97 protein-coding genes, 1 tRNA gene and 1 other RNA gene (2 of these 99 cut by a window edge) are annotated in these 115343 nt (G+C 45.7%); 30 read left to right on the top strand and 69 right to left on the bottom strand.

The window, feature by feature from the left end:
* The 3 genes from tuf to QY318_02795 form a co-directional block, all read right to left on the bottom strand.
* Positions 1-221 carry the 5' portion of an elongation factor Tu gene (tuf, locus tag QY318_02805; protein WKZ30755.1) on the bottom strand. It extends 946 nt beyond the left edge of the window, so only the first 221 of its 1167 coding nucleotides appear in the window; the start codon lies at positions 219-221; the stop codon falls past the left edge of the window.
* A gap of 273 nt (positions 222-494) precedes the next feature.
* Positions 495-2585 (bottom strand): elongation factor G, encoded by a 2091-nt coding sequence (gene fusA / locus QY318_02800; protein WKZ30754.1) that lies wholly within the window; start codon positions 2583-2585, stop codon positions 495-497.
* A 294-nt stretch (positions 2586-2879) separates the two neighbouring features.
* Positions 2880-4310, bottom strand: coding sequence for a tetratricopeptide repeat protein (locus QY318_02795; protein ID WKZ30753.1), 1431 nt, complete (start codon positions 4308-4310; stop codon positions 2880-2882).
* 362 nt (positions 4311-4672) lie between these two features.
* Here QY318_02795 and QY318_02790 point away from each other — a divergent pair, with 362 nt between their 5' ends.
* Positions 4673-5563 carry a G5 domain-containing protein gene (locus tag QY318_02790; protein ID WKZ30752.1) on the top strand — a complete coding sequence of 297 codons (891 nt, stop codon included), beginning with the start codon at positions 4673-4675 and terminating at the stop codon, positions 5561-5563.
* A 58-nt stretch (positions 5564-5621) separates the two neighbouring features.
* Here the strand turns inward: QY318_02790 and QY318_02785 are convergent, their stop codons facing one another.
* The 13 genes from QY318_02785 to QY318_02725 all read right to left on the bottom strand — a co-directional run bounded on the left by QY318_02785 (position 5622) and on the right by QY318_02725 (position 27161).
* Positions 5622-7640 (bottom strand): UvrD-helicase domain-containing protein, encoded by a 2019-nt coding sequence (locus QY318_02785; protein ID WKZ30751.1) that lies wholly within the window; start codon positions 7638-7640, stop codon positions 5622-5624.
* Between the two features lie 83 nt (positions 7641-7723).
* Positions 7724-8920, bottom strand: a complete 1197-nt coding sequence (locus tag QY318_02780; GenBank protein WKZ30750.1) for an SH3 domain-containing protein — start codon at positions 8918-8920, stop codon at positions 7724-7726.
* 120 nt (positions 8921-9040) lie between these two features.
* Positions 9041-10132 carry a hypothetical protein gene (locus tag QY318_02775; protein WKZ30749.1) on the bottom strand — a complete coding sequence of 364 codons (1092 nt, stop codon included), beginning with the start codon at positions 10130-10132 and terminating at the stop codon, positions 9041-9043.
* Between the two features lie 13 nt (positions 10133-10145).
* Positions 10146-13262, bottom strand: coding sequence for a hypothetical protein (locus QY318_02770; GenBank protein ID WKZ30748.1), 3117 nt, complete (start codon positions 13260-13262; stop codon positions 10146-10148).
* Positions 13263-13338: 76 nt separating this feature from the next.
* Entirely contained in the window at positions 13339-14817 is a 1479-nt protein-coding gene (locus QY318_02765) for a hypothetical protein (protein ID WKZ30747.1), read from the bottom strand.
* A gap of 18 nt (positions 14818-14835) precedes the next feature.
* On the bottom strand, positions 14836-16362 hold the full coding sequence (locus tag QY318_02760; GenBank protein ID WKZ30746.1) for a hypothetical protein: 1527 nt from the start codon (positions 16360-16362) through the stop codon (positions 14836-14838).
* Between the two features lie 123 nt (positions 16363-16485).
* Positions 16486-18396 carry a fibronectin type III domain-containing protein gene (locus tag QY318_02755; protein ID WKZ30745.1) on the bottom strand — a complete coding sequence of 637 codons (1911 nt, stop codon included), beginning with the start codon at positions 18394-18396 and terminating at the stop codon, positions 16486-16488.
* 71 nt (positions 18397-18467) lie between these two features.
* The gene (locus QY318_02750; protein ID WKZ30744.1) at positions 18468-18803 is read right to left on the bottom strand and encodes a DUF948 domain-containing protein; all 336 of its coding nucleotides are present in this window, start codon (positions 18801-18803) and stop codon (positions 18468-18470) included.
* Between the two features lie 43 nt (positions 18804-18846).
* Positions 18847-21918 carry a fibronectin type III domain-containing protein gene (locus tag QY318_02745; GenBank protein ID WKZ30743.1) on the bottom strand — a complete coding sequence of 1024 codons (3072 nt, stop codon included), beginning with the start codon at positions 21916-21918 and terminating at the stop codon, positions 18847-18849.
* Entirely contained in the window at positions 21890-22138 is a 249-nt protein-coding gene (locus QY318_02740) for a hypothetical protein (protein WKZ30742.1), read from the bottom strand. Before QY318_02740 ends, QY318_02745 begins: the two co-directional genes overlap by 29 nt.
* A 162-nt stretch (positions 22139-22300) precedes the next feature.
* Positions 22301-23476: a hypothetical protein gene (locus tag QY318_02735; protein WKZ30741.1), complete on the bottom strand. Its 1176-nt coding sequence runs from the start codon at positions 23474-23476 to the stop codon at positions 22301-22303.
* A gap of 152 nt (positions 23477-23628) precedes the next feature.
* Positions 23629-24918 (bottom strand): fibronectin type III domain-containing protein, encoded by a 1290-nt coding sequence (locus QY318_02730; protein ID WKZ30740.1) that lies wholly within the window; start codon positions 24916-24918, stop codon positions 23629-23631.
* An 89-nt stretch (positions 24919-25007) separates the two neighbouring features.
* Entirely contained in the window at positions 25008-27161 is a 2154-nt protein-coding gene (locus tag QY318_02725; protein WKZ30739.1) for a DUF4173 domain-containing protein, read from the bottom strand.
* Positions 27162-27343: 182 nt separating this feature from the next.
* On the opposite strand from QY318_02725, the gene QY318_02720 reads away from it, so the two are divergent.
* Both QY318_02720 and QY318_02715 read left to right on the top strand, forming a co-directional pair.
* The gene (locus QY318_02720) at positions 27344-28087 is read left to right on the top strand and encodes an RsmE family RNA methyltransferase (GenBank protein WKZ30738.1); all 744 of its coding nucleotides are present in this window, start codon (positions 27344-27346) and stop codon (positions 28085-28087) included.
* Between the two features lie 53 nt (positions 28088-28140).
* Positions 28141-29157, top strand: a complete 1017-nt coding sequence (locus QY318_02715) for an RsmB/NOP family class I SAM-dependent RNA methyltransferase (protein ID WKZ30737.1) — start codon at positions 28141-28143, stop codon at positions 29155-29157.
* Between the two features lie 275 nt (positions 29158-29432).
* On the opposite strand, the gene QY318_02710 is transcribed toward QY318_02715, so the two are convergent.
* The 15 genes from QY318_02710 to dnaJ all read right to left on the bottom strand — a co-directional run bounded on the left by QY318_02710 (position 29433) and on the right by dnaJ (position 51408).
* Positions 29433-29774, bottom strand: a complete 342-nt coding sequence (locus tag QY318_02710; GenBank protein ID WKZ30736.1) for a hypothetical protein — start codon at positions 29772-29774, stop codon at positions 29433-29435.
* 423 nt (positions 29775-30197) lie between these two features.
* Positions 30198-30572 (bottom strand): hypothetical protein, encoded by a 375-nt coding sequence (locus tag QY318_02705; GenBank protein ID WKZ30735.1) that lies wholly within the window; start codon positions 30570-30572, stop codon positions 30198-30200.
* A 95-nt stretch (positions 30573-30667) separates the two neighbouring features.
* A complete protein-coding gene (locus QY318_02700) occupies positions 30668-32947 on the bottom strand; it encodes a polyribonucleotide nucleotidyltransferase (GenBank protein WKZ30734.1) in 2280 nt (759 codons plus the stop codon).
* Between the two features lie 238 nt (positions 32948-33185).
* Positions 33186-33449 (bottom strand): 30S ribosomal protein S15, encoded by a 264-nt coding sequence (gene rpsO / locus QY318_02695; GenBank protein WKZ30733.1) that lies wholly within the window; start codon positions 33447-33449, stop codon positions 33186-33188.
* A 186-nt stretch (positions 33450-33635) separates the two neighbouring features.
* Complete coding sequence (locus QY318_02690; protein ID WKZ30732.1) at positions 33636-34796, bottom strand: hypothetical protein; 1161 nt, start codon at positions 34794-34796, stop codon at positions 33636-33638.
* Positions 34797-34963: 167 nt separating this feature from the next.
* Entirely contained in the window at positions 34964-38014 is a 3051-nt protein-coding gene (locus QY318_02685; GenBank protein ID WKZ30731.1) for a type I restriction endonuclease subunit R, read from the bottom strand.
* Entirely contained in the window at positions 38007-38624 is a 618-nt protein-coding gene (locus QY318_02680; protein WKZ30730.1) for a GIY-YIG nuclease family protein, read from the bottom strand. The genes QY318_02685 and QY318_02680 overlap by 8 nt, the downstream gene beginning before the upstream one ends.
* A complete protein-coding gene (locus tag QY318_02675; protein ID WKZ30729.1) occupies positions 38617-39840 on the bottom strand; it encodes a restriction endonuclease subunit S in 1224 nt (407 codons plus the stop codon). Before QY318_02675 ends, QY318_02680 begins: the two co-directional genes overlap by 8 nt.
* Positions 39841-39961: 121 nt before the next feature.
* On the bottom strand, positions 39962-41545 hold the full coding sequence (locus tag QY318_02670) for a type I restriction-modification system subunit M (protein WKZ30728.1): 1584 nt from the start codon (positions 41543-41545) through the stop codon (positions 39962-39964).
* A 128-nt stretch (positions 41546-41673) separates the two neighbouring features.
* A complete protein-coding gene (locus tag QY318_02665; GenBank protein ID WKZ30727.1) occupies positions 41674-43296 on the bottom strand; it encodes a GTP-binding protein in 1623 nt (540 codons plus the stop codon).
* Between the two features lie 7 nt (positions 43297-43303).
* Entirely contained in the window at positions 43304-43639 is a 336-nt protein-coding gene (locus tag QY318_02660) for a YlxR family protein (GenBank protein ID WKZ30726.1), read from the bottom strand.
* 30 nt (positions 43640-43669) lie between these two features.
* Positions 43670-44938, bottom strand: a complete 1269-nt coding sequence (gene nusA, locus QY318_02655) for a transcription termination factor NusA (protein ID WKZ30725.1) — start codon at positions 44936-44938, stop codon at positions 43670-43672.
* A gap of 219 nt (positions 44939-45157) precedes the next feature.
* Positions 45158-46189, bottom strand: a complete 1032-nt coding sequence (locus QY318_02650) for a Fic family protein (protein ID WKZ30724.1) — start codon at positions 46187-46189, stop codon at positions 45158-45160.
* Positions 46190-46228: 39 nt separating this feature from the next.
* Positions 46229-50200 (bottom strand): hypothetical protein, encoded by a 3972-nt coding sequence (locus QY318_02645; GenBank protein WKZ30723.1) that lies wholly within the window; start codon positions 50198-50200, stop codon positions 46229-46231.
* A gap of 113 nt (positions 50201-50313) precedes the next feature.
* Positions 50314-51408: a molecular chaperone DnaJ gene (gene dnaJ, locus QY318_02640; protein WKZ30722.1), complete on the bottom strand. Its 1095-nt coding sequence runs from the start codon at positions 51406-51408 to the stop codon at positions 50314-50316.
* 174 nt (positions 51409-51582) lie between these two features.
* Here dnaJ and QY318_02635 point away from each other — a divergent pair, with 174 nt between their 5' ends.
* The 8 genes from QY318_02635 to holA all read left to right on the top strand — a co-directional run bounded on the left by QY318_02635 (position 51583) and on the right by holA (position 63116).
* Positions 51583-52395 (top strand): sortase, encoded by an 813-nt coding sequence (locus tag QY318_02635; protein ID WKZ30721.1) that lies wholly within the window; start codon positions 51583-51585, stop codon positions 52393-52395.
* The gene (locus QY318_02630) at positions 52388-53746 is read left to right on the top strand and encodes a sugar ABC transporter substrate-binding protein (GenBank protein WKZ30720.1); all 1359 of its coding nucleotides are present in this window, start codon (positions 52388-52390) and stop codon (positions 53744-53746) included. Before QY318_02635 ends, QY318_02630 begins: the two co-directional genes overlap by 8 nt.
* 100 nt (positions 53747-53846) lie before the next feature.
* Positions 53847-56852, top strand: coding sequence for an Ig-like domain-containing protein (locus QY318_02625; protein WKZ30719.1), 3006 nt, complete (start codon positions 53847-53849; stop codon positions 56850-56852).
* 418 nt (positions 56853-57270) lie between these two features.
* Complete coding sequence (locus QY318_02620; protein WKZ30718.1) at positions 57271-59076, top strand: alanine--tRNA ligase; 1806 nt, start codon at positions 57271-57273, stop codon at positions 59074-59076.
* Positions 59069-59554 (top strand): Holliday junction resolvase RuvX, encoded by a 486-nt coding sequence (ruvX, locus tag QY318_02615; protein WKZ30717.1) that lies wholly within the window; start codon positions 59069-59071, stop codon positions 59552-59554. Before QY318_02620 ends, ruvX begins: the two co-directional genes overlap by 8 nt.
* Entirely contained in the window at positions 59499-60563 is a 1065-nt protein-coding gene (mltG, locus tag QY318_02610) for an endolytic transglycosylase MltG (protein ID WKZ30716.1), read from the top strand. Before ruvX ends, mltG begins: the two co-directional genes overlap by 56 nt.
* A 13-nt stretch (positions 60564-60576) precedes the next feature.
* On the top strand, positions 60577-62151 hold the full coding sequence (locus tag QY318_02605) for an LCP family protein (GenBank protein WKZ30715.1): 1575 nt from the start codon (positions 60577-60579) through the stop codon (positions 62149-62151).
* Between the two features lie 23 nt (positions 62152-62174).
* Positions 62175-63116: a DNA polymerase III subunit delta gene (holA, locus tag QY318_02600; protein WKZ30714.1), complete on the top strand. Its 942-nt coding sequence runs from the start codon at positions 62175-62177 to the stop codon at positions 63114-63116.
* Between the two features lie 121 nt (positions 63117-63237).
* Here the strand turns inward: holA and QY318_02595 are convergent, their stop codons facing one another.
* From QY318_02595 to QY318_02520, 16 genes are all read right to left on the bottom strand, one after another.
* Positions 63238-65838, bottom strand: coding sequence for a type IV secretion system DNA-binding domain-containing protein (locus QY318_02595; protein WKZ30713.1), 2601 nt, complete (start codon positions 65836-65838; stop codon positions 63238-63240).
* A gap of 111 nt (positions 65839-65949) precedes the next feature.
* Positions 65950-66633 (bottom strand): hypothetical protein, encoded by a 684-nt coding sequence (locus QY318_02590; GenBank protein WKZ30712.1) that lies wholly within the window; start codon positions 66631-66633, stop codon positions 65950-65952.
* A gap of 27 nt (positions 66634-66660) precedes the next feature.
* Positions 66661-67134, bottom strand: a complete 474-nt coding sequence (gene smpB / locus QY318_02585; protein ID WKZ30711.1) for an SsrA-binding protein SmpB — start codon at positions 67132-67134, stop codon at positions 66661-66663.
* On the bottom strand, positions 67116-69773 hold the full coding sequence (locus QY318_02580) for a hypothetical protein (GenBank protein WKZ30710.1): 2658 nt from the start codon (positions 69771-69773) through the stop codon (positions 67116-67118). The genes smpB and QY318_02580 overlap by 19 nt, the downstream gene beginning before the upstream one ends.
* Before the next feature lie 7 nt (positions 69774-69780).
* On the bottom strand, positions 69781-70032 hold the full coding sequence (locus tag QY318_02575; GenBank protein WKZ30709.1) for a hypothetical protein: 252 nt from the start codon (positions 70030-70032) through the stop codon (positions 69781-69783).
* Entirely contained in the window at positions 70032-70655 is a 624-nt protein-coding gene (locus QY318_02570; GenBank protein ID WKZ30708.1) for a hypothetical protein, read from the bottom strand. The genes QY318_02575 and QY318_02570 overlap by 1 nt, the downstream gene beginning before the upstream one ends.
* A 160-nt stretch (positions 70656-70815) precedes the next feature.
* Positions 70816-72696 carry a SpoIID/LytB domain-containing protein gene (locus QY318_02565; GenBank protein ID WKZ30707.1) on the bottom strand — a complete coding sequence of 627 codons (1881 nt, stop codon included), beginning with the start codon at positions 72694-72696 and terminating at the stop codon, positions 70816-70818.
* Positions 72697-72711: 15 nt separating this feature from the next.
* Positions 72712-73365, bottom strand: coding sequence for a hypothetical protein (locus tag QY318_02560; protein ID WKZ30706.1), 654 nt, complete (start codon positions 73363-73365; stop codon positions 72712-72714).
* Between the two features lie 38 nt (positions 73366-73403).
* Positions 73404-74000, bottom strand: a complete 597-nt coding sequence (locus QY318_02555) for a hypothetical protein (protein WKZ30705.1) — start codon at positions 73998-74000, stop codon at positions 73404-73406.
* A gap of 94 nt (positions 74001-74094) precedes the next feature.
* Positions 74095-74415, bottom strand: coding sequence for a hypothetical protein (locus QY318_02550; GenBank protein WKZ30704.1), 321 nt, complete (start codon positions 74413-74415; stop codon positions 74095-74097).
* The gene (locus tag QY318_02545; GenBank protein WKZ30703.1) at positions 74412-74690 is read right to left on the bottom strand and encodes a pilin; all 279 of its coding nucleotides are present in this window, start codon (positions 74688-74690) and stop codon (positions 74412-74414) included. The genes QY318_02550 and QY318_02545 overlap by 4 nt, the downstream gene beginning before the upstream one ends.
* Positions 74691-74826: 136 nt before the next feature.
* Positions 74827-75192: a pilin gene (locus QY318_02540; protein WKZ30702.1), complete on the bottom strand. Its 366-nt coding sequence runs from the start codon at positions 75190-75192 to the stop codon at positions 74827-74829.
* 92 nt (positions 75193-75284) lie between these two features.
* Positions 75285-75620 (bottom strand): hypothetical protein, encoded by a 336-nt coding sequence (locus QY318_02535; protein WKZ30701.1) that lies wholly within the window; start codon positions 75618-75620, stop codon positions 75285-75287.
* Positions 75621-75639: 19 nt separating this feature from the next.
* Positions 75640-76026: a hypothetical protein gene (locus QY318_02530; GenBank protein ID WKZ30700.1), complete on the bottom strand. Its 387-nt coding sequence runs from the start codon at positions 76024-76026 to the stop codon at positions 75640-75642.
* Positions 76027-76142: 116 nt separating this feature from the next.
* Entirely contained in the window at positions 76143-79265 is a 3123-nt protein-coding gene (locus QY318_02525) for a UvrD-helicase domain-containing protein (GenBank protein ID WKZ30699.1), read from the bottom strand.
* 31 nt (positions 79266-79296) lie between these two features.
* On the bottom strand, positions 79297-80160 hold the full coding sequence (locus tag QY318_02520) for a nucleotidyltransferase domain-containing protein (protein WKZ30698.1): 864 nt from the start codon (positions 80158-80160) through the stop codon (positions 79297-79299).
* Positions 80161-80263: 103 nt separating this feature from the next.
* On the opposite strand from QY318_02520, the gene QY318_02515 reads away from it, so the two are divergent.
* From QY318_02515 to QY318_02500, 4 genes are read left to right on the top strand one after another with little or no spacing between them, the layout of a single operon-like run.
* Positions 80264-81271: a PrgI family protein gene (locus QY318_02515; GenBank protein WKZ30697.1), complete on the top strand. Its 1008-nt coding sequence runs from the start codon at positions 80264-80266 to the stop codon at positions 81269-81271.
* Positions 81272-81289: 18 nt separating this feature from the next.
* The gene (locus QY318_02510; protein ID WKZ30696.1) at positions 81290-81916 is read left to right on the top strand and encodes a hypothetical protein; all 627 of its coding nucleotides are present in this window, start codon (positions 81290-81292) and stop codon (positions 81914-81916) included.
* Positions 81913-84402, top strand: a complete 2490-nt coding sequence (locus QY318_02505) for an ATP-binding protein (GenBank protein WKZ30695.1) — start codon at positions 81913-81915, stop codon at positions 84400-84402. Before QY318_02510 ends, QY318_02505 begins: the two co-directional genes overlap by 4 nt.
* 17 nt (positions 84403-84419) lie before the next feature.
* Entirely contained in the window at positions 84420-84710 is a 291-nt protein-coding gene (locus QY318_02500) for a hypothetical protein (GenBank protein ID WKZ30694.1), read from the top strand.
* A gap of 39 nt (positions 84711-84749) precedes the next feature.
* Here the strand turns inward: QY318_02500 and QY318_02495 are convergent, their stop codons facing one another.
* Complete coding sequence (locus QY318_02495) at positions 84750-85412, bottom strand: M23 family metallopeptidase (GenBank protein WKZ30693.1); 663 nt, start codon at positions 85410-85412, stop codon at positions 84750-84752.
* Positions 85413-85458: 46 nt separating this feature from the next.
* Positions 85459-86979, bottom strand: a complete 1521-nt coding sequence (locus QY318_02490) for an AAA family ATPase (protein ID WKZ30692.1) — start codon at positions 86977-86979, stop codon at positions 85459-85461.
* Between the two features lie 165 nt (positions 86980-87144).
* Here QY318_02490 and QY318_02485 point away from each other — a divergent pair, with 165 nt between their 5' ends.
* From QY318_02485 to QY318_02475, 3 genes are all read left to right on the top strand, one after another.
* On the top strand, positions 87145-88431 hold the full coding sequence (locus tag QY318_02485) for a winged helix-turn-helix domain-containing protein (GenBank protein WKZ30691.1): 1287 nt from the start codon (positions 87145-87147) through the stop codon (positions 88429-88431).
* A 147-nt stretch (positions 88432-88578) separates the two neighbouring features.
* A complete protein-coding gene (locus QY318_02480) occupies positions 88579-89037 on the top strand; it encodes a GreA/GreB family elongation factor (GenBank protein WKZ30690.1) in 459 nt (152 codons plus the stop codon).
* Positions 89034-89744, top strand: a complete 711-nt coding sequence (locus QY318_02475; GenBank protein ID WKZ30689.1) for an HD domain-containing protein — start codon at positions 89034-89036, stop codon at positions 89742-89744. The genes QY318_02480 and QY318_02475 overlap by 4 nt, the downstream gene beginning before the upstream one ends.
* On the opposite strand, the gene QY318_02470 is transcribed toward QY318_02475, so the two are convergent.
* The 4 genes from QY318_02470 to QY318_02455 form a co-directional block, all read right to left on the bottom strand.
* Positions 89670-90698, bottom strand: coding sequence for a hypothetical protein (locus tag QY318_02470; GenBank protein ID WKZ30688.1), 1029 nt, complete (start codon positions 90696-90698; stop codon positions 89670-89672). The genes QY318_02475 and QY318_02470 overlap by 75 nt on opposite strands.
* Positions 90658-95160: an alpha-2-macroglobulin family protein gene (locus tag QY318_02465; protein WKZ30687.1), complete on the bottom strand. Its 4503-nt coding sequence runs from the start codon at positions 95158-95160 to the stop codon at positions 90658-90660. Before QY318_02465 ends, QY318_02470 begins: the two co-directional genes overlap by 41 nt.
* Before the next feature lie 44 nt (positions 95161-95204).
* Positions 95205-95834, bottom strand: coding sequence for an RNA polymerase sigma factor (locus tag QY318_02460; GenBank protein WKZ30686.1), 630 nt, complete (start codon positions 95832-95834; stop codon positions 95205-95207).
* Positions 95835-95938: 104 nt separating this feature from the next.
* Positions 95939-96811, bottom strand: coding sequence for a deoxyribonuclease IV (locus QY318_02455; protein ID WKZ30685.1), 873 nt, complete (start codon positions 96809-96811; stop codon positions 95939-95941).
* Positions 96812-97005: 194 nt separating this feature from the next.
* Between QY318_02455 and QY318_02450 the strand changes: the two genes are divergently transcribed.
* From QY318_02450 to QY318_02440, 3 genes are all read left to right on the top strand, one after another.
* On the top strand, positions 97006-97842 hold the full coding sequence (locus tag QY318_02450) for a cohesin domain-containing protein (GenBank protein WKZ30684.1): 837 nt from the start codon (positions 97006-97008) through the stop codon (positions 97840-97842).
* Positions 97843-97917: 75 nt separating this feature from the next.
* Positions 97918-98008: transfer RNA gene (locus QY318_02445), tRNA-Ser, on the top strand.
* Positions 98009-98195: 187 nt separating this feature from the next.
* A complete protein-coding gene (locus QY318_02440) occupies positions 98196-98477 on the top strand; it encodes a DUF2584 family protein (protein ID WKZ30683.1) in 282 nt (93 codons plus the stop codon).
* Here QY318_02440 and QY318_02435 read toward each other — a convergent pair.
* Positions 98474-98905, bottom strand: coding sequence for a hypothetical protein (locus QY318_02435; protein ID WKZ30682.1), 432 nt, complete (start codon positions 98903-98905; stop codon positions 98474-98476). The two genes, QY318_02440 and QY318_02435, sit on opposite strands and share 4 nt — an antisense overlap.
* A gap of 45 nt (positions 98906-98950) precedes the next feature.
* Here QY318_02435 and QY318_02430 point away from each other — a divergent pair, with 45 nt between their 5' ends.
* From QY318_02430 to QY318_02420, 3 genes are all read left to right on the top strand, one after another.
* Positions 98951-99508: a hypothetical protein gene (locus QY318_02430; protein WKZ30681.1), complete on the top strand. Its 558-nt coding sequence runs from the start codon at positions 98951-98953 to the stop codon at positions 99506-99508.
* Between the two features lie 98 nt (positions 99509-99606).
* Complete coding sequence (locus QY318_02425) at positions 99607-100152, top strand: DUF308 domain-containing protein (protein ID WKZ30680.1); 546 nt, start codon at positions 99607-99609, stop codon at positions 100150-100152.
* 70 nt (positions 100153-100222) lie between these two features.
* Positions 100223-100573 carry a VOC family protein gene (locus QY318_02420; GenBank protein WKZ30679.1) on the top strand — a complete coding sequence of 117 codons (351 nt, stop codon included), beginning with the start codon at positions 100223-100225 and terminating at the stop codon, positions 100571-100573.
* Here the strand turns inward: QY318_02420 and QY318_02415 are convergent.
* Positions 100551-101381, bottom strand: coding sequence for a hypothetical protein (locus QY318_02415; GenBank protein ID WKZ30678.1), 831 nt, complete (start codon positions 101379-101381; stop codon positions 100551-100553). The two genes, QY318_02420 and QY318_02415, sit on opposite strands and share 23 nt — an antisense overlap.
* Positions 101382-101415: 34 nt before the next feature.
* Between QY318_02415 and QY318_02410 the strand changes: the two genes are divergently transcribed.
* On the top strand, positions 101416-101940 hold the full coding sequence (locus tag QY318_02410) for a sugar transferase (protein WKZ30677.1): 525 nt from the start codon (positions 101416-101418) through the stop codon (positions 101938-101940).
* A gap of 6 nt (positions 101941-101946) precedes the next feature.
* On the opposite strand, the gene QY318_02405 is transcribed toward QY318_02410, so the two are convergent.
* The 7 genes from QY318_02405 to QY318_02375 all read right to left on the bottom strand — a co-directional run bounded on the left by QY318_02405 (position 101947) and on the right by QY318_02375 (position 107240).
* Positions 101947-102741: an FAD-binding oxidoreductase gene (locus QY318_02405; protein ID WKZ30676.1), complete on the bottom strand. Its 795-nt coding sequence runs from the start codon at positions 102739-102741 to the stop codon at positions 101947-101949.
* Positions 102708-103304 carry a sulfite oxidase-like oxidoreductase gene (locus QY318_02400; protein ID WKZ30675.1) on the bottom strand — a complete coding sequence of 199 codons (597 nt, stop codon included), beginning with the start codon at positions 103302-103304 and terminating at the stop codon, positions 102708-102710. Before QY318_02400 ends, QY318_02405 begins: the two co-directional genes overlap by 34 nt.
* A 36-nt stretch (positions 103305-103340) precedes the next feature.
* A complete protein-coding gene (locus tag QY318_02395; GenBank protein WKZ30674.1) occupies positions 103341-104471 on the bottom strand; it encodes an aminopeptidase in 1131 nt (376 codons plus the stop codon).
* A gap of 81 nt (positions 104472-104552) precedes the next feature.
* On the bottom strand, positions 104553-105122 hold the full coding sequence (locus tag QY318_02390) for a hypothetical protein (GenBank protein WKZ30673.1): 570 nt from the start codon (positions 105120-105122) through the stop codon (positions 104553-104555).
* Between the two features lie 21 nt (positions 105123-105143).
* Positions 105144-106187 (bottom strand): AI-2E family transporter, encoded by a 1044-nt coding sequence (locus QY318_02385; GenBank protein WKZ30672.1) that lies wholly within the window; start codon positions 106185-106187, stop codon positions 105144-105146.
* A gap of 75 nt (positions 106188-106262) precedes the next feature.
* Complete coding sequence (locus QY318_02380) at positions 106263-106748, bottom strand: NUDIX domain-containing protein (GenBank protein ID WKZ30671.1); 486 nt, start codon at positions 106746-106748, stop codon at positions 106263-106265.
* Positions 106749-106772: 24 nt separating this feature from the next.
* The gene (locus tag QY318_02375) at positions 106773-107240 is read right to left on the bottom strand and encodes a hypothetical protein (GenBank protein ID WKZ30670.1); all 468 of its coding nucleotides are present in this window, start codon (positions 107238-107240) and stop codon (positions 106773-106775) included.
* Positions 107241-107292: 52 nt separating this feature from the next.
* Here QY318_02375 and QY318_02370 point away from each other — a divergent pair, with 52 nt between their 5' ends.
* Positions 107293-107847 (top strand): hypothetical protein, encoded by a 555-nt coding sequence (locus QY318_02370; protein ID WKZ30669.1) that lies wholly within the window; start codon positions 107293-107295, stop codon positions 107845-107847.
* Positions 107848-107849: 2 nt separating this feature from the next.
* Positions 107850-108152: a hypothetical protein gene (locus QY318_02365; GenBank protein WKZ30668.1), complete on the top strand. Its 303-nt coding sequence runs from the start codon at positions 107850-107852 to the stop codon at positions 108150-108152.
* A gap of 10 nt (positions 108153-108162) precedes the next feature.
* Here QY318_02365 and QY318_02360 read toward each other — a convergent pair whose 3' ends face one another.
* Together QY318_02360 and QY318_02355 are read right to left on the bottom strand one after the other, a co-directional pair.
* Positions 108163-109077, bottom strand: a complete 915-nt coding sequence (locus QY318_02360) for a hypothetical protein (GenBank protein ID WKZ30667.1) — start codon at positions 109075-109077, stop codon at positions 108163-108165.
* The gene (locus QY318_02355; protein WKZ30666.1) at positions 109077-109787 is read right to left on the bottom strand and encodes an NUDIX hydrolase; all 711 of its coding nucleotides are present in this window, start codon (positions 109785-109787) and stop codon (positions 109077-109079) included. Before QY318_02355 ends, QY318_02360 begins: the two co-directional genes overlap by 1 nt.
* A gap of 703 nt (positions 109788-110490) precedes the next feature.
* On the opposite strand from QY318_02355, the gene QY318_02350 reads away from it, so the two are divergent.
* Positions 110491-110730 carry a hypothetical protein gene (locus QY318_02350; protein WKZ30665.1) on the top strand — a complete coding sequence of 80 codons (240 nt, stop codon included), beginning with the start codon at positions 110491-110493 and terminating at the stop codon, positions 110728-110730.
* A 718-nt stretch (positions 110731-111448) separates the two neighbouring features.
* Here QY318_02350 and QY318_02345 read toward each other — a convergent pair.
* A complete protein-coding gene (locus tag QY318_02345; GenBank protein ID WKZ30664.1) occupies positions 111449-112021 on the bottom strand; it encodes a hypothetical protein in 573 nt (190 codons plus the stop codon).
* 158 nt (positions 112022-112179) lie between these two features.
* Between QY318_02345 and QY318_02340 the strand changes: the two genes are divergently transcribed.
* Positions 112180-112629, top strand: coding sequence for a hypothetical protein (locus QY318_02340; protein ID WKZ30663.1), 450 nt, complete (start codon positions 112180-112182; stop codon positions 112627-112629).
* A gap of 1 nt (position 112630) precedes the next feature.
* Here QY318_02340 and QY318_02335 read toward each other — a convergent pair whose 3' ends face one another.
* From QY318_02335 to ssrA, 4 genes are all read right to left on the bottom strand, one after another.
* The gene (locus QY318_02335) at positions 112631-113068 is read right to left on the bottom strand and encodes an NUDIX domain-containing protein (protein ID WKZ30662.1); all 438 of its coding nucleotides are present in this window, start codon (positions 113066-113068) and stop codon (positions 112631-112633) included.
* Positions 113069-113157: 89 nt separating this feature from the next.
* Entirely contained in the window at positions 113158-114030 is an 873-nt protein-coding gene (locus tag QY318_02330; protein ID WKZ30661.1) for an alpha/beta hydrolase, read from the bottom strand.
* Positions 114031-114049: 19 nt separating this feature from the next.
* A complete protein-coding gene (locus QY318_02325; protein WKZ31575.1) occupies positions 114050-114304 on the bottom strand; it encodes a GIY-YIG nuclease family protein in 255 nt (84 codons plus the stop codon).
* A gap of 152 nt (positions 114305-114456) precedes the next feature.
* Positions 114457-114888, bottom strand: a transfer-messenger RNA (tmRNA) gene (gene ssrA / locus QY318_02320).
* Between the two features lie 84 nt (positions 114889-114972).
* On the opposite strand from ssrA, the gene QY318_02315 reads away from it, so the two are divergent.
* Positions 114973-115343 carry the 5' portion of a hypothetical protein gene (locus tag QY318_02315; GenBank protein ID WKZ30660.1) on the top strand. It continues 220 nt past the right edge of the window, so 371 of the gene's 591 nt are visible here — the first part of the coding sequence; its start codon is at positions 114973-114975; the stop codon falls past the right edge of the window.

The following is a 115343-nucleotide window of genomic DNA, read 5'->3' as shown; positions in this document are numbered from 1 at the left end:
AGTGCGTAGTGTCTGTTAGGTGTAGTTACCTCAACGTGAGCAACAGAGATCGTGATTGCCTTTGCACGGGCAATAGGATCCTTGTCTAGCTTATCAATAAACTTATCGGCTTCCTCTGAGAATGCTCGGAGGATACCTCTAACCAATGTGGTCTTACCGTGGTCAACGTGACCGAGTGTACCAATATTGGCGTGTGGTAGATCTCTTTGATAGTCTGCCATTTACTTAATTATTAAAAAATTAAAAATTTCCCAATTATGTGTTTATACCAGATTTTCTATTGTATAACCACACAATTGCACTACCGCTACGGCTTTGCCTACCGTGGTCGGCGTCGAATGGATCTTATCAAAAAGATCAGAGGTATGCAAGCGTTTTACACAATATTTTTCACTATTTTTCGCGAGCGGTATTAAATGAAACCGCCCCGCTAACTTATAGTGAGAACTTCACTGTAAGTTAGCGGGGCGGCGGCCTTAAACCTTGACCAAACGCTATTTCTTAGCAACTTCCTCGGCAATATGCCTTGGAACCTCTGCATAGTGTGAGAACTCCATGCTCGAGTTACCACGACCACTTGTGATCGATCGCAACTCCGATGTGAATCCGAAAAGCTCTGCAAGAGGCACAAACGCATGCACAATATGCAGGTTGTGTGCTGCCTCAGTCTCGCGGATCTCACCACGCTTGCTGCTGATCGCACCTGTGATATCACCCTGGTACTCATGAGGCACAGTTACTTCCAACTTCATGACTGGCTCAAGAAGAACTGGGTTTGCATTTCTGGCACCTTCGCGCAAGGCCATCGATCCTGCCACTTTGAATGCTGCCTCCGAAGAGTCAACCTCGTGGTATGAGCCATCGTATACTGCGACCTTAACATCAACCATTGGGTATCCTGCAACGACACCTGACTTCATAGCCTCTTCAACGCCCTTCTGAATAGCAGGCACATACTCACGTGGGATCGACCCACCCTTTAGCTCATTCAGGAACTCAAAGCCTTTTCCAACTTCATTTGGCTCAAGCCTCAACCAGCAGTGTCCATATTGACCCTTACCACCTGACTGCTTCACATACTTACCTTCCTGCTCACGTACCGCCTTGATTGTCTCTCGGTATGCAACCTGTGGCTTACCTACATTTACCTCGACGCCGAAGTCTCTCTTCATGATATCTACCTTGATCTCGAGGTGAAGCTCACCCATTCCTGAGATAATCGTCTGGCCTGTCTCATGGTTTGAAGATACTTTAAATGTAGGATCTTCCTTGACCAATCTTGCGAGAGCCATACCCATCTTCTCTTCATCGGCGTTCGACTTCGGCTCGATAGCCTGCGATACAACCGGCTCTGAGAACTGGATCTTTTCAAGCACTATCTGATTACCCTCTTCACAGAGAGTATCACCAGTGTTTGAGTCTTTTAGACCAACTATCGCTCCAATATCTCCAGCACGTAGCTCACTTACCTCTTCTCGATCTTCAGCATGCATCAACACCAATCGACCGATTCTTTCTCGTGCACCCTGTGTTGAGTTGTATACATATGTACCTGCACTTACCTTTCCAGAGTAGATTCTGAAGTAGGATAGGTTTCCAACGTGTGGGTCATTTACAATCTTGAATACCAACGAGGAGAATGGCTCGGTCTCAGCTGGATCACGATGCATCTCTTCACCTGTCTTTGGGTGTGTACCATCTGCACCACCGTCATCAATTGGTGATGGGAGGCATGTCACAACCTTGTCTAACAACCTCTTTACAATAGCTGTTCGTGAGTCTCCACCCATTACTGGGAAGATATTCATGCTCAATGTACCCTTTCTCAATGCTTCAAGCATTTCTTCTTCTTTGATCTCCTCGCCAGCAAAGTATTTCTCCATAAGTGCATTATCCTGCTCAACAAGCTTCTCAATAAGCTCTGCTCTTAATTTTTCGGCCTTATCCTTATACTCAGCAGGGATCTCAACCTCTTTCATATCGAGGTCATCTACTGTCTCGTACTTATATGCTTTCATCTCGATCAGGTCGATAGTTCCATATAGCTGCTGCTCACGTCCCATTGGAAGTGTAATTGCAACTGCATTTGGAGTGAGTCGCTCCTTAATAGAAGCAAGTGACATCTCGAAGTCTCCACCGAGTAGGTTCAACTTGTTTACAAAGCACATGCGAGGAACCTTATACTTGTTTGCCTGCCTCCATACTGTCTCAGACTGTGGCTCAACACCCATCTTACCGTCGAAGATTACAACCGCACCGTCCAATACTCGGAGTGACCTCTCTACCTCTGCAGTGAAGTCTACGTGGCCTGGTGTATCGATGATGTTGATTCGGTAATCCTCTCCCTTATATTTCCAGAAGCATGTTACAGCTGCTGACATAATGGTGATACCACGCTCCTTCTCCTGCTCCATGAAGTCAGTGGTCGCTGCACCTTCATGAACCTCACCGATCTTGTGGATCTGTCCAGTGAAGAATAGCAATCGCTCGGTAGTTGTAGTCTTACCAGCGTCGATGTGTGCGATGATACCAATATTTCGAATCTTTTTAAGATCGAACTTTACGTTATAAGATATGTTCGCCATATTTTTAATACATTAATTAATATATAGTCGCTTCCGACCATCTCGTCAGCTCGCAATAAATCAGGTGGATACTCAAGATATCAGCTGATAGGTTGGCTGCGAACTAACGGGGTGATTGGCTGCTGTGGAGTATATATGCGGCGAGCAACTAATGCAAGTACCGCCTGCCGCCCCGCTAACTTATAGTGCGTCAAGTCTTAATTGCTGCAGCAGTTTCACTTATTTAGAATTCATAAATTGAAAGGAAGGCTATGAATACACTATTGATGCACGTACTATAAGTTAACGGGGCGGCTACTGGATATAGTTGAGTGCCAATTTTGACACCTCACCCTCCAGGTCTTTCTCCACAGCAAGTTTAAAGTACTCATCAGCACCTTTTTCGTCACCCTTTGCATCGACTAGCCTGCCCATTACATAGAAATAGTACGGATCTTGTGCAGTCGCTTCCTCAACTGGTGAGAGCAATCCCTCTGCTTTTGTGAATTGGCCCTCTTCGATATACCAAAGAGCAGCTAACCAGATATACATATAATAGCTATCTGACCCAGGAGCCACGGTCGACTCCATCCTATCAAGTAGCTGGATAACCTCAGAGCTATCCTTCTGAGCGATATAGACCTGCAATTTTAGAAGCTCAAGCTCATCTGTTGATGTCTCTTGCTCAGAAATTACCTCGAGCGCTTTCGAATATCTCTCCGCCTCAATCAAGAGCTCAATATATTCAATGAGTACTGCCTGGTCAGCTCCATCACCTTTTGAATAGGAGATGTACTGATCGTAATGACTGAATGCTAGATCACGATTTCCATCTTGTACGCTGTTACGAGCAGCAAGTAGCTGTAAGGCTGGATCTTCAGGGGCAATCTGTACTGCCTGGTCAAGGTAGTCGGCGGCTCTTTCATACTCACCCAGCTCGTAGTAGGCCCGCCCAACATAGTAGAGCCCATCCCAATAATCTGGCAGATCTTGATCATCCTTTAGCAGATTCACCGCAAAGTAGTAAGCCTTGGCGTTGATGGCCAATTGAGCCAACTTGGCTCGATCATAAAGATCTGTATCACTTTGGGTGCTTATGTCTGAATATTGCTGAAGTACAGTCTGCAATTTCTCATCGCTTACCTGGCTGGTAAGTGATTTCCAATCCTCTTCTTGCGAGTTTACAGAGGCGATAGCAAATCGATCGATTGATTCTCCCTCGAGATTGCCGACCTTTGCATAGTAAGCATATGCTTTGTCCCAAGCCTTAGCATCATAGTAATAGTCAGCCATAAGCAGATATAGCTCGGCCATATCTCCACCACCGATTATCTCTTCGGCACCGGCTACAAATTCTTCGGCATCATCAGCGAGGTTCTTTTCGAGCAATATATTTAATACACCTATATATGCAGAAGGGAATGTGGGATCAAGTGCGAGAGCCTCATTATATGTAGCAAGTGCAAGCGAGTACTCCTGATCGTCGTGCTGCCCGGCAGCCTCAAGCATAAGAGCCTCATACTTATCTTTCGATGAAGATCTTGCGAAAAATCGATAACCGATAAGCCCGACTAGTACGAGAAGCAGTATACCTGTCACAACCATAAGGAGTGTTAGCCACTTTTTGTTCTTAGGCTTACCCGGCATATTCTTACTACCTTTCTTATTTTTCTGTTCTTGGGCAGACACTTCATTATCTTTTAATGAAATCTTTGAGATTTCGCCCTCTTGAAATTTTTCTTCCACGAGAATACTATTTCTTAATTGTGCTACCTACATACTAGTTACTTATGTGACTTCTTGTCAAATATATGTTAGTATGCACCGTTCCATCAAAAACAGCGTACCAACGGGCAAATACGAAGTTTGCCGCATGGTAGCCTCATAAGTTGCACCACTGGTCAGACTGTTATTATTCAGACGGCTAGAGTGAGTAAAAGCAACATGAGTTACTTCTAGTTCTTGAGATTAGATGTAGCGATGGAATTAAGATATTAATTAAAGAAAAAGTGAGTATACCGCTGCACAATCGCAGTTATAGTAGACTCCTGAGAGCCTCAAACAGACGCAGAAGAAGTAAGCGAATCTTTTCCTTTACTGCCTACGTCTTGACCTTTCTCGTGTTATCGTCACTTTTCCACAGCTTTATTTCTACAGGCCGTTCTGTTTCTGCTTATGAGCAGGCAGTACTCGGAGCATCAGAACTCTCAAGCGAACGTTTCTCACACACTTTCTCAAGCAAATTTGAGGATGATGACCGTCTAGTTATCGACGGAGAGAATATTGTAATGGTAAAAGTAGAAAATGTAGATGGTGTAACTACCGAGCTTATATACGGAGCAACTGTCGGAGATGTGGTCAAAACATTAGGGATCAACGTCGATGACTATATTATCACCCCAGATCTTGATACTAAGATCAGCGACAACCTCCTCGTAAAACTGGTTAAAGTTGAGAAAACATTTGAGACAGTTACAGAGATAGTCCCATTCAGGTCTGAGCAGGTAAATGACTCGAGCATGTATGTTGGCACATCACTTGTAACACAAGAAGGGCAGAATGGTGTGAAAGAGATAACAATCTTAAGGACATTCCATGATGGCCAGATGGTTGAAGAGAAAGTCACTGACCAGAAAATGGTCACACCTGTCGTAAACAAGATCACCAAAGTCGGAACTAGAGAAAGAATTGATTTCAGCACAGTCCCAGGGTTGAATAACAGCTGTGTACAGTGGGATAGCTATATTGACCAGATCACTGGCAGCGATGCAGAACGATACTGGCTCAAATCTGTGATGAGGTGTGAGTCTGGCTGCTATGCAGGTGCTAATAATGGAGGGCTCTACAAAGGCTTAATGCAGTTCTCCGAAAGGACTTTCGCTGGATATGGCGGTACCAATATTTGGGATGGTTATCAGCAGCTTAGAATCTCCCTCACAATTTATCGTTCAGGTGGTGCTGCACACCATTGGCCTGCCTGCACACGACTGGTAAACTAGCCCGACCACCCGACCACTTGCCCGACCCACTTGCTTCGCAAGTAGTCGGGTGGTCGGGCTAGATATTCCAGCTGTAATATTCACACAGCTCCTGTGGCACTTCACCCAGGAATCTTGACGGTATCTGATCGCTGTAGCCACCCATCTGCGTCCTCGCTTCTGAGAAGGTCATCCAAAGCCTCTCCTGTGCACGCGTAATCCCTACATAACAGAGTCTACGCTCCTCTTCTAATTCGGTAGGATCGGTAAAAGACCTTGAGTGAGGCATTATTCCTTCTTCCATTCCGATCATAAATACACCTGGGAACTCCAGCCCCTTCGAAGAGTGAAGCGTCATCAATGTAACAGCCCCAGCTGAGCTTTCTTTCTTGCTCTTCTCCTGCTCCTCCTCAATAAGTGCGATATCTTGCAGGAATTTATTTAGCGATTTTGCGCCATACTTTTCGGCATAGCTGGCTGCAAGGTTTCTTAACTCCTGCACGTTTTCTTTGCGCGATTCGGCAAGCTCACTACCGTCGTCAAACGATTCAATATACTTCGACCTATTGAGCAGCTCTGTTAGCAGCTCCATCACATTCATATCTTGCGCAGCTGCGTATAGACCACCGAAGATATCCACAACTTTCTGAAATTTAAGCAGCTCGTCGAGAGACTTATCCACAGCGTCGACCTTGGTCTGGTCGAATTCGTAGTCGCTAATGTTTAAGTCGTTTCGCCCAAGAATATAGGCAATTGCCAACATTTCTGCCGCGGATGTCTTGCATTTACGAGCAGTTTGCACCAGTTTGGCGAGCGAGGTTGGGCCCATCTTGCGGGCGGGCACATTGATAACTCGGTATAGGTTGATGTCGTCTTTCAGGTTATTGGCGACGCGCAGGTAGGAGAGAAGGTCTTTGATCTCTTTGCGATCATAAAATCTGAAGCCCCCAACCAATTTGTAAGGGATGCCCCGCTTGAGCAGCTCTTCCTCGATTACACGCGACTGGTAGTTGGTGCGGTATAGGACGGCAAAATCACCAAGCTTGTAGTAGCGGTTATTCTTGAGCTGAGTAATCTCATCCACAATGAATTGCGCCTCGCCTTTCTCATCTCTAGCCTGGTATACCGTTATTTTGTCACCCTCGCCCTTATCGGTCCAAAGCTCTTTCTCAACACGCTCGTTATTTTGCTGGATAACTGCAACTGCAGCTTTAATTATGTTGTCTGTTGAGCGATAGTTCTGCTCAAGCTTGACGATCTTTACATTATCGAAATCGCGTTCAAAAGATATGATATTGTGGATGTCTGCCCCACGCCATTTATAGATGCTTTGATCATCGTCACCAACCACGCATAGGTTTTTGCTCGCCTCTGAAAGCTTCTTTATTATGGTGTACTGAACCTTATTGGTATCTTGATACTCGTCGACCATGATGTACTTATAAAGATTCTTATACTTCTCGAGGATGTCTGGCTGTTTTGTAAAAAGCTCGGCTACATAGTAGAGCAGATCCGAGAAGTCCATTGCATTCATCTCAAGCAGCTGCTTCTGATATTCAGGGTATATCTGACCTGCAATATCCTCTATAAAACCAGCATAATGAAATGCAAATTGATCAGGACTCACCATATCGTTTTTCGCTGCACCTATCATATGCATTATCACCGCCGGCTTAAACTGCTTCACATCAAGGTTTGCAGCGAGCATCAGCTCCTTGATCAGTCCCTCTGAATCGCTCGTATCATAAATTGAGAAATTGCTATCAAATCCAAGATATTTCCCCTCGCGCCGCAAGATTTGGGCAGATATCGAGTGAAATGTTCCTATGTGTGGTCGCTCAGAGATGTCTGGACTTTTCTCAAGCAAGATATTGTTGATACGCTCAAGCATTTCCTGTGCAGCTTTCTTGGTGAACGTTACAGCGAGGATATTGTGCGGCTTCACATCGTGGTTGATAACTAGGTTCGCGACTCGGTAGGTAAGAACGCGAGTTTTCCCCGACCCTGCACCAGCAAAAATAAGCAACGGGCCATCAACATGCTCTGCAGCCTCTCTCTGAGGCGTGTTTAATTGTTCAAGGAAGGTATTGTCTTTCATCTTTATTGGTAAAACTACCCGACCACTTGGCTAGGTGGCAAAGTGCTGCTCACTATACGATAAACGCCAAGTGGTCGGGTAGTTCAAAGCCGCTTTATATATCTACCGATCACCCAGCCATCTGCGCCAGGCTCATATTCAATCTTATACCAGTTATTTTGCGATTCTTTAACTACAAAGATTGCGCCGGAATCAACCTGTCCAACCACCTGTGCCCCAAGATTTGGGTCTTTGCGGACATTTAGATTACCGGTCTCAGTTTCTGTGATCTCAATCAGTTGGACATCGCCCTGCTCGATTGTGAACTTAACTTCAAACTCACCACCCTGCAGATCTTTACCACCAGTACGGCTAAATTTGAAGCTCTCAGAGTACTCACCAGGCATTGTATTGGCTGCCATCTGGAACTCAATATCTACGCTCTCGCCAGGCAACACAGTCTTGCCCTCAACATGGGTTGGTGTATCGAAGCTATCCCACTCACCATTTACCGCAAATTGACTATCTTCGTTGCTTGATGTGACCACATAGACAAAATCGTTCAGTGTAAACCATGGAGTATCGCCATCATTCTTCAGTTTGAATTTCACAGTTAGCTTCCCGCCGATCGGCACCTTCTCTTCGAAGCTTACCTCGCTGACAGCTGCCTTAAAGCTCAAATTTTCTCTATCGGAATATGTAACCTTTGAAAGGATCTGATCAAGCTCATCTGCAAACATTGAATCAGTACTCTTATACTCGAGCTTGCTCAGCTCACCTTCAGCAGTCTGCTGAGATACTTCAAGGTCAACGGCCTCTACATTTTCACGAGTGATTCCATATTTATATGAGACCTCTTCGACCAGCTCGTTGATTGAATCTGCTGCTGCAGAGGTAACATCGGCACCATTTGATAGATAGCCAATTAGCACAGCACCTTCTGCATCCAGCAGCTCTGGCACAACTCCCTCATAATTCGAGCGGCCTTCGTACACTGTGCCCGACTTATCAACCAGATAGGTGTATGGTAGGTCGCCAAAACCGAGTCTTGTGATGTAGTAGTAGTAGAGCAGATCGATCCATGATTCCGGGTCAGATTCCATCGCGGTATTTGGAGCTTCGACCTGTGTTATTAATATCTTACCTGGAAATGCATATAGTGCAGCGTCTTTGCTTGAGAGACCTTCATCAAAACCAAGATCTTCTCTTTTGACAGCTTGATATCCTGGAACCTGAGGCACAACCACCACAAACGCGGCAACAACAAGCAGAATATTTACAATCTTGGTCAAAATTTTCATACCTATATCTTATCGGGCAAAGATTAAATCCGCAACTACAAAATTAGTCAGTAGCGGCACTATTATATACAGAATCTCCCATTAAGAGTTAATGAATTTCTTACATAACCCATCCGTAAGCTACTCCGTCGTTGCCGGCACATACACAAGCTCCGGATCGATCGCATTGGCAAAAACAAGCGCCTCTGTTCTATAGCTCCTACCTTCTACGACGACATTTCCAGCACACCTGATCTTATACGCTGGGGTAAGCATCTGATATGTACCGCTCATGTAGAGGTACACCAACGATATCTCTTCAGCTGTGCACTCGGTCAATTCTGGGATCTCACCATCAGGCGTTGGAGGAGGATCACCTGCTGATTGTGCAGGTGTGTATGGCTCACCATATAATAAGGTACCATCAAGATCTTGAGGCTCCAATTGATAGAAATCCTTCGGATAATCATCTCGCCCGATCACTGATCCGAGACCAACTGTCGTAATAAGATCAACATTCTGTGCTGTAGAGAGATCGTAATTCATCAGATAGATCTGCCCCTCGAGTATATCTCCATCATCTTCAACAACCAGATAATCCGAATACTCTTCAAAGCCAGAGATGTGCAAAGGATACTTCCCAATCAGCCTGCTCGCCTCAATTCGATAAGTCGATCCATCCCTAGTCACATTGAAATCAGTGTAGCTGTACGACTGATCCCAATACTCATGAACAAAAGCAGTAAAATACTGTTCGAGATCCTCTCTGCTCAGATATCCACCAGCATTCAGGTCTGGATCTACAGCGCTCTCAAATCTAAAGAATACACGGTCGGTCAACGCGTTGTACTCAACCACATAGAAATCATCGCTCGGGTCATCTCTCCAGTAATACACAACATCCTCATACTCCTCGAGCTCCATCGAGCGTTTACCGATGCTACCCAGGAACGATTTCACAAGATCGACTTTATTCTCAAGTGCAAATTCGTAAATTGGCGCAGTCGTATCATCACCTGGGTCGAAATTTGTGTACTCAACTGTTTCCGGTATCTCCAACTGCTTGCCCGTCTCATATGTAAAAGGCTGGTCAACACTCCCTTTCGGGATTTCTGTCTCTTCACCACCAATTAGCTGCATAACAATTAGTGCAATAGCAATTACCAGCAACAGCCCTAGAGCTCCAAGCACCACGACTTTATTCTTTTTTATTATGTTGAGCAGCTTGTCCATATTTGATTCCTAACTAACATCCGCGGATATTACATTTCAACTCGTTATACCAATCTTTAGAGTTAAGCCATCTGGCACTTCGGCTTCGAGCTACACAAGCAGACTGGCTGCCGAAGCAGGTATCGATATGGTAGTGTGCCCCAGTCCAGCACCCGCTTCGTGGCAATCCGTAAGCCATTGTCGCTAACACTGTGCCCTGCTCAACAGGACCAGTGCCTACTGTTGGATTTGCGTGCATCACTTCATAGTAGATATTATCCGACGATCGGAAAACAACAGATCCACCATAATTTGCTCCACGGTTTGGTCCCCATGGGCAAGAGTTTGACGATCTCACACTCACAACTACACCATCGGTTGGCGCTCTGAATGGACCTGCACCTGTGCTCACATCGATTGCATATGTACCCATCCTGGCGTGTGAGTAGGAGCCGCGTGGTCCCTGCGTACAGATTGCACCTGCATTTATTGGACAGATCGCATCTTTGGTTGGGTCAATAACTACTGCATCTGGATCATCCGGGAATTCACCTGGCAATGGCTCGAGCTCGACTCCCTCGACTGGCGGCTGGACTGCATGTGTCTTGAGGCGGTTGGCAAGAGTGAATGGGCTTGAGATTACTGTACAGAGAAGTAGGAAGAAGAGAGCGACCGTTGCCATTAGGGCAAATACGCTCATATCGAGGATTGGTTTGCTTATTTTGACAAGGGCTGAGACAATTACATCCGTGATGACAAATGAGAGTACGGTACCGACTGGGCCGAGAGCCTTAAGTACTGTGCCAAATACAATCTTCACACCAGCCTCGACCAGCTGATAGAGCCCGATCTCACCTGCTCCGAACAGCTTAAGTGCAGCATTCCATTCTTTATTTTTTGACAATGCACCAAAGAATTGTACAACTTTACCTTGAAGTTTAAGTCTTTGCGCTCCGATTACCCCCTTATTTCCGAAAAATCTTTCAGGCATTGCGAATCTATGCGCCCACGCGACAGTAGACTCATATCCTCTAAATACTTTGTCATACTTCCTGTATAGTTCAGCGTAGCCAGAATCTTTTAGCGCTTCCAGAATCCCAAGAAAATCCCCATCCACCTTTTCCCACATAAACCTATGCCCCGTTACATTGCCCGCATCATCCTTCAACGCTTCGAAGTACTTCGCCAGGGAGCCTGTTGGATTCTGGATTTTATCGGGATCGAGCTCAGAAAGCATCTTGGTAATCCCTCGGCGCCTTCGTTGCTCTGCAAGGTAGTAAAGACCCTCACCATTCCACAATGTACTCTTGATCAAACTGCCTGGAGTCAGATAGTAGTAGTTCACTAGCCCTTGATATGCAGTTGGAAGGTGCGAGCGGCCTTGCAGGATAAATCCTTTAGCTTCTCCGACCTGTAACTTCGGGTTACCGTTCTTATCAACCCCCCAACGATCTTTCATCCTATATTTCATAGTGATCCCTCCCCAATCCCCTGGTGACATCACACCATCGGCATAGGAAGCACCAGTAAACAGCCCAGGTACAAAATTTGCCATGCTACCCCTTGAGCGGTACATCATTATCATATTTGCCATACGTGGACGACCACCACCAAACGGGTTGAACCCACTTTTTAACGTCTCCAACGCATAATCGATCTCTTGTACCCGTGGGTCATCCACTGCTAAACCTCGTGATATAAGACTATATCTGCTTGTTTTCAGCTTGGCCTCAAGCAAAAGCTTGGCCTCAGGAGCATTTTCATAGGACATCATCGGATTATTAAGTGGCTTTAGCCACTTAGTTTCAACCTCATTATGCGCACGATGCTTAACATACCGTTTTGCGTACATTGACTCCGCTTTATTTATCTGTCCCAAGAGGCCATCTATATCCGACTGAGATACACCTGGCTGTCCTTTGAGTGATGTAACAGCCTCTCTTGCTTTATCGTAATCAGGCTTTGAATAATCACCCGGCGATTTCGTCCTCTGCAATACATCTACAGCTGCTATTGTTCTCAGATACTTCTCCTTATCAGCTCCAGTCGAAAGCTGTGCCTTCGCCCAATAATTATCCTTCAACATCTCGCGGACACCGAAATTCGTTAAGTTGCCTGTTGCCGTATAATCAACTTTTCCATACCTTGAGGTATACTCTTTCGCAAACTCTTGATAGAATCGCTCACGAGCTGCCGGATCTGGTATGCTCTGACTAACAAGAGCATCTAGCTTTGTCTTCTGCGACGTAATTTTAGGCCATCCTGCTGCAGCGGCAGACTTGAGATCATTCTCAAGCCGATTGGCGTAACTAACTTCCTCCGGTTCCGTAAGTGTACCTGCTCTAAGCTTCAAGACTAAGTCTCGTTCCTTATCTTTAAGACCCTTCTCCAAGAGAAATTTTGAGTACTCATCTTGAGATTTAAACAGTGCACCAGACATTATGTGATCAGAAACATCGGATGCCGCTCCAGTCCATAAACGTGATACAGTCTGCCTACCCTCTTTCTGCTTTGCCACGCTCGCCACAAGTTTGGCGTTTAATTCCTCAGCCTCTTTGATCGACCGGCCTCCACTCTTAAGGAGCGCCGTTTCTGTCATTATTCCAAGACTTTCTTGATCGGTGTAAATACTCTTATCCAGATCCCATACCGAGCTTGCAAGCCGAGCTGCATCACTATTGCTGAGGTTGTTTTTCTTTGCCCACATATAGGTATTTGCTACCTCTGCACCACCACCAAGAAGCGCTACCGTAAGTGCCCACTTCCGTTCAGCACGTGCACCTTGAAGTGCCTTGTCGAGAAATGAGCTTGGAGACTGTATAAACTTGTTAAGGTCAGATCCACGGACCCTAATACGTCCAGCATTCTTATCCAGACCCTGCATCTTTTGCTTCTCGCTTTTATCAATATAAAGCTCTATCAGAGAAGGGTCTCCAAGGGTGGAGTTAAGCGAGTTTATGGCTGATTCACCCAGAAACACACCAGGCGCACCTGCCATGGTTGCAAGCGCGCCTGCGAGACCATCATTATAATCAATCCCATCATACTTAGGCGGCTTGCGTTTTACAGGCTTCTTAGGCTTGTTATTACCCAAAATAAAGCTCGACACCGAGGAGAACGAATTGGAGTATAGGTCTTTTCTTTGCGCCATTAAGTTATGCTCACATAATTATTTCAGAACAGTGGCCTGATTCTCTCAGCTTGGGAATTGGTCGAAAAACAGCTCATTAGCCCATCATGCCACCGACAATTGGAAGCTTGCCAAATGCACCCTTAGCAGCTGACTGCAGTGCCCCTGCAACACTCTTCCCACCAGTCTGCGGCAAGAACTCTTCAAGGAATTTAGGTGCCTCAGCCGCTACATATACTAGATAGATCGAGACTGCACCTTTCAGCAGCCACGCAAGCAAAACGGGGCCAGAGCCAACTGGAGCTGTCTGACCTTCTGCCAGAGAGGTAGGAAATCCAAGATTAATGTTTGCATTAAATACAAAAGCCGCAAGATTAAGGAAGAAAAACACAACAGTAAAAGTTAATGCATTTTTGAGGATTCGTCTAAACCAATCTCCGCGCATCTGAGATCTGCCAGGCAAGGCGGACATTGTTAAATAGAGTGGAGCCAATATTGTATCGATAAGTATACCAACATATGCCTTTAGAAGGGTAATCCATACCTTCACTGATCCAACCAGAACGATTCCGAGGATAACTAACACTATCAAGATGCCAACAAGACCTATAATAGCTAGTGTACCACCTGCCAATGGAGAGGCAGCTATACCCAGTGCTGCAATTCCACTATTTGCCAAGATCGATCCTGCTACTGTAGTTACTATTGTCGTTACACTTGCCGCACCAACAGTAACAATATTCCCAGAAATAAATGCGCTAAACACTGAAAGCGGCCCCGTGGCCGTTACACCATCTGTCGGATCAGCTAGGCCAAGAATACCAGCAGCTACATTTGTAAGCGTGGCGCTAAGATTTAAGACTAAACCGACTATGGCGAAACTGAATGTTACCAATATCAGGCATATTATGACCTGAGGAATTGTGTTGAATACCGTCACAGCCAGTTGACCACCTATTTTCTGCCTAAACATCATCATAAACCCGGCAACTATAAGCACTAGCACGAAGATAACGTAGGCAACATTTCTCACATTTTCCCAGAGCTGATCAATGCCGGTCGATATGAGTAAGTCATACCCAGACTGAGCATAGACGCTTCTATTTGCATATGTCTCGCCTGGCATCCACTGGGTCTGCATATGTGCGTAAAGGTTCTGTGTAGGCGGATTTGTAAGCATCTGTCTATTGTTATTATCAACGAGGGTCAGTAGACTTGTCTTTGCAGAAGGATGGATATTTGGGTTGGCAGCCACATCATCTGCATTCTCGAGACACTCCATACATGTAATCGAAAGTGCAACAATCGCGAAGTCTGTTGCCTGATTTTGTGCCAGATTCGCACTGTCTGTCACACCCTCTGACTCTGTCAGAGTATCAATCACAGCAGTCCCAGAAGTATAAGACTCTCCTGCGTCAACGGTTGCATTACCTTCGCCGTCTTGTGCATAGACAATTGGCGATACGACCTCCAAGCCTAGACCGAATGTCGCCACAAGCACCAGCGCACTGTTCAAAGCCCTCGACCTAGCTATCTTTCCTGCGAATTTGTATATCTTATATATTCGATCTACCATTTTGGGCGTTACTTAATATTAAAACTCCTCCTCAAGCGCGCTTCCATATGCTTCATACTTGAATGAATCTCCGGGCGTCATCTCTGCAGCCTGCCTTGAGAACTCTGCATACTCATTCTGATTCTTGATATAACAGTATACGTCAACAATCTTAGAATAATCTATACGTATTGTACACGGAGTTCTAAGCATAGTCACATTCCTGTCATCAACAGGGGAAGAATACACTGAAACCATTGCTTCTGCCATATAGTTGCTAGATATTCCTTCAACAAAATACTCAGTATCGCCAAACATCGAACCGACCTGGATGCCTGTAACAACCTGTAGCTGACAATCGCTGTCATTCGGCCTTAGTCTGCAAAGTATCTCATTGCCAAGCTGCTTTACGCCATGATACACATCAGAAACCCTGCGTGACCCAAGACATAGCTGATCTGTCTTACTAATATTGCGATATTGTGGAGAGCTGTTATCAACGCATTCATTTCGTAGCTCAGTCTCGACCTCACCAGTAGGTGGCTGGAGCGCCTTCCCAAAATATCTGGCCTCGGCAAATTTATTGCTGTTTGCAGGGCTAAGATAATCACCATCTGAGTTGGTACCTTTGAATCTGGCCAATGTCTTCTCGTTCTGATCACACACCTCTTCACCACCTGCGCAGATCTCTACTGCAAAGTCTCTCTTGGCATCAGCTGAGTCTTCTGAAACCTCCCTTGCTAGCTGTGGACGTAGCAAATTTGCCACGCCCATATTTACCTGCTTGAACTGCTCATACTTCTCCGCATCCGAGGCATCGCCATAATAGCTACCGCTCTCTGAGTGATAGGCTAGGACTCCATCTTTCATCTGCTTGTTCTGAATCAGGATCCGTTCACTCTCGGTCTTTCCTCGTACATCAGTTCCAGCAGAGTAGCCCTGGTTCTGATCTGGGCCATTGATCTCCCACGGCTCAATAACTGAGCTGGCCCGCACCTGGCACGGGGTTGCAGGGTTATTGTCACACCCTGAGCCTACATAGTTACCTAGATTCTCGTTAATTGAGGTGTTTTCTTCGGTAATATAACAGGCCGGATCCATCAAAATCACCTTCGCGCCTGCCGCGCAATCTTCACCGGTCGGGCTAAAATCCCCAGTACCAGCACCACGTACTGATGCTCGAACCTGTGTCACTGTCAGATCATTTTCTTCCACCTGCTCCATCAGGCTAGCAATATTTTGAGCCAGATATGGCTCCCGAATAACCTCATCCAGATTGCTCATGCTCGCGAGTGAAGGCTCGGCTGCAATTACTAGCTCTTTTACAAGACGATACTGCTCTTCGGTGATCTCTGGGACTTCCACATTTTCTCCGACCGTATTTCCCACCAACACTACTTCCTGTGACCCACCAGCCTCTTCGCTACTTGTGGATGCTTCTGCCGGGGCTTTCGCATCGCTATAAAAAGCATCGCTTTCATAGAAAAGGGCTACATAGCCGAGAAAAAGCAGTGCAAAGATGCCCAACAGAAAAAATAGTGAATTGCTTTTATCGAGTTTCAACATTCAATATTACAGAAGCTAAATTGCCAAATTGTACTGATTAGGCAAAAAGTTTACAAGGCTATAGGTGTGGGAACGATTAAGAATTAGCCTTGATTGAGCTGCAGGAGTCATCAGTTATAACCTCTATGAGACCCGACTAGTCAAAGAGCCCTTGTTTACGCCCTTCTTCTTGCCACGACCACTGTAAGCGACCAACAAAGTAGCCGCCCCAACCGTAAGCAAACCTCCACCAACCGCTGAAGCCACTACCAAGTTATCTTCAATACCGGTCTTCGGTGTAGTAATCTCGCTCCCAGTATCGACATCGGCAGGGCCACCACCCCCTACGCCACTTGTTGGAGACTCCGCATAGGTCGATGAGACCCCATAATCATTTAGCAAGGCTATTCGCTGGTAGCTGCTCCCACCCTCTGTAGGCGGATCGGCAGTCAAGGCTAGCTCACTATCCTCAATCTCATCACCTGTAATCGTGACTGGCTCAGAATTAGCGTATACAACCAATTCAGCTGTAACCTCATCTGTATCGCCTAACACATAGTACTCAGTGCCACTTTCGCTTCGTAGGTCGCCGATGCTTGCGATCCAAGCACCATTCTCATCAGGGACTACAGCTCCAAGCTGTGATGCACCTGCAGTACCTGCGCCATCAACATCATTTAGCTGCACAAGCACCACAACATCGTCATAACTCTCTAAGCCAGATACTGTGCCTTGGGCTGTACTAAATGGTGGTGGAGTGACCACTGTGTCAAATGTTTCTAGTTGATATGGCTCTCCGTTCAACGAGTATGTCTCGTCGCCCGAATGTATCTCAAAGTAGTATATGGTCTCAGGGGTAAGACCAGATATCTCGACTAGGTGTGATCTGTAATCTCCGCGCGATACCAAGGTGTCGCGAATGTCGATCGCCTCTTCGATCAGATCATCTTCATCCTCTCCATAGCTTACATAGCCCGGGACCTCATCTTCTGTAAGCCATACGACAGAGAAGCTGGTGTCATTTCGTGCAACAAGCTGTACCGACTGCTCACCGGTCACAACTACTGGAGCAGCACCATCGCCTGTTATCTCAACCATATCAACCCACACGATATCGGCGCGAATCAGGAACTGTCTTGATGCAGGGTCAAAGTCGTTAGATGGTGGCGGCTCCTCAGCAGGAGGTGGCTCTTCAGATGGTGGTGGTTCTTCAGATGGAGGCGGCTCTTCAGATGGTGGTGGTTCTTCAGACGGTGGTGGTTCCTCTCCTGGTGGCTGCTCAGCAATAATCGTCGTAATCTTTGACGCGCCAGGTAGGTAGGCCATCACATCGGTATCGGACTGAAGAGAAAATTCCGCAATAAGCATCCCCTCTTCGTCGAAAAGATCGCTAAATTTTCCTGTGACTCTCGAGCCCATCCCGTCATGCCCGATTGCCAGAAGCTCAACAGAGCTATCGCTGCTGACCTGTATTAATGAAGTACCATCCAGTGATCGGACTGAAGATAGATCCAAGATCCAGTTCCCTGTTGATTGCGGCACTGCTGAGACCGGCAGAGATTGAGTGGCACCAGCAACCACGAAGAAAATAAGTGCATCATCTCCATTCGCACCCTCTATTGTCCCATATGCTGGGAAGGGCACTGAGGCCTCATCGCTCACTGGGGCAGTGGTAAATCTAAATGCAGCTCCACCCTCTGCGGTATAATCCTGGCCATTTGAAGTGATTTTGAACTCATACTCTGTCTCTGGCTCGAGCCCAGTGACTTCAACAAAATGGGTCCTTCTTGAGCTTGCACCTCGCGGATCGGTGAAGACATCTCCGCTTTCGACCATCTTCACGCTGGAGCTAGCATCCACCGTCGTGGTCCAGCTCAATGTGACAGCGCTGGTAGTGAGGTTGCTGATAACTACATCCTCGGGAGTTGCTTCGGTGTCAGCGCTTGAAAACCATTGGACACCAGCATAGATGGCCAAAACCACTAGCGGAATGGCTAAAGCGACAAGTGTGAATCTGAATATATACCTTTTTTTCTGCCTAGGTGTGATGTACATTTCTGCTTTTATAATAGGAAACAGAGCAGAAATTGTCTACTCGTGTAGGATACTCACAGCGCAAGATATGGCTACTCCTTGGTGCCCTTGAACCCGCCAGTGAAGCTATCTACAATATCTGAGACCATACCGATGATCGAAGCTATCTTAATGACTGGAGTCACCACGTTATCCTGTACCTCTTCGACAGTGGTTTTTGTCATTGAGACAACTTCTGCTGCATCCTCTAGCACTAGATTGGCTTTCTTCACTGTATCCTGGAGCTCTGTAACAACTTTGGTTGTCTCGGCCATAGTCTTGGTGCTTTCCTTCAACAGGTTGGCAATTTGGTACATGATAAATACCAGGAACAGTGTCAGGACTGAGATAATAACCATCCAAAATTCTGCGGGAATCTGATTTAACATTTAACTAATCATGTAAATAATTTATTTCTACCTTGATTTTAATCTATTGTGCGTCGGGTGTCCAAAGTCCCTCACCTTCAACGATTCTCAAGAAGTATGAGCTACGGTTGTCGACCGGGAAGTCGAAACCATAAACCTGTGCAGTGCCATCAACATCTTCTTTCTGTAGGCCTTCGTAGCGGGCTTTGCTGGTTGACCAGCGCGATAGGTTCACTGCGGTGAGTCCCTCGGTTGAGTTAACGTCGTCAATTAGGCTTTCAGCTGTGTATTTGGATTCATCGCTACCGCTATTAACACCGATTAGGTTCCAGCCTGTTGCTATATACACTGGGACTGGCTCTGTAATTCGCTGACCACTTAATGAAATTAAGATGTCAAGATTGGCTTTAAACAGGTATCCCTCTCCTGGAACCAATGGGAAGTCCTCTGAGCCATAGTTGTCGCCTTCTCTATTCCCAACAATTCTCCAACGACCGGCTTCAAATTTCGCGATGGAGTAGAAACCATTGCTATATTCGGAATTCAGATAGGTCAGTAGATCAGAAGCTGTAGCCATATAGCTTGCGTTAACAAATGGGAACGAGACGAAATTGAATCCTTTCACCATCTGGTAGTCGAAGGTGGTATTTTGCTGTTGGAGCTCAAGCTCTCTACCATCCTGAGAGACCAGTAAATCAGTACCTTCTTCGTAGGTATTATTACCGTTTAGATCAGCGTAAAGGATATTTTCTGCTGCATCGGTTAATTCGAAGCAGTACTCCTGAGCATCGACAGCGGTACAATATATTCCACTATCATCTATAGCTACAGCGTTGTTTTGAGGAGACACTTTGACCGACCTACCCGTTCCCGCACCAAGCACAGCTGTGCTAGCTTCTGAGATGAGGTCAGACCCGTTGTCCAAAGATGAAGCTGTCGGACCAGTGCATGTATATTCACCTGAACGAACTTGTGGATAGCCGTTGATACACTCAGGGGTATTTTGACATTCATCCCACGGCATAGTCTTGGTATCTCCACCTAACGTAGTATATGTAGCCGTTTGTCCTTCAGTGAATTCACATGTTGTGCCATCGTTATTACACACGCTTCCGACGTTATTGGCGTCACATGAGACGGCATATCCACACCATGAGCCAGGATATATGTATCCATTTTGAGTATCACAGAAGCATCCGTTGCTGTCCGCGGGACACTGCTGGTTGTTACCTATCGGAGTAAGCGATCCAGCAGGCTGCGCTAAAGAATTGCAATTGTGGTCACCAGAGTAATGTTCGATCGAACCATCACCGCCTCTAGTTACACATATACACTCATTTCCATCAGGACATCTCTCACCAGCAGGCACAACAGCTTTCCACCAATATAAGAAGCTACCGGCTCCAATATCTGTACACATATAAGTTATGCCATTTGCCTCACCTACCTGCCCTTTACAATCACCACATCTCTGATTAGGCTCGACAGTGCATGTGTTTGTATACTCACTGCCGCTTGTCACGACTGGAGCAGGAGTTGATTGATTGATTGGCAGAGGTACAGGCTTAGGCTTGGCTGGACAAGTTGATGAAACCAGTGGCGCTTCACACTGTCCCGATGGAGTATACATCCATATATCCTCGCCACTTGGAGGTTTACAACACACAGGCTCTGTTGGCAACGTACCCGCCGTTGTCTTGCATTGGTTCTGAGTTCCCTCTTGCCAGCCTATTGGACATTCCCCTGTATAGTTCGTCAATAGCGATGGCACACCATGATACAGGCAACATACTTTTACAGCTACCTTGCCTTCGGAGATCGACTGTGTACACACCATCCCACACTCGACAGTCCCTTCACCGCACTTACAGCTAACACCATTCAAGTCTCCACACCACTCACCAGTATTACAGACATTATCTTCACCACACCTCTCAGTTGCATTGTCAGGCTTCTTGTTAGGGCACACAGATGGATTGGTAGGAGTACCAGACCCATTTCCAGAGCCTGAGCTACCACCCTCGGAGCCTCTCACATTACATCCTGCAGTGCAGCACTGATAATCACCAGAAATACAGAAATCTCCCTGCTTACATACTTCACCACCTACGCACACAGTTCCACAGTTTGGATCTTTCTTCTGGCAGTAGGAGCCATTACCCCATTCATTCTTACAATCACCACCTATGGTTCTATGCCCCATACCTACACAGTTATACTCACAGCCATCGTTAGAGCCAAATGCGCCTGTCTCAGTATAGGTTACAGCGCAGACTTCGTCGGTAAGCTGTACAGTAGGCTGGCCCTCTTGCCAGCTCGGGGTGTTCGGGTCGCCACAGTAGCCGCTTGCCTCCTGCTCCCACTTCGATTGGGCTTGAGATGCGCCATATACGGCTATAAAGCTGGCTTCATCAGCTGCATCAGCATGCAATTTTTTACCATTTGGACAGGTAAGATCCCATGCATATGCGGATGATGCTAGTCCACTTAATGGGGGTTCACCTTCAATTGCTTTCTCAACCTTATAATCTTCAATTAGCAGCATATCTTCAGCCGGAGTGTCCTCTGAAGGCGAGATTCGCTTCATGTAGATATCACCACTTGGGACATGAACTTCAACAACCTCTTTGTAGAGCTCTGTCTCCTCTTCCGGGATAGTTGAGAAGAATACCTCTCCCTCACTGTCATACAGTGTATTGAGGTCGAGATACCATGAGCCCTCATCATTTAATGTTGCTGAGATCCTATTGGTGAGAACATCTCCAAACGAATTCTCAACATAGAAGTAAACATTTGCATCGACGACTGGGATCAGGTCAGACATGGTCTCACCGGTTGCCACTATCTTGCCGTAGGCAGGGTCCGGTGTATCAATCTCGTCGGCTATTGCGGCTGTGGTAAATTCATTTGCACCATCATGGTCGGTTGCTCTGTAAAAGAAATTGCCAGTGCCAACCATAAAGTCATACTTTGTATCGGGCTCAAGACCGACTACAGTGACATGATGGGTATAGTATAGTCCGATCTCGTCGTCGGTCAGGTCTGGTAATTCAACAGATGCGCTTTCACTGCTTGCATTATTCACCTCCCACTCGGCTACATCTCTATCATCGAAATATACCTGCGTGCTCTGCATTACGCGGCTGGAATGGAAATGGGTAATTACCCCGTTTGACGATTACCTTGCCGGGTTCGGCTTCATCGCTTACCCACGAGATTGTCGCGGATGACGATGTCACATTGGTCACATTCACAACATCGGGAGCTTTGCTATTTACAAACCAGAAGCTGACCGCCGCGATGCCCAGCGAAAGTGCGATAATCCCAATTATTACGTATAACTTCTTCTTATTCATGCCGCTAACTCATAGTGCGTTAATAGTTTATTTGTAATCTGTAGATAGTATCAGAGTATCACAGTCCATAAAGGTTAGCCACCCGACCACCCGACCACTTGCGAAGCAAGTGGGTCGGGTGGTTAATAAGCCGTACAATTCTACGCATTATAGGTTAGCGCCCTACTCCATCGCCGGCTCCCAATTACCAGTACCTTCAGTGATTCTCACAAAGTATGAAGTATACTGATTTAATGGGAAGTCGAAGCCATATACATCGTACTCTCCATCTTCACCCATCTCCTTTTGCAATCCTTCATACCGTGCCTTCTCTGGTGGCCATCGTGTGACGTTGACCGCTGTAAAATCTGTCGTTTCATACTCGTTTAGGCTGTCAATCATGGATTCAGCCGAGTAAACAGCTGCATTACTACCGTAGATACCGACCAAGTTCCATCCTGGTGCGAAGAATACTGGCGCAGTATCGCCTTCAGTTTCATAAAGGATCTCCCGCCCCGTAAATGTAACCTCAGTATCCTGAGTTATTTTGAGCAGGTAGCCAGCACCTGGCACGAGCTGGAAATCATTTACATTGAACTCGCCACCATTTGCACCGACTACTTTCCAGGTGTCGTCAAATTTGGCAATCGAGAAAGCAATTCCGCCATACTCGTTGTTGACATACTCCAACAGGTCAGATGCCATCGGGTAATCTTCAGGGATAAATGGCAGGTGGATAAAGTTGAATCCAGCTTGCAAATCATATGTGTGTGCCTCAGCGGTCTGGGCGACATTTAGCTCCGATGGGTTAACTGAGATCTGAATGTCCGTACCCTCATCGTATGTACCATTTGCATTTTCGTCGATATACAGTATTACATTCTGATCACCTTCTCCGACAATTGCTTCATATGTTTGACCCTCATATTCGATCTGGTAAACACCTGCTTCACCCACATAGTAGACGCCTGCTGATGGATCGAAGAGGAACTCTTGGGATTCGGGGTTGGTTTGGGCGTACGCACTCTTCACCACTGATGGAGCCTGAAACATTTCATCGGAAACTTCACACTCGGTGTATTGATACAAGTTACAGATTGCTGCATATTCACCAGTAGAAGCCTCACTCAACGGCGCAAGTACCAGGATAACAATTGCTATTATTCCCACATGCAGTTGAGGCGAACTGTGGAGTTGAATACCGTCCAACCTCAGTCTCTGGCTTATAGTGATCGACACAGTTACCATCACATAAGCTTTCACATTCTGCCCTCGCATTACTACCAGTCCACTGAACCCCATCGTACCTGCCCGGTTCATCACCACCGGTAACAGGTGAAACGGGTATTGCTGTAGCATCTTCAATAGTTATCGGATCATCATTTGTCGGTGGTGGCGGTGTGACTACCGGAGGCTCCTGTACGACTGTTTCAGGTCCAGTTATTGGACATGGATTAGAACTGCTAGGCGAGCCACAGTTAACACCGGGTTGAGCGACGACTTCAGATGGCTCAGGATTGGAAGGAGATGGTGTCTGTGGAGGGAATATAATGGCAACCGCACAGTGCCGGATTAGAGCTGTCTAAAAATGTGCAAGTGCAGGCATTATACGGATTAGACCCTATCTGGATCGATGTGTTGTATTTGTTGTGGCAATTTCCTGACTGAGGGCTCGAACATGCCCCTGCTGGAGCAGTTGGACTACCACCAGGCTGCGAAGGAGCTCCAGGTGTCGATGATGTATCACCACACTTCGCTCCACCTACAGGCGAACTACCACTCGGACAGATGCCTGTCTTTCTTGTCTCACAACTACCTCCTCCAAAGTCATCGTCACCACCATACGAAGCTACAGTAGTCCCGTCGGCATCAACACAGGTAAACGCCTCACAGCACTCAGCATTTACTTCACCTGCTAAGAAATCAAAAGGCGCTCGTGCCTCAACCTCATCAGTTTCTAAGAACAGTATCTGCATCGGCGCATCCAGACTTGTAGGGTTATCGAACTCTTCAACCATACCATTTGGACCACCCTCGACCCATACCTTCTCATTTAAATCCTCTGTCACCTCTCCGACCTCATTGCCGAATTCATCTCGAGCATTTCCAAGGTCGATATACCATGATCCATTCTCAGCAGTTACCGAAGACAATACCTGAGATACTTTGTTACCGCCAAAATCCACTCTCATATAAAGCACTGAGTCAGTGCTCGATTCGTAATCATCACCTTCACCAGGTAGAACCACCTTGCCATATGATGGGTTTGGAGTGGCAAGCTGATCAAGCTGTGCGAAAGTAGTAAATTTGTCTGATCCACCAACGACACTCTTCTCCTTGTGGAAGAACCAGCCATTGCCTACCATAAAGTCGTACTCAGTTTCGGGCTTTAGATTTGTGATTGTGGCGTGGTGCACATAATACTCGCCATAGTTCTTGATCGTTACATCTGTCTGGACATCATCTGCTGTGGCGGCTGTGCCATCTGCAAGATTTTCAGCTGTCTGCTCGGATGCTTCAAGCTCTGCACGGGCACGATCTCTATCATCGAAGCCGGCGCGGGTACTACCATTAGTCGTGAGCTTAAGAGGGAGCATGTAGTTGCCCTCCTTTACTATCACTACACCAGTTGTAGCCTCATTGCTGACCCACGAGATGGAAGCGGAACGGTCAGTGATGTTGGTGACGTATAATTTGGATGGGCTTGTTTGCCAGTAGGTGTAGCCGAGAAAAGCCACAAACCCGCCAAATAACACGAGTGCCGAGACCACAACAACCTTGAAAAGTTTGCGATTGCGCATTGTTTGATAATAAGAACTTAATGTTTTCTTATTATCAAATTACAACAAACCGATAGTGGTTGCAAGACAGACTTGGTTAGACCATAGTTTTAGTAGCAGTTGTCGTAATCATCGTAACCATAATCGTACTCACCCGGGGCAGGCAACTCCTTCAAATGCTCGAGGCTATCATTCTCCGAGTAGTAGCTAGAATTACCCGCATCCTCGAAACGCCCAAGGTTAAATGAATCGGCATACATAATTTTCCACTCGCCATTCTCGATCTTCACGCGCAGCGAATCGCTTCGACAGCCATACTGCCTGTAACCATAGTCGTCGACAAATGAATAGCGCATATTTGCATACACATACATGCCAGTCCAGTAATCATAATTGTCATCGCTCCACCAAAGCTGGCGAGCATTGTCACCTAGCAGATACCAGTATTCAAATTCAGGTATCGAGGTGTATTCATAACTAGTCACTGTAATACCATCAAACTCCTCATCGCGCATAGCTCTGGTATTCTCAGACCAGAATCTCTCGTGAGCCTCTTTATAGTTACCGGCTTCCAAGGCTTCAGAGTAATCATCCAAGAATTCTCGCAGACCTTCTTCGGCATCCTCGACAAGACTCGATTCATCCTCGACAATCTTCTTCAGCTCCTGCTTATTGTATCTATCCAGAATGTTGAACTCCTGCCATAATTTTCTTTGGTCTTTAATCTCGTCATACCTCTGCTCAAGGTGTGCACCAAGCAATGTTCTAGAAAGCGGAGTCATCTCATCATCGTAATACATAGCCACAAGCACTGGGATAGCCTCATCAGAGAGAGTTGTCAAATATGATAGGTCAACCTTTCCGTCATTCTTAAACCGCTCATAGTTCATCTGCGCTACCACTAGATCAATTGGTGTCATAAAGTAGATTGCAATCGACGCCAATAGGACAGCAATCGTCCCAGCTGCAGCAAATTTCGCTCGCTCCTTCACCAGAAGCGCGACAGCCAACAGTAACAGCAAAATATCTATAACCAGGTAGATATAGTGTCCAGTCAATCGAAGTCCCGTGATCCCATAAGTTGATTCCACTAATCCCAAGCGCATGTGAGCCGAGATCGAGATGATGAATGTGAAAAGTAGAAGCAGAACATAATTAGTTGTGAAAAAGATCCTCTGCAGCTTGCCGACTGCATTTGTCTTGAGATTCAAAACATAGCCGATGCCGAACACGATTACTGCGACAATTAGCAGCTCCACAAACCCTCGTCGAGCATACTGCGCATATGTAAAGTTGGCATCCGAGCCAAGAATGTTCTGCTCGCCGGCAAATAGATAGTAGAACTGCACCGCGACGAAGAGGAAGAAGAGGACATTGATTAATGTCAGAAAGATTGAGACAGTGAAACCATCCCAGTTTCGCTTGATATCCACACTAGGTTGCTCTGTCTTACGGATATACTTTCTAAGTGCGGAATTCTCATTGTACAGCGAGAAGTTAAATACCATGAAGTAGATGGCGATCAATGCCGAGAAGATAGCCTTCACGACAAAGGATGTGAATGTTTCCCAATCTTTAAATATCTCGCCAAAGATCGACTCAAAGAACTCCATCACATATTTTGCAAAGACCCGGTCAGCAGCAGTGAACATTACTAAGAAAACCAACAGGAACGGCAATGCGACAGCTGTTCCCAGGAGTACACGCCTTATGACTGACCTGCTCCTCTCGGATTTGATGCCACCAAGCTTGATATTTTGAACAAAATTAACAATGTCGACAAACCAGGAGAATACCATGACAAACGGCAATACCATCGTCTTTAATATCCCCAGATTGTTTAGCATCTCAGGGTTAAACGCTGCGACATAAAGCATCGAGTAAACCATCGGTAGAAATATCACCCCAAGTGCTAGTGCTGCCGGATTAAGTCGGTATAGATATACAAAGGCTAGTGATAAGCCGAGCATAGCTGGAAGTGCATTCCAGCCGACTCTCTTCATAATTTCTTTGCCACCGAGGGTTAATAGAGGAAGTAGCACAACACCGATTGCTACGAGTGCGAAAAGTGAAACCGATACTCCAGGGACCTTCCAGAAGAATAGATATGCTGAGATAAGTCCAAGAAAGAGTCCAGAGAGTAATGCGTAAGTTGCATAGATGTTTGAGCCCTTACTATCGCTACCCTTAGTTACGCGACCTTCCTGCTTATCCTGGGACTCGTGGCTATTTTTAGCCTTGGTGGATTCATTCTTCCCGTTCATATGCTGCAACCTTATAAATAAAAGTTATATTCTACTGTTGAAGTATACGCCAGATTTATTTTTTCGTAACCTTAATGATAAAGGTTTCTTAATTTCTGCTATAGTCATAAGGAATAGCTCAATCGCTCAGACCCGATCGGGTCTGAGCTCTTAATCTCAGAGCAACTTAGGGATGACCGAATATGAAGAAAGTCTACATACCGCACAAAATCTCGACTGGGGATATTGCGAATCTATCAGATAGAGACAGCGATATATTGATTAATCAGGAAGATGTCGCACTCGAAGACACAGTAGAAGTCGACTCACCCTCAGGAAGTTTTCTCGCGACTGTTGTTTTCATTGACAAGGCCACTGTTGAGATAGAGGTGATGAAGCAGCTTAGCAAAGAAATTTCGCAAATGCCGCGATCGAGTCACAAAATTACTGTCATGCAAGCAGCTTCAAATGAGAGCAAGTTCAATTTCTTCCTAGAGAAAGCCGTGGAGCTTGGGGCGACACAAATTTTACCGATTCACTCCGAGCTTTGCCTGCTGAAATTCGAGAAGTATCAGAAGAAAGAGGGCCTCTGGTCGAAAATTGTTAACGATGCGGTGATACAAAGCCGTACCACCACTCCACCACAGCTAGAGCGATTGCAAAAGCTAGAAAATCTTCGCCTACCTCAAGCTAGTAGCGAGATCCGCATCGCCTTGAGCACAGAGCCGATGGATACCACTTCCATATATGAATACGTCAATGAAAAGCACAGCAGCTCCGATTTCACCATAGCGATTGGTCCGGAAAAGGGCTGGAGTGCAGCAGATATCGCGAAATTGCGAGGACTAGGCTTTCAATTCGTTAACCTGAAGGGAAATATGCTGAGAACCGAGACTCCTGCACTGATGCTAATCTCTATAATTAAGTACGTGCAAAAAGCCCTCTAGTATAATATAATCACAACAATAATATTGGGCTTACCCAATTTAGTAAAACAGCAATGAAAAGAACTAGGTCAAACTACAAACAGAAGCGAGGAAAGCAGCAAGAGGAGCGATTTTTCACAAAAGAAGAGATCTTCTTATCACGACTCGCAAGCATTCTAAAAATGTCGAAAAAAGATGTGCGCAACCATTTTAGCCAGCGCACGGTATCCACTATTCGCCTGAACAATCTCGCAGCTAACCCAGACGATATTGAGAAAAAGCTGCTATCCAAAGGGATACAGCTCGAGCAAGTTCCATGGTCGAAGCATACTTTTATAGTCACGAATAAAGATAAATCTGAGCTGGGAAAGATGGAGGAGTACCGCAAAGGGCTTTTCTACATCCAGAATTTATCAAGCATGCTCCCTGGAGTGATCCTCAACCCAAGCGAGGGCGATTATGTGCTCGATATGTGTGCAGCACCGGGCAGCAAGACCACACAGCTCGCAGCAATGATGAACAACAAAGGCGAAATTATTGCCAACGACGAGAATTTTCAGCGACTTAGTTCTTTGAAGCGAGTTCTTAGCGAATTCCATGTCACCAATGCAAAAGTAACCATCGGTGATGCAGCCAAGCTTGGCCACACCCACCAGAATAAATTCAGCAAGATTTTGCTCGACGCCCCATGTAGCGGCGAAGGGATGATCTACCTGAAAGGTGAGAAGCCGTTGCGATTCTGGAATATAAAGAAGATCAAGGCAATGGTCAAAGTACAGGAACGATTGATATTATCAGCATTTGATGCACTCAAGCCTGGTGGCGAGATGGTGTACTCAACATGCACATTGGAGCCAGATGAAAATGAGGGTGTTGTCACTAGGCTTCTAAGGTTGCGCAAGGATGTAGAGATTCTTGAGATCCCTATCACAGGTGATGCAAAATTTGATGATTATCGATCGTTTGTGACTTCAGGAATTACGAAATGGAGCGGCAATTTCTATGACCGAGAGCTTAGGAAGGCAATCAGGGTTATTCCTGGATCAAGGATGCAGGCATTCTTTATAGTGAAAATAAAGAAGGTCGTATAGCCCTACTTATAAATAGCTAATTAGAACGGCAGGCACCCCGTATCTCCTCCCATGAATACCCGTAACATATAAGTTTCTTGCAGATATCCTTCCCCAACTGTTTGTAAAAATGGGTTGGGATTATAATGAAAGGCCTTTCATTGTCACAATTACACCGACGTACTGGATGAACATACTTGTACTGATGTTTTCCTTTCCCGACATTCCTCTTTCTAGTAAAATCTAATGATTCAAGTAGTCTAATACACTCCTTAGTGCTATTTGGGAGCTTGATATCATTTGGCATAGTTTAAATTTTCGGGAATTTTTACATCCGTGATTCTGACTTTTTCGCCATTCTGGAGAGTTATTTCCCCGTAATCATTCATTCTTTTAGCGAAATATGTAGGTACATCAAAGTACACTAAAAGAGTCTCATATGTCTCCTTTAAAATCTCTTCATTGGAGTATCCAGTTACTACGAAAGCTGGCAGATCGGGTGATGTCGCCCATGTCAGCCCAGTTGTACGATCCGTTTTGAACTCGAGCCTAATACTGTTAGGGATATTTAGTGGGGGTAACTCCATTTTGAGGACACCATATTTAATTGTATCTATTATTTCCGGTATGTCCATCATCTATTTATTGTATCTAGACAACATAAATTTAGCAACAAATTTAACGGATGTCAATACTATAGGGTGTAAACCAATACAGGAGAGTTAAAATAAGACTGCACCCCACCTGTTTAGGCAGAAGCCTGACCGGAAGCTAACTATAATATTCTTAGTCTATTCCGCCTCAACTATCCCGTCGAGGTCTGTCGTTATATCTACCACATAGCTTTTATGAGAATGGAAAAGGGTATGCTTCACAACTAATGGTATAAAAAGGGACAGTCCGTATCTCTGTAAGATCTAAAGGTTTGACTATTCAGATATAAAAAAGAACCCCCAGTCACCAGTACTGGGGGTAGGTTGTGCAATTCTAACAGTTAAATATCTACTTCTCAAGCCTTATAGACTGTAGCAAATTAATAAAGCGCTAAAGAATCCTCTACTCTACATATACACCCCTTTATACCCATTCGACCGAAGATACCCCAAGTGAATCTGATGGCAAAGCCCAGGATATGCTGACTGAAACAGTTCTAGCTTTACTCCATCCTTAAACCGTACTGTAAACAGAGCATAAGGGGACCCAAATGCCCAAAGTTCGCTTCGAAAAATCCAGCCTTTACCACTCCACACTTTCTCATACCACGATAATTCTGACATTGGTAATAATGTTTGGTAGTGCAAAGGATCGACAATCAGATCACCAGGTGATGCTTTGGCAGTAAGTATGCTATCGACTAGCTGCTCCCTTAGCGGATAACCAACCCGAGCGACGTCAACATACACTTCAATCCCATGCTCTCGCTCACAGGGTGCCACATCACAAAAAACAACACCGGCGTACTTATACACCGGTGTCTCTTCGAATCTTAAGCTTGGCCCCTTACCATCCCCACGTACCTCAACCACTCAGCCTAATACCTATTGTAATCCCTACGGCCACCATCTCGGTCGCCATATCCGCCACGGCCTCGACCTCCACGTCTATCTGAGCCACCACGTGACCCACCATATCCGCCTCGGCCTCCGCGATCTCCGCCGCGACCATCTCGGTCACTGCCACTATCGCCACTGCCATCATCTGCTGGACCACGATCTTTGTTGCTCTCGAGGCCCTTCATTGTAAGCTTGATCTTGCCATTATCTTCAACGCCGAGTACAAGCACTTCGACCTGCTCGCCCTCTTTTACGAAGTCGCCTGCGTCGCGTACATACTTGTCTGACATCTCGGATACATGTACCAACCCGGTTACTCCTGGTACTAGCTCTACAAATGCTCCGAAGTCTGCCAATTTCTCTACGAGACCCATGTAGGTTTTCCCTACTTCAGGTACGAATGCAAATGGCTCAACAGCTGCTTTAGCCTTGGCCAGTGATTCTGCATCCATAGCGAAGATGTTTACTGTACCATCCTCTTCAATGTCGATCTCTGCGCCGGTATCTTCACCGATCTTCTTGATATTCTTGCCACCTGGGCCGATCAATTCACCGATCTTGGCTACAGGGATCTTTACCACTTCAACTTTAGGTGCGAATTCAGAAAGCTGCTCTCTAGGAGCTGAGATTGCGCTGTTAATCTGATCAAGAATCTTCAATCGTGCTGCTTTTGAGTCGGCAATTGCTTTCTCAAATACCTCGATTGGGAGACCCTTAGCCTTGGTATCCATCTGCACCGCAGTTACACCATCAACTGTACCTGTTACTTTGAAGTCCATGTAGCCATAGAAGTCTTCTACACCCTGGATATCTACCAGTGTGACGAATTTTTCTGGAGTTTCCTCGTCGAACATAACGCCGACTGCGACACCTGCGACAGGCTTCTTGATAGGTACGCCTGCATCCATCAGGGCAAGTGTCGATCCACATGTTGAGCCCATTGAGCTCGAGCCCTCTTCAGACATGATCTCGCTCATGAGGATAATCGTGTATGGGAACTCTTCCATCGATGGAAGCACTGGGAACAGAGCCTTCTCAGCCAATGCACCATGACCAACCTCACGTCGACCAGGCATATAGTTCACACGCCCGGCTTCACCGAAAACGTAAGGTGCTTCAACATAGTAGTGCATATATCTGCGGCTGTCCTCACCAGTCATGTCGTCAACGATCATCTGACTTCGTGAGCTACCAAGAGTTGCAACTGTTAGCACCTGTGTCATACCTCTTGAGAACAATCCTGTACCATGAGTTCGTGGCAAGAGTCCTACCTGTGTATCGAGTGGTCGGATCTCGTCCAATGCTCGACCATCTACTCGCTTGCCTGTTTCCAAGACAACCTTTCGAGTAAGCTTCTTAGCAAGCTCGAAGTAGGTCTCTGTGACCTGTCGCTTCGAGTACTCGCCAGAGAACTCTTCAAACATCCTCTCCATAAGCTCTTTTGGACCGCCCTTATCATATGCACGATCGGCAAGTAGAGCATCGATCTCTTTGCCATATACTGCCATAGCTTTCTCTACGAGTGCTTCTGGCAAGTCAAATGACTCATATTCAGCCTTCTTAACTTCACCAACCATCTCTACGAACTTGTTCTGTGCCTCAATCCATGGCTTCATCAGCTCCAAACCGTGCTTCATTGCATCGATCATTGTATCTTCAGGTAGCTCATATGCATTTGAGTCGATGTTGGTGAATGTCTCACCATCACCACCTACTACGAGGTTTAATGTTGAGGTTCCGAGGTCATCTCGGTCGGTATTGCTGTTAAATGCTGTAAATTGACCATCAACATATCCAACGCGTACTCCCGAAACTGGCTCATCAATAGGAGCTGGTGAGATCAAGAGTGCTGCAGATACGGCGTTGATGCCCAAGATAAGTGGATCGTACATAGGATCGTAAGAAAGCACCTTTACAATGATGCTTACTTCGTTTCGATAACCCTTAGGAAATCGTGATCGAACCGTGCGGTCGATCATTCTTGCCTTCAGGATCGCGTCATCTGTAGGGAATCTCTCTCGCTTCACAAATCGTGAGCCAGAAATCTTGCCTGCTGCGTACATTTTCTCCATGTACTCAACGCTCATTGGGAAAAAGTCTGCATCTGTCTTGGCCTCGCCAACGTTTACAGTTGCTAAAATTGAAGTATCGCCCATCTTGGCAAATACTGCGGACTGCGACTTTCGTGCTAGCAGCCCTGTCGAGAATGAGCAGTTTACACCCTCAATCTGAAATTCGTATTTCTTCTCGTCAAACATTTAAATAATATTTTGAATAAATTAATCTTTACCGCCCCCGCTAACCTATAACGCGTAGATCACGCACTTTTCATTAACCGAGCAACCAGAGTGTAGCTCACAAAGGCTCATCGTTTAATAAATCCCGCATTATACTTGCTCATTAATTTTACTTGATGAGCCGTGAAATGCCACGCATTATAGGTTGGCGGGTGCATCTTTGGTGGAAGTTATAAAGGGAAGTGTAAAAAAGCCCTTGTTAGAGCTTTAGTTCCTTCGCAATTTTTGTATATCTCTCAGGATCGGATGTCTTAAGATACTCAATAAGCCTTCTGCGCTTACCTACCATCTGAAGCAATCCTCGTCGTGAATGGTTATCTTTCTTGTGATCTTTTAGGTGCTCGCTCAATTTGTTGATCTTCTCGCTCAGGAGCGCAATCTGAACTTCAGGTGAACCAGAGTCACCCTCGTGGAGGGCATACTTAGCAATAATCTGGTTTTTCTCGTCTCTGGTAAGTGACATATTCCTTATAATCTAACATAAATTTCGCACATAGCACAATAGCAGTGCTTTAGATGAGATTTCATCATTGGACAGATTAACGTAGAAAATATACCCTAGAAATCAGCTTTTGTCAATAATTATAGGCTACTCCGGGGGTCCATCGGCTCTCGCTGCCAACAGATAGCTGCTCGCCGACACCCGCGATTATCCCTGTACCTGAGGCACTGCCTCAATCCGCTTCGCACCAAACCGTATCTGGTACAGGTCTTCTACCACTTTCGCGAACCTATCCTTGAATTGACTTGGAGGCATATCCTCAACCACAAATTGCGCATGCGCCGCTGTGCCATCGCCACCAAACACCTTGGCGATCTTCTCGGCTGAGTACTTCTCGGTTGCATTTGATTCAACCACTACACTGAGTCGATCCTTGGTAAATTCATACACTGCGAAAGCAATATCGTATTGGCTCGAGACATTGAAGATGAGGCGCCCCTTGAGCAGTTCCTGAGTCTGAGACACCGTAAGCTCTCCCAGGTCGTTGCTATCCAATATCGACCACACCACACGGTTATCATCATCATTCTCGACATTAAACATCTGCTTTCGATACACATCGAGAAGTGAAGGATCTTTCTGATAGTAGGCTTTCTGCATCAGGTTATTCACATTGATATTTCGACCGGCAGCATCACCAAGTAGCATCCATACATTGAAGTTGGCTCCGCCTTCGGCTATCGCACTCTCTTCAATTACGCCTGTGACAATTGTGCTGAGCACTTCCTGATCTGCTGTATCTTTGACTAATTCATACAATTTGACCGAGTAGCCCGACTCATCAACGCCGATAAACATATCGCCGAGCGAATCAATCCCCTGTGCAAATGAGATTACTTTATTATCTTTGAAAATATAGCCATTCTTCTCGTAAACACGACCCATGTCCTTGAAGCTTGTAATCTTCATGGTCATTGTGAGGTCGTAGTTGCTACCCTCGGTCGAGTACTCCACATTATCAAAATCAAACTGTCCGTCGGTTGGGATGATGAAAAACTTCAGCTTTCCTTCTTTCTCGTCTGGGTCGTATGTAATTTTCTCAATTCCTGTTTTGGAGTAGTCGATGCTAATTACATAGCTTAGAGGCTTCGGGTCGGAGGCGAATGAAACTGAATTTTCCTCGAGCTTCTTCTTAAATTCAGGTCTGATTTCATTAAGATGAATTAGGTCAATCTTGGTATCGAGCTGTTTGGCAAGTTTATCAAGCGCGACGACGAAATATACATGGTCCATTTCGGTTAATTCGTCCACGCAAAGGGCAATTTTCTTGGCTTTCTTTATTTGTGAAATGAATTCTTCACCGCTCATTGTTTGATGGTTTATAGGTAATGTATATGGGACAGTGGATAGTCTATTATAGACTAAAATGAGGGATGAGGGGAGGTGGGAAGGATAGCTCATCAGTCGCCTAAGAGAGAGGGTTGCAATTCATCGATCTAGCTACTACGTCCAAATCTATAGATTCAGTTGAACCTTTACTCACTCGAAATCGTGAAGAACTTATCAAAGAATTCTGTGAGTTTTTCAATTACACTCTCCCGTTTCTTGGTACGCTCACCAGTTGGTGAGAATCGAGAAACCGGAGGTAGAATCCTTGTAATTGAGGTACCTGTTGTTGTCACAGACCCATCGCGAAATGCATTCTTGATAAAAGCATAAGTGGCATCGCGATCCAAGCCCTCGACCTTGATTATGGTTTCGAGTTCTTCAGCCTTCTTACCTTCAACAAATTCCTTCCAATCATCATCAACCACAGAGTGTATATCGAGCGATGAGATAAACTGGTTGATCAGGTCTTTCTTGTTGCGTAGTTCAACACTTGAATCTATTGCTTTATTGATATCAAGAAGCAGCTCCTTGTTTTCAGTATGACCCTCATGATAGATCTTTATCAGACCTAGGATGTAATCGATGTTAATATCCACCTGCTTGATAAGTTCCATCTCAAACAGCAGGTCTTCGTTTACATTCTCCTTTTCGACTTCCACACCTTTACGGAACTCATTATAGATATCGATGTAGGCGCTATGATAATCCTGGATATCTCGTTCGGACAGAATCTCATTGCCTGAAAACTCGTCGAATGTTGTCAGGATATTGCGTACACGTAAAATTGCACCGTACAGCTTTACAAAATCCATTTGATTCTGCTCACCCAAAATTCGCTCTCCGACTGGGAATCGTTCTAAGAGCTCCTTAACTAAGCTCTCGTAGCCTCGAACCTCTTTCTCATCATCTCTATATCCGTGATAGTAGTCGCCATAGGCCTTCAACAGAACAATACCACTAGCTTCCTTGTCACCAAACAGGGCTATCGACTCATTGGTGGCTTTTTCAAGGTTGCGGAAACAGACTATATTCCCAAATGTTTTAACGCTATTTAAGATGCGGTTCGTGCGAGAGTAGGCTTGTAATAATCCGTGTAAACGCAGATTTTTATCTACCCAAAGAGTATTAAGTGTGGTGGCATCAAAGCCGGTAAGGAACATATTGACTACGATCAATAGATCGATTTCACGATCTTTGACTCGTTTGCTCACATCCTTGTAGTAGTTCTGGAATTTGTCAGACGAGGTATCAAAGGAGGTGCCGAACATTCGATTGTAGTCGACAATTGCGTTATCCAGGAAATCTCGAGAGTTTGCATCGAGTCCTGCTGTATCCTCTGAGTTCTCATCAATCATGCCATCAGCATCCTCATCATTCACTCCGAAGCTGTAGATGGTTGCAATTTTTAGCTGTTTGTCGCTAGGTAGGTCAGCGAGCTGCTTTTTAAATTCAGCATAATACTTCTTAGCCACATCTATGGAAGAAACTGCGAAGATCGAATTAAAGCCGGCCAATCTGCGATCTTTGACCTTATAACTGCTATTTCTTTTAGTTTTCTGGTCAAAGTGCTCGCGAATATAAGTGACAATATTTGCAATACGCTCTGGAGCTGAAAGTACTGCTTCTCGATCAATATCGCTGACTTTCTTATCTTCAATGTCTTCTGCCTCCTTGATAGTTGATATATAGTCAACTTTGAATGGCAGGACATTTTTGTCAGCAATAGCGTCAACAATAGTATATGTGTGAAGCTTCTCCCCAAAAGCCTGCTCTGTGGTCCTAAGATCTGGACGTCCGCCTGAAGATGCATTAATCGCAAAAATCGGTGTCCCTGTAAAACCGAAGATGTGATAATTGTTAAATGCTTTTGTAATAGCAGCATGCATCTCGCCAAATTGAGAGCGATGGCATTCATCAAAGATCAGCACTACATGCCCATTAAAAATGGTGTGCCCTTCGTTTCGGCTAATAAAGCGATCAAGCTTCTGAATTGTTGTGACGATTATTCGAGCGTTCGGATCGCTAAGCTGTCTGGTGAGAATAGCCGTACTGGTATTACTATTCACAGCGCCCTTTTCAAACTTGTCATACTCCTGCATTGTCTGGATATCCAGATCTTTACGATCTACTACAAAAACAACCTTATCTACATCAGCCATTTTGCTTACCAATTGAGCAGTTTTGAAACTGGTTAATGTCTTACCAGATCCGGTTGTATGCCAGATATAGCCGCCGGCCTCCACACCGCCGGTCTTCTTATAGTTAGTACTTACTTCGACACGGTTTATGATTCTCTCAGTAGCCACAATCTGGTAAGGGCGCATAACGAGAAGAAGGCGATCGGTGGTAAAGATACAGTATCGGGTGAGGATATTGAGAATCGTATGTTTGGCAAAAAATGTTTTCGCAAAATCCTCTAGATCAGTAATCGGCCTATTTGTTGCATCTGCCCACCAGCTGGTAAATTCAAAGCTATTACTGGTCCGTTTACCTCGCTTAACTGATCCTTCACCATTTTCCTTGATATGAGTAGCACGGGTTGTGTTGCTGTAATACTTGGTATGGGTGCCATTTGATATTACAAATATCTGTACATATTCAAAAAGGCCAGAGGCGGCCCAGAAGCTTTCACGATCATAGCGATTGATCTGATTAAAAGCCTCCTGTATTGGAACTCCGCGACGTTTAAGCTCGATATGAACCAGTGGGAGACCATTGACCAGAATCGTGACGTCGTAACGGTTAGAACGGAGGCCATCATCAGTTGCATACTGATTGATGACCTGGAGATTGTTATCGTGGATAGTATCTTTTTTGAGTAGGTAGATGTTCTTGGTCGAGCCATCATCACGAGTAAGATTCTTAATGTAATCTTCCTGGATTGTGACTGTTTTCTCTACAATGCTCTGATTAGGGTTGGCGAGAGCGCTTGTGAAAAATCTATCCCACTCAGCATCTGTGAAAGTATATTCGTTCAGCTTTTCGAGTTGGTGCCGCAGGTTGGCAAGCAGATCTGCCTCAGTCCTAATTGAGATATACTCATATGCTTGTGATTGTAGCTGCTGGATAAATGCTCGTTCTAGCTCCGCCTCACTTTGATATCCTGCATCTCTCAGCATGTTGGCTTCACGAGTATATTCGGACACCACCGTGCTTTCTGCACTTTGGGTAACCATGTTGTATCTCTTGTTATTCATATTTTTCGTTATTTTCGCTATCCATACGACGGCGGCGCTCATCAAGGGTTTCGTCTTCGTACATCCAGTATAAAGTACCTGCTACAGGTCCAAATCCTAGTAATTGTTCTGCTGATTTAGAAAGGCTTGTTTCGATTCCTTTCAATTCGATCTTGTTCTTCCCAAGCACCTTCGCCTTTATATTACCATCGCGGGAAAAATAGATCTCTGTACCAACAGCTATACCGTATTTTTTGAAATCAAAGCGGGAACGGTTCCTTTTCTTTTGAGCGATTTCTTTTTGCTGGGCGGGGGTCGCAATGCTTGCATAGATTCCAATTTCTCTCACCTGTATCCTTTGCAAAGCTACAACTGCACGTTCTGGATCCATCTTGAAGAACTCTCGTCTGTCTCGTACACGCTTATCACCGAAGATCTCGTGCATCCATTGTTCATCCTTCTTTGCATTCTCTACTTCACAAGCGTAATAAATCTCAAAAGGCAGAGGCATGCTAGTGGTGTCAAGCTGACGTAATCTGTCCTCAAGAATGCCATGAGTAAATCCAATTTTGATATATCCAGGCATCGCCTCGTTTGTTAATATGTAAATAATCTCGTTACGATCAGACATATTCTTTGAATGTTAGTAGTTTATCTCGATAGTATTCATACTGTTGTCGTCGGGCTTTGAGTTCGGCAGGGAGTCCGATGGTGATGTCGTTCACGAGGGCGTCGAATTTGTCTAGGATGGCTACTATGTCTTTTTGCTCAGAGATCTCAGGAATTGGAACTCTGATTTTCTTTAATGCATTTGCGTTAAATTGTGGTTGTCCACCTGCAGAAGCGAGATTGTTAACTTGATTCCAATATTCTCTTGTTTTTGTAAAGTGCCAATAAAACTGATTCAATATTTTTGAATTATCGAGATCGATCTTAATCAAGAATGATGCGTAGATAGAGGGTTGCTCAGCTTTTACTAGAAGGGTCTTACCAAAGGTCGCACCAGTTCTCGCCATTAGTAAATCATTTTCTGTTAAAAGATAGTCCTTGTTACGGTCTGTAATATCTACATACTTAATATCCTGATCTCTTATGTGTCCATTATCTCCGATATCTGTAATGCGTATGAATCTTGCACTCCCAGAATCTTTTGCTTTCTCCGTAAACCCGTATTTAAATTGCCCTAATTCACTCAATGTGACCCACCTCAAATACTTATCAAATCCAATCAACCTTGAACGGTAGTACTCATACTGCTTCTTCCTTGCCTCCAGCTCTGCCTCCAGCTCTGCCTCCAGCTCTGTAAAATTATCTAGGATTTTGACAATTTCTTCCTGGACTTCGAGAGGAGGGATGGGGATTTTGAATTTCCTAAAGCCGTTCATATCAACAGAGGCGAAACTTGATGTAGTAACATTATTCCTGCACCATTCATCAAGTACATAGCAATAGTAATGTGCAAACTTCATGTCTAGTTGATCTACATACTCCGATTTAAGACTAAGAGAAGTGAACCTCTGATTCGAAAGATGTTTAACAGTGATCAGTGCATGCTCACCAATCGTAGCCGAAGTTGCGACTAGGATTGAATGAGCTGGAAAAAGTTTGCCCCCTTTCACAGCAATTTCTGCGATGTGCTGTATAGAGTCATTAAGAATGCGCCCATTCGCTCGAATATCTTCCATGCGAAACCAAGGTATTGCCCCATCTTTCCAATATTCTGGTTTGGATTTCGATGGGGTATACCCATTTTTCATCGAAAAGATTTCAGCTAATTCTTTAAACTCTACCCCCTCAGGACAGAGCTCTTCGATAAGTTTTTCAATTCTGCTTTTATCCTTTGACATAACACTTTTTACTCCTCATAACTATCACTATCTTTAAAGTACACGAATTCGTGTACTTTAAAATCCGGGTTGTTTAGTTGTTCCCAGAAACCCAGAAAATGGATCGTGCATTTTTCCCATACTATTCCCCCCCTTCAATATCAGAAACAATCTCATCTATTGCCTTTCGCAGCTCACTCTGCCTAGCAACTATCTGGCTGATTTTGCTATTTAGCTCGGTGATATCTATCACTTCACGAGTATCCTCGGCTACAACATAGCTAGATACAGCAATTTTGTAGCCATTCTCAGCAATATCTTTGTTGTCTACCAGCTTAGAAAAATAATCAACATCTGTGCGGTTTTTAAAAGCATCGAGGATCTTCTTGCGATTAGCTTCTGTCAGCTTATTCTTGTTGCCATTCCTGACAAACTCCTTTGAGGCGTCGATAAAGATAGTCTTATTGTCTTGCTTACTCTTCTTTAGCACTATGACACAGGTAGCAATTGTGGTGCCAAAAAATAGATCTGGAGGTAATTGGATAACTGCGTCTACATAGTTGTTATCGATGAGATATTTTCTAATTTTTTGCTCTGCTCCCCCGCGATATAAGACTCCTGGGAATTCAACAATAGCTGCTGTCCCACTAGTAGAGAGCCAGGAAAGCATATGCATTGTAAATGCTAAGTCTGCCTTGCTCTTCGGTGCTAATACACCTGCAGGTGAGAAACGAGAGTCATTGATAAGAAGTGGGTTAGCGTCTCCTTCCCATTTAATAGAATAGGGCGGATTGGAGACTATTGCATCGAATGGTTCATCATCCCAATGCTTAGGATCTTTCAGTGTGTCACCAAGAGCGACATCAAAATTGTTGTAGTTAATGTCGTGTAAGAACATATTTATGCGACATAAGTTGTAAGTGGTGAGATTGATCTCTTGACCAAAAAAACCCTGCCGCACATTCTCTCTTCCCAAAACCTTGGCAAATTTAAGCAGAAGCGAGCCGGAACCGCAGGCTGGATCGTAAACTTTGTTGACCTCTTTCTTGCCCACAGTAGTTATTTCAGCCAATAGTTCGCTTACCTCTTGAGGGGTGTAGAATTCACCTCCAGATTTACCTGCGTTGGAGGCGTACATCATCATTAGATACTCATAGGCGTCACCAAATGCATCGATAGTATTATCAGCATAGTTACCAAGCTGGAGATTGCCTACGGCTTCCAAGAGCTTAACCAACTTCTGATTACGTTTCTCAACTGTATTACCCAGCTTGTTGGAGTTAACATCCAGATCATCAAACAAACCCTTTAGATCATCCTCACTAACAGCTCCCTTTGCGGAGTTTTCGATATTGTTGAATACTCTCGATAGAGTTTCGTTGAGATTAGAATCATTTCTGGCATTTCTGCACACATTTACAAAGAGCTCGCTAGGCAGTATATAGAAACCCTTCTCCGTAATTGTATCGGCCCTGCCAAACTCTGCCTCTTCATCTGACAATTTTGCATAATCAAAATCTTCTTTACTAGATCTCCGTTCATCGGAGTTGATATAGTTTGTTAGATTCTCGCTGATGAACCGGTAGAAAAGGATACCTAGCACATATGACTTGAAATCCCACCCATCGACACTACCACGCAAATCATTGGCAATCTGCCAGATCGCTCTATGCAACTCTGCTCGTTCTTGCTCTTTGGTAGTGTCTGTTTTGTGGTTGCTCGCCATATATCCCCTTATTATGGATTAGATCCCGCATCAGCGGTAAAGTCTACAAGCGATTATATAGCCTCAGCGGGAGCTTGGACAGCAAATATATGATCGCCATATGAATTGCCAATGTAACTAACTGTTCTCTAATTCTTATTCACCTTGAAACAATAAATCACATCCCCCTCTTTCACATCATCCGACTTCGGATCGATGCCAGCACCAAAATCCGCACCCTTAGGTGCCTCATTCACAGCATTCTTACCCTGCCTCAACGATACAATCTTCCCCTCAACAATAATATCGTCGCCACGGACAACATAGCAGCGCTCACCACGCTTGATTAGTCCCTTAGTTACACGACCACCAAGGATCTGTGAGCCATCAGTCAATGTGAAAATCTGGCGAATCTCGGCTTCACCAAGCTCCTCTTCGGATTCTTTTGGTGTAGCCATTGATGTCAACGCATCGGTAATCTCTTCCAGCAGCTTATACACGATGTCATATGTGCGGACGAGCACCTTGCTTTTCTTAGCTTCTGCCTCTGCGCGGGTATCAACCTGCACCTCAAAACCAAGCACAATTGCTTTGGTCACGGCGGCTTTCTCGATGTCGCTTTGAGTAATATCTCCAACGCCTGCTAGCACAATATTTACGCTATATCCTTCAATATCGACTGATAGAAGGTTGGATCGGACTGCCTCGAGAGCACCCTCTGAACCGCATTTCAGTAGCACATTTAGCTTGCCACCCTCTTCTTCATTCTCAGTAGTTGTGGCTGCACCAAACATCTGCGAGAGGAGCACTGCTGCCTCATCATCGGCCTCGCCACCTTCAGCCTGCACTACTGCTTCTTCTTCGGCAACAATCTTCCTGTTCGAGGCGACAATCTCTTTTGCCACTTTTGCGTCATTATCAGCTACTATGAAAATCTCTGAACCGAGCGATACCAGATTGGATAGGCCGAGGATCTTACCTCCTGAGCCTGTGTTAAGTGCATCAACATTATCACCCTCCTCAGAGAGGAAGCCCTTGATACGTTCTACTACAGTGTTGCCATCTTTCTCATATGCGACGAATTTCCCTGTTGAAGCATCTCCTTGAAGCATAACTACTGTTGAGACATTGCCCTTCGACACATCTTTGATTGATTCCAATACGAAAGCCTTGCCAATAGCTCCTGTTGGAAGCTCGGCTCGGTCGATATAGTTGTGCACATCAATTACAAGGCTGATTGTGTCGAGAAGTGTGTCTATTCCAGTTCCATCTTTTGCAGATACCTCTACAACAGGCACATCTCCACCCATTCCTTCTACCATGATCCCTTTAACGCTTAGTTCGCGCTTGATCTTGTCCAGATTGATATCAGGAAGGTCGACTTTGGTGATTACAACGATCGGGTGAGATTTTGATGCTTTGATAATTTCGATCGACTCTTCAGTTTGTGGCTTGAGACCATCATCTGCAGCTACGATCAGCAACACTACATCGGCGATCTGACCACCTCGAGAGCGCATCAAGTCGAATGCCTCGTGGCCTGGGGTATCGATGAATGTAATCTGCTTATTTGCGCCGTTTTCATCTTTCTGATTGATTGCTACGGTAAATACCGACACTTTCTGTGTGATGCCGCCGGCTTCACCAGCCTGTACATTGCTTTCGCGGATTTTGTCGAGAAGAGAGGTCTTACCATGGTCAACATGGCCCAGAATTGTAACAATCGGGATTCGAACTTCTTTAACTTCTGCTGTTTTCTTTGCTTTGGCCACTGCTGTCTTAGTTCAACTTAACTTTTTCCCCTTGCACCCTTACCGACAGCTTCCCCTCAACCGGCTGTAGTTTCTCCCTGCTCAGATATTTCTCAACTTCTACACGCAGATTCTCTTTCTCTTCTTTGTGGATCTTCCTCTTAAAAGCCCGCTCCAGATGGTTTTTGTCGAGCGCAAGGTTAAAAACATCGATGTCTTTCTTCATACTTGCACCTCGGCCGCGCACCTTTCCGGTTGTGTCGAGCATTACCGTACCATTATCCACAATCCGCATCAACTCACTTTTCGGAGCCTTCTCGCGCGTAACGATACAGGTTCTCATCGGAACGTGGTCCTTTTTCACGTAGTAGCTCCGTTAAGTTTATCCGCCTTCTTAGTTCAAAGCCTTGTTGATCTTCTCTGCTGTTGCCTTACCAATTCCATCAAGCTCCATTAACTGCTCAACGCTCCAACCCTTAACATCATCTGCTGTCTTTCCAGCCTTTTCTAATTTCTTAACGAGTGCTGCGTCCAAAGCTGACCCATCTGTAGTTGCGCTATCATCAGCGACTGCATCATCTGCTGCTGCAGAATCATCGGTTTTCACTTCACCCTTTGGCCTTCGCTCTAGTTTCCCGTCGGGGCCCTGGATATCGATCTTCATACCGGTCAATTTGGCTGCAAGCCTTACATTCTGACCATCTTTACCGATTGCCAGTGAGAGCTGATCCTCTTCAACCTTTACAATTGCCAGGTCGCCATTGATTTCGACTGAGATCACCTGTGCTGGGCTAAGTGCCTTCTCTACAAATTCAGAAAGCTCTTCGCGCCACTCGATGATATCGATCTTCTCATCACCAAGTTCGGCCATAACGTTAGCGATTCTTACACCTCGCTGACCTACACATGAACCGATTGGATCAACACCTTCCTGGTGTGATGTGACAGCCATCTTGCTCCTTGAGCCTGCTTCACGTGCACATGCTTTAACTTCAACAACGCCAGATTCAATTTCAGGAACCTCCATCTTGAAAAGCTCAATCAGGAAGTTAGGGGCACTCCTTGACACAATCAATGTCTTCCCTTTTGGTGTATCTGCAATATCTTTGAGCAATACCTTGTATCTCTCACCGATTCTGTAAAATTCGCTAGAGATCTGCTCTTCTGGTGGCATGAATGCCATCGCTTTGCCGATTTCAAAAACTGCGTCGCCATACTGCATTCGCTGCATCATGGCAGCGAATACTTCGCCAACCTTGCCGCTATATTCTGCAAGCACTGCCTCTTTCTCAGAGTCACGTACTTTCTGCATGATAACCTGCTTGGCTGTCTGGGCTGCGATTCGGCCGAAGTCTTCTACCTCCTGCTCGATCTCAACCGAGTCACCAATCTCGAGTGAATCCTCGATTGCTTTTGCCTGCTTGAGCGAGATCTGTGTGAACTCATCTTCAACTTTGGCCACAACCTCTTTGTTGGCGATCACCTTAAATTTCCCATCGTCGCGGTCTAATTCAACTCTGACGCTCTCTTCTGTTCCACCGTACTCCTTGCGGTATGCAGCGGCGACAGCAGCCTCAAGAGCCTGAAATACCTCTTCAGGGTCGATGCCTCGCTCTGATGCGATCTGATTTATTGCAGCTAAGAATTCTGATACTAAAGCCATTTTTAATGAAATGTAAAATTTATTTCTGTCGGAATTATGATAACAGATTTATGTAAACCGCGTGGTTAAGAGTGTGAAGTTACCCTCAACTCTCAATCAACAGGTCACAAATCATCGGGGTAAAAAAAAGGTGAGCCTAAACTCACCTTCCCTACATAACTTCCGAGATTATTGTAGCACGCAAACAGCGCTATGTCCATAACACGACGATTCCCTACCTCACGAGCTATGCCTTTTTAAAACATAGTACGTTGACTTGCCTACACCCACAGAGCTAATCATCTCTAAATCTACTAACCTCTTAAAATCCATTATTCTCGTCGCCCTTGCTCTATCCGTAATACCCTCGTACTCTCTCATCGTTATAGAGCCATGCTCTTTAATATACTCTAGTATCTTTTTGTGATGAGACTCAATTCTCTCCTCATATTGTGGCAATTGCGACTTCACACGATTCAATTCATCAATGATTCCAATCGCGAAATATTCCAACCATTCTGTAAAATTGATATTCTCAGCAATTTCGTAGTAGTTACCGAAAACCCCAACATTCTTAAAATAGTTTGTAACATTCTTGTTATAGTAATTCTCAAAGCTGAACAGTGGAAAAGTGTTAATACCTAGCTCTGCTAGCAACATTTTTGTGACCAACCGAGTAGTCCGGCCATTACCGTCCATAAACGGATGAATTATCACTGCCTGTTTATGAAATAGCCCTGCAATAATTAGAGGGTCAACTCGTTTTTTACTTTCATTTATAAATACAATTAATTCATTCATCAAAGGCTCTACATCTTTGGCATCAGGAGGCAAATAGATTGTCTCACCTTTTACTGGATCATTTACAAACACAGGCTCAGTTCTGTATTTACCGTTGTATGGCTGACTTATTAGGTCATTCATCACAACACTTTGAATCTTGCAGATGTACACGTTGGATAGATCAGATACTTTTGCGGACCTAATATCCTCATCGAGCATTAAAATTGCTTTGTTGTAATTCAGAATTTCTCGCTCGGTATCCCGCAAATTCTCTGGCCTAGATTTGATGATCTTCTTTACGTCGGTGAGGGGCAACGGATTACCTTCTATTTGAGTTGAGGAATGAGCCGACAATACACGTGCGTCTCGCTCCATATCCGTCAGAACGGTACTTGAAAGCACTTTACTGTTAAGCTCACCGATAATCTTACCGATCTCGCGCATATTGGTGGCAAGAGCGTCAGTTATCGTATACCTAGGTGAAAACATAGTCGTATTATAGTCGTATTATAGTCGTAAGTCAAGAGGCTACTCCGGCGTCCAATAGCCCGACCCCGAATCTACGAATATAAACACACCCACATCATCAGGCACAATAAAATTCGCGCCATAAATATCCCCATCCACCTCTAATACAAATGTATCGTACTTACCCTTGCCCTGACTCCAGATCGCTCCAACCCTTGCATTTACACCTGTCTGCTCATTTATCGTGGCTAACAATGTCTGGATGCTGTACTGGCTGTTGCTACCCTTGAGCGCGATTAGATTCCAACCCGGCTTTAGATATGTATCGACCGGGTCTACATATGTAGAGCCTCTAAACTGCAAAGTGGCCTCTTGCTGAACCACAATGTAGACCGCGTCGTTAGGCACGAATGCGAAATCATCGGAATATGCCTGATCTCCGCGCTGGTTGTATACATTCCATCCAGGAGCAGCTCCAAAGTTGCGATATGTACCAACTGAGGTGGCATATCCTCCAGCTGCTGCAATTTGGTCAACTATCTTGGCCGCGGTATCAAAATCCTCTGTATAAAGAGGCATTGAGACGATATTGATACCTGGCACTAGCTCCATCTGGGTCACACCACCGACCTTTGTGATTTCAACATTAGAGAGACCTTTTGGCACATATGGCTCATCGTCGTCATGCTTGCCGTTGCCATTCAGATCTTGGAAGAGCGGGATGCTTTTCGCACCCTTTTCATAGTTTGCGATCATGCCGTTTGAGAATTCAAAATTGTCTGACTTCAATTCATACTCGCTTTCAGCTGGGATATCGACGGTCATTACATTGTCAGATACACCTAATACTTCCTCTGTTGCTACCTTGGCACCTAGTACATTGCCTCCGCTACTATCTTGCACAGTCAGGTCTGAGTAATATCTCGCATTTCCACAAATCCCATCAGGACAATTTGCGTTTGAGCCACTCCAGCATGCTGCGTCACCATTCGGACCGGTTGACTCACTACCATCGCACTCAAAATCGGCCGGAGTAGCTACCGCACCACCCGTGTCACTTGGAATATCACTGCCCGTATACTCACCCTGACCGATAGCAGGTAATGTCACGCCTTCATTTTTCAAATATAGTTCGGCATTATCCCAATACACGTCGACTGTTCGATATGGGTATTGGTTGTTGCCTGCGGTAAATACAGTGATGAACTCCGAGCGTGTCGAGGTCTCAACTGTGAGGGCTACAAATTCACCTGACGCTCCTCCATTTGGAAAATCTTTCCATTCCGACCAGATTATATTGCTGCTAAATGGATCAATACCACCAGTCGGGTCTATGCCGATGCGACCTTTTGTATTATGTATCATCAGCATACCGGACTCGCGCTCGTCTGGGGTGAGCTCGGTGAATGCTCCACCTTTCGCGCGGAACTCTACAATATTTGTACCTCCCTGACCTAGATGTATTCTCTGATAGATACCAGCGTGCTGTGTGCTGTAGGTCGCGAAATGCTTAGAGACTGTGCCACCTTGACCTTCAGTAGGCTTAAATTCTGGAGCGCGACAAAATTCTGGGCCGCTGCGGCATTCAAAAATCCCACAGGTACCATGACACTGATGCTCATACCATGGATGCCAATAGTTTGGCGTCTCCAACTCACTTCTTCCTTGCTGGGTGAAGCCCTCTTCAAATGTTCCATTCATCATGCCTGCCTCGGCGACAGCCTTGCTGTCATGCATTGAGCTGGTACATGCCTTGCCAAGACATGGGTCTTGACCGTTCATCGAGGATCCGTAGCTACCACTCGCACCAGTAGTTGCGGTGTAGCCGCTTACTCCAACTGAGCCGGAGTATGGTCGTGACCCACTAGACGAGCCAGAGTAGCCACTCAATTCTACTCGTGCGCCTACCGAGCCCTCTTGCGGCACTCTGAATGAGCCAATCGTACAGTTTGCGATCATCTGCTTGATAAGGTCTGGGTTATTGTGGAGCTCGCTATGATATGAAAATGCACCATCTGAGTTTGCACCGAGACTATTAAATAGCAATACCGCTTCTACTTCTTCCATCGCTTCTAGCTCTGCTATAGCAGTAGCCAATGTATCGAGGCCGTGCGAGGTGTTGATCCGGCCGAGCTCGGTCACCATAACCTGCTTGGTAGAGCCACCTGGCAGGCTTGCGATGAAATTTCGTACATCTTGTGGAACATTATCGGCTCCACGCTCGTGGATATAGTCATTCACGGCCCAGGCGTAAAGGCTGTCTACAACATCCGCGAAGCCCGAGTGATTCATCATGAGTCGCACATACGAGGTAGCGGTATAGTTTGGATGCGGGTTGGGATCATCGCAATCTGAGCAGCCTGGCCACTGGCCATCGCCGGAGATATAGAGGTCAAGATTAGGGCTGATTGCTTTAATACCAGCATCGTCTGGGTTCTTCGAGAGATAGCCCGAGTTTTCAAGCACTCTGATTGTGTCATGTACAAAAGCCGCTTCCTGATTAGGGTCGATATACTCGGCGTTATTTGGCTCGTTATGACCAACATGGACGAAGATACCGTTCTGTGGCAGCCTGCCAGACGACTTTAGCGCTTCATACGCCTCAACTATACGATTACCATACTCACTGCCGTTCTGGATCTGACAATTTCCTTTGTAACAGATCCTTAAGAGCATCGACATCCCCAGCTGATCAGCTTTTACCACAGTATTGGCGTATGCCTCCATACCACCAAGGTCAGTTATTATTGCTTCACCCCACCTCATGCCTAAGCTGCTTGCTTTGCCAAGAACATCACCATTTACCTCATAAGGGACCGCAAAATTTTCGCCAATTTTCTTGCACATATTGGCTGAGGTGGAAGAGGCTGGAATCACACCTGCTGAGTCAGGGCGAACAGGGTTATTGGCATAGTTACCGGTGTTTCCAGATCCACTGTTACCACTCCCGCTCGAGCTAGCTGGAGTACCATTTGGTTTATTTATAGTCACAGAAGGCTTCAGACTCTCCCTGTTTGTACACTCTACAGTGCCATCATACGCATGTACTGTGTACTTCTTCCCGTAGGAGATGCCGAGCTGCTCATAGTATATGTATCCACCATTTTTTATTACCAGATCTGTGCCAGTCGCAGGATCTTTTAAGAATTCACCAGTCTGAGAATCTTGCAGCTTGAGCGTGACACTTTCTGGCTTATGGTACTGGGTAGAGGTGGTATGCTTCACCAAACCGACTTTAAATCGCTTCTCATTTGAAGGGCACACAGTTGTGTCTAGTTCTTCGGTCCAATGTATCTTATCGTTGCACTGTATACGGATGCCGGCATATTGTGTACCGGTCACACATGAGTTCGCTGCATTTACTTTGCCCACTAGCGACTCATTCACCGTAGAAGCCCCATATGCCAAAATATCGCCACTTTCCTCACCGACCACCAGGTCGGCTACAGGCTTATTCCAAAATGAAGCAGTCATATACTCGGTCTCTTCACCATCAGAGGAGATTACCTTAATATTTTGCAGGTAGTTTTTGCCTGCGCGGTTTTCGTCATAAGAGATAGAGTATGCTCCATCGCCATTTGTAATCGCGGCGAGCCTACCTAGGTTCACTGTCTCCATTTCATCAACTACGACCAACGCTGATTCAACACCAAGCTCATCTCGATTCACAACTCGGCCATATAGACGATCCAATTGTGGAAGCTCCTCTGTAATAGTAGTAGTGCTACCATCCGCTGTGACCAGACCCGTCCTCAGAAGCTTCGATGCAGCTGTATTTGCCCAGGCTATTTCATAGTTGGCGCCTGCTTCAAGATTATTGATATTTGCGTAAAGAAATCTCTCGCTGCTATGCCGCTCGGAGAAGCAAGGGGTAACCGATTCTTCGACACATTGAGATAGTGCATCGCCATTTAGTATCGGAATTGCTTCGCCTGTTAGGAGCTCTTTATCTGGATCAATAATTGCAATAGCAGTTAGGTTGCGATCTGTGGCATTGGCGACATACACCTCCTCGATTCCGCTTTTCTGCAAAAGAATGACCGCTAACAACACTAAAAGCGGCAGTAAAATAACAAGCGCCACATACAACAGTTTCCGTGGCCTAGAACTTTTTACACTATTCATAGGAATATACTACCCAGTTATCAATTTCGCTGCAACTCGCCCCACAGTTTTTTCTCCTTGCGCGATAGCTTCTTAGGAATTATCACGTTGGCTTTGACATACTGATCACCTCTATCGGTCCGCCCAGGGATTGTGGCTCCCTTATCCTTAATCCTGAATATTGCGCCAGGCTGGGTTCCTGCTGGAATCTTTAATTTCACCTCACCATCAACAGTGGGCACAGAGATCTCACCACCAAGAGTTGCAGTAACCACATCTAGATCTTGTGTTACATATATATCATTGCCCCGACGCTCAAAAATCTCGTGAGACTCAACCGCTATCTCAATATATAGGTCACCGGCAGCTGCACCTCTTCTTCCTGCACCACCGCTTCCTGTAAAGCGCAATACCATCCCGTCATATGCACCAGCTGGCACATTTATCTTTATCTCTTTCTTCACCCTCTTTACCCCATCACCACCACACTCTGAGCACTTCTCCTCGGGTACTTGGCCGGCACCATGACACTCTGGACACTCGCTTACAAATGACATTGCGCCAAAGAAGCTATTTTGCACGCGCTGCACCCTACCTGAGCCACCACATGTCTTACAGCCTTTGGTTTTGCCAGTTTTGCTGCCGCTTCCAGCGCATTTTTCGCACTCTACATTTTTACTTACTTCGATCTCATACTCCCCACCTTTGATAGCATCCATGAATCCCAGCTTGATTCTGTATCGAAGGTCTTCTCCATTGAAGCTTCTCTCCTGTCTGGCTCCACCACCGAAGTTAAACCCACCAACATTTGCGCCACCGAAGAACTGCCCAAATATATCTCCTAGATCGCCCATATCAAACGTAGCCCCGCCATATCCGCCATCACCATATCCTCCACCAAAACCTGAAAAACCATCTGTGGCAGCATGGCCGTACTGGTCGTACGCTTTTCGCTTATTATCGTCAGAAAGCACCTCATATGCTTCACTCACCTCCTTAAATTTCTCCTCCGCCTCTGGAGCCTTATTGTGATCGGGGTGATACTCTTTCGCCAGCTTACGAAAAGCCTTTTTAATATCTCGCTCGGTTGCCTCCTTGGGCACACCTAAAATTTCATAGTAATCACGTTTGCTCATAGCATGGAAATTTTAGCAGACGATTAACCAGATTGCTAGTCCTGTAGCGCATTTATTTGCATGCAGATTTAACCGGACATTAAGAAATAGTTGAAATAGCCGAACCGAATCCATTATAGTATTTACCAGCAAGGGCCGATAACATTTAATTACTGTCGTCCCAGCAATCATGAAATGACCGACCAGTGGAATGTAAAAAAGGAGAAACGTGTCCAGCAAGGCATCGCTAAGGTGCTTCGTGTAGGCATCTCTATATTCTTAGCGGTGGGAGGCATCTTTATATTAATGACACAGCTCATCCCCCTAACCGAGTCGTTTGTCAAAGGGAAGCTGCTTCAAGCCCAGAACAAAGAGCTAATTAGTCCGGTGCCAGGAGCATATAAGCGAGAGATTGAGGGTGAGTTCGCGTATTGGGATCCATCAGTGAGCTATTTTGAAAATCTGATCCAGGAGGCTCAGGTGCTTGGGGCATCTGCTCAAAGCACTATTGATCCAGAAACAAACCGCTTTCGTGAGATTGTAATTGATGAAAGCTACGCAAAACCGATGGCCATTACCATCGCATCGCTTCAGATAAACTCGATCAATGTTGCACCAAATGTAGAAAGCTATGACGAGAATATATATAATCGAGTGTTGAAAAATGGTGTAGCTCATTTCAAAGGGACTTCTCTACCGGGCGATGGCGGAAATGCCTTCATCTACGGGCATAGCGCTGTAGAATCATACTTTAGCGCTCACGAGGAGAACCCAGAGACGATATTTACACGACTTGAAGACATTGAGCTTGGTGACTCAGTGGACATCAGTAAAGATGGCAAGACTTACACATATGTAGTGAGAAAAAAGAAGATAGTTGATCCGAATGATTTCTCAATACTAGAAGTGCAAGGACGAAAAGAAACTGTAACATTGATGACTTGCCACCCAGCTGGCATCGGAACGAACAGATTAATTGTGACCGCTGAACGAATAGAAAATGAATAAGCAGAAATGGATAATTATTGGTGCAGTCGCCCTCACTGTCATTGTAGGGATATTGCTGATTGTCTCATTCATTAATAGTGGTGGTGACAACAACAGCAACAATGACAATAATGATGATGACAATAACAATAACAACTCTGCAGTTGTCCTCGAGTATTGGGGCTTATGGGAGTCGGAAGAGGTGATGCAGCCCCTGATCGACGAGTACCAAGATGAAAATCCGAATGTCACCATAAAGTACACTCAGAAATCGTTCACCCAATATGAAGAGAACGTGTACACCAGGATCGAGCAGGGCTCTATTGAAGGCACACCTGCGCCTGACATATTCAGGATGAACAACACATGGCTGCCGAAATTCCAAAAATACCTCTCACCAGTGCCTGAGGCAGTGTACTCATCAGCAGAATACTCTGACACCTTCTACCCCACTGCCAAGGCTGATCTCACCGGTACCAACCAGAACCTGTATGCAATCCCTCTCGAGATAGATGGACTAGCACTTTTCTATAACAAGGAGATCTTAGCATCAGCAGGAGTTGATGCACCTCCAACAGATTGGGATTCTTTGATCGAGCTATCTAAGGAGTTAACGGTACGCGATGGATCTGGGCAGATTACTCAGGCGGGCATATCGATGGGTAGCGCAGATAATGTAGTGCATTCAGCCGATATTCTCTCACTGCTCATGCTACAGAATGGCGCCGAGATAAACCAGAACTTCAATACAGAGGTAGACCTCGACTCAGATCGAGCTGTCAGTGCGATGAACTTCTATGTCGACTTCTTGGCCGAGCACCAGACATGGTCTGCAGATTTGCCAAATGATCTAGAGATGTTCTACTCTGGCAAGCTGGCGATGATGTTCGGGCCAAGCTGGAGGGCTTTCGACATTTTGAACGCCAATCCACGGCTAGAATTTGGCATAGCCACGACACCAATAATTGTTGACGAAGAGCTCTATTACTCAATGTATTGGGCAGAGGCCGTATCAGCCAAGAGCGACAACCAGGCAGAGGCGTGGAAATTTATTGGCTGGCTGAGCGAGCAGGCACAGCTAAAGAAATTTTACTCCAACTCTTCCGAGGTAAGAGCATTTGGTGAGCCGTACTCTAGAGAATCAATGGGCTCCGAGCTAGCAGACCAGCCATATGTAGCGGCAATAATCGAGATGGCACCAAATATGACCGCGTGGAAGATGGGTGAGCAGACATATATTGAGCAGAGGTTGCGAGATGCGATTACAGATGTAGCAGAGAATAACGTACAGGCCGAGCAGGCACTCTTCGAGGCGGAAGAGGATATAAATGAACGTCTAGCAGACCTTTTTGCCACAGAAGAAGAATCTTAATTTAAATTTTCCATCGGCACAAAATTCTGCCCCTGGTTTTTCCTCGTTGGCACTGGAAAACAATTTGCTGTTACAAAATATTCTGTAGTATATTGATACAATGAAAGCTCCGAGACTTTCCAAGAGAAAAAGGTTAAAAGCATCAGTAATTGCATCTGCATTTGTCGTTTTGGCGATACCTTTAGCCGTTTATGCGTTGGTCCAAGGAGATTCTTTCGACTCACGGAGCGATGCTACTGAAGCAGCGCAGGTCAACCTGTGCGCTATGAATTTCATATATGTAAACCCAGAGAGTATCCAAGAAGGATCTGTTACCCAGATTGGGCTTACTGGAAATGTACAAGAAGAGGGTGAGTATATCACTGACCTCTCGATAACCGATGAGAGCGGAGCTGAGATCTATCAGCGAGGATACGATGATCAGCCGACACAGATTGCCGAGGCCTTTACCTACACTGCAAGAATACGAGGTGAAGCAAGGCTCCTCGGTGTAATGCAGACGAATGTCCGGGCTTACCCTTGCGTACTAGCGGATTCTCGAGGGAATGTGTTAAGCGTCGTCACCGAAAACAGCGCTCCAGTATTCAATACTGATCCTTACACCAGCGCCACGCCATCAAGCGTGATCGGGCTAGAAGATACATATCGATATCAGCTTCGAGCAACAGACCCGGATGGAGACAATATCCGTTACGCTTACTCATTTACACCTGGAGCAGATTGGCTCCGGATGAATGTGGTAGAGGATGGATCTGATGGATCACTTGTTCTTGATTTCACTGGTACGCCTGAAGATTACGCCAGCTTCCTAGCCAATGTTTTTATCCATGATGGCTATAATACCCATCTACGTTCGCAATCGTGGGTAATAAGTGTCGAGCCCACAGAAAATGATATACCTGTGGTGACAATTACTGAGCCCGCCAACCGCATCGAGATTACAGCGGGCGATATGCTCACAATTGCTTGGAGCGCGACTGATAGAAACCAGATCACTCAATATCGCCTCTATATTGCTACCAACCCAGGCAATTCTAATACCTGGATAGCCATCGACGAGAACCTCTCATATCAAGTCGGTCGATATCTCCTAGACACATCAAATCTAGTACCTGGAATCTACAAAGTAATCGTGCAGGCTGTAGATAATCAAGACCCAGCCGCAATCGGCACAGGTGTATCTCAAGAGATTGCCGTAAATTCGATTCTACCTCCAGTGACCGATCCGGATGATCCAGATAAGGATCCTGATGATGGTCCAGTTATAATTGAGCCGCAGGTCACAAATATCCAGCCCGCCAATAAGAGCACTGTCACCAATGAGCGAGTCACGATCAGCGCAACCTTAATCGCTGCTGACAACACAGAAGTTGACCTCGATAGCATCGTCTTCAAAGTTGATGAGGAGGAGCTGACAGATAAGCTCGATGTAGCAGAGATCACCGCTTCAGAGGTGAAGATAATCTACCGACCAACAGAAGATCTAGAGATCGGCGAGCACCAGATATATGTAGAATTTGAGACATCGGATGGAAAGAAAGGATCAAGAGAATGGACATTTGAGCTTGAATCTGGTGATGGCGACGATGATTATTTCAATATCCTCGGATTCCAGATTAGCAAGCGCACAGCCTACATAATAGGTGCTGGGCTGGTCGTCCTACTTCTTGCCCTTATGATCCCATGGCTGTTATATCTAGCATGGAGAGATGACGAGGATGAGTATGAATATGATATCTACCCGACGGCACCACCTCCACCGGATGAGGTCACGTATACCAAGGGTACAGTGGAAGTTGAGACCGAAGATGGCTCTACTACCTATACACCTGTGGTGTATAAACCTGAAGAGGGCATGAACACACCGGTCAAGAAGAGCGATGAGGTACCGGTCGTGAAGAGCAGTCTCGTAGTTGGCGCAGCCGAAGAAAAAGCAGGCGTGAATACGAAGCTTGAGCATGTCGTCATACCTGAGAGGACTATCGTGGAGAAATCAACCCGAGAGAGCAGCACGGCCACCCCGACATCACTCTCTACTGTGGCTTCTACAGCCCCTGCTCCAACTTCAGTGTCATCGGCTGTTTCTGCAACTCCGACTTCGGCTGGAGCTCAGCCAAGCGGCGGGACACAGGTATTCCAAACAGCTGGTGCAAAACCAGCAAGTCAAAGCACGACTCCATCACCTACTACACCTACTCCATACGGCCCGACCAAATCATCTACTACGCCTACTCCATACGGCCCGACCCAATCATCTACTACGCCTACACCATACAACCCGGCTCCGTCAGATACCAAGGCCACCACTGCTTCAACTGCTGCTTCCAGCGCACCAAATGTGAGCAAGGACGCCCTTTTCGCGATGAGCGGGCCAGCAGCTACCGCCCAGCCCACTCAAGCAACTCAAAAAACAGAAAGCAAAGATAGTGCGATTACTCCAACCCCGAAGAAATCTAGGCCAGGGGTAGAATATCCACCAAGCGCCGCATTCAGTAGTAGTGCAAAGCCAGAGGTAGACGACTCGATGGACTCAAGCGAGCTGCAAAAGCTGGCCGAAGAATTAAAGAAGGAATCAGACGACAGGACCTCGCTTTATAGCGACAAGCAAAAAGCCGCTGCTCCTACTGTTCCTATGACTCCTGCTGCTCCTACTACTTCTATGCCAGCGCCGAAGCCAGTGACTGCCGCCTCCACAACACCAGTCGCATCACCTAAAACAGTAGCGCCAGCGACACCAGCCTCATCTGCTCCGGTAATACCTAAGCCAGCTCCGACATCAGTATCTAGCACCACTACCAACACTCCAACCAATGCTCCGGTAGCCACGCCTGCACCAGCTCCGGTATCAGTCAGCAGCGCTGCCAGGCCTAATACCCCAGCTCCTGTGCCTACAAACACACAGCCGACATCTACCGTAAACAACGCTTCTTTTGGAGCTTCTACACCACCTGTCGCTGCAGCTTCGCCGGCAACACCTCCAACAGCTTCCACAACCACACCTGTCACAACTACTACACCTACTCAGCCAGCTCCACCATCAGTCACGCCAACAGCCTCTACCTCACAGCCTTCAAATCCAGCCCAGCCTCAACCGCCTCGCTTCTAGGCGAAAATTGACATTAGGCCGTCATTCCAATAGAATTACCCCTGTAGATCGCGCAGATCAGTAAGAGGACTTCGGTCTGGCCAACTGTGAGCGAGCTAGGAAAGTGACCTCTCATAAGGAGAAACACCCGACTAGATACACAACTCTAAATGTAGCTACAAAATATAGAGGACTGGTTTGAAATCAGTTGATAAGTCATCTGTGGCAACATAGATGGAAATTAAGGTGGTACCACGGTAACAACCGTCCTTATTATATGCGAGGTGTCTGAATTGCAGACGTTTTGCATGTGAGAAGGGCGGTTTTTATTTGCCCTCGGGTCGGGTCAGACCCGAAGTGCTCAGACCCGATCGGGTCTGAGCGATCTCTGATCGGGCGCAGACAAAGCTAAATTTATCGAAAGAATACATTAAGACATATGAAAAGCCTTACATACCTAGAAGCAAGGCAGCTATATCTCGACCATTTAAAAGAGCATGGTCATGCCATCATCCCATCCGCATCGCTGGTGCCGGAGAATGACCCCACAGTGCTATTTGTAAATTCGGGTATGTTTCCATTGGTGCCTTTTCTGCTTGGCGAGGCCCATCCTGAAGGGACAAGATTGGCGGATGTACAGAGATGCATCAGGACTATCGATATTGAGGAGGTCGGCGATCACTCTCACCTCACAGCTTTTGAGATGATCGGGAACTGGTCGCTCAATGACTATTTCAAAGAGGAGGCCATCAAGATCTCGGTTGGCTACTATGTGGATAAGCTAGGATTCGATATCAACAAGATATATGTGTCAGTGTTCGAAGGCAATGAAGACGTGCCTATGGATGAAGATGCTGTCGAGATCTGGAAGAAAGTGTTTGCTGATTATGGCATCGATGCACAAGTTGGCAGAGATCAGAGAATTCAGCCACATCCGAAGTCTGAGAACTGGTGGGAGCTAGATGGTGGTGGCCCATGTGGACCTGACAGCGAGATGTTCTACGACATGGGTGTAGAGCCAACGGTCGAGGATAGCAACGTGGCAAGCGACGGAGTGAAGTATGTAGAGATCGGCAATAATGTGTTCATGCAGTACCTGAAAGAGGGTGGAGAGTATAAACCGCTGGGCAGACATAATGTAGACTTTGGCGGTGGCTTGGATCGTATCGCTATGATCTTGCAGGGCGTGGATAATGTGTACCAGGTAGATATTTACAAGCCGATCTATGATCAGGTTAAAGAGCTTGCAAGCAACGATATCGAAAACTCGATCCGGATAATCGTTGACCATATCAAAGCGGCAACCTGGATGATTGCGGATGGTGTGGTGCCAGGTAGGACGCAGCGCGAGTATATCTTGAGGCGGTTGATCCGCCGGGCAATCAGGCACGGGCGAAAGCTTGGCATAGAGGGTGAATTCACCCGAAAAGTCGGTGAGGTAGCTATTGAGCAGTTCAAGCCAGTGCATGAAAACTTAGAGCCAAGAAAAGATGAGATCCTAAATATCCTCGAGGAGGAGGAACGAAAATTCAACCTGACAGTCGAAAAAGGGTTGCGTGAAGTGGAAGGTCTTACCAAGAACGGTGAAAAAGTTTTTACCAACGAAGATGGAGCTTCATTCAAGCTTTACGAGACATATGGATTCCCACCAGAGATGCTTCTAGAAGAGCTGAGCACTCGTGGTATCGAGGTCAACGAGGAGACATTCTGGGCTAATCACAACAAAGCCTATGAGGAGCATCAGAGCAAGTCGCGAACAGCAGCCAAGGGTATGTTCAAGGGAGGTCTCGCAGACACCTCAGAGGGTAGCACAAAGCTCCACACAGCCACTCACCTGCTCCTGGCGGCACTGTATAAAACTCTCGGAGATCATATCTATCAGAAAGGAAGCAACATTACTCCAGATCGACTAAGATTGGATTTCCCAAATGATGAGAAGCTCACCAATGAGCAGATCAAGAGAGTTGAAGAGATGGTGAACGCCCAGATCGAAGCAGGGCTTGAGGTTACCTGGGAAGAGATGCCGAAGGATAAGGCGTTGGAGCTAGTACCGTACGCTGCATTTTCTGAGCGATATGGCGAGATGGTTAAGGTATACTGGATGGGTGGCAAAGAAACACCATTCTCTGTAGAGATCTGCAATGGGCCACATGTCAGCAATACCAGAGAGCTTGGCAGATTTAAGATTGTAAAGCAGGAGAATGTAGGTGCCGGAATTAAACGTATTAAAGCAATCCTTGAATAACAGTACTACATTAGAAAAACCTATATTGGCAATTGATTATGGCAGCAAGCGGATCGGACTTGCGGTCAGTGATAGCAAAGGACTCATTGCAAGTCCTTTGCCAGTTATCCACATCACGCGAAATAAGAGCGAGGAGTTGGTAATCACGGAGCTGCTTGCTGCAGCTGAGAAATATAGGGTGAAAAGCCTCCTAATCGGCTTACCACAGGCATTTGTTGCTAGCCACGAGGAGATCCGCGAAAAGATCGAGCACTTTGCAGCGGCAATTAGAGATAAAACACCACTAGATACGGCGTTTTTTGATGAAAGCTTTTCTACAAAGGGGGCGCAAAATATGTTACTATCATTAGGTCAATCTCGTAAAAAATATAAGGATAAAATAGATTCTTTGGCTGCGGCCAATTTTCTTAAGGAATATTTAGATGCAGAACAGCGCCTTCAAGCCAAACAACATACGCCAACAACCACCGACGAGTAAGAAGCGCTCGCCGTTCAAAGCATTTTTAGCATTTCTACTATTAGTATTACTTGTCGGAGCAACTGCGTTTATTCTTGTACAGGGTAAGTATAACCAGGAGATCGAGGCTGCTAACTCAGCATCATCAGAGAAAATTATTTTTATCGTTGATCCAGGAGATACCCCAGAAGAAATTGTAGATGCGCTTATATCTCTTGAGCTACTTCAACCAGAACGAAAGCTTTATTTCCTAGCATACCTTCAGCTAAATGACTTGGCGCCAAAGCTTCAGGCAGGTCAATTTGAATTAGCAAAGAACCTCTCAGTCAAAGAGCTTGCTGCGGCACTACAGGATGCAGGAATCCCTTCTGTATGGGTAACAGTGCCCGAGGGGAAGAGATATGATGAGATAGCTGATATTGTTGAGGAACAGTTTGCTGGATATGAAGTTGCACAGTTTGATAAGGCATTATTTATAGACTATTTTGATGATCCGACATATATCGCACAGCTTGGACTCTCCCCTGCCACCACATTAGAAGGATACCTCTTCCCAGATAAGTACCTCTTCTCGGTAGAAGCCACAACCGAGCAGGTAATTGAGAGTATGGTGGCGAATTTCAAGACTAAAACAGGTGGGAACTACAGCTATGAAGAGCTTATTGTTGCCAGCTTAATTGAGCGCGAGGCAAAAACCGAAGAGCAGCGATATATTATTTCAGATATTATCCAGAAGCGTGTTGATGAGGGGTGGTTCCTAGGTATAGATGCAGCGAACCTTTACTACCATGGTGACTGGCAGTACGAATTGACCTTCCAAGATCTTGAAGAGGACCATCCATACAATACACGAACAAGACTTGGGCTTACCCCTACCCCTATCTGCAATCCTGGTCTCTCATCACTACAAGCCGCGCAAAATCCTGAAAATACCCTGTATTACTATTACATTCATGACGAAAATAATGTAATGTATCCAGCAAGGACTTTGGCTGAGCATAACGAAAATATTCGTAACTATCTTCAATAAAACGTATTAAGCTATGGTAAATCTAAATCTTTCCGACTCCAAAACAACACCGAAGCCAGTAGCACCACCAGAGAAGAGCAACACCAAGATCACCCTGAACGGGTCACTTCAGAAGCAAAATGCTAATGAAGTAGAAGTAAGGCCAACTGTTGAGCAGAAGACGCCAAACGCACCACAGAGAAACAAAGGTGTGAAGAAACCATTGGGTCAATCGAAGCTTTTCCGAGCTGCCTATAAAATGCTCCCACTACTTATCTTCGTACTCTCAATCAGTGGGATATGGTTTAGCGCAAAACAGCTGGCAAAAGGCGCAGGGCTCGACCTCACAGTTATTGATACTATCTCTACCGTCACTACGATCGGCAAGGAGCCTGAACTAAAGAAAGATAGCACAGGTGGCTATACCAATATCTTGATTGTCGGTAAAGACACGCGAGAATATAGCGACGGCCTACAAAACACAGATACTATCATCTTGGTTTCGTACAATTATGAGACCAACGATATTGTGATGTTCTCAATCCCCCGCGACTTCTACGCGGGCATCCCTGGTGAGAAGTGGTATGTGAAAATCAACAGCATCTACAATAGATACGAAGCACAAACTGAGGGTACTGGACTCCCGGCTCTCGTCACATCTGTTGAAGATCTGCTTGGAGTTGAGATCCAATATTACGGGATGGTCGATCTCGGTGGATTTAAGGAGGTAATCGATATCGTTGGCGGAGTTGATGTTTATGTAGACAATAGCTTCACTGACTATCAATATCCAAACCCAAAAGGCTCAAATCCTCCATATGTCACAGTGAAATTTACCGAAGGCCCACAAACTATGGATGCAGAGACCGCACTTAAGTATGCAAGATCGCGTAAAGCACAGGGACCAGAGGGCTCTGACTACGCTCGTGCCAGAAGGCAGCAGAAAGTTATCAACGCCGTGATGGATAAGGTACTATCTTCTGAGACACTGCTCAATCCGGATAAAGTTCTGAGCATTGCACAATCGTTGAGCAAAAATACAGTGATTTCAGATTACTCGCTTGACGAGGTGAAGGCCGCACTTGCACTTGCCGATGAGCTAAAAGCGAGCAACAGCTACTCATTTGTACTTGACCCTTCTGTTGGCAATTCAAAATTGGTCAAGACTGGTGTTGCCGAGAATATCTATGCAATTGGACCAAGACTTGGGCTTGGCAAGTATGACGATATCCACACATATGTAGACTTGGTAATGGAGAATCCTGCATTCCTTTCTGAGAAATCTATCGTGTATGTTTATGACGTCGGGCTCGGCTATGCTGCAACTCAGAAGGTCGCAACCGACCTCCAGAAGCAGTATCCGTTTAATGCAATCGTCTTTGCCGGCACATTGAGGAATGACCAAACAGAAAATAGTATCTTCTATAATAATGAGAGTGAGAAAATGACCGCTACTTTTGAGGTATTTAAACAGCATCTAAACATCACCAATACAGAGAAGCCTGCATTTGTTACGACCAAGCTTTATAATGAGCATGTATCAATCATGCTAGCGACAGATCCGGCCACTGCGTCAGCCACGACCGAGAGTGAGGCACAGCCCAATTAATATAGCTTAGCGTAGAAGGAGAGATGTTTCAGCTATATCACGGCAAAGAGAGCTATCTATCCTTGCGTGCAGCCAGGAGTGCATTTCAGAAATTTTGCGAGGAGAGACCCGATTTCGGGAAAGTCGTGCTGGACTGCGAAAAAGTTGATGCCGGCGAGATTATAAAAATCTGCGAGACTGTCGATATGTTTTCGCCGGGCAAAAACATCCTACTCAAACGCCTCTACCGAAATAAGCAGAAAGAGCAGCTCTTTGAGAGGCTCAAGAATTTCCTAAGCAATGAGGACGAGAGTCGCAACACCATCTTGTGGGAGGATCAGAAAATTGCCTCAAACACCAAGTTTTTTAAATTTTTTGGCAACCAGAAAGCGGCGTTTGAATCTGCACCACTAAACAAGCAATCGTTTATGAGCTGGGCCGCCGAGGAGATCAAGCGGGATTACCCCGATATAAAAGCTGACAGAGCCACACTCTACTCGCTTGCCGAAATCTCAAATTACGAGCCAGAGCGCTTCATGAATAGTCTAAAAAAGATCTCTCTTTCCGGAGAGAAGATTGTCACCGCTCAATTAATCAAAGATACAGCTATCGATACGTATGAGAGCGATATTTGGGCATTGATCGACAGCATTAATGGTCGCAACGATTATCCGCCAATCGAGATCCTCGAGAACCTATTTCAGAATCGAGTCGACCCGATCTATATCTTAGCAATGATTGTGCGCAATACTCGCTCACTTCTATTGTGCAAGAGCCTACGAGACGAGGGATATGACAGCTCAGCGATCGCCAAAGAGCTTAAAATCCCACCTTTTACTGTCCCTGCCCTAGTCAAAGCTGCCGACGACACGAGCTATGAGAGGCTATTTACCTTGTATGACAAATTGGCCAATCTCGACTACCAGATGAAAACTGGCGAGATAGATGGGAAGCTTGGGCTGACGTTGTTGATTGCGATAATGTAGGGCCGCTAACTTATAGTGCGCTGAAGGTTAAGTACGATAGTAAAATTTCCAATCCACGTTTAATGATTTCCTGAGAATGCTTTATGTGCGAGTCACAACCGCGCACTATAAGTTAGCGGCCCTACTTAAACGACAACGGCGGTGGCGCCGACATATTGTCCGATTGAGCACCAGGGTTTACGGCAAGATCGGCTCGCTGATTCATCTCCGACTCCACAATGTTTACGTCGCGGCCATACTTCAATCGGGATAGCTTCTTGATAAGCTCCGCGACATCTTGATTTACCGGTAGATTGAAGCCAGATTCTGGGAATTTCGGACCATACTTCGGGTCGAGCGAGAATGGAGGTGAATACTTACCATCCGTGAGCATCTTGGCATAGTAATGCATATTTGGCTGGTTGAGCAGGTCGTTGGAGGTTAAAGTTGGCTCAAACTGCTTCTGGAGGAACTCTGCATCTTCAGCGCCAACGCGGCCGATAAACATTGAGCCGACGTTACCGAAGACAGCATCACGCACCTTCTCTGGCATCTGCGAGATATACTGGTTTGCGACATTTAGCGAGAGTCGATATTTACGAGCCTCTGAGAGAATTCCTGCGAACTCTTCTGTTGCGAAGTTCTGGAACTCGTCGACGTGGAAGAAGAAGTCGCGCCTCTGATCTTCAGGCAGATCTTCACGGCTCAAAGCAGCAGACATAATCTTCGGTACCACCAGCATACCCAAGAACTGTGCATTTTCCTCACCGATCAAGCCTTTCGAGAGGTTGATTACAAGGATTTTACCTTCGTCCATTACCTGACGCACATTAAATGATGACTCGGACTGGCCGATGATGTTGCGGATTGCCAAGTTTGTGACGAAGCGGTCAAATTTCGAGACGATATAGCCGAGCGTCTCTGATTTCTGCTGCTCGGTAGTCTTGGCTATCTGGTCGGTCCAGTATCGCTTTACAAGGTCGTCCTGGATTATTGGGAGCCACTTCTCCTTTACCCATTTCTCGTCGGTCAGGATACGTACAACTTCAACTAGCGTAGAGCCTTTTTCGGACATTGCGGTGAGCATAGCGTTTCGGACGGCACGCTCGAGGATTGGACCGACAATACCCTGCTCATTTGGGTCGAAAAGCTTCTTTAGCAATCCGATAAATCCGTTTACCACGCGGTGCTTATCCTGCTCGTTCTGGAAATCCATCAGGTTGAAGCCTAGTGGCCTCTCAAAGTCGGCTACATTGAAATAGATAACATCTTCGGCTCGCTCATGTGGAATCCTCTCTAGCACCATTTCGGCCAAAGAGCCGTGCGGATCCATTACACATACACCGTCACCATTATAGATATCCTGCATAATCATGCGCAGCTGGAACCACGACTTACCCGAGCCTGTCTGTCCAACTACATAACTGTGTCGCATTCGATCCTCACGAGCCATACAGATCGGCTGAACATTCCCTCGGAAATAGTTGTTACCTATCCAGATCGTGTCGCGGCCTTGGATATCTGAATTGACCCAGTTGGCGGCGGGAGCCTCTTTGGCGAGCAGCCAGTTAATGTTTGGAGTGGTCACCTCCTGATTCGGGTAGTGGTAGATTGAGGCGAGCTCTTCGATATTTAAGACTGTCTTGGTCTTTAGCGGCATGCGTCGATAGATTACGTTGTGCATAAACTCTTTCTCATCGCCGGTGCGAATCTTGGTTTTCTTTAGGTTGTTGATGCCAGGGTTTGAGAACTGGTCGAATGCACCAATAATGTTGTTGACGTGCATTTTTGCGATCTCGACATTTGGCGAGCTGGCGACGATACGAATAGCGGTGTTAAAGCCGATCTTGCTGGTCTTCTTTGAAATGGCCTGGAGCTGCTCCTGGCTGACGTTCATTCGTTTCTTCTCGGGATCGGCATTGTTGCTTTCAACGCTGGATACAAATTTGCGTCCTGATTTCTGCCAGCTAGATCCTGCAGGAGAGATCACAATCTGTATCATTGCGCCCTCTTTGTCGCCCATCTTGCTGATGGTTGAGAGGATATTTGCAATTGGATCGCCTTTAAAATCTTCAGCAACTTTTATCGGATAGTACCGCTCATCTGTGATGTCCAGCTGTGCGTAAGCAACCTGTGCATCGTCGTGGAAGATATTGTGCTCATCGATAACTGTAATCTCAGCATCCTGATAGGAGCCGAGTATCTGCTTCTCAACGAGGTCAGCGAATTTCTTCGGCGCATAAACGAAGAAGCGGATTTCTCCTGGTAATCCTACAATCTCAAAGCTGATGCTGTTGCTCACTGTCATATATTTCTTAATGCCGTCGCCAACTCCGCCTATTCCATAAAGGTTTGCAAACATCGATTCGGCCACACCTACCTCAGTTTCATTGCCTCGTGGCACTTTCACCTCGAACAGTACACCCTCTTTCGTCTTATGCTCGCGGTCTTTTCGCTTCAGCTGGTTCATGTAAAGGTAGAGCAGTCCAGCCGCAGATCCGATAAGCAACAGGAGGAAAACCACCAGCAGCACCCAGGTGAAGATAGCGGCTCCATTGCTTTCTTGGGCAAAGCTATCATCCGGATAAACCGTGTCGACATTATTCTCAACATCCTCACTCGATGGAGATGGCCCGACAACCTGCGACAAAACGCCGCCATCATTATCAAAGGCGTAGATCTCTAGATTCGATTGAGAATTTTGTGGGACAGTCAACATAAACATTTCTCTAGTTAAAAGCATCCCTACGATGTTTGTGAATTGCCAAACATCTATCCGAAAGCTTTTTAAATACTAAATCAGGATAGCATATGAACTATCGGAAAGCGAGGTCTCAAAGCGACATTTTGCTGCTTATTCGACTCTTTCCAGACCGATTGAGTCAACAAACTTCTGGATCATTGTGGAGATCCAGGTCTTGCTCTGTGTGGTGTTACCATCTGCATACTTCTTATAGTTGGCAAGAAGATCGTCGGATGGGCGGTGGCCAACTATCGTGGGTGATGAAAGGAGGAGATTCCTGCCTCTTTCATTATCCAGGTGTCTGACATCTTCTGGTGGGAGCTGTGGCTCCACATCAGTGCTATATTGCTCCTCTACCTGATTCATCCTCTCTACCGCCTGGGTGAACTGCTCCTTCGATTCTTGCTGTAACGGTACCTCTACCGCCTGTGACTCTGCTTCTTCTGCCATCTCGACACTCATTGTCTCAGTGCCTTGCATAGCTCCATCGAAACCGTGTGAGACGGCCTCCATCGGGTCAGCGGTCATCTCAAAGCGTGGTAGAAGATTGTGCGAGAAGAGGAATTCGAGCTTCTGCTCGGGCTGGAGTGTGCCCCAGATGCTATCTGGTACTATGCCGTTTAGATTTTTGGGAAGGCCATTTTCGGATTGGCGCAATAGATCTTTCTGCTCTAGTGTAAATCTTTCCCACTGGTCTACAGAAAGCATGCGCTGAAGATACCTAGGGATTTCCTGCTGGATCAGTAGCTCCCGTTCCTGCTGGCTAACATTATTTGTTTGATTGTTAGGCGTCATATCTCTTTTGCTGTCACTATACGTCGGCTATTTTACCATGTGAACCCTTTTTTCTCTATGTAGCTCACGATCAAGGTCACGCTCCTTAATTTTTAGTTTCTTCTCATACTGTTTCTTGCCCCGCACCAGCCCGATAGATAATTTGACTAGCCCTCTACTTAAGTATACCTTTAGCGGTACAACAGTAAGGCGAGCCTGCTTAACCTTGCTCTGAAGCATATCTATCTCCCCTTTCTTTAATAATAGCTTACGACTCCTTAATGGATCGTAAGAGGGATCGTATGCATGCTTATACATGGCGATATTTGCGTTCCAGAGATAAGCCTGGTCGCCTTCAAACCGTACAAAAGAATCGGCTAGATTAACTTGGGAATTCTTTACAGACTTGACCTCAGCACCAGCAAGTGCAATTCCAGCTTCAAATTCCTCTAAGATCTCATAATCGAAATATGCCCGCTTGTTTTTTGAGATAATTTTTATGCTCACAGGGTGATCTTCCACACTTTAGTCCCATCAAGGACATACATGAACTGCTCTGCATCATCCACAACTATATCTGAGACATTCTCAAACATTTCATCATTGTCCCCTCTATACTCAAACTGTTTCTGCATCACCATCACGCTAGCATTTGCATTATCACCCTCACTAGGCTTCGCCAAGATTATTATCCTCTTGGTTGCATTGTCAAATAGATATAGCTCTTTGGTCAGATCAGCCCCTGTGTATCCGGCGGTTAGATTTTCAAATGATCCGCGTAGCTCAGCAACTTCCACTGGGAACTCCGTCAATGCTCCCCGCCTGCTATCAAATGTATAACGATTTAGCCCTGTAGCCCCGCCTGTGATCACATAGATATTGAAGTCAGCAAAAAGATCTTCACCGCTGGACAAAACAGCATTTTCATAATACACAAATGGCAATCCGTAAGAACCGCTGGACGCTCGTTGAGACTTGAAAATAGAGTTTGCACTCTTGCTCAAGACGTAAAGATTGTCTGCGGCGGTAAATACGGCAAACTCATCTACACTTGCACCTTCAAATTGATCTCGGCCTGCCCCAGTCAGCGTCGTGAATGTGGTGATCTCACTATCTGAGTCACCAAACGCAGCTCTCAATACACCTGCTGTCTCGTCAAAAATATATATACCATTGGTTCCTACATCGATATACATCGGGGTTTTAACAACACCGTTTGTGTCAAGAATTTTCTTCACATCACCTCCAACGGTCGGGATTCGGTAGACCGAGCTTGTACCTCTGTCGGTAATCAATAGCTGCTCTACCAGCTCAGAGTTTCTAAAAATGGCAATGTCAGTTGGTGCAGACTTTGAGTCGAAATCAATCCTGCCATCTGCAAATAGACTTATGTTGCCAGAATCTTCAGAAAGTACCGTCACCTTATTTACCTGGTCGGAGATTCCCAGTACACGTCCTTGAAGGTCGCTATATGCCTCACGATCATCTTCTGACAGGTCATCTAGGCTTACAGGTATCTGGTCAATCTTCTTTTGTGCATTAAACAGTGCTAGGATGGCTTCTTCCGGGCTACTATTCACCTTTGCTTCGGCCTCACTTAGGCTACCCTCAACAGCTGACAGATAGCTCACAAATTTGCTGTGGACTTCTGACTTATATTTCCAATTCTGGGTAATTCTCCATCCGCTAAAGATTAGCGCAACAATAACAAACGCCAGTGCAATCTTGGTGAATTTGCTCCTTCGATTTGCCCTCTCTCTGTACTCACCAAGTCTTAGTCCCGGTGCCTTACCGCTGCTTACTCGAGCCTGGCTTAATTTTGCCATGATTCGTTTAAACCATGGACTTCGACCATATTTTGTCGAGAGCCTATTGGTAACCCGAGTAGAAACTGTGTCATACTTCCTAGAGAGGTTTGTACCCACTTTATTGACTACCGGACTTAATTTTTGCTGAGTCTTGTTGGAAACTGTGCGGAATTTCCCTTTCAGGTCTTCTACATCTACGCCTGACTTAAATTCACGCAGTGGCTTACGGATATCTTTGAACTTCTTGATATCTTGTGGAGCGGCCGAGGTCGAGATGGCAGGGGGCACACTTGCGGGTGGTGTTGGCGTAACGCTCAGCGGTTTGAACGTATCTCGCATTTTTTCTGTATATGAGCTGGACTTTACAGGCACTTCTTGCACTTTTGCTGGCTGATCCTCATCGACCTCCTCTACATATTTTTCGGTTTCAGTTTCTAAAACATCTCGAGAAGTCGCTCTGGGAGCCGGCTCAGCTTCTGGGGCGTCCCAGGTCCGGGACGCCCTAGTTTGGGCTGCCCCTACCTCTGGCTCATCTGCATGACTATCCAAGAAGGAGTTTGTCTCAACCTCTTTTTCTTCCAACTTTTCCTCTAGCTCCTCTTCAACTTCTTCCTTAATATCGCTAACATTTAGCTCATCCTCAGTCAGCACTACATCAAAAAGCGCTGAATTGTGAGGTGCAACAAGCTGGTCGTCACGATCAGCCGCAAATGGCGCGGCATATTCCTCTGCAAACTTCTCAAAATCTACACCTGTCGAGAGTAGAAGTAGTCCTTCACCTTGCTCAAGAACACTCTGCGTGTTTGAAATATCGTTGAAAAGCTCTTTGGCACTCCCTGATGTAGCAGAGCTCAGCTGGTCAAAGAAGGCTCGTGAAGATGAAAGTACGAAATAATCTTCATCCTTAATCACTAGGCTACAAGTTTGGACATTGTTGGTTTCTAAGATTTCTGTGACATCTACCAGATTTTCATCGTGGTATAGGCGGATCTCATGAGAGCCAAGCATACCAATATAGGCTTTGCCTTCTTGGAGCAGCACCATTGAGAGATTCACATCAAGGCCTAGCTCTGCCTCTCCATCGTGGCGAATAAGGTCACGCAGCTGTCGTTCACCCTGCTCTAGACCCAATTTTAGACACTCGATCGGAGATTTTGCTGCTTTGGCACCAAGACCAACACCATTGATAATAAATGGCGCGATCTGGTTTACATCAACTTTTCCTTTTGCCTTAATCGATAGCAGTATTACCAGGTGACCTCTAATATCACCCGAGAGGTCTGAGCGGAAGATCTTGGTTACCGAGGATCTGTCGGGACTATCGACCAGAAAATCTTTAAGATGAATTTTCATGCCTCTATTATGCAAGAAGAATCACCAACAATGCAAGGAATCCACCAATTAATGCTACAAGCAGGTGGATATAGCTTATGGTGACAGCAAGATTGTTATAGGGCGCTTTAATCGTTTCTGAAAGTATTCTCACACGAACCGTGAGCATGAAGGCATAAAAAAGGTATCCGACAATAAGTACGAAGAAGAGGCATTGAAATGCAAAGTTTAGACTGAGCACTTCTACACCTGTTTGGTTTAGCTGGCCAACATAATCCATTAAAGTGTGCCCTCCTGCTTCATTTCAAGTAAGTCCTGCAACGTATCCTGTACAATTCTTGGCTTTGGAACCATCTCAAATACAAACTCTGGGTTGGTACCTGCAGTCTGGATATATACATCTCCATAATCGAAGATTGAGCCAAGTAATCCTGCGACCGAGTGAGTCACATCCTGGATATTCTCAAGCTGAGCTTCAGAGTATCTATGATAAAGCACATTATTAAAGTCGACATCGATGACGCGTTGGTCGGTAATAATATTTACCGAGTAGAACCATTTCAAGAATGTATCAACTGCAGTTGTGAATGCTAACAACCAGAAAAGTATGGTCGCGGCCAAGCCAATTGCGGCGGTATTTTCATTATCCCATGCACTCAGAAGCACACCAAATATCATCGGAGCGATAATAAAAAAGAAGATCAGAAGATATTGTGGCCAATATGAGACGAGGCTTCGACGCACAAGAAGCACAACACACTCGTCGATCTCCTTGCCTGTGAAGCTCACATTCTTCGGGAAAGCGCAGAAATTGCTAATCGCAGACCTAGAATTTGCCTGCGTAATCTTGGTTACAAACGATTTGCGATTGATTTTGAACTTGTCTGGTATCTGAACTTGCATCACCCCTCAGATATGTTGTTAATTTGGAAAGCTATATGGCTAATTATATCACTTCGCGGCGTCATTGCGAAGCCCATAGAAATATTTTCTACAAAGGTAATCGGACAAGATATCACTCTATCAGGAATGAAAAGGTCGCCACATCACGACAACTTACGAACTACAGCTTCCTCTCAACGTTGAAGTGGTAGTAATTACCCTGATATGGCAATCTGAGATGACCAGGTGCGCGAGTATTAAAGATAGTTTTAAATTCAGAGCCAGGTATTACGACTGTACCCCGGTTCGTGCTAAACACAACGCTAGAAGTGTTTCCGCTGCCTGTAAATATTATCCCTGGCAGGCCACTTATCGAAGTTACTGGCGCACTTAGGTACGAACGAAGCTCGGCCATAGAGTACGGGTTGCCACCAACACCGATCGGGCATGTCGAGATCGTCACCGGAATGATTCTGTTTAGATCCGGGTTGCCAACCACACCTTGGTTGTTCATAACTAGCCATGCATTGAGGATATCTGCCATCTCTTCCTGATTTAGCCATGAGTATCTTCCACACGACTCGCCAGAGCTGGAGTAGCCCTGCCTATACCATGCTTTATAAAACCATGATACTCCACTGATCCTATCATAAGCTCTAGACATCCAATCACCGCTGCCACTTCCGTCTGTCGTGTCCCAGCCAACACCAGTACCATATCCACCATGTACAGCTGCATACTGTGTAGAAACTGGCACGCCATTCCCATCGGTTAATATCATGCCTGCAGTCTCTTGAACCGCCTGTGTCCATGTACCCCCAAACTGGTTAGGACTATACACCTGACAGCTTTCTGTCGCGCAGATTGCGGTACGGCCGTTTGTAGTACGGCGGATTGCATAGGTTCTCGCCGCTATCGCCTGTGCTTTCAACACATTAATATCGCTAGAATTGTTCCATGCTCCGGTTATCTCCCTAATCCCAAGTAGATACTGGGCCTCAAAAGGCATAGTTCCATGCCCTGTTACAGTGATATTGGCTGTAAGATTCTCGATTGTCCCATTGATATTGACGGTCCCAGTCCGGATCGTCGTACCAGGATAATATGCGCTCAGAATCTGGTTAAAGTTCTGCCCTGCATCATCGCGTGCTTTTGCACCCCATTGACTCATACCATTACGGTGGGTATAAGCACCAAATGAGAACACAGCATATGAGCCCGATGGTGCTAGCTCTCGAAATCCAGCTGCAGTACCAGGGTAATCAGCACCGATAGGGGTTGAATCAATAGGAGGTATAAATGCACCCGATCTTGCGATCAAGATCTGCTGTTGTAGCTGAGTAATCTGACCATTCAGGGTGTTGATCTGTGACTGGGCTTGATTCGAGGCGCTACGCTGGGCATTTAGCTGAGCCTGCAAGTTCGACCGCTCAGCGTTTAAGGCCTGCCTTGACTCATCGAGTGCTATATTTTGGCTCTCGAGGTTAGCCTTCTCCTGATCCAACGCTGCTTTCTCGGCTTCTAGAGATTCGATCTCTTTGTTTAGACTGGCCATCTGGTCGGCGTGGGCTCTGAACACATACTTCCTGTAGGCTAGTGCGCGTAGAAGGTCGTTGCTTTTGGTTTGAGCCATGATTAGCTCAAGAAGGCTAGAACGCGAGCCTCGATATAGCTGACCAGTTATCTCTTTCGCAGAGTCGACCTTGATTTCTAGCTCTCCTTGCTTAGTCTTGATTGACTCCTCTTTTGTTGTAATCTGCGCTTGCGTGTCCTTTATATCTGCCTCTAGATCAGCAATGACTGCCTCCAAGTCAGCGATTTTCTGGCTAACCGATCGGGAACTCGAGGTAATTCTGGATATCTGACTTCTGGCTTGTTCCAAAATTCGATTCTGCTCGGCAAGCTGCTCCTGTGTAAGCTCTAGCTCTTCTTCGAGATCTTCGGCGGATTGCGATCTGACTGGCGTTCTAAGTGTTGAATCTACCCAAAAGAGAGCCAACCCTGTAGTACAGAGAATCATTAATACAAAAAGTGCATTTTTAATATTCTTTTTTAGAAGCATTTGGATAAATCTAGATTATTTGACCTTATCTGCCAAACACTTATCTTCATATAGCTCGTCAGATTTGGGTGCACGATTTATTACATGCCCAAGAAGCAGCGACGCCATTCCTACACTTAGTAGAAATGTCCCTACTCCAGCTGTTTTCACATCTATTAACGCTGTTTCAGGCAATTCGCCACCACCTCCCTGACCACCACTCCCGCTCACAGTATAGGAAGCGCCGGTGGCACTCGAGATTGTCCCATCACTGTCGGCCACGCTAACAGTGAAATTAGCTGTACCACTACCGTTAGCCACGAAAGTAAGCCTGACAATTGCGCCATCTTGAAAGTAATCAAGAGATGCACAGAGCACATTTACCGTACCACTACCCGCATTGACGGATGGGGTACAGTTTTGAACCCCATTAGCCGCGGTTACAAACTCAACCGGACCGGTATAGGCAATATTTAAGTCTACTGCCGCCATCTGCTCTCCACTCGCAACATCAATTACGACATTGAACGAGAAAGATCCTGCATATGTACCAGAAGCTGGCGATATGGATATGGTCGCAGCCTCTGCAGGAGTCGCGGCAAATGAAAAGAGCAAAGTTGCTACAAATAAAATCGTAAAGGTGCGGATAATCTTACCTTGTCTTCTTAATCCTTTGAGCAGCAGCGTCATATAAATTCGGCACTTATAGTTATCAAGCCATTATGACCTTAATAGCTCCCAACCGCAAGGTGTGGATTGCTATCCGACAGTATCGATTGGTCTGAGCCTATCTCGAGCAGTGTAGACTGTGGGTCAAGTTTCAATTCGCCATAAGTTCCTGGAACATAAGCTATTGTTGCCAGCTCATAGACACCAGCGGGGAAAAGCTCTGCATTATCTGGAGATACAAGCGCGATTATCTCTACACGACCATTTTTGGCTTCACTACTGATGCAGGTTACAAGAGCTGAGCATGTAACTGCGGCCACCTGCAGATTACCCTCTATTTCAAAGTAAAGCTCTGCACCAGCCAGATTTACTGGCGAGCTTAGTTTCACTTCTACAGTGGAGGTACCACTTTCTGCTTCTGCATTATTGATCTGAATCGATGCTGGAGTGCCTTGCGAGAGCTTTACTACATCGTTTGCACTATCATTAACACCCTGGACCGATGCCCCTTTATCCTGCTCCATACCTGGGATGCTAAGCGAGCCTGTGAAGCCCATATATGCCACATAGAAGAAGAAAATGCATGAACCAACCGCCATAAACGTTAACATACGAAGTTGCTGCAAACTTTTATCTTTTTTCTGTTCGTTCTCCATTGATTTAAAATGCCAACTTAATTCAGCAAATTTTAGCACAAAAGAGAGCTCGCGGTTATCCAATTCAGATCAATCCTTATCCTGAACTTGAAGCCTACTGAATAGAGAAGAAGTCCATCAGTGCGATGATGGCCACACCCGAAATTGCGAGGAAGATAAGCGCAACAACAGTCCAGGTGATTGTACCCTGCGCCTGCTGTATCTTTTGAGGATCACCCTGTGAGGTCATGTATGTGTATCCAGCGAAGATAATCATCCCTACTGCCAGCAAAGCAGAAAAGCTAAGCGCTGCAGTCAAAGCATTGCCAATCACTATAGAAAGATCCTCAAACTTCGGAGGCGCTGCAAACACAGCACGGCTACCTAGGAATGTTAGCGAAGCTGCGATTGTGAGTGATTGAGCTATCTTTCTCATTGGCCTAATACCTGTACCAATATGAAGTTAATCACCAATGGCGATATAAAGCAAAGTACCAGACCGATAAGGATATAAATTATTGATTTCTGTGCTTTCTCGGCCTTTTCACCCTCACCTCTTGAGATGATGTATTGGAAACCGGCCCAAACAAGCGCAATAACAGCTACCAATGCTGCGATCGATATGATTAGGTTCATTGTTGAGACCACAAACTCCGACAATGTCGCGAAATCTGTTGGGTTTATAGGTTCAATTAGATCTGTTGCATCCATAACAAGATTTTACCATATATTTTATAGTCGGCAGTTTCTCAAACGTAATTACACATAAAGCACCTCTACAATAAAACAGCGCCCCGAACTATGTCCAAGGGCGCTGTCTATATTCAGAATCACAGTTCTATCCGCTTTACTGACCTAGGAATGCTGTCAATACGAAGTTGACGATCAATACTGAGATGAAGCAGATAACCAAACCTACGATTGCATACATAATACCCTTGGTTGCTTTATCAACCTTGTTCTCATCACCTGCTGCAAGGATATACTGAATACCGCTATATACCAAGAATCCAACTGCGATAAGTGCTGCAAGACCGATAACGGTGTTGAGAGCTGTCTGGATAAATGCCAAAAGGTCGCTCTGGTTTGTTGGGTTTAAGCCATCAATACATGCTGACCCGAAGCAAGGAGCTTGTGCATAAAGATTAGTAGCTGTGGAGCTAATCATTGAAGCTGATGCTACTGCAACAGTTGCCAGTTTTCGTGTGTTCACTTTTGTTATACCTAAAATAATTAATATATACTTTCGAGTTATGGGCTATTATATCTTATTGCCTTCTTAAGGTCAATGAACCCGCTCGTTCTCTAGAGTACCACGTCAAACACGAAGTTGACAATAAGCACCGAGATGAACACGATTACAAGTCCGATCACCGCATAGGTCACAGTTTTCTGCCCCTTATCAAATTTGTCCGAATCGCCTCCTGAGGTAATAATTGTAATACCACCAAATATCATGACTGCTACAGCAACCAAACCTGAGATGCCGATAAGCCCGTTCAAGAGTGCCTGCACCGTATCAATGAAACCAGCGTAGGTAGAGATATTATCACCAATCGGTGTACATATTCCGTACCAACAAGCCCCTAACCCTGTCGCCTCTATCTTCTTCGAGAACTTTTTGATCTTTCCGTTCAACATCTTTTTGAAAGCGCTAAATTTAAGGGTTTACACCCGGAATTTGCAAGACATTCTGAATCAGCACTAGAATTGCGACTGAAAGTGCAATAAGTAGAAAGCCAAGTACTGCATTGGTAATAGTCTCACGAGCCTCATTGAGCTTATCGGGGTTTCCTTGACTTGTGAGCATCTGATATCCGGCAAATACAAACAGTGCCACAAGTGCAGTAATCGCAAGAGGCACTGCAAGCCGCAATATGGAGCTTACTAAATCGTCTTCATTCCTTGAATCTGTTACATCATCAATCCTGTCACTGAGCGCGTCGGCGTAAATACGGCCTGCGAAGAGAAATGCAGTTGTGTAAATCGCAGTAAGAATTGCACCTATTCGAGCTGCAATTTTTGTTATTGATCCAATATTATTCACAATTAAAACCAGTCTAGCACATTTACTTATGCGGGGGAATTATACATTATCGGATAGAAAAGCGCTACAAAACGCCGTCATAACAAGTGATCGACAATTTCCGAATAATCCCACGACTAGATTACCGCATCCGAGCAGATATCACGGAAATCACAAAATCCACAGGTAAATTTGCTCGGTTTCGCGGCAAAATCCTCTTTTCTTATCAGCTCAACTACTTCATGGATCTTCTCTTTGCACTTCTGTCGCATTTTTTCATCGACCTCAATATCTACTCTCTCACAGTGCTCGACAAAGAGTAACCCCGCCTTCCGTACCTTCATATTAAACACCTCCTCACACACAATCGTGTACAATGCCAGCTGCAAATCGTTTTTCACATCCCTCAGCTCCTTCTTCTTGCCAGTTTTGTAATCCAACAGATCTACAACCTCGCGACCATCTTCTTTCCCTACCAGGTCAATCCTATCGATCTTTCCTGTCATCCCAACCCCCCCGATCTTGTAGTGAAAAGACTTCTCCAGCTCAATCGGATTTTCCTTGACCGAGTAGAAGTTTTCATAAAACTCGCGCAATTTTCTTTCCCCATACTCCTTGCGGATTTTCTCATGCTCTCGGCTATCATACCCTGTGGATATCCATTTATCATGATAGCTATCGATCAGATCATCCACTGTCGGGGTTTGGACAAAGCCCTCAAGCCCGGACAGAGCAGCCCTCTGCTGTTCATAGAAAGACTTAAGCACCGCATGCACTGTATTTCCAAATGAAAGCGTCGAGCTCGGTTTGGATGGAAGCCGGATAATATACTGATACTTATATTTTTTCCCACAATCATCATAAGTCTTTATCTGCGAGTAGCTCAGGTTTAAGGGCGCACTGATGTTGAGTCCCTTCACATCGAGCGAGTCATCGTAGGTTGAGATCTGAACTTTAAATTCAGGCTCCTTGCGAACATTTGCTCCATCTTCGGCAAAATCGAGCGAGACCTTCCTGCCAAGTAGCTCGTCGAGGAATAGACTTGGCTTCCGCTTGGTTTTCGCATCGCCGTATACTTTCGCCGCGGTCAGGTAGAGGCGCTCTTTGGCACGAGTAGCGCCAACATAGAAGAGCCTGCGCTCTTCCTTCAGGTGTGCTATCCGCTCATCCTCGTCACTAAACTGCTCTTTAACCAGCTCTTCTGCGATAGGAATTGTGTCGCTTCGTCGCCGCGTCGGGAATCGGTCTGACACCAGGTTTGTCAGAAATACTACAGGAAATTCCAAGCCCTTTGATCCGTGGACAGTCATAATCTTCACAGCGTCAAAATCCTCAAGCATATCCTCATCCACCCGAGGGCTCTCACCTATCTCAATGCTATAGTTCAGATAATCGACATAGTCGTAGATAGAAGCGTCATTATTGTCGCGCTCATAACTTTTGATCAGGTCGAAAAATTTTGTCATATTCTGAATTTTGAACTGATTCTCATACGATTCGACCTCCGTCATTGAGTCCAGGTAGCCGCTACTCTTCACAAAATCGTACAATATCTCGCCAATGCTTCGTCCCTCTTTGACTGCTTTAAAAGCGCTGTCAAAAAGTGTGACCAAAGCCTTCATTGAGTCGATAGCATCAGTGCTAAAGGTCTTCTCAATCAGATTGCGTCGATTTTCCGCGATCTCGATCTCTTCACTCTCCACATCGCCGATTCGAGTACCGGTTATAGCCTCTATCTCCTCAAATATAGATAGGCGCTGCTCTTTGGCAAGGCGCATAAGCTCCACCACATCGCGCGAATCCAGATCCAATGATTGCATCTTCAAGATGTTGAACATGTTTCTATCATCTTTGTAATCAACAACCAGCCTCAAGAAAGAGATCAGCTTCGAGATCTCTGGCCGTGAGTAGAGCCCTTTTGGACCAGAGAACTTGAACGGAATTCCGTAATATTTGAATGCCTGGATAAATTCATCCGAGTTATTATTTGCCCGAACAAGCAGTGCAATATCTGAGAATCTAAATTCTGCCCCATTCTCTTTCTCCACATCCACAAACATGCTCTGCCCTTTCGAGTCAAACTTCCTGCTTACGATCGAGTTGTCATTTTTAAGCAGCTCCTTGTTGCCTGTTAGATTCAGGATCTCTTTCGCTACGCTGTCGGCCTCAACTGCACCACTGTCTGCCACAATTAGCTGCACAGGATCGACCTCTGGTACCTCAAATTCGGCTCGAGCCGCAAGTCGTTTATCTATCGACTCAGATATCTCCAAACGGTCGGGGTTATTTTTCTGAATCAGGTCGTAGGCGGCGTTGAGTATCTCCTGTCGAGATCGGTAGTTTTCGACTAGTACCACTTTCTTCACACCTTTATATGTCTTATTGAATTGCAAGATGTTTGAGATAGCAGCACCTCGGAACTTGTAGATAGCCTGGTCATCGTCTCCTACAACAGTGACATTCGGCTGTTTCTGTTTTACGGTTTTATTCTTCTGGTCGCCGCCAAATGCGATCGTGTTCACGAGCACATTTTGGGTATAGTTGGTATCCTGATACTCGTCTACAAGGATATATTTGTAGAGGTCGTGGTATTTCTTTAGGACATTCGGCTTCTCACGGAAGAGTCTCAGGGTGAGCAGTATCAGATCTCCGAAGTCGAGCATCGACTCACGTACCTTGATATCTGAGTATTCTTTATACACTTTGGCTAGCTCAACTGCCTCCGCCTTTAGCTCTTCCTCCTCTTCAGTTGTTGAGGGCAACTTTTCGGCAAACTTTATATACTCCTCTGGGAAGACATCTTCATCTTGCAATCGCGAGAAGTGCTTCAGGATATCGTCGATGTGTGAGGTGGGGTTGCCCAGCGGCCTGAATTTATCGAGCGACATGGTGAACAGATTTTTCTTAAACAGGATATATGATTGAGCCTGGCTCATCAGCTTATAATTTGTATCGAGACCGATATATATCCCCTCCTGCCTCAAGATCCGATCGCAGAAAGAGTGAAATGTCGAGATGGCTATCTCTTCGTGGCCGATTGGCATTTCTTGATCAACCCTTTCGAGCATCTCTCCTGCAGCTTTCTCGGTGAATGTTAGGGCCAATATTTCAGATGGCTTAGCCCAGCCCTCATTAATAATATGAGTAATACGCCTAGTGATGACTGCGGTCTTTCCTGTACCAGCGCCAGCGATTATAAGCAGTGGTCCTGCTTTATGCTGTACTGCTTCTTGTTGTCGTTCGTTCAGATTGAACTGCATGGACACTTATACATTATTTTAGCTTAAAAGCTCAAGTATGCTTCTTAAATTCTCCCTTTATTTCGCTATATGCCTGCTCGTACTGCTTCATTACCATTTCATGAAATTGGGAGGGATAAAACTCGATCCTGCCCCTGCGATAACTCTCATTTATGCGTGTGGTATCTGGAGCATGACTGGTGCGTCGCATGTATAAGATCTGAAGTTTTCGTGCGGCACTGTTTGCAATTTTAATAAAGTTTGATGATCTGGTGCGGGCACTCTCCAGACTTGCGGGCATCGACACCTGAAACTTAGTAGCCACCCAAGGATTACTACTAAGTAGCTTCAGATGGTACTCCTTATTATATACCGGCTGTAGGTGTAGCAGCTCGTGCAATGTAAATATATCTTCATCAAAAGTAGTCCCTCTCTCCTCGCATACGAAGTTAATGCATAATTTGCCTGAATTTTCATCTTCATTAAAATAGCGAACGATCCCTTTTCCAAATAGCTTCACGAGCCCACGATAGATCCAGGCAGTGTAATCCTTGGTAACCACAAACAGATCGATATCATCCTCTTCTTTATAAGTGCCTGCTGCAAGCGATCCCGATACTCCTACAAACAGTACTCCGTATCGCAAATACCACTTCTCTTTAATAATTCTTTCTGCATACCTCAGCTGCTCCGCGCGACGCGACTCAAAGATCGCGTCGCTATCCGCTATCCACTTATTGACTAGCTCCTTACCACCAAGATTCTCAAGCAACTCAACGATATCGTTACCCCAATAGCGTTTTGCAATTGAGCTGTCGAGCCTCTTCTCCATCTGCTTTCGAAAAGCAATCATTTTGATTACTGCCTCGACGCGATCTGCATCCATACTTTTATTGCTTTTATCGCTTAATTTCATGCCCAATATCTGTTAAACTTTTACTGCCTTAGCAATCAATTATACTGCTGTTTCCAGAATAAGATAAAAACAGTAGTGAAAAGGGTGGCTCGGCGATCAAATTATGAAGCAGCATCCGATACCACAAAATATATTGGACGTAGAGTTTAAGCTTTTTACGAAATTTACAGTTCGTGAATTTATCTATATGGCCGCAGGGATAGGCTTTGGTGGGATTTTTCTCTACTTTGCCACTCGTGGAGAGCTCACATACTTCATTGCTGTCCCAATCTTCTTGATCTCTTCAGCAATAGGGCTATTCCTCGGATTGGTGCCAATAAATGAGCAGAAAGCCGATACATTCCTTACCAACTATATTGCAGCAATTACTCGACCAACCAGGCGAGTATGGCGCAATGAGCAGTTTGACCGGAAGGTAGAAGGGATTGCTGAGCAGCGCGGACTAGTAATGACACAGGGCGAGATGTCGCGTAATGAACTCCCAGCATCTTCCAAGAACCAGAAGAGTAAGATCATAGGTGGAGTTGATCCAAGTGAGATGGGGTCAAATCAATTCATGCAAAGCTCTCAGGTGACCCAGGCTCTCGACATGGAGGAGGAGCAGAGGCTGGCGGAGATTGAAAATATTGCTTCAACACAGGTCAGCATGCAGAGCAGTATGCCACAGCCACAACCGATGCAACAGGAAGGCACAGCAGTGCCTGAGAGTACCGCACCAGCACAGCCCGAGCAACCCGCAGTTGAGCAGCCACAGATGGTACACCAGGTAACACCGCTCCCGGCTCGACCTCGTGTAACAATTACCAAGGAGAACATCTCCCAATTCCAGTACAGTATTGAGGGCTTGGAGCTACACCCAAACACGATCTACCTCCACCTCCAGGACAGCTCGCAGCCACTTCACCGCGCTATGGTAATGCTTAGAGATACCTCAGAAAACATATTGCAGGTGTATCAGACAGATGGAGCCGGCAACCTAGTAAATGCAAAGCCGCTTAAGCCAGGTGAGTACCTTGTAGACATAGAGTACGGCCAGTATAATTTCCCAAGACTTCACTATGTAATTGAGCAAGGTATATATCCACCAATTTTAGTGACCCCTTTAAATTAGTTTATTGATCTGCCCAATTTGGACCCGAAAGTTAGAAGCAAAATCAAACCATCGACACAAGATCACCTAGAGATACTCGATGTAATTGACGATTTAGTAATCACCAAAAGCGGCAGTGTATCACTTGTCATCCAGACCAACGCAGTTAACTTCGACCTACTTTCAGAGTATGAGCAAGACAGCAAGATCTACGCCTTTGCTGGTCTCCTAAATTCGCTCAACTTCCATATTCAGATCTTGATCAAGACCCAACGAATCGATATTGCCAACTATATCGACTACCTCAATCAGCAGCTCTCACGCCCAATGTCTGAAGGCTTAAGGACCCAACTCACTGTCTACACCTCTTTCGTTCAGAACCTAATCGTCACTAATGATGTGCTGGATAAGAAATTTTACCTGGTCGTCCCCTACAATCCAGCAAACCCACTGGCTGGAGCTAAGCTGAAAAAGCAGAAAGCTGCCGCAAACAGCATATTGTCTGAAAAGCATAAATTACAGGTAGCTGAACAGGGGCGAATCTACCTCTACCCGAAGCGCGACCATATTCTTAAGCAGCTTGGCCGGATGGGACTAATGGGGCACCAGCTTGAAAATAACGAGCTGATTCAGCTATTTTATGAAGTATACACACCAGAAGTATGAGCACCACACAACCATTTGAAAAAGATCCAAACCGCTTCACTAAGACTCACCAGTCTAAGACTCAGCAGATGATCGATAAGCGAAATGAGACACTCGACCCAGGAAAGAAGATCAATGATTTCCAGCGACAGGTCAAAGAGGATCGCCTCAAAACCAAAGAGCTCGAAGATAAAGAGCGATATGACCCAACAGTAATCAAGAAACGTAGCCCACTCCAAAACTTCCTCGCCTATCTCCCCGTTATCGGTAAAAACTACGCGCCGAAGAATGATGAGGAACAGATAGCCGCAGAAGAGCAAGCGGTAGATGGGCGAAAAATCGAAGGGCTTACAATCGAAGACCTTATCGCCCCAATCGACATGGAGGTAGATTTTAACCACCTGAAGATTGGCGACTGGTACTTCCAGACATATTTTGTTAGCCCGCAGGGCTATCCACGTTTTGTCGGGCCGAACTGGCTCTCGCCTATAATTAACTTCGAGCATTCGCTCTATATCAGCACTTTCTATTACCCAGTAGATTCGAAGGTGATTTTGCAAAAGTTAAAGCGCAAGATCGGTGAGATGGAGGCAACGTTGTACTCGCAGATGGAAGGCCGCAAAGCCGTCGATCCCACGCTCAAAGTAGCCCTAACCGACGCTCAGCAGCTTCAAGACTCGATCGCAGAGGGCACCGAGAAATTCTTCCACTTCGGGATGTATGTCACCATTCAATCAAAAGACAAGGATGAGCTCGAAAAGATCGGCAAGAATGTGACATCGACTTTAGCCTCGATGAATGTGACTGCAAAGCCAGCGGTTCTCCAGCAGGAGCAAGGACTGATCAGCACACAGCCGCTCGGCTTGGACAAGATGTTTATTACCCGAAATATGGATACGACATCGTTGGCTACTACATTCCCATTTGTCACCTCGGAGCTCACCATGGATCATGGGATCATGTATGGGATCAACCAGCATAACCGAAGCTTGGTTATCTTTGACCGATTCGATATGGAGAATGCAAATACAGTTGTATTTGCCAGGTCGGGTGCTGGTAAGAGCTACTTCGTGAAGCTGGAAGCGGTGAGAAGCCTGATGTTTGGGACAGAATTGATAATTATCGACCCTGAGAAAGAGTACGAGAGACTGTGCCAAGCTGTTGGCGGTGCATATATCTCATTCTCACAAGATAAAGGCGACAAGATGAATCCATTTGAGCTGTCAGGACTTGGGCAAGATGAAGATGAGTTGAGGATTAAGATGCTCTCATTACAGGGCTTCTTCAGGCTAATGATGGGACAGTTGAACCCTATTGAAATTGCAATCTTGGATCGTGCCTTAATCCTGACCTATCGCGAGAAAGGGATCACACTCGATCCTGCGACCCAGCGAAACGCCGATTACCCTCTGCTTGAGGACCTGTACAAGGTATTGAAAGGCATGGCAGAGCCTGAAGCGCGAAGCATGGCAAGCCGCCTCGAACGATATATCATCGGCTCAGCCAAGGGCGTGTTCAATGAACGGAGCACGGTCGAAATTAATAATCCGTTCACAGTATTTAGCATCCGTGATATGGCCGACGAGCTCCGTCCGATGGTTATGTATCTGATGCTGGACTATATCTGGACCAGAATTCGACGTGACATGAAGCGACGGATCTTGATCGTGGATGAGGCGTGGTACATGATGCAAAATGAGGACTCAGCCAAATTCTTGTACGGCATGGCGAAACGAGCACGTAAATATTACCTCGGACTCACGACAATCACTCAAGATGTTGATGATTTCCTTAAGAATGATATGGGACGCGCTATTATTACTAACTCTTCGATCCAATTCTTGATGAAGCAGAGCCCAGCTGCGATTGACCGGCTCACTGGCACTTTCAACTTATCAGAAGGTGAGAAACAGTATCTATTAACTGCCGACAAGGGTCAGGGCTTATTCTTCGCTGGAGCAAACCATGTGGCTATCCAGGTGGTATCCAGCCAAGCCGAGCATGAGCTTATTACCTCCGATCCGAAAGACCTCGAGAGAATGCGTGCCGAAGAAGCACAAGGCATTAAGAAACAACGCCCGCTCGAGGAGCTTGCGATGATGTATGACCCGCCAGCAGTCCAAGATCCAATCAAAGATCGCGTCCGCAGGGACAAAACAAATGTAATCAGCCGTGCAGTCCAGAGCCGCAAGGAGCAGGTTGACCAGATGATTGAGGATAGGCTGAAGTATCATGCTGTACCACAATCGGATGTAAACACTCAAGGCATGGTGGATATGGATGGTGATGGCATTGCCGAAACATACGCATCTATGTCAGACATGGTAAGCGCGGAAAGAGATGCATTGCAAAAAGGTAGGTCACATATCACTTCACAGGGCATTGTTGGAGGCACGGTTCCTGTTGAATCAACAGCTCCGACTCCACCACCAAGTCAGCCAGCCCAGCCAGGATATGAATCTCCAGATTTTGGGAGTCCCGAGGAGCCAACCAACCCAGTCCAATAAATTTGCCATAAAGAGCTTTGGGCATCTTCAACATTTTCAAAAGCAAGCCAGGCACGACTCAAGCTGACCAGCCAGTCGCACAACCAGCTGCGCAAAACAACCAAGCCACAACACCCACGGCAGGTGGCACAACCCAAAGCATTGCTCAAACGAAAGAACAATCCGACTACGATAAACTCATGGCTTTTGAGAGAAAGATCGGCGCTCCATATAGCGGCGGGGCAACTATAAACGCCACAACAGAAAGCCAGCAGAAGAAGCAAGAGGATTTGGCGTTAAAAGTCAGAAACCCATTCAGAGGAGCGTAGTCGCAGTCCCATAGTACTAAAATATTATAAGTTAGCGGCCTAATCCCCATCCGGACACTCAATCGGGTCCATAAATTTCGCAGGATTGTACACTTTGTTCTTCCCCCATTCCGCCAACATAAAGTGCAAGTGTACACCACCGTTCGTCTTGCCTGTTCGACCCATCTGACCGATTGAGGTGCCAGCCTCGACAAAGAATCCAGTTTTTACATAAACTTCGTTAAGGTGACCATATACCGTTGATAAGCCTGATTCGTGCTCGATTATCACACTCCTAGCTAACCCTTCGCCACCCTGCTCTTCACCGTCGGGCGGGCAGTTTCTCGGCTCGCAACCGGCAAAGGTCACTTTACCGCGATGTGCAGCTATTACATCTGGATATCCTGGATGCGCTATATCGATACCGTTGTGAGCAGCCGAAACGCATTGGGTTATTTTTCCGAGGCCACGTTCCACAGGCCAGATAAGCTTTAACGAGTCCTGCTGTGACAATACTTCGTTCGATGCGGGTACAGCATATATATGCTGCGGAATATATGGTTTCTGAGCGACAGGCTCTGAAGGTAAGCTCTCTCTACTGCTTATCGACGGGTAGCCGCTTCTCACCGACCCTGCGAATAGAAGTGCTGATACCACAAGGCTTAAAGCTGTTACAAAAATCGTAGCTTTTCTATATCTGCGTTTGATCCCTTTTGATCCCATCTTTTATACCTTTCATTTTGTGCCGGCAGGTAGCGATTACTTACTTCTAGCTTAACGGCCCTTGGTCAGGCAATACAAATTCTTTTAGATTTTCAGTCGTTATAACAATAGGAGCTGGTGCACCCTCAACTATCTTCCTGGCGACTGCGCGCACCATAGTCGCGAGATTTCTCTCAAGCTGGCGCAGTCCTGCATCGAAGCCAACAGGGCGTACAAGTAGTGGCCATACATTTTCTTCGATCACTATCTGATCTGGTCGGAGTCCAGTATTCTCTATCACCTTCGGGAATGAGAAATTCTTGGCGATTGTTGTCTTCTCTTCGTCGTTGTAGCTGGTAAAGCGGATAACCTCCATGCGGTCTAGAAGTGCTGCAGACAATGTCCCCAGGTTGTTCGCCGTACAGATGAAAAATACTTTCGATAGATCGATCGGGTGATCAATGTAATGGTCGATAAAGGCGCTGTTCTGCTCTGGGTCAAGTATCTCCAACAACGCTGCCATAATATCGTTGAGCAATCCACTCTGGCCGCTTGCCTTATCTATCTCGTCTAGTAGGATGACCGGGTTCATGCTCTTGGTGCGGATCAATGCTTTCACCACCTGTCCTGGCTCAGCATCGAGAAATGCCTTAGACTGCCCACGCAATGCTTGCACACTGCCGATGGCCCCAAGCGCGACCCTTGTGAAATCTCTCCCCATCGCCATAGCGATCGACTTGGCAATCGAGGTCTTACCAACACCCTGCAATCCGACGAATAGCATCACAGGGGCGTTTGCGGATGATCCTCGAAGGATAGCCATCTCCGGGGCTACAGGTGTGACAGAGGCTGATGCAGCACCAGGCGTGACAGTCGGCTGAGCTGAATTCTGGCCTTGCGCAGCAATCGCACTATTCTTGAGCTGCATCACAGCCAGATAATCGAGTACCAAATTTTTGACTGTATCCATACCGTAGTGTGTCTTGTCCATGATCCCCTTAGCGTTCGCGACATCAAGCCTATCTTCAGTGTATGTCCCCCACGGGATGCTTGTAATCCAATAGATATATTTCTCTACCGTCTCAAATTCACCTGTGTAGCTTCCTCGCTTCGCCATGCGATACAATCTCTCGATTGATCGTAAGGCTTTTTCCCGAAGCTCCTCTGGCATCTGCGAGCTATTAACTTTCTGCTCTAGCTCTTCTATCTCTTCAATTACCTCGCTGTCGGTAGATGGACTTGCTTTTGCTTTCGGTGGAGCTTGCTCAACGATTGGCGTGCTGCTATCTACAGCTATGTTTGAATCATTTAATGCTTCAGTCGTACTGATTGCAGAAGTTGTAGCCTCGGCGATCTTAATCGGATCGGGTGCGGCTGGAGAGCTTTGAACAGCTGCAGCTAGCTCTTCTGAGACAGCTGGCTGATCAACGGGTAGTGGAGTTACTGGAGCAGGCTGCGCTACTGGCGGCGTTACCACTGCAGGCTGAGCTACTGGCGGCGTTACCACTGCAGGCTGAGCTGATATGCTCCCGACACTTTGCCCTGGTGCCAGATTTGAGTTGTTTAGGAATTGGTCTTGGTGGTTCATGGCGTTAAATTTCACTTAATAGATTAAACTATCCGGGGCGAAAGGACAAACATCCGGTAAGCTACAGGCTAGCTTCGGCTTATGCAACGAGTAGTAAATGGCTCTTGTCGATGCTACTACCATGGTATATAATCCGAAATCTGACATCAACCTGACAGGTATCTGATGAAGACTCGAAAAGAGTTGAGGCAACAAGTCGTTTCACTCCTGCCCAACGGTAACTATATTACCCTTGTCGGCATGAACGGCTCCGGCAAAAGCGATTTCCTCAGGCAACTCGATGACGAGAACCGAGAGACTAACCCAAACAATGCGATTGTACTTGTTAGAGCATCAGCGCTGATCGATATTACTGTTGAGTCATTTTACGGACTATTGATTAGCACCATGCTAGACGTGCTAGGCGTTGCTTATGAAGACAGTAGCCAAGCTCTATTGAGTAAGGACTTGTACAAACTAAATAAAGCAGCCAGCAAGATTATCTCCGAGTATCTACTAGATAAAGAGAAATCTGTGACCATCGTTGTGACGAATATTGATAGATACGCACATCTTGGACCACAATTCTATATGAGTCTGAGAGGTCTGCGAGAGCAAGATATCAATCGCATCGGCTATATCTTCACAGGCAATACCGACCTTTTAAGAAAGTTGACGAGAGAGTGTGTAGGATCATTTGAAGAGGTTTTGAACGCTCTAGTCCTCAGGCTTTCTGTAGATGATTACCAGTACTTTGAGGAGGTTATTGAATCCGCAGCAAAGAGGTATAAGTATCCGGTGACAAAGGAGGAGAAGAAACATATTCATAGCATTGCCGGGGGGCATGCAAGTTTTATCAAATATACAGTTCAATATCTCTTGGAGAATGGCGAGTGTGAGGTAAACAACCTGCTCGAGTACGAACCAATCAAAACAAGGATAATGAGATTAGTTGATGAAATGGGCTCTGATCTGTACAGATATTACTCAACGACTGAACCTTCAAATATGGAGGATGGCTCATCAGAACTTGACCAGCTGATTAAAGCAGGTTTCATCATAAAGCCAGCAGATGGTGGTTATGCAGACTCTATACCGATACTCAGGGCCTACTCAAAGACTCACCCGGCAGCTGCTTCAGCAGAGGTTAAGGTTGAAAATGCTGACATCCAAGGAGAGTCAAACCATACGAAGAGCGACCCAGAGGTACGTGATGGAAACATCTACTTCGACGGTGAGACTATAGGTGACGAACTTTCAGAGAGAGAGTTTGAGCTTTTATCACTCTTTGTCCAAAACTATGGGAAAGTTGTCACTAGAGACGATGTTGCCGAAATTCTTTGGAAATCACGTTCCATAGAGAAGTATTCTGATTGGGCAATAGATCAGACAATTTCTCGTCTAAGAAAGAAGTTACCTCAAGGAGTAACTATTAAAACCATTAAGGGCAGAGGTTTCAAACTTGGCAGGTAGACAACACCCTATCCCTCTCCAATAAGCCACCACTCAGACAAACGTCAGATTTTGACAGGATGTGTCAAAACCGTGACAGAACTTCATCAAGCTGACATCAGGAATGACCTATATTATTCGGTTATTAAGATATCAAATTAACTCTCAATGGAACCAATTCTATTGACTCAGTCGGGGATCGAAGAGCTGCAGATGCAAGTTAGCAAGCTTGAGGTTATGCTTCAAAGAAGAAAAGCCTCAGTTAACCGAACGGTAGAGTGGTATGGCTCTGACGATGAACAATACTTTGACAGATTAGAAATTAAAAATGAGACACAGGCAGAGTTAGATAAATATAAAGATATTCTCAGAAAAGCTAAGAGTGTCGAGACCGTAACTACAAGAAGCACAGATGTAGTGGAACTGGGCTCTATAGTCCATCTGGTTAACCCCGACACCCATTACGAGATGCAGGTAGTCTCAAGCGTAGAGGCAAACCCTCTCAAAAATAAGATCTCTGTCGACTCACCTATCGGGCAGGCTGTCATAGGAAGAAAAGTCGGAGACTTGGTAGATGTGAGTACACCAGTAGGCAAGGCACAATTCCGGGTTGATAGGATATCATGACACCAACACCGCACACACAGCTTAAGTTTGACAGAGAGCTATTACCAACCGCTCTTGCGGAGCTCACAAGGGAAAGCGAGAAAGTTAATCTTGCGCTCAATCTCGTATATACAAAGCTAAGCGGTAAAGTGAGAGGGAATGTAGGAGATAACGCCTTTTACCATGCCTGCAGGGTAGCAAATTATATCCTGACCAGGCTTGGTATTCGCGATATTGATACCGTTGTCTCGGCAATACTCCACGATGCTGTAGAAGAATTCGCCGTAACCACTGAAGCAATGCACAATGTCTTTGGACCTGAGATCACAAGTAATGTGAGGTGCCTAACTCGCAGCAAGTATAGCGACACAAAGCAACCAGCAAAAACATTTCAAAAAGCTAGTCAGAATTGGAAATTAGCGGATGCCTCACTTTCAGTGAAGATTATCAAACTGTCAGACCGAATCGACAACCTCCAAGGCGTTATTGGAGTCAGCAGCTCGGATCCTCGTTCTCTGAAGATCCCTTACTGGATAATTGAGACGCGGCTTTCGCTGCTTCACTTCGCGAAGGCGACCCACCAGCTTCTTTACGAAGACCTTATAGATGTAGTAAAAGCCCTCGAGTATCAACTAACACCGGAAGAGAGCGAGCTAGTCGATCACTACCTTCGCAGTGCTAACATACCCAGCGATATCAGGAAACATCTCCAAGAATACGCTGGCTGACCCACCACTTAGCTCCCCCTTATTTGCCACAACAAGCAGATACTCATAGCTATACTCTTTCCCCTTCTCCATTGTGCCAGTGCCGAAGCTTACATAATCCTTGGCTGCAACACCACTCCTATCAACAGAGACGCCATTGTACTGCCAGAATTTTCGCATCGTCTCCATTGATACACCGGCTAGATTGAATCGCAACGGCTCCGTGCCTGAAGGCACAAAGTCACGCACCACTACATTTGTATAATCAGCATCCGGAGTCACTTTAACAGTCACCTTCACTACATCTGCAACCTGCAAGTCTGACTCGGCAATCGGCTTACCACTATCCAGATCGGTTAATGATCGACTAATTGTGAAGCCTTTCGATTCTGGGATCTCGTCCGTCACACTCTTCACATTAGCGGTCAGATATAGCTCACCTTCGCCATTTCTAGCAATTTTAATCACATTCTCGCCCTCCTCAAGATATTTCGAATCAATTGATGCAACCACTTTCGAATAGCGGCTATCACCTGTTAACTCAAAATCCTCTACTTCCTCGCCATTTACAAATAGCTTTAGATTATTATCCTTACCAAAGTCAGCAACACTTTCGGAATCAGCCACCGCCAATGCATACATAATTGCCGCGGAGTTCTTGTCTCCATAGTAGCTATTAACGTTTCGATCAAGCAGCCAGTTTCGCACTTTATATTTGGTATCCCATGATTCGAGCGGTGCTAGTGCCAGATAAGCTGCTGATGTCACATAGTCTGAGCTTCCCATAACCTTGAAGTTGCTCTCGATATCCTCCCAGAACATTCCTCTGTCTGATTCTTCAGCCAAGTTAGGCAGGTAGCCAGAAAGCCATGTTGAATCTCCGGTATTGCCGATCTGATTAAATGCCTGCATGAACAGAGCGATGGCCAACGGATCAGACTGAGCCTCGGTGCTGCTTAGGAAAAGCTCTTTCATGTCTTCGGAATAAACAAGTCGCACTATCTGCGTCGACAGCGGCCAAGCCTTTGAACGCCAAGATCTTATCCTGCACTGATGTATGATCTGACACAATATGCTGCGCGAAATATTTAGCCATCAAGCCCCTCTGCGTTTGTGGCAATGGCTTCAGCTCTTCCACGGCTACGAGTGCTTCAGCAGCCAATACTGATGATTCTAACGATACTGCGTCATAGCTAAACCATCCGAACCCACCATTCTCAGCCTGATTGGTGCTTAGCAGTTCAGCATAGTAAACAAGTTTCTTCTCAAGCTCGGCTTTCGGTGTGTCTGGCTGCAGATCATCATAATGCTCTACTATGAAATTATCGTGCAAGATCGCACTAGCCAATTGAGGTGTTGAGTTCAATCCGGGATCGACAGCATATTTGAAGCTATCAATTGAGAACGCCTTCGATACGACCAAGTTTACCTTTGTGGCATCTTTGCGCACTGACTCAAGATCGAACTTGATTTCGGCACTGTTTTCATCAGTTTTGAGCAGCTCTGAATGCAGCTCATTCGAGATAATGCCATCTGTATAGACTGGGAGTGTATATCTGATCGCATCAAGCTTGGTCTCTCCCTGTACTAGCTCAGCGGTCAATTTTGCCTCTTCAACCCCGGCTGCGGGTACAATCGTAAATTCATGCTCCTGGCGTGTATTTGCAGGTAGATTCACATCGATCTCCTTATCTCCTTCTGAGCAGCCCTCACAATCAAATTTTAGCTTACCACTTACTGCGCTGCCAAAATTTGCAGCTTCGACTCTAACTATCATCTTGTCTCCATCGCGGATAAATTGTGGCACCTCAATGTCTAAGAATTGGTCAATTCTGCTGGTAAATAAGTCACTCCCGTAGCCATAGTCATTATCCTTGCTCGCGCCATACCCAGCTACCGACCATGTGGTCAAGCTGTCAGGCAATGTAAATTTCACAGTGGCACGGCCATTGGCATCAGTTACAACTGTAGGATTCCAGTAGGCTGTATCAGGGAAATCATCTCTTGCCGAAGTACCATCACCACCACCGCCACCAGCTCCAGATCCGTCATCGACCTGGTTATACATAGGATTACCTAATTCAAATGTGAAGTATCGCTTGCGTGATTCAAAGTGCTGCCCAAGGTCAGGATAGGCGAAGCTGTTGTTCTTCAGATCTAGGAGAGCTTTATCAACGACAGCAACCGAGACGGAGCTGCTAACCGGCTTGCCAGCACTATCTGTTGTAGTGATATTTAGCACAGCTTCTTCACCTGGCTTATAACTTTCCTTGCTGCTCTCGATCTTCACATCGAGATCATATGCTTCTGAATCTACAGAGAGAGTACCACAGCCATACGACCAGCCTTTACCACGCTCACCATTCGGTTCGGCTTCACTCGGTGTAGCTATAACATATGCGCAAATGCTAAGGTAGGGTGCCATGCTCTCTTTAATCTCGATCTCGATCTCTTTTTGACCATTTGCTGGTAATTCTAGCTTGCCTCGCTGGTCTATATTGGATGAGGCAACCATATATACTCCCTTCCCTCCTGAGAGCACTGAGATGTCTACTTTAACCTTCTCTCCTGGCTTAGCTCGCAGGACAGACGGTGTAACTTCAATATTGTTGTAATATTGCCTTCTTTCGTTGCTCAACTCGGAAATGTAGAAGTTATACGCATAATCCTTTACTGCCTGCTCGAATTTAACCTCGATGCTGTAGCTTCCGTGCTTCAGATCTTTAAGTTCTACGCTTACATTGCCATTTCCATCAGTTGTATATCTCTGGTCATAGCCAGGAACAGTTTCAGTGTGCTGAATAGTCCTATAAACAGGCACATGGCTCTTTGTGTATTCATTGTATTCCTCCTCGCCGGTGTCTACCCATTCGGTCCAGCGCCTTGTTACAGCGATATTAAATGACTTGTTGCCGATTGGATCTCCTGACCACACCTTCTTCGACTTGAAATTCAAAGTTACATCTTTAGTTTGACCTTCATCTACTGAGATAGAAGTTGAATCTGTGGTCATCTCAATATCGTAGTCATAGTCGGAGACTAAAGCGCTGCTGTGTGAAAGCACTTGATACTCAGCATCAGCGGTAACAAGTGCGACTCGATATGCCGTAAAGTTCATGTCACCATTGTTCCTCAAATGTGTGAAACTGTAACTGTACCTACCAGCTTGATCTAATGTCACATTTTTTTCCTCAACTAACTGTGATGCGATATATCCGTACTGCTCATAATGATCTGATTGCATCATTGTAGGCGAAGGATTGCCCTTGTAGAGGCGCAGCCTTGCTGTCTTGCCTGCGAGCGGTTGGCCCGAATAGTCGGTACCTGTAACCACAGCCTTGATTGGCTCGCCTGCGAAATACTTTGGTTTCTCAAACTCCACCACAAACTGCTGATCAGGCTTGCTGTATTCAGAGACATCAATAACTGTGCTTGCAATCTGCTCATCTTCTACATACATCCTAATTCCAACATATGCTTGCTGCTGTGTATAAGGGATTGTGAAGCTACCATTAACAACTCCGAATTCATTTGTGGTTTTGAATTCACCTTCAAAGATTGGTAGAGTGCTTGCTCCAATATTCTCACTATCAAACATGTAGCTGTATGCTTCATCGGCAACCACCCTCACAGTGAGAGGTTGCGGGATTGCGAGCGTGTCACCCGACTGTTCTCGGACGATCCCGCTGAAGTTGACTGTATCCCCAGGCTTGTATAGAGGCCTGTCTGTGCTCAGATATGTCGGATATGTATGATTGCGGTTAAAAATAGAGCCTCCATGCATCCCCTCATATGCAGGGTAGTCTAACCATCCCTCGTTGCTGGAAAATACAATCCAGCTCTCGCCAGCTTTACCGATCACTACATTCCCATCCGTGTCGGTCGAATAGAAGCCCTCACCATTTGTTTTCGCACTCCCTACTTTCTTACCGCTATCATAAACATCCATGCTTACCTCTGCGGCAGGAGTCTCATTAACCATATTGTAGACGTAGCCATGGTTTCCATCGGACTGTGTAGCGATAATACCGAGGTCGGTTTTAACATAATACTTATACGCAGTGGTTGTGCCAGCTTTATTTGTTGCGGAGACAATATAGAATCCACGATTAGGCAGAGCTTTGACATATCTTGGGTCGTCGATGTTTAACTGCTTCTGCTCTATAAGCTGAATACCATCTGGCAATGAGGTAATCTCCCCAGTTAAGTTGGTGATGTGTGTAACTGCACTCTCTGCTGGTACAGAGTAAAGCTTTACAGTGATAGGATAAGCAGAGTCACCCGAAGTTCGCAGATTTACATCAACACCATTTGTTACGTTCTCTACTGGCTTACTTATCCAACCGAACGACACCATATCACTCTCGATATATTTGCCCTTTGAGTCGGTGGATCCAGTATCAAAGCTAAACTTATAATCCTCACCTAATTTCTCACCGTCACCGTTTGCAAATTCACCGCTTACTGTGACATCATAAAGGTGATTTGGAGCGAGATTATCATTTGGGATAAAGACAACTTTCATGCCGATCTGCTCATACCGACCAGTTAGCTCTGGTGCAATTTTCACATGCTTGGCCAATTCTTCGGCGCTAATATTCTTATGGTTGAATTCAAATTCAATTGTAGTATCCACAGGAACCTCTTTGGCCTTATCTCTAGGAGTACTACCAATGACCGCAAATAGTGGCTCTACCCTGAACACCCACTCGATATCTTTGCGCAGCTGTGAGCCATCAGCGAATGTGACACCATCAACAAGTGCGATTGTATATTCAGCACCACGTGCCAGCTCATCCTCGATCTCAACTGTAATTTTCGACCCATCCCCATCGGCCTCTGCTGTAGCGGTGAAGGGTACCTCTGGGGTCACTTTTATGGCATCGTTGAGGTTGCTAGTAATGGCGCTCTCTGTCTCGAGCGTGAAGCTATTTTGAGTCGCAATGTAGCCAGACGATGTAATGTTGGCAGGCTGCAGGCGAACCGCAGGAATAGGCTGTGAGTTTGCTAGATCGGATGGCGAGCTTTCACCCATGAGCTGTGGGACGATGAAGATTACAGCAATCGTGAGTGCTAGTAACGATGCAATGCTTCCACCTGCCCAAGCGAATGCCTCCTTTGAGAAAATACGCGGCTTTGATGTATCCTTGCCTGCCTGCTCTTTGATTGACTCCGACAGCTCTTTCTTAGATGAATCAGCAGCAAGCTTCTGCGCCAGTCGCAGATCGAGCGACTTCATGTCGACACTCTCTTCAAGTGATCTTATAGGAGCAAACATATCTCCAATCTGATCCTGTATCTCAGTGAACTTTGAGAAGTCGGCCTTATCTGCATCATGTGCGGCTTTATCAGTGCTGATTTTTGGAGTGCTTTCTGCAGCCGGGTTAACCGGCTTCTGCTCTTGCTTCCTGTTTAATCTATTTTTGAACTTTTTCATTAAATCTTTCATTATTTAAGATCCACATTAATTATTTAATGAACTCACTGATCTATATCCTGATCCTGGTCATCTTCATTAACCAGACTCTCAAGATTCAGATCATCAGATTCATCTCTATACTCCATCTTGGCTTTAACTTTCTCCAAGGCTCTATATAAGGTCATTTTTACAGCGCCCTCGCTTTTACCAAGTGTCTCGGCTATCTCTGCAAATTGGAGGTCATCGTGGAATCGCAGGGTGATTATCTCTTTTTCTTCTGAGGTAAGTCCCTCAACCACAGCTAGCATGAGCTGAACCTCTTCATCTTTAGCAAGACTTTCAAGGTAGCCAGGCTCATCCTGAGTTACAATTTCAAAAATCTCCTCCTCCATTTCAACCTGCTGCATATTGCGGCCAAGCTTTCTGAAATGGTCAATCACTTTATTTCTTGATACTGTAAAGAGCCAAGCTTTAACACCGTTGGCGTCTCTATCTTGAAGTACTTCGGGATGCTCGGCTAACTTCACAAACACATCGGCCGTGAGATCTTCAGCGAGTTCCTTTTTGTTTACTTTTCGATAGATGTAGAAAAATACCGCTTTCCGGTTATCAAAGTAACATTTCTCGAATAGCTTTTGTGACTTCCTGCGCATAATTTTCTTATGTTTTTCACTTTGAGCATTTGATTTCATTGCTTTATACGCATTGGAAATGGCTTCGTAACAAGATCGGGTATCGTCGCTCAGACCCGATCGGGTCTGAGCACTTTTGGTTCGACCTGGCCGGGTTCAACGGCTTACTGTGCGAGCGACTTCAATACGGCCACCTCCTTTCGAGCAGTTGCCATGCTTTTTAAATTGGGTGTTTCAAGTATGAATGGCTTGTCTGCGAGCTTTGAATGGGATAGTAGCTTTTTAATAGCTTCACTACCTATCTCACCCTCGCCAAGATTTGCGTGACGATCTTTATGAGAATCAAAAGGTTTCATCGAGTCGTTTAGGTGAAAGGCTTTTACATTTTCGAGGCCGATTGTGGATTCAATTTGTGAAATTATCCCGTCGAGATTATCACGCCAGTCGTATCCAGAGACAAACATATGCTGCGTATCTAAGACATATCCGACGCGTGCCTTGTCCTCAACGCCTTCACGCATCGCGACTAGCTCTTCAAGTGTGTCGCCCATAATCTGACCAGATCCTGCCGACGATTCAAGCAGAATCATCCCACCTTTTAGCTGCTCTAAAATCCAGTTAAGACCATATGAAATACGCTTAACCCCTTCTTCTGGAGTCAGATCTTTAGCCGAGCCTGGGTGGAATGTTACCCCTAACACCTCGCACTCCGAGCCTCTCTCTTTGATGCCCTCAGCTAATTTTGCCGAAGCGGATAGGTGGGTTAAAAGTGAAAGCTTACTCAGATGAAACATCTGCTTCTCGGCACGAGCGAGATTAATCAGGTACACTCCGTGAAATAGGATTTTCTTAATATTTGAGTTTGCGGCTGCTTCGGCGAACTCTTCGATCTGCTTCTCATCGATATCCTTAGTAGACCAGCGCATCGGAGCAGAAAACATTGTCTGGATTGAATTTACTTCAAGCTCTAAACCGTTGGCTATAGCATTCTTCAAGCCTCCCGACGCCGAAACATGTGCTCCTAAATATCTTTCCACAGGCTTGATTTAATGAATTTATCCCCAAACGTTCCACCTTAATTTTATGCTATGCCATCGGAATTGCCGTGTCAATTGGAAAAGTGGAAATGGTCAGCCCGAAGTAGGGCATCCCGGAGCCGGGACGCCCTACTTCGGGCTGACCCAGCTTAAGCCTCTTGTGGCACACCTTCGTATGGTCTAAGATCTATTTAATGAATTACAAGAATAAAAAGCGACTACAATCACTCGCCATCATTCCAGTATTAATGGTGCTCACAGGTATCGCAGTTTATGTCGTTATTAACAATGACACACAAGACACAAGGAGCAGCGCCGATAACCCAAACGGCAGCATAAACCTCTCCCCTGCACTTATCACAGCTGATAATGGCGAGCAGTTTAATGTAGAGATTCGGGTTAATCCTGACAATGCCAATAGTGGAAGCGCAATGGCCGTCGACGCAGTGATTAAGTATGATCGAACCAAAGTACAGGCGACCCAAGTCACAAATGGTGCAATTGCAGGTACATATCCGTACGAAGGCAATAGCGGTATTACCCACAACAACGGCACGGTAAGAGTTAGCTGGGTAGGGTTTCGAAACAACGAGACAGCCCCACCGATTACATCTAACCAGCTGCTTGCGACAGTGCGCTTTACAGTGCTAGCCGAAGGCGAGAATGAGATCAAGACAGAATTTACAAGCACAGGCTCAACAGTCGACTCTAACATCGTCCGCAATAACAATGGCACTGCGCAAGATATTCTAGGAGCATCCTCGACCGTAACCGTAAATGATGGCGAAGGAGAACCAGATCCACCACCGCCGGACCCAGGCGACCTACTTGGCGACCTTAATCAGGATGGCAAGATTTCATTAAGCGATTATTCCCTATTCCTTCAAGATTATAGAGAGTGCCGCAACAAAAACTTCACAGATTGCAATGCACGATCTGACCTCAATGATGACGACAAGGTCTCTCTCGGGGATTACGCAATCTTCATTCGAGAGTACAAAGCCTATAAAGCTGCTCATCCAAACGGCTAGTTTAATGAAATCTCGCACACATTCGGCCTATTTTGCCGATTTTGCTGCCTACCTATGATATAATCACGCAGGTATGGAGAGGTGGCTGAGTGGTCGAAAGTACCTCACTGCTAACGAGGCGTGGGCCTTTTAAAGCCCACCGAGGGTTCGAATCCCTCCCTCTCCGTATTGTTTTAGTATTCAATATTGAATACTAAAACAATACTACGAGGCGGGATGAGAACCTCATGGCTTGCGAAGCAAGACAGGGGGCGGAACACACGAGCATCATCTCTTCTTGTGTGTCTAGCGAGGGAGTGTAACGACTGAGCGTCATCCCTCCCTCTCCACTTATAACTTAACTTATGAAACTTATGTCAACACCTATCAACTTAAACGCATTACTTTCTCTTCCCGAAGACTTTAGTGAGACACTGGAGATAGACAAAGTATATACAATTAGAAAATCTGGATACAGAATAACACCCATTAAGATGCCTATGGAGCTTTCCGATTCTGACCATAAATACATCGGGAAGGTTGTGGTGTTAAAGCTTGAAATAACTGCAGAATATACGGATATAACCTTTAAGGTCTTGAAATTGTTTAGTGTGGAGGAATCAGAAGTCTTCTCTAGGAATTTCCTAAGGTATTAAGGCAATTCCATCAACAAGTTTAAGAACTCACTTATTCTCACATCTTTATCCCGTGGCTCAGTCCCGTCAAAATCATCATGATCAATGAAATAAGTCTTGGGGTCTTCAGGACTTGGATCATCAAGTCTAACTGCAAAATAGGAATCATATTGATTTAACGCAAAGCCCACATAAGGAAATTTCTCAGTGCATGGATACTCCGACAGATCTAAGATTGGTTGAAACCTCAGGTGGAAATAGTCTTGCGGACTTTTAAGAAGGAAGTAATCATAGTAATACTGTTTTTGAATAGATTTTAGCCCTCCCAAGATCTCAGCAAGTGGCACCTTGATCTCGTGTTCTTTGCCTCGAATCATGACTTTATCTCCAACTGCCTGTATTTTAGAGATGCCCAATTTAGAGAATGCTTCTTGCAGCTCTGGCGACATAAGTAGTCGGACTAATCTTATATATTGTTTATAGTATAATCGTTTATGAATATCGCCACAAACCTCAAACAAACCGCCAAATCAATCGCCACACTCGAAGCAATCATTTCTCCAAACTGGGAGTCACGCTACTACTCCTACAATTCAAAATGGGCAGAGGGCGAAGAAATGTTCTCGATGCGTAACGGTTCAGGAGACGAATTCTATATACTGTTTACTAATACAGGGGTGGTAGGCAAATTCTTCCTCCACGAGAACCCAACAACCGTCGAGATACCACAAGATGGTAACTCACTCTTTCCAACTTTCTTCACCGAGCCGGCTTTTGAGATAAATAACGCGACTTTCTTCCTCTGGAAGAAAGAGAGTGAAACAGAGTGGCATTCGCAGGGAGGTGTCGATGAGAGAATCTTGAAGATACTCGACGGGAGACCCGAAGCATACAAGCAGTGGGCCGACGGATATTATGAAAAAAATCTCAACCTAGACACAATCCGGGCTATTTACGATCATGCAGAGCTAACCGATGATCTGATCCACAGCCTTAACCCAGACCTAAGCCGCAAAGCAATCACAGAAGAGCTAGCCGAGATTGGTTACTAAAGGCCAAATAATCGACAAACCCCACCAAACCATGATATATTTATTATAGGTACTCGCATTCGCGAGGCCAGATAAAATAAATATATCATTAACTCACTATGCAGGAAGGTAAAGTAACCCCAGGTCTTCTTTTCTTTAGAGGCCTCCTCGCGGTCATCTTCGGTATGATCGTAGTCGCATGGCCAGGGATTTCCCTAGCCACTATAGTCCTCCTTATGGGACTATTCCTACTCATCGACGGTATCGTTGGTATCGTTATGGGTTTCTTCAGTATCGGCAAAGATAAGCATTGGTACCTAATGGTACTGCTTGGATTGCTTGCAGTTATAGGTGGTGTGCTCGTATTTAACTATACTAAAGTAACATTCATCACAGTTGTAACAATCTTCGGTGCTATGACAATTGCTTCAGGTATTGTTGATTTCATTAACTTCTTCAGATTCAAGAAAGAAGTTGATAACAGATTCCTACTGCTTCTGGCTGGTGTTGTAAATATACTCTTCGGTACACTCTTGGTCGTTCACCCATTGGTCACAAGCGTGGCATATATGTGGGTAATCGGTTTGACCGCACTGTTCGCAGGTATCTTCTCAATCGTTGCTTCTATCAAATTGAAGCGAGAAGTTAAGAAGGGCAAGAAATAGCTTTCTAATTGTGACAGCCTCGCCTAGCTTAGGCGGGGCTGTTGCATAGTAATTTTTAACTGCCACCACGATGATCTACTCAGGGTATCAAAGTTTCCTAGACAAGGTATTTTCAGGCTTAAGAGATATGGGGATTGATGTCTCTGATATGGAGATTGACCATATCGCGTATCAGACAGCTTCAAGTCTCGAGTATGACGAGCTAAAGCCAGAACTTCTAAAAGACACTACTCTCATAAGAGAGGTCATAGTGAACGGACGTAGGGTCGGCGTATTTAAATTCAACACAGCGATTACCTACAATAGCCAGAAGGTCGAAGCTATTGAGTTAATCGAGCCATCATCAAAAGAGGAGGCGTTTAACCTCCTCCTATATTCACGTGCAAATACTACCTATACTACTCTGGAGCTTCAATCTTAACAGGCTTGTTAACGCTATTGTATAACGTAACCGCATCTACCTCTTCGTATTCAAACTTTGCAATACCTGGAATTGAGACTGAGAAGCCTTTTAACTCGACATCCTCTCTTAGAGGTTCTGCATCATCTTTAGAGACCCACACAAAGTAATTAATCTCATCGATTGATACATCATCAAAGCTGATATCTTCTTTTGTAAATGAGGATAAGCTGCTATTAAGCTGCTCAAACATTGATTCGAGAGCAGTTGCATCAATCGGAACCCTATATTTATATGCATCAATTCCATTGACTTTCTCCTCGCCCAAAAATTCATACATTGTTTCTGCTGTAATCTCTTGCCATGTAGTCTCGAAATCGAAAATTGTGGCCTCATCTTCACCCAAGATCGAACGATCCAATGTTGAAACCTTGCCTGCGTCGACTAGGTAAAGATCTTCGCCAATCACATACATCTCGACTTTGGTTTCAGGAAAAGTTCCTTCCTCGCCATTATAGGCAGACTCACCATCCATCAACATTTTAAGGTAAAGCTTCTCATTATCAGTATCTAGCAGCATATCCATGTCGACATGCATTGAAAGAGTTATCGTTTCACCCTCTGATCCAGGCTCCATAGATATAAGTTTCATCTTAATATCCATTACAGTATTAGCATCAGCCTGCCTTACTTCCTGTATAGTTTCAGTACCCTGTGCAAAAGTCTGTGCGGGTACAAAATATCTAAAATATGCAAAGCTTCCTGCTGCGACTGTTGTGATGAAAAACAGACCGAAAACAAGACCCAAAATTATTATCAGTTTCTTCATATATAATAGGCTGAATTAATTGCGCGATTATATCATGCGTAAATACAAAGGACAACGGCAAAGGCCGTCGCCAAAGGGGTTTATCTACGCCCGTGACGCGACAGGTAAAGGTCGCAAGATTATTAGAATATACAAGCTTCGAACTATCCCTGACCTCCCAGGAGGGGGAAGAGATCACCTGCTCTCTCTCTCTGGCCTAATCGACCCAGAAGAGGCCAAGCATATCACCCCATTCCGGTCTTTCTTGCGAAAAAGCGGGCTCGATGAAATTCCCCAACTGTGGAATATCTTTGTCAAACGCGACATGCAACTCCTCGGAGTACGACCATTTATGGTTGAAGAATTCGAGCTATTGCCGCACGACCTGAAGATCAAGCTAATTAGCGAGAAGCCTGGCTTGATTCCCGCAGAAGCCAAATATGACTACCAGGTGGGCGACCTCGAGAGCAGGTTGAAGGCTATTAGGCTATATTTTAATGAAGATCCACGCGGGATCAGAAGAGTCTCGCATTCAGTAAAGGCATTGTTTAAGAGAGTAGCGATTTATTCAAAACGGTAGTCCAGTTTATCCAAACCTCTCAGTCCTTATTGCTTCCTTCACACCGATGCTTTTCAAGGATGAGCCAACACTCTCCACAAATTCTGACCGTCCACATATATAGGTATCTAAGTTCGAAACATTCACATCTTTCAGCAATCGCTCGATTTTCTCTGTATCAATTCTACCAACATCCCCTCCCCAATCATCTTCCCACTCACGACTCAATGTTACTGCGACTCTCACACCAGCATCATGCTCCAATAAGCTATACCCTACAATCTCATCACGCCATGCGAGATCCTGAAGCGACCGCACGCTGAATAACGCATACAGTTTACTCCCTTGTCCGAGCCTCACCCTATGGCGTATCATGCTTACCAAAGGCACGATTCCGCTACCGCCACCGATTAGTAGTATCTCTCGACCCCCGGAAAGATCGGGATCCCAGACGAAATAGCCACCAAGCGGCCCAAGCAGCTGGACAGTATCCCCTGGCTCCATCTTATCCATATGTCCCGAGACCTCTCCATCCTCAAGTATCTGGATACCAAACTCAATTAACTTTCCGCCTGGCGCTGAGGCGATGGAGTAGCTTCTGGTCGCTTCTACACCGTCCGCACTGGTAAGCTTTATATCGCAGAACTGTCCAGGCAAGAAATCAAACGGTCGCTCAAGCTCAAATTTGAACGACTTCATCATCCTGGAGGTGTAGCTTGATTCTATTAATTTCGCTTCTTGCCACCTATTCATCGTGGTTGCGTTTCGGTTCTGCACTTTATTTGGGGCTATATATCTGAATTGTATCTCTGCTCTTTCCACGGATCACCATAATTATGATAACCGTGCCTTTCCCAGAAACCTTGCTGGTCACCTTTCGTAAACTCAATTTTCTTCAGCCATTTCGCACTCTTCCAGAAATATAGGTGCGGTACAACCAATCTTACAGGTCCTCCGTGGGTTGCATCGAGCGGCTTACCGTTATATTCATATGCTATGAATGCTTTCCCGTCACGTAAATCTATAAGCGGTAAATTGGTGGTGTAATCATCGTAGGAGTATGCAATCAGATAGGCAGCATCTGGGCTAACCTCGGATATTTCGATAATTTTATCTAAGCTAACACCTTTCCAGTTCGTATCAAGTTTAGACCACTTCGTGACGCAATGTATATCAGCCTGGAACTCCGCCTCTCCCAGCTTTATTAGTTCATCTAGGCTGAGAGAGTGAGGCTTGGCTACCCCTGCAATCTCCAGCCGCCAATCTGCTGCTGAAACTTCCGGGGTGAGACTGTATGAGAGTATGGGAAAGTCGTCGGTAAGATACTGGCCGGGTGGTAGTCGGTCATTCTTATCCCTCTTCGGTATAAATTGCGTTAAGCCCATTTCCCATTATACCTCATGTCGCTAACTTACAATGCGCTATTGGTTGGTAGCCCACTTACCATCCTCAAACATTACCTTTCCATCGACCTCGATTCGACTTCCTGGCTTTCGCATATCCTTTACCAGATCCCAGTGAATAGCCGATTTATTTTGAGTAGCAGGGTCAGGATTGCCACCGCGCTCGGTCACATATGCTTTACCGAGAGTTACATGAACTGTGCCACCGATCTTCTCGTCAAACATTGTGTTCTTCATGACGCGCTGGATACCGTAGTTGAGGCCGATTCCAAGCTCGCCGAGATATCGAGCACCCTCATCCGTATCCAGACCGCCCATCAAAATTGCCTCACCCTTCTCGGCAGAAGCATTCACCACTTTACCATCCTTAAATTCCAGATATGCACCCTCGATCTCACCACCGTTGCGGGCAAAAGGTAGGTCGTAGTATATATGGCCAGTTGTATTTGTATGTACTGGAGCGAGGAAAACCTCACCATCTGGGACGTTGCGACTTCCGGCGGCGTTCTTGGCGAGACGGCCGGTGATGTCGATTGTGAGGTCGGTCTTTTCGCCAATGATTCGAACAGTATTAGCCTTATCCATTAGCTTCACAATCCTGTCACCATCTTTCTCCATCGCATCGTAGTCGACATTGGTTGCATTAAAGTAGAAATCGAGTAGATCACTCATAGACATGCCTGCCTGCTGTGCCATCGCCTCGGTTGGGTAGTAGGTAAGCACCCAATCTTTCTCGTCAATAATGTGGTGAAACCACTTGTCCGAGGCTTTTGCCCGCCACTGAAGCTTCACAGGGTCGACACCGGCAAGATGTGAGTAGTTGTCGAGCGAGGTTATGCGGATATATTTATCACCCCATTCTGAGATTGCCTTGTAAATCTCTGGAGGGTTGTTGAACTGATCCTCGGAGGCGTTGTCATAAAAGGTACGTACTAAATCACCGTAGCTCGAGCGATCCAAGAAGAAATTAAACCCCATGATATCGAGATATACATATGCGCCTTTCTGCAGGCAAAGCTTGTAAGTCTCTCGGATGATGTCGATAGGGATCAGGTCAGAGGCTGAGATAACTACCTTATCCTTCGGCTGGACTCTCATCGAGTGCTCGACAAATACTCGGGCGAGTTCTGTATTGCGTGGGTCTGTCATGGCGGTAGTTATAACAAGTAATTAGCCGATTATAACAGCATTAGAGCAGTTTAACATCTACCCAAGCCGTCAGATTTGTATCTATCGTCGACGTAGATATAGTGCGGCAGCACCGAAGAACAGCGTTGTTATAAGGAGGAACCCTCCAAGATTTAGCAGCTGATCCATGTCTCGATTACCTGCATTTACAGTTGCATCTAATATCTCTCCATCACCATACACTTCAGTGAAAATCTTGTAATACTCTTCTCCATCATACGGACTCGAGAAGTACATCCCACAAAGTGGTAACTTCAGGTCGCCATCCTCCATAACAGCAAATACTGTATATGTCTGACCCTCAGCAAATGAATATCCCCAAGTGATTTCTTCATCTCCTTGCACCAGCTCCACTTTGCCATCCTCACCGACATCACCTTTCCACGTTCGAATAACCTCAAACTCAGTTCTCTCTGCCCTACCTTGCAATGTCGCACGCAGTAGCGAATACTCAACGTCTGTGACCCTACCTTCAAATACTAGCTCCGCTGCTTCATAACTCGCATCCACGTCGGGCATAGCACATGTGAGAGCGCTTGCTTTAGGCGGCGTAGAAGCAGCTAATACCACCATCGATAATATCCCAATCAATGGCAAAAACCACTTTGACATAGCTGAAAAAACTAAACTTATCTATGCCTTCTTATAATACTTCAGGTAGGTCTCAACAGTAGTGTAGAAGATAATCATCAGCACAGGGCCGAGTATAAATCCTAATACACCAAACAGCTTCATCCCCCCAAGTACGCCGAGCAATGTCAACATCGGATGCAACTCTGCCTCCTTCGTGACCAGCATCGGTCTCAAGAAGTTGTCTATAAAGCCTACGACGAAGATTGCAAAAAGTATCAAGAGCACACCCTCCCATATATTTCCCGAGGCAATTTCAAAGATTGCTACTGGCACCGACACGATCTGCGTCCCAACAAAAGGTATGATGCCTGTGAAAGTCATTAGCGCACCCCAGAACACCGAGTATGGTATACCCAGCAAATACATCACCAACGCAGTTGATGCAGCCTGCGCTGCCGATATAGCCAATGTCCCAAGTATCATCGACTTCGACATCTCACTCACTCGCTTGATGTAAAGCCTGTCGACTTTATTGTCCATCGGGCTGATATGCATGATGAAATCAACAATCTTATCCCTGTTAACCAGGAATGTGAGAAGTAGTGTGACATATAGGATAAACTTGGTAATCAGCTCCAAGGCGTTATTTCCAACAAGCAGCGCGCTGCCAAGCAGCCAGGTAGTGAGAGATTTTAATGATTGCTGTACGAATACCACAACCTCTTCTGTTGTAAGCTCCTCCTCTACGCCAGGAATCTTGTCTAGCAGGTTGTTAACTGCCATAATCACCTGGTCAATGTTAACTGATGTCCCACCAACGATGCTAAGGATATTGTCCTTGAACTCTGCGACCTGTCTTAATGTAAGGCCAATCAGAAGCGTCATCGGAATAAGCATGATTATCAATACTACGAAGAGTGTCAGTATTGCCGACAAAGCTGATCGGTTCTTAGTTCGCTTTAAGATGACCTCATAGATCGGGTAGAAGAGCAGTGCGCTAAAGAATGCCAGGATAACTGTAACGAGATAAGGTTTAACTAGGAAGAATGTGGCTATTGTGATGAGCACGAAGAATAGATAGAAAAATATTTGGTTCTTCTTCATTTTCGTAAGGTGTAGGCAAAGTTATTCTCTCTTTATTTTACAGGATGGTGGGGGGAATATGAAACGGATCTCGTATTAATTGACAGCCAATTTCAACATGGCTGACTCATCCAGATAACTCACTCCATGCTCAATCCCCTGCTCCTGCATTTTCTTTACCAGCTCATTGATTTCAATCCACTTTGCTGTTACCTCCTCTGTATTGTCCGCACCTACCACTGGCTGCACATCATCACCTACCCTCACGAGGAGATAGACTACGGTCTTCTCAACCATCGTCGGTGATTCCGCAAACCATTTATCTTTATAAGTTTTCGTGCCTAGATATGACATAGCTGAAAGGTCGGGCTCGATTCCAAATTCCTCCTTCAGTCCAGCAGCTACTGATTGCTCGATGGTAAGGCCAGGCTGATGCGTCTGTGTCATCAGTGTGTAGATATCCTCTAGATGACCGAATTTGCTGTAATGATTGCAGAGGACTTGGTTTTGCTGGTTGATAACTATCGCGCCGATCGAGAGGTGGGATGGGTGTTTTGGCGAGGCTTTATAAATGTTATCCATATGGCAATTATATCAGAGTTAGTCTCACTGCTGTTCGCTAGATGGCTCTGGACCGTTGAGGGCAAGGATTGCTAGTTTATACATTTTAAGAAAGTATTGAGCTTCATTATACTCTTCCAGATAAGCTTCCTGGTCTATTTCGAGGGCAAGCTTTTCGATTTCTATGTACTTCGACCACTCAAAGTAATCACTCTCAAAGACTTCAGCTACAATGGTTCTAGTGTTTATGACTCTCTGTAAGCAGTTTAAACTACTGTAAGTAATAATTAATCTAATAAGCGCTTCATCTATGCCTCCAGGCGTCTCCGGTGTAACCCAACCGGTGGTTTCCTCTGTATATCCTAATCGTCGCAGCAATTCTTTTTCGGTTGGATTTATAGCGTAGTCATTTCCTATAATACTACTAAAGTGCTCGACCATTACGCGCTGAAGGGCTTCTGTTGCGCCTCGTTGATCAAGGCGGTCTATTTCGTTACCCTCGTGATAAGACATACAATAATCGCTCATTTTATGAGATAATTATACCATACTATGGGTTTACACAATGAAAGATCGACAGCCAATTTGGGATATGGAAAATTACGGGGAAATTGGAAGATTAGCAGATATAAGTCGATCTGTCTGCTCTTCTATTACTGAAGCAGAGGAAAGCTTGCTTCTCTCTGGGCAGATGGCAACCAGAAGAAGTCATAAACCACCTTACTCTCTCAGTAGAGACATCAAGCTTTCCTTGGGTGGGATTGACCTAGTAACCGGTATGACGTTCAGTAATGTGATTGAGGAACACAGGAACCTCGCTGTCTACTTCAATCTTGAGGATCAGTTAATTGTCTTATTGAGACAAATAATCTCGTATAGACGAAATAGTCCCGGGATAGCACTTGTTCACAGCCCAAGTACTGAACTGTACAGGTCAGGCGAACTGGCAGAGGAGTATACATTTCAGAGGTCATATGATGGAGGGTTCCAGTTTATCGAGTTGAGCGGGCTAATTGTTCCACAAACCTCTTGGGTTCAAGGCTGGCGAGCACCTATGGTAGAATTCCTTGAATTGCCAGGGGTAACTGTTCCTGATCAGGTTCTAATGGGTCTTGTCTAGATATGAGTGAGTTCGATAAATCTTCATATGAAAATAGTTTGAGATTTGCCTACGGGGTGGGCGACCTTGTACAAGACTCCATAGGATGGGTTTATCGCGTTGATTGTTGCTTTACAGACAGTGGTGAATATGTCCTAACAAGACTCGACCCTGACTCTAACAATGATTTAAGATATGCAGACTATCTACCGATCGATGCACAAGAAGGACGTCTGTACTCGATAGTAGAAGATAAAATGGTTGTAGAAGATAAATGGAGATTTGTTCTGCTTGCCAGATATGAGGGTACTGTCCACTACAACTGACGGATTGCACTTATCTTCTTTGCCCCATCCCGATAATCCACCCCTCTTCCCCAACACAAATTGCCACCTCATCATCGCTCAACCTGTCCAGCCGCGATAACAACTTCACAAGACCACCCGATTGATCAAGCTCATCGAACCACTCTATTATCGCCCTTACCTGTGCCTGATCCCTGATTGCTTCACCAACAAACCGCCCAGCAAATATCCCAGGCCAGATCTCAATATGACAGATCAATTTGTCACTTGATGGAGCGTTGAATCCTGTCTCGAGTGGCCAAATAGTGCTGACCACTCTAAGCTTTTCATTGAAAATCAACCTGTGCAGCATCGGTATGCCCAAAATCGTTTGTCCTCCGACGCTGGCACTCCCAATCAATTTCCAGACAGGCTGTGATTTTGGTTCTCTCAGTTCGGTAAGTCTCTTCTCACTTAATTCCACACCGCTCGAAGTTATAAACGGGTAGGTCAAATCCTTCTTGGCAGATAGATACTTGTAGGATGTGCCTCTTGGAATTGCCCAAAACGGGCCGGTCGCTTCCTCGGCGACAGTGCATATAGAATTGAGATAATCTGCCACATTGAAGCGATTGTTACTATTATCTTGATTATCTTCTACTAGCCCGTTTAGCAGTTCCCATACCCCAAGCCAATTATTTGCACCAACGGCATTCGCGAAACCAGCAGGAAATCCGAAGTCGAAATCGTAGCCAATCAAGGTTCTTATCCCTTCTTCTGCCGCACTCACTAATCTAGACCCGATCCACTCCTCGGCTTCATATCTTGTCTGAAAATATTGCTCCTCTGTTGGTTCATCAAACGACTTAACACCGATCCAGATAGCATCACCTGTCGGACGCTTGGGAGATGGCACACTCCTAGCGCTCCAGTCTACCGCGATATATTGATCAAACAATCTTGCCATTAAAAATCCTTTGTAAAATCTTCGTACTCCTCAAAATCTATGCACCCATCGAAATTTAGTATCTTCTCAACAGCTCTTTCATATGTCTCGACATTGCTGAACGGCTTCTTTATGACCGACTTCAATTCCGTGACTGGCACCCAGTAATACTCACCTTCGCTGCTTCCCTTCAGCTCGCCAGAGGGATTGATAAAGAAGTAATCGAAGAAGAGCTTGTCGTCCAGAACTTCTTTACTATCTTCATCCTTCACGATGTAGTGGATCACTTTAAGTAGCTGCGGTGTGCCCTCAAGATTGGTCTCCTCTTTTAATTCTCGTGCCGCTGCCTCAGCATGCTTTTCGCCATATCCGACCTTGCCGCTGGGTACTCCCTGATTGCCAAAGAATGGATGCTTAAGTCGGGTATAACAGAGCAGCTCTTCCTTCCCTTCCTCTCCTCGAATGCAATAGATGTGCACGGAGACCTTTTTCACCTCGACAACTTTATCTTTGTCTGTGTCGATATGGTTCGCAAACTTTTTCCCTTTCATTGTGAGCGTATATCCTTTCTCATTTTTCTCAACGTAGCCCTCTTTCATCATTTTCTCGATGTGGAATTGGAAGGTGTTGTTTTCGAGCTCTGGGTCGGTCTTGAGGTCTGAGTAGCGAAGGGTTTTGGCGAAGAGGAGCTGTTTCAGGATGCCGAGCTGGGTTTTGTGGATATCGTTCATATTGAGCCTTATTGAGATTATGTTGGGGGATTATATAGCTGGAGTGTGGGTGTGGATAGTCGAGGGTTGTCGACTGGCGGCAGACATATTGGGTCCAAGTAACGGATTGCAGGTATAATTAGAACAGTAGATACGTCTGGGACTATGCCCAGCGTATATAGTATAGATCGTATGGGGTAACCGTTAAGCTGGATCAGCTGAATAAACTAACCACTGGTGACAACGTGCGCCTTATGTATGTTACTGGCCGGATAGGGCGTCTTCGCCGGCTCGACGTTGAACATACGATGAGAGTCGATCTCACACCGATCGAAGCATCTACAGAACCTGTCCTCGGTCTTGGGCCAGATGAGTTAGAGGCGATCGATCGGGTCGTTGGTGCACAGACCTAGCCGAAGGACTAGGCCCATGATTACTCCTGTCGTAGAATCCTTCATTAGTGAAGCATGTGACTGGTTCTACTTCAGCTATTGGAAGTAGTTGATCGAGATAGGTGAATCTTATTCTGGCGAGCCTGAACATCCAGAACAGATAATTGGTGATCTTGAAGCTCTTGCAGCCCGATCAAAGGAGTACAACCCTCCAGTACATGCTGATGTCGTCTCACGACTCGGAGCTCTAGAGCGAGTATATAACAGCCTTCTTTTGATGTTGCTGGAGCCTAGTCTCAGAAACCACGCTCTCCACGCTTGATCAAGAAGCCATGAGTACGTTGCTCGATACTGTATGCGCAGAGACAGGCATCCTACTTCGTACCTTTATCTACAGTGAGGGATCGGTTTACAAGTTGAGCCTTATGGTAGCTGGGAGGTTTTCGATCATTCCTGGCTATTCTTACCCGCTCATGGGAATGTCGGTTTTTGCAGTAACTGCAACCGAAGAGCAAGACACTGGCGTACTTGATTCAGTTATGCGCGGCACGAGGAGTGACATTCGCGGCTGAGGGTTGTACATATATGGTGTCTTCTCCGGAAGCATATGATGCACAGCTGGAGTTATTAAATTAGATGAAGCTGACTCTGTCTGTAGCAAGGGATAGGCCGGGAACCACGCCTTTATCTCATGGAGGGAGTCTACCTCCACATTCTCGAGCTCCAGTAATCACGAGGTGATTAGTGGTCGATCCGAAATCCAAAAGGAGGGTACGGTCGATTGTAATTATCGAGGTCAGTATGGATTGAGTCAGGGGGTTCTCTAGGCGAGATGGTCGCTCAACGTGTTTCTGAATATAGAAACAGTCCAGTCTTCAGCGACCCAGAAGAGCCTTCAAGTTATCAGGAAGAATGGACCTATGTGCATAACGAGGGTACTGGATGGAGCCTGTGCAATGCGTGTGGCAGGCATATTGCCATCGGAGGAGTCGATCTGATGGTAACGGAGACGCATTTCTCGCGAGTCAGTTGGTTATAGCTGTGATCAGGACGAGATTCGGCACCACAGTGATGTTAGCTGAGAATACATTCCAGCTGTGTGATGGAGAGCATACGATTGCATTCTCGCACGGCGCAGCATGGGTATCATGGTACCTGAAATATTCGCACACCGGTACCTGATCAGCGGAGTGATGAGATTTTGGCACCGAGACAGGCGGTTGGGGTTTTGCCGAAGAGGTGTCCGTATTAAATCCTAATAAAGTTCTCTCGATGTCTGACACTCTCCGACTAGCGATACTGCTCGTGCTTGAGCAATGAAGCAATAGATTGGTCAGCTTCCTGCATGTGTGGAGTTACAAGCACCAACCAACCATGCTCATCCCAGAACGGTAATAACACAGCTCGTACATCATCAGCACTGACTGATCCGTCTGATAAGGTCGCTGCCCACTCCTGTTCTGTCGAATCAAAGCCGCACCTATACTGGCCTATGCATACATCCATTTCATACAAGGATAAGCAATATACTCGTGGGTGTACCTCGCGATCCCCATTGGACGATCTTGTGTACACCTGCGCAGTTCCCATAGTTACTCTTCCAGTCGCCGTATTGAATACCAGCTCTTTACGATCAGTAATTTCACGCGCACCTAATCTAGGCACATCGTTTACCACTCTCTGTAGCTTTATGCCTTTTCCGGCAGATCGCCCTGCTTTATACTGGAAGTACCAGTCTCCTTGGTTAGAATTGATCTTACCTTTTCTGTAGTAGTCATCAGAACCTATCTGTGAGAAAACCTCTCGACCCACAAGCCCCACCTTTTCAGATACGTTCTTGTTCAAACCGGTAAAAATAGTCATATTTCCTTGTGCTTAGCTTAGCCTATAGCAGTTACCGATTATAGCACGCAACAACTAAAATAGCGACGCCCATAGCCGAAATACAAATCGACCGTTGATCATGAGAGAAGATGAGCACGTTCGATGGAAATGATCGACTTTTCAGCCTATAATTAACCATGAACAAACCACTCAACAACAACCTCCTCCTCGAGCTCCATATACCCGATTTCAATGTCGCCAAAGATTTCTATGGCAAGCTAGGTTTCAAGATCGCTGTTGAAGACCCGATTACAGAGGAGTATTGCGGATATTTGACGATGGTTCATAAAGATCCGGCTGGGGATACCCTACTAGCTTTCTATGGTGGGGATGAGAAGGTGTATGATCAGTCATATTTTAAGAATTTTCCGAGGGATACGAAGAGGGGGTATGGTGTTGAGCTAACTGTGCCAGTGAAGGATGTGAGGAAGAAGTATGGTGAGGTTCAGGGTGTGCTTGGGAAATTTGTGGTGCAGGAGATGAAGGAGAAGAGGGATCATGAGCATGTTTGGTATGATTTTCGGATGGAGGATCCGTTTGGGTATTACTTGAGGTTTACGGATTTGTTGGATTGGGGGCAGGGGTAGACTACCACCCAAACTCCGAGTAATTATCCCCCTTGCTAAACAGCTCAATAGCCGTCTTCACATCCGGGATAATATTCTGCGGCAGATCATTGAGGTCAAACCATTCTAGCCGATCAGCTTTCTCGGGCTCGTTATTCACTGGCTCACCATCCCAACTCTCAGTGACGAAATAGAAATCGGCATACACTCTGTCCGTGGAGTTTCTATGGATGAGATGTGCGAGATTGAGTGTTTCAGGCTGAACATCTACGCCTGTTTCTTCTTTTGCTTCCCTGAGGGTTGCTGCAATGGCAGACTCACCTGCATCGATATGGCCTGAAGGTAGTGTGAAATTCCCATCTTGGTATCCTGTGTTGTATCGCCTGATCATTGCGACTTTCTTGTCTCTGAGGAGTATGAGGTAGACGGCAGCGAATATTTTGTTTCTTTCTTGTGTCATGGGGTTGGTGGGTAAAATGATATTGGATTATACATCAGTTCAGTTTTTAGTGGATCGGAGAGATTCTGGCAGTAGCAATCCAGTAGCCATTAAGACTGATTAACAAACTCCAAAACATCTTCCACAATCCGACCACCAAAACCATCAAAGCTATGATCAGCCCCTTCATACACTATCGTCTTCACCCTTGGCGAATTCTTCAACTCACCCTCAAGCTGCTTCATCGCCTCATGCGGGTTTTTTGACTCAACAACACCCACATCAGCAGTCCCAACTATCGCAAGCACCGGTAAAGTGAGTGAGTTTACTACGCCCCATCCGTCAGCTGGTCCGTTATAGTTAAATACACCTAGATTCGAACCCTCTGCGAAGAAATTGAGGTAGGTATCTGCCGATAGCTTCTCCAATCCCCATATATCTTGGCTAAGCAGCTGATCACCCTTGCCCTGCTTTACAAGATCATTTGCTTCACTGATCATCGCCTTGTAATTCTCACTCTCGTTGCCTGACTTTATGAGGCCCACCATGTCTGACGGGCTAATAAATATAGCACCCTCTATTCTCGGGTCTTTTGTCTGGCTCAGATAGTAGGCTACTTTCGTTGGTCCAAGGCTGTGGGATTGAAGCCAGATCCTTTTGTAACCCATCTCGGCTGCTTTGTTTACCCAGGCTTCAATATCATGAATACAATCTTCGAATTTTTCATATGCGTTACCAAGAACTGTAGCGCCATCGTCAGTTGTGAATTCGGTTGCGACTCCAGTACCTCTGTGTGTCACGGCGAGGAAATGCCAGCCGGCTGCTGGGTAATCTTTATACATTTCTGTGTAGTATTGGTTGAGGGTTGGGCTTCCGGCCATGCCGTGGATGTGGATGATTATTGAGTCGGAGGTGGCTGGATCGCCTGTGAGTATTCCTTCGTAGTGTATTCCGTCTTTGGTCTTTGTGCGGATGATTTGCATATTTGGATTATAGCAGGACTTACCTACTTTTTGAGAATCGTTTTCTCTTGAATGCTATACCAGAACCTGTCTTTAAGTACCTCTCAAATCTCATGGCCATCAGCCTATCACTAAATGAAATATATGTCTCAAGCCTCCATGGTAGGAATCGTTGGGTAGAGGCGACAAATCCGCCATTGTGTCTATAAAGTCTACGCCTTAAGTCGGATGTGTAACCCACATAGGTTTTATCAGGGTAGTTCTCACTTCTTAGGATATACACATAGTAACGCATACTGTAATCATTGTATGCCACACTTATTAAAAGTTCGTGAATTTTTTGAAAACTGCACTCCTTCGCTCTCCGAGCTATGGAGTGCACCCATTCTTCAGTAAACCTTCTCATGGCTCGCCATAGGCGAGACCATTCGAAGCTTTAGCGAAGAATGGTGGAGACGGTGGGAATTGAACCCACGTCCAAGAAGCTAAGTACAGAACCATTGTACAAGTGTAGCTAACCTGTTTTTAAAGCCGCGCCTATTAGGTTAGCGGAACAGAGCGGCCGCACAACTGACTTTTGTGGTCGGCCTGATACGCAGTTATCACAAACCAGGCTATATCCCGCTAATGACCAATCAGGATTCCTCAGCGGGAGGAGAAATCAAGATTGCCAGCCCCTCAGGGCTAGACCTTCAAATGCTTGCTTACGCAAACATATAGTTAGGCTGAACAGCACCCATAGGGTTCTGAACGAACGCAACTACTTTATTGAAAGCGTTTGATAGTTTTTCGACACTTACAGTCGTTTCCAGTTTTACAGAGCTGGAGCCTCCACTTGTGGCTCTGAACGTAATACTCCTGTCGAAGCCTTACGTCCCCATAACAGTGCTATTATACCATTTTTGGTGTAAAATTGACAGCTTCATATGTATGTGGGGACATATAGATAAGTGATATTTAGACATGGGAGATGAACAAAGCTTCCTGAAATCTGCATTGCCTAAGAACCCAGCCGACGAAGTTTTATGGGCTTTGAGGTTGGAATTGGTAGGACATCAATGTTATGAGCATTTATTATCTGATGGTGACGCTGCTTTGATGTTCTGTATATGGCAGATCAAGAACGAAAATTTAGTGATAAACAATTTAGGCTTTCGCGCCGAATGTATTGACCCTGATACGGTACAAGCGAACGATGCTTTTTCAGTTTGGATGAGCTTTCCTCACTTCGCTGAGCAGGTTGAAGATGCAAAAAGAATTATCGGTGAGTGTGGACTTCATCACTTGTTACCCGGACAATTTGACAAGCAGCGGTTTGAGGAAGAACGAATACG

Source organism: Candidatus Dojkabacteria bacterium (assembly GCA_030583845.1).
Classification (GTDB): Bacteria; Patescibacteriota; Dojkabacteria; order SC72; family JAHDCA01.
The sequence above is the reverse complement of the archived record's forward strand: the minus strand, read 5'-3'. Positions and strand labels throughout refer to the sequence as shown.

Excerpts from the sequence above, each read along its gene's own strand:
- QY318_02620 (WKZ30718.1), top strand. The coding sequence starts at position 57,271 with ATGAAAAGCCTTACATACCTAGAAGCAAGGCAGCTATATCTCGACCAT.
- QY318_02465 (WKZ30687.1), bottom strand. The coding sequence starts at position 95,160 with ATGAAAAAGTTCAAAAATAGATTAAACAGGAAGCAAGAGCAGAAGCCG.
- QY318_02440 (WKZ30683.1), top strand. The coding sequence starts at position 98,196 with ATGTCAACACCTATCAACTTAAACGCATTACTTTCTCTTCCCGAAGAC.
- QY318_02515 (WKZ30697.1), top strand. The coding sequence starts at position 80,264 with ATGAAGCAGCATCCGATACCACAAAATATATTGGACGTAGAGTTTAAG.
- QY318_02450 (WKZ30684.1), top strand. The coding sequence starts at position 97,006 with ATGAATTACAAGAATAAAAAGCGACTACAATCACTCGCCATCATTCCA.
- QY318_02590 (WKZ30712.1), bottom strand. The coding sequence starts at position 66,633 with ATGACGCCTAACAATCAAACAAATAATGTTAGCCAGCAGGAACGGGAG.
- QY318_02505 (WKZ30695.1), top strand. The coding sequence starts at position 81,913 with ATGAGCACCACACAACCATTTGAAAAAGATCCAAACCGCTTCACTAAG.
- QY318_02470 (WKZ30688.1), bottom strand. The coding sequence starts at position 90,698 with ATGAAAGAGCTTTTCCTAAGCAGCACCGAGGCTCAGTCTGATCCGTTG.
- QY318_02755 (WKZ30745.1), bottom strand. The coding sequence starts at position 18,396 with ATGTACATCACACCTAGGCAGAAAAAAAGGTATATATTCAGATTCACA.
- nusA (WKZ30725.1), bottom strand. The coding sequence starts at position 44,938 with ATGGCTTTAGTATCAGAATTCTTAGCTGCAATAAATCAGATCGCATCA.
- fusA (WKZ30754.1), bottom strand. The coding sequence starts at position 2,585 with ATGGCGAACATATCTTATAACGTAAAGTTCGATCTTAAAAAGATTCGA.
- QY318_02775 (WKZ30749.1), bottom strand. The coding sequence starts at position 10,132 with ATGGACAAGCTGCTCAACATAATAAAAAAGAATAAAGTCGTGGTGCTT.
- QY318_02730 (WKZ30740.1), bottom strand. The coding sequence starts at position 24,918 with ATGCGCAATCGCAAACTTTTCAAGGTTGTTGTGGTCTCGGCACTCGTG.
- QY318_02740 (WKZ30742.1), bottom strand. The coding sequence starts at position 22,138 with ATGAATAAGAAGAAGTTATACGTAATAATTGGGATTATCGCACTTTCG.
- QY318_02570 (WKZ30708.1), bottom strand. The coding sequence starts at position 70,655 with ATGCAAGTTCAGATACCAGACAAGTTCAAAATCAATCGCAAATCGTTT.
- QY318_02340 (WKZ30663.1), top strand. The coding sequence starts at position 112,180 with ATGAACAAACCACTCAACAACAACCTCCTCCTCGAGCTCCATATACCC.
- QY318_02625 (WKZ30719.1), top strand. The coding sequence starts at position 53,847 with ATGAAAGCTCCGAGACTTTCCAAGAGAAAAAGGTTAAAAGCATCAGTA.
- QY318_02745 (WKZ30743.1), bottom strand. The coding sequence starts at position 21,918 with ATGCAGAGCACGCAGGTATATTTCGATGATAGAGATGTAGCCGAGTGG.
- QY318_02435 (WKZ30682.1), bottom strand. The coding sequence starts at position 98,905 with ATGTCGCCAGAGCTGCAAGAAGCATTCTCTAAATTGGGCATCTCTAAA.
- QY318_02735 (WKZ30741.1), bottom strand. The coding sequence starts at position 23,476 with ATGCTACAGCAATACCCGTTTCACCTGTTACCGGTGGTGATGAACCGG.
- QY318_02485 (WKZ30691.1), top strand. The coding sequence starts at position 87,145 with ATGAAGACTCGAAAAGAGTTGAGGCAACAAGTCGTTTCACTCCTGCCC.
- rpsO (WKZ30733.1), bottom strand. The coding sequence starts at position 33,449 with ATGTCACTTACCAGAGACGAGAAAAACCAGATTATTGCTAAGTATGCC.
- QY318_02630 (WKZ30720.1), top strand. The coding sequence starts at position 52,388 with ATGAATAAGCAGAAATGGATAATTATTGGTGCAGTCGCCCTCACTGTC.
- QY318_02690 (WKZ30732.1), bottom strand. The coding sequence starts at position 34,796 with ATGAGCGGTGAAGAATTCATTTCACAAATAAAGAAAGCCAAGAAAATT.
- QY318_02360 (WKZ30667.1), bottom strand. The coding sequence starts at position 109,077 with ATGGCAAGATTGTTTGATCAATATATCGCGGTAGACTGGAGCGCTAGG.
- QY318_02335 (WKZ30662.1), bottom strand. The coding sequence starts at position 113,068 with ATGACACAAGAAAGAAACAAAATATTCGCTGCCGTCTACCTCATACTC.
- QY318_02650 (WKZ30724.1), bottom strand. The coding sequence starts at position 46,189 with ATGTTTTCACCTAGGTATACGATAACTGACGCTCTTGCCACCAATATG.
- holA (WKZ30714.1), top strand. The coding sequence starts at position 62,175 with ATGTTTCAGCTATATCACGGCAAAGAGAGCTATCTATCCTTGCGTGCA.
- QY318_02395 (WKZ30674.1), bottom strand. The coding sequence starts at position 104,471 with ATGACAGACCCACGCAATACAGAACTCGCCCGAGTATTTGTCGAGCAC.
- mltG (WKZ30716.1), top strand. The coding sequence starts at position 59,499 with ATGCAGAACAGCGCCTTCAAGCCAAACAACATACGCCAACAACCACCG.
- QY318_02770 (WKZ30748.1), bottom strand. The coding sequence starts at position 13,262 with ATGGCGCAAAGAAAAGACCTATACTCCAATTCGTTCTCCTCGGTGTCG.
- QY318_02430 (WKZ30681.1), top strand. The coding sequence starts at position 98,951 with ATGAATATCGCCACAAACCTCAAACAAACCGCCAAATCAATCGCCACA.
- QY318_02760 (WKZ30746.1), bottom strand. The coding sequence starts at position 16,362 with ATGTTGAAACTCGATAAAAGCAATTCACTATTTTTTCTGTTGGGCATC.
- QY318_02765 (WKZ30747.1), bottom strand. The coding sequence starts at position 14,817 with ATGGTAGATCGAATATATAAGATATACAAATTCGCAGGAAAGATAGCT.
- QY318_02685 (WKZ30731.1), bottom strand. The coding sequence starts at position 38,014 with ATGAATAACAAGAGATACAACATGGTTACCCAAAGTGCAGAAAGCACG.
- QY318_02700 (WKZ30734.1), bottom strand. The coding sequence starts at position 32,947 with ATGTTTGACGAGAAGAAATACGAATTTCAGATTGAGGGTGTAAACTGC.
- QY318_02750 (WKZ30744.1), bottom strand. The coding sequence starts at position 18,803 with ATGTTAAATCAGATTCCCGCAGAATTTTGGATGGTTATTATCTCAGTC.
- QY318_02370 (WKZ30669.1), top strand. The coding sequence starts at position 107,293 with ATGAAAGATCGACAGCCAATTTGGGATATGGAAAATTACGGGGAAATT.
- QY318_02420 (WKZ30679.1), top strand. The coding sequence starts at position 100,223 with ATGATCTACTCAGGGTATCAAAGTTTCCTAGACAAGGTATTTTCAGGC.
- QY318_02780 (WKZ30750.1), bottom strand. The coding sequence starts at position 8,920 with ATGAAAATTTTGACCAAGATTGTAAATATTCTGCTTGTTGTTGCCGCG.
- QY318_02350 (WKZ30665.1), top strand. The coding sequence starts at position 110,491 with ATGAGTACGTTGCTCGATACTGTATGCGCAGAGACAGGCATCCTACTT.
- QY318_02345 (WKZ30664.1), bottom strand. The coding sequence starts at position 112,021 with ATGACTATTTTTACCGGTTTGAACAAGAACGTATCTGAAAAGGTGGGG.
- QY318_02425 (WKZ30680.1), top strand. The coding sequence starts at position 99,607 with ATGCAGGAAGGTAAAGTAACCCCAGGTCTTCTTTTCTTTAGAGGCCTC.
- QY318_02680 (WKZ30730.1), bottom strand. The coding sequence starts at position 38,624 with ATGTCTGATCGTAACGAGATTATTTACATATTAACAAACGAGGCGATG.
- QY318_02675 (WKZ30729.1), bottom strand. The coding sequence starts at position 39,840 with ATGTCAAAGGATAAAAGCAGAATTGAAAAACTTATCGAAGAGCTCTGT.
- QY318_02560 (WKZ30706.1), bottom strand. The coding sequence starts at position 73,365 with ATGACGCTGCTGCTCAAAGGATTAAGAAGACAAGGTAAGATTATCCGC.
- QY318_02580 (WKZ30710.1), bottom strand. The coding sequence starts at position 69,773 with ATGAAAATTCATCTTAAAGATTTTCTGGTCGATAGTCCCGACAGATCC.
- QY318_02380 (WKZ30671.1), bottom strand. The coding sequence starts at position 106,748 with ATGGATAACATTTATAAAGCCTCGCCAAAACACCCATCCCACCTCTCG.
- QY318_02595 (WKZ30713.1), bottom strand. The coding sequence starts at position 65,838 with ATGCTTTTAACTAGAGAAATGTTTATGTTGACTGTCCCACAAAATTCT.
- QY318_02535 (WKZ30701.1), bottom strand. The coding sequence starts at position 75,620 with ATGTTGAACGGAAAGATCAAAAAGTTCTCGAAGAAGATAGAGGCGACA.
- QY318_02555 (WKZ30705.1), bottom strand. The coding sequence starts at position 74,000 with ATGGAGAACGAACAGAAAAAAGATAAAAGTTTGCAGCAACTTCGTATG.
- QY318_02525 (WKZ30699.1), bottom strand. The coding sequence starts at position 79,265 with ATGCAGTTCAATCTGAACGAACGACAACAAGAAGCAGTACAGCATAAA.
- QY318_02710 (WKZ30736.1), bottom strand. The coding sequence starts at position 29,774 with ATGATGGACATACCGGAAATAATAGATACAATTAAATATGGTGTCCTC.
- QY318_02460 (WKZ30686.1), bottom strand. The coding sequence starts at position 95,834 with ATGAAATCAAATGCTCAAAGTGAAAAACATAAGAAAATTATGCGCAGG.
- QY318_02575 (WKZ30709.1), bottom strand. The coding sequence starts at position 70,032 with ATGGATTATGTTGGCCAGCTAAACCAAACAGGTGTAGAAGTGCTCAGT.
- QY318_02355 (WKZ30666.1), bottom strand. The coding sequence starts at position 109,787 with ATGAACGATATCCACAAAACCCAGCTCGGCATCCTGAAACAGCTCCTC.
- QY318_02785 (WKZ30751.1), bottom strand. The coding sequence starts at position 7,640 with ATGAAAGACAATACCTTCCTTGAACAATTAAACACGCCTCAGAGAGAG.
- QY318_02725 (WKZ30739.1), bottom strand. The coding sequence starts at position 27,161 with ATGAACGGGAAGAATGAATCCACCAAGGCTAAAAATAGCCACGAGTCC.
- QY318_02330 (WKZ30661.1), bottom strand. The coding sequence starts at position 114,030 with ATGCAAATCATCCGCACAAAGACCAAAGACGGAATACACTACGAAGGA.
- QY318_02550 (WKZ30704.1), bottom strand. The coding sequence starts at position 74,415 with ATGAGAAAGATAGCTCAATCACTCACAATCGCAGCTTCGCTAACATTC.
- QY318_02375 (WKZ30670.1), bottom strand. The coding sequence starts at position 107,240 with ATGTCTTATCACGAGGGTAACGAAATAGACCGCCTTGATCAACGAGGC.
- QY318_02720 (WKZ30738.1), top strand. The coding sequence starts at position 27,344 with ATGAAGAAAGTCTACATACCGCACAAAATCTCGACTGGGGATATTGCG.
- QY318_02605 (WKZ30715.1), top strand. The coding sequence starts at position 60,577 with ATGGTAAATCTAAATCTTTCCGACTCCAAAACAACACCGAAGCCAGTA.
- QY318_02495 (WKZ30693.1), bottom strand. The coding sequence starts at position 85,412 with ATGGGATCAAAAGGGATCAAACGCAGATATAGAAAAGCTACGATTTTT.
- QY318_02410 (WKZ30677.1), top strand. The coding sequence starts at position 101,416 with ATGCGTAAATACAAAGGACAACGGCAAAGGCCGTCGCCAAAGGGGTTT.
- QY318_02400 (WKZ30675.1), bottom strand. The coding sequence starts at position 103,304 with ATGGGCTTAACGCAATTTATACCGAAGAGGGATAAGAATGACCGACTA.
- QY318_02325 (WKZ31575.1), bottom strand. The coding sequence starts at position 114,304 with ATGCGTTACTATGTGTATATCCTAAGAAGTGAGAACTACCCTGATAAA.
- QY318_02635 (WKZ30721.1), top strand. The coding sequence starts at position 51,583 with ATGACCGACCAGTGGAATGTAAAAAAGGAGAAACGTGTCCAGCAAGGC.
- QY318_02545 (WKZ30703.1), bottom strand. The coding sequence starts at position 74,690 with ATGGATGCAACAGATCTAATTGAACCTATAAACCCAACAGATTTCGCG.
- QY318_02415 (WKZ30678.1), bottom strand. The coding sequence starts at position 101,381 with ATGAAGAAACTGATAATAATTTTGGGTCTTGTTTTCGGTCTGTTTTTC.
- QY318_02490 (WKZ30692.1), bottom strand. The coding sequence starts at position 86,979 with ATGAACCACCAAGACCAATTCCTAAACAACTCAAATCTGGCACCAGGG.
- QY318_02475 (WKZ30689.1), top strand. The coding sequence starts at position 89,034 with ATGACACCAACACCGCACACACAGCTTAAGTTTGACAGAGAGCTATTA.
- QY318_02565 (WKZ30707.1), bottom strand. The coding sequence starts at position 72,696 with ATGCTTCTAAAAAAGAATATTAAAAATGCACTTTTTGTATTAATGATT.
- QY318_02365 (WKZ30668.1), top strand. The coding sequence starts at position 107,850 with ATGAGTGAGTTCGATAAATCTTCATATGAAAATAGTTTGAGATTTGCC.
- QY318_02480 (WKZ30690.1), top strand. The coding sequence starts at position 88,579 with ATGGAACCAATTCTATTGACTCAGTCGGGGATCGAAGAGCTGCAGATG.
- QY318_02385 (WKZ30672.1), bottom strand. The coding sequence starts at position 106,187 with ATGAAGAAGAACCAAATATTTTTCTATCTATTCTTCGTGCTCATCACA.
- dnaJ (WKZ30722.1), bottom strand. The coding sequence starts at position 51,408 with ATGAGCAAACGTGATTACTATGAAATTTTAGGTGTGCCCAAGGAGGCA.
- QY318_02390 (WKZ30673.1), bottom strand. The coding sequence starts at position 105,122 with ATGTCAAAGTGGTTTTTGCCATTGATTGGGATATTATCGATGGTGGTA.
- QY318_02520 (WKZ30698.1), bottom strand. The coding sequence starts at position 80,160 with ATGAAATTAAGCGATAAAAGCAATAAAAGTATGGATGCAGATCGCGTC.
- QY318_02715 (WKZ30737.1), top strand. The coding sequence starts at position 28,141 with ATGAAAAGAACTAGGTCAAACTACAAACAGAAGCGAGGAAAGCAGCAA.
- QY318_02670 (WKZ30728.1), bottom strand. The coding sequence starts at position 41,545 with ATGGCGAGCAACCACAAAACAGACACTACCAAAGAGCAAGAACGAGCA.